108 protein-coding genes, 3 pseudogenes and 1 riboswitch (2 of these 112 running past the window's edge) are annotated in these 115343 nt (G+C 45.8%); of the genes and pseudogenes, 74 read left to right on the forward strand and 37 right to left on the reverse strand.

Going from position 1 to position 115343, the window contains the following annotated elements:
* The 23 genes and pseudogenes from pdhA to thrB all read left to right on the forward strand — a co-directional run.
* Nucleotides 1–723, forward strand: partial view of a pyruvate dehydrogenase (acetyl-transferring) E1 component subunit alpha gene (gene pdhA, locus HWX64_RS01765; protein WP_175986752.1) — the 3' portion only. Its footprint begins 348 nt before the window's first position; only the last 723 of its 1071 coding nucleotides appear in the window; the start codon falls outside the window, past its left edge; the stop codon is at nt 721–723.
* Nucleotides 720–1715, forward strand: a complete 996-nt coding sequence (locus tag HWX64_RS01770) for an alpha-ketoacid dehydrogenase subunit beta (protein WP_175986753.1) — start codon at nt 720–722, stop codon at nt 1713–1715. The genes pdhA and HWX64_RS01770 overlap by 4 nt, the downstream gene beginning before the upstream one ends.
* Before the next feature lie 20 nt (nt 1716–1735).
* Nucleotides 1736–2929, forward strand: coding sequence for a dihydrolipoamide acetyltransferase family protein (locus tag HWX64_RS01775; protein ID WP_175986755.1), 1194 nt, complete (start codon nt 1736–1738; stop codon nt 2927–2929).
* On the forward strand, nt 2930–4360 hold the full coding sequence (locus HWX64_RS01780) for an NAD(P)/FAD-dependent oxidoreductase (protein WP_175986757.1): 1431 nt from the start codon (nt 2930–2932) through the stop codon (nt 4358–4360). It begins immediately after the preceding gene.
* Nucleotides 4361–4472: 112 nt separating this feature from the next.
* Nucleotides 4473–5588 carry a 4-hydroxyphenylpyruvate dioxygenase gene (gene hppD, locus HWX64_RS01785; protein ID WP_175986759.1) on the forward strand — a complete coding sequence of 372 codons (1116 nt, stop codon included), beginning with the start codon at nt 4473–4475 and terminating at the stop codon, nt 5586–5588.
* A gap of 192 nt (nt 5589–5780) precedes the next feature.
* Nucleotides 5781–6890 carry a histidinol-phosphate transaminase gene (gene hisC, locus HWX64_RS01790; RefSeq protein WP_175986761.1) on the forward strand — a complete coding sequence of 370 codons (1110 nt, stop codon included), beginning with the start codon at nt 5781–5783 and terminating at the stop codon, nt 6888–6890.
* A complete protein-coding gene (locus HWX64_RS01795) occupies nt 6891–7502 on the forward strand; it encodes a flavin reductase family protein (RefSeq protein WP_175986763.1) in 612 nt (203 codons plus the stop codon).
* Between the two features lie 6 nt (nt 7503–7508).
* The gene (locus HWX64_RS01800) at nt 7509–8492 is read left to right on the forward strand and encodes a fumarylacetoacetate hydrolase family protein (protein ID WP_175989586.1); all 984 of its coding nucleotides are present in this window, start codon (nt 7509–7511) and stop codon (nt 8490–8492) included.
* Nucleotides 8440–9585 carry a homogentisate 1,2-dioxygenase gene (locus HWX64_RS01805; RefSeq protein ID WP_175986765.1) on the forward strand — a complete coding sequence of 382 codons (1146 nt, stop codon included), beginning with the start codon at nt 8440–8442 and terminating at the stop codon, nt 9583–9585. The genes HWX64_RS01800 and HWX64_RS01805 overlap by 53 nt, the downstream gene beginning before the upstream one ends.
* Nucleotides 9586–9748: 163 nt before the next feature.
* Nucleotides 9749–9947: pseudogene (locus tag HWX64_RS21825) on the forward strand (hypothetical protein).
* A 386-nt stretch (nt 9948–10333) separates the two neighbouring features.
* Complete coding sequence (gene ilvE / locus HWX64_RS01810; RefSeq protein ID WP_175986767.1) at nt 10334–11233, forward strand: branched-chain-amino-acid transaminase; 900 nt, start codon at nt 10334–10336, stop codon at nt 11231–11233.
* Nucleotides 11234–11248: 15 nt separating this feature from the next.
* Nucleotides 11249–12916, forward strand: coding sequence for a dihydroxy-acid dehydratase (ilvD, locus tag HWX64_RS01815; protein ID WP_175986769.1), 1668 nt, complete (start codon nt 11249–11251; stop codon nt 12914–12916).
* A 398-nt stretch (nt 12917–13314) separates the two neighbouring features.
* Nucleotides 13315–15036, forward strand: a complete 1722-nt coding sequence (gene ilvB, locus HWX64_RS01820) for an acetolactate synthase large subunit (RefSeq protein ID WP_175986771.1) — start codon at nt 13315–13317, stop codon at nt 15034–15036.
* On the forward strand, nt 15033–15554 hold the full coding sequence (gene ilvN / locus HWX64_RS01825) for an acetolactate synthase small subunit (RefSeq protein WP_175986773.1): 522 nt from the start codon (nt 15033–15035) through the stop codon (nt 15552–15554). The genes ilvB and ilvN overlap by 4 nt, the downstream gene beginning before the upstream one ends.
* A 56-nt stretch (nt 15555–15610) precedes the next feature.
* Complete coding sequence (gene ilvC, locus HWX64_RS01830; protein ID WP_032085550.1) at nt 15611–16645, forward strand: ketol-acid reductoisomerase; 1035 nt, start codon at nt 15611–15613, stop codon at nt 16643–16645.
* Nucleotides 16632–18185 carry a 2-isopropylmalate synthase gene (locus tag HWX64_RS01835; RefSeq protein WP_175986775.1) on the forward strand — a complete coding sequence of 518 codons (1554 nt, stop codon included), beginning with the start codon at nt 16632–16634 and terminating at the stop codon, nt 18183–18185. Before ilvC ends, HWX64_RS01835 begins: the two co-directional genes overlap by 14 nt.
* Before the next feature lie 242 nt (nt 18186–18427).
* The gene (gene leuB / locus HWX64_RS01840; protein WP_175986776.1) at nt 18428–19540 is read left to right on the forward strand and encodes a 3-isopropylmalate dehydrogenase; all 1113 of its coding nucleotides are present in this window, start codon (nt 18428–18430) and stop codon (nt 19538–19540) included.
* A 219-nt stretch (nt 19541–19759) separates the two neighbouring features.
* The gene (gene leuC, locus HWX64_RS01845; RefSeq protein WP_175986778.1) at nt 19760–21175 is read left to right on the forward strand and encodes a 3-isopropylmalate dehydratase large subunit; all 1416 of its coding nucleotides are present in this window, start codon (nt 19760–19762) and stop codon (nt 21173–21175) included.
* Between the two features lie 12 nt (nt 21176–21187).
* The gene (leuD, locus tag HWX64_RS01850; RefSeq protein WP_175986780.1) at nt 21188–21793 is read left to right on the forward strand and encodes a 3-isopropylmalate dehydratase small subunit; all 606 of its coding nucleotides are present in this window, start codon (nt 21188–21190) and stop codon (nt 21791–21793) included.
* Nucleotides 21793–22776: a threonine ammonia-lyase gene (gene ilvA / locus HWX64_RS01855; RefSeq protein WP_254871010.1), complete on the forward strand. Its 984-nt coding sequence runs from the start codon at nt 21793–21795 to the stop codon at nt 22774–22776. The genes leuD and ilvA overlap by 1 nt, the downstream gene beginning before the upstream one ends.
* Nucleotides 22777–22985: 209 nt before the next feature.
* Nucleotides 22986–24284: a homoserine dehydrogenase gene (locus HWX64_RS01860; protein WP_175986782.1), complete on the forward strand. Its 1299-nt coding sequence runs from the start codon at nt 22986–22988 to the stop codon at nt 24282–24284.
* Entirely contained in the window at nt 24281–25342 is a 1062-nt protein-coding gene (thrC, locus tag HWX64_RS01865; RefSeq protein ID WP_175986783.1) for a threonine synthase, read from the forward strand. The genes HWX64_RS01860 and thrC overlap by 4 nt, the downstream gene beginning before the upstream one ends.
* Nucleotides 25339–26283 carry a homoserine kinase gene (thrB, locus tag HWX64_RS01870; protein ID WP_175986785.1) on the forward strand — a complete coding sequence of 315 codons (945 nt, stop codon included), beginning with the start codon at nt 25339–25341 and terminating at the stop codon, nt 26281–26283. The genes thrC and thrB overlap by 4 nt, the downstream gene beginning before the upstream one ends.
* Before the next feature lie 23 nt (nt 26284–26306).
* On the opposite strand, the gene HWX64_RS01875 is transcribed toward thrB, so the two are convergent.
* The gene (locus HWX64_RS01875) at nt 26307–26612 is read right to left on the reverse strand and encodes an AbrB/MazE/SpoVT family DNA-binding domain-containing protein (RefSeq protein ID WP_175986787.1); all 306 of its coding nucleotides are present in this window, start codon (nt 26610–26612) and stop codon (nt 26307–26309) included.
* 246 nt (nt 26613–26858) lie between these two features.
* Between HWX64_RS01875 and HWX64_RS01880 the strand changes: the two genes are divergently transcribed.
* The 3 genes from HWX64_RS01880 to HWX64_RS01890 all read left to right on the forward strand — a co-directional run bounded on the left by HWX64_RS01880 (nt 26859) and on the right by HWX64_RS01890 (nt 30573).
* A complete protein-coding gene (locus HWX64_RS01880) occupies nt 26859–28028 on the forward strand; it encodes a cation:proton antiporter (RefSeq protein ID WP_368495580.1) in 1170 nt (389 codons plus the stop codon).
* A gap of 78 nt (nt 28029–28106) precedes the next feature.
* On the forward strand, nt 28107–29441 hold the full coding sequence (locus HWX64_RS01885) for an ATP-binding protein (RefSeq protein ID WP_175986788.1): 1335 nt from the start codon (nt 28107–28109) through the stop codon (nt 29439–29441).
* Between the two features lie 4 nt (nt 29442–29445).
* Entirely contained in the window at nt 29446–30573 is a 1128-nt protein-coding gene (locus HWX64_RS01890) for a DEAD/DEAH box helicase (RefSeq protein ID WP_175986790.1), read from the forward strand.
* Nucleotides 30574–30669: 96 nt separating this feature from the next.
* On the opposite strand, the gene HWX64_RS01895 is transcribed toward HWX64_RS01890, so the two are convergent.
* Nucleotides 30670–32277 carry an amidohydrolase gene (locus tag HWX64_RS01895; RefSeq protein WP_254871012.1) on the reverse strand — a complete coding sequence of 536 codons (1608 nt, stop codon included), beginning with the start codon at nt 32275–32277 and terminating at the stop codon, nt 30670–30672.
* Between the two features lie 142 nt (nt 32278–32419).
* On the opposite strand from HWX64_RS01895, the gene HWX64_RS01900 reads away from it, so the two are divergent.
* On the forward strand, nt 32420–32971 hold the full coding sequence (locus HWX64_RS01900) for a GNAT family N-acetyltransferase (RefSeq protein ID WP_175986793.1): 552 nt from the start codon (nt 32420–32422) through the stop codon (nt 32969–32971).
* 576 nt (nt 32972–33547) lie between these two features.
* Here HWX64_RS01900 and HWX64_RS01905 read toward each other — a convergent pair.
* Nucleotides 33548–33781, reverse strand: coding sequence for a hypothetical protein (locus tag HWX64_RS01905; protein WP_175986795.1), 234 nt, complete (start codon nt 33779–33781; stop codon nt 33548–33550).
* A 783-nt stretch (nt 33782–34564) separates the two neighbouring features.
* Between HWX64_RS01905 and HWX64_RS01910 the strand changes: the two genes are divergently transcribed.
* Nucleotides 34565–36817 carry a UvrD-helicase domain-containing protein gene (locus HWX64_RS01910; protein ID WP_254871013.1) on the forward strand — a complete coding sequence of 751 codons (2253 nt, stop codon included), beginning with the start codon at nt 34565–34567 and terminating at the stop codon, nt 36815–36817.
* A 265-nt stretch (nt 36818–37082) separates the two neighbouring features.
* Here HWX64_RS01910 and HWX64_RS01915 read toward each other — a convergent pair whose 3' ends face one another.
* From HWX64_RS01915 to HWX64_RS01930, 4 genes are all read right to left on the reverse strand, one after another.
* Nucleotides 37083–37226, reverse strand: coding sequence for a hypothetical protein (locus HWX64_RS01915; RefSeq protein ID WP_175986797.1), 144 nt, complete (start codon nt 37224–37226; stop codon nt 37083–37085).
* A 357-nt stretch (nt 37227–37583) separates the two neighbouring features.
* Nucleotides 37584–38210, reverse strand: a complete 627-nt coding sequence (gene kynB / locus HWX64_RS01920) for an arylformamidase (protein WP_175986799.1) — start codon at nt 38208–38210, stop codon at nt 37584–37586.
* A gap of 12 nt (nt 38211–38222) precedes the next feature.
* Nucleotides 38223–39500: a kynureninase gene (gene kynU / locus HWX64_RS01925; protein WP_175986800.1), complete on the reverse strand. Its 1278-nt coding sequence runs from the start codon at nt 39498–39500 to the stop codon at nt 38223–38225.
* A 368-nt stretch (nt 39501–39868) separates the two neighbouring features.
* Nucleotides 39869–40723 (reverse strand): MurR/RpiR family transcriptional regulator, encoded by an 855-nt coding sequence (locus HWX64_RS01930; protein WP_175986802.1) that lies wholly within the window; start codon nt 40721–40723, stop codon nt 39869–39871.
* A gap of 274 nt (nt 40724–40997) precedes the next feature.
* Here HWX64_RS01930 and HWX64_RS01935 point away from each other — a divergent pair, with 274 nt between their 5' ends.
* The 6 genes from HWX64_RS01935 (at nt 40998) to HWX64_RS01960 (ending at nt 45941) form a co-directional block, all read left to right on the forward strand.
* Nucleotides 40998–42341: a GntP family permease gene (locus tag HWX64_RS01935; RefSeq protein WP_175986804.1), complete on the forward strand. Its 1344-nt coding sequence runs from the start codon at nt 40998–41000 to the stop codon at nt 42339–42341.
* Between the two features lie 151 nt (nt 42342–42492).
* On the forward strand, nt 42493–44010 hold the full coding sequence (gntK, locus tag HWX64_RS01940) for a gluconokinase (RefSeq protein ID WP_175989590.1): 1518 nt from the start codon (nt 42493–42495) through the stop codon (nt 44008–44010).
* A 512-nt stretch (nt 44011–44522) separates the two neighbouring features.
* Nucleotides 44523–45242 carry a YebC/PmpR family DNA-binding transcriptional regulator gene (locus HWX64_RS01945; protein WP_175986805.1) on the forward strand — a complete coding sequence of 240 codons (720 nt, stop codon included), beginning with the start codon at nt 44523–44525 and terminating at the stop codon, nt 45240–45242.
* A 120-nt stretch (nt 45243–45362) separates the two neighbouring features.
* Entirely contained in the window at nt 45363–45575 is a 213-nt protein-coding gene (locus HWX64_RS01950; protein WP_175986298.1) for a hypothetical protein, read from the forward strand.
* 11 nt (nt 45576–45586) lie between these two features.
* Nucleotides 45587–45727, forward strand: a complete 141-nt coding sequence (locus tag HWX64_RS01955) for a hypothetical protein (protein ID WP_175986807.1) — start codon at nt 45587–45589, stop codon at nt 45725–45727.
* 19 nt (nt 45728–45746) lie between these two features.
* On the forward strand, nt 45747–45941 hold the full coding sequence (locus HWX64_RS01960) for a hypothetical protein (RefSeq protein ID WP_175986809.1): 195 nt from the start codon (nt 45747–45749) through the stop codon (nt 45939–45941).
* 43 nt (nt 45942–45984) lie between these two features.
* Here HWX64_RS01960 and HWX64_RS01965 read toward each other — a convergent pair whose 3' ends face one another.
* The 3 genes from HWX64_RS01965 to HWX64_RS01975 form a co-directional block, all read right to left on the reverse strand.
* Nucleotides 45985–46821, reverse strand: a complete 837-nt coding sequence (locus HWX64_RS01965; RefSeq protein ID WP_175986810.1) for an undecaprenyl-diphosphate phosphatase — start codon at nt 46819–46821, stop codon at nt 45985–45987.
* Nucleotides 46822–46911: 90 nt separating this feature from the next.
* Complete coding sequence (locus HWX64_RS01970) at nt 46912–47112, reverse strand: hypothetical protein (RefSeq protein WP_175986812.1); 201 nt, start codon at nt 47110–47112, stop codon at nt 46912–46914.
* A 108-nt stretch (nt 47113–47220) separates the two neighbouring features.
* Nucleotides 47221–47547 carry a hypothetical protein gene (locus HWX64_RS01975; RefSeq protein WP_175986814.1) on the reverse strand — a complete coding sequence of 109 codons (327 nt, stop codon included), beginning with the start codon at nt 47545–47547 and terminating at the stop codon, nt 47221–47223.
* A gap of 126 nt (nt 47548–47673) precedes the next feature.
* Here HWX64_RS01975 and HWX64_RS01980 point away from each other — a divergent pair, with 126 nt between their 5' ends.
* Both HWX64_RS01980 and HWX64_RS01985 read left to right on the forward strand, forming a co-directional pair.
* Entirely contained in the window at nt 47674–48333 is a 660-nt protein-coding gene (locus HWX64_RS01980; RefSeq protein WP_175986816.1) for an NAD-dependent epimerase/dehydratase family protein, read from the forward strand.
* A gap of 15 nt (nt 48334–48348) precedes the next feature.
* Nucleotides 48349–48705: pseudogene (locus tag HWX64_RS01985) on the forward strand (DUF1284 domain-containing protein); the annotation flags it as partial.
* Between the two features lie 125 nt (nt 48706–48830).
* On the opposite strand, the gene HWX64_RS01990 reads toward HWX64_RS01985, so the two are convergent.
* Nucleotides 48831–49685 (reverse strand): TetR/AcrR family transcriptional regulator, encoded by an 855-nt coding sequence (locus tag HWX64_RS01990; protein ID WP_175986819.1) that lies wholly within the window; start codon nt 49683–49685, stop codon nt 48831–48833.
* Nucleotides 49686–49843: 158 nt separating this feature from the next.
* On the opposite strand from HWX64_RS01990, the gene HWX64_RS01995 reads away from it, so the two are divergent.
* From HWX64_RS01995 to HWX64_RS02005, 3 genes are all read left to right on the forward strand, one after another.
* Nucleotides 49844–52990: an efflux RND transporter permease subunit gene (locus HWX64_RS01995; protein ID WP_175986821.1), complete on the forward strand. Its 3147-nt coding sequence runs from the start codon at nt 49844–49846 to the stop codon at nt 52988–52990.
* A gap of 424 nt (nt 52991–53414) precedes the next feature.
* The gene (locus HWX64_RS02000; protein ID WP_175986823.1) at nt 53415–54743 is read left to right on the forward strand and encodes an oligosaccharide flippase family protein; all 1329 of its coding nucleotides are present in this window, start codon (nt 53415–53417) and stop codon (nt 54741–54743) included.
* A gap of 120 nt (nt 54744–54863) precedes the next feature.
* A complete protein-coding gene (locus HWX64_RS02005; RefSeq protein WP_175986825.1) occupies nt 54864–56723 on the forward strand; it encodes a sodium:proton antiporter in 1860 nt (619 codons plus the stop codon).
* Nucleotides 56724–56820: 97 nt separating this feature from the next.
* On the opposite strand, the gene HWX64_RS02010 is transcribed toward HWX64_RS02005, so the two are convergent.
* Together HWX64_RS02010 and HWX64_RS02015 are read right to left on the reverse strand one after the other, a co-directional pair.
* Entirely contained in the window at nt 56821–56964 is a 144-nt protein-coding gene (locus HWX64_RS02010) for a hypothetical protein (RefSeq protein WP_175986300.1), read from the reverse strand.
* Nucleotides 56965–57039: 75 nt separating this feature from the next.
* Nucleotides 57040–57771, reverse strand: a complete 732-nt coding sequence (locus HWX64_RS02015; protein ID WP_175986826.1) for a TspO/MBR family protein — start codon at nt 57769–57771, stop codon at nt 57040–57042.
* A gap of 261 nt (nt 57772–58032) precedes the next feature.
* Between HWX64_RS02015 and HWX64_RS02020 the strand changes: the two genes are divergently transcribed.
* The 9 genes from HWX64_RS02020 to HWX64_RS02060 all read left to right on the forward strand — a co-directional run bounded on the left by HWX64_RS02020 (nt 58033) and on the right by HWX64_RS02060 (nt 67649).
* A complete protein-coding gene (locus HWX64_RS02020) occupies nt 58033–59814 on the forward strand; it encodes a M3 family oligoendopeptidase (RefSeq protein WP_175986828.1) in 1782 nt (593 codons plus the stop codon).
* A gap of 170 nt (nt 59815–59984) precedes the next feature.
* Nucleotides 59985–60329, forward strand: a complete 345-nt coding sequence (locus HWX64_RS02025) for a flagellar basal body rod protein (RefSeq protein WP_175986830.1) — start codon at nt 59985–59987, stop codon at nt 60327–60329.
* A gap of 252 nt (nt 60330–60581) precedes the next feature.
* Nucleotides 60582–61235 (forward strand): PspA/IM30 family protein, encoded by a 654-nt coding sequence (locus HWX64_RS02030; RefSeq protein ID WP_175986832.1) that lies wholly within the window; start codon nt 60582–60584, stop codon nt 61233–61235.
* A 111-nt stretch (nt 61236–61346) separates the two neighbouring features.
* Nucleotides 61347–62078: a cell wall-active antibiotics response protein LiaF gene (gene liaF, locus HWX64_RS02035; RefSeq protein ID WP_175986833.1), complete on the forward strand. Its 732-nt coding sequence runs from the start codon at nt 61347–61349 to the stop codon at nt 62076–62078.
* A complete protein-coding gene (locus HWX64_RS02040) occupies nt 62075–63124 on the forward strand; it encodes a sensor histidine kinase (protein WP_175986835.1) in 1050 nt (349 codons plus the stop codon). The genes liaF and HWX64_RS02040 overlap by 4 nt, the downstream gene beginning before the upstream one ends.
* Complete coding sequence (locus HWX64_RS02045; protein WP_175986837.1) at nt 63117–63749, forward strand: response regulator transcription factor; 633 nt, start codon at nt 63117–63119, stop codon at nt 63747–63749. The genes HWX64_RS02040 and HWX64_RS02045 overlap by 8 nt, the downstream gene beginning before the upstream one ends.
* Before the next feature lie 639 nt (nt 63750–64388).
* On the forward strand, nt 64389–66356 hold the full coding sequence (locus HWX64_RS02050; protein ID WP_254871014.1) for a phospholipase D-like domain-containing protein: 1968 nt from the start codon (nt 64389–64391) through the stop codon (nt 66354–66356).
* A gap of 138 nt (nt 66357–66494) precedes the next feature.
* Entirely contained in the window at nt 66495–66725 is a 231-nt protein-coding gene (locus tag HWX64_RS02055) for a hypothetical protein (protein WP_175986839.1), read from the forward strand.
* Between the two features lie 27 nt (nt 66726–66752).
* Nucleotides 66753–67649 (forward strand): GNAT family N-acetyltransferase, encoded by an 897-nt coding sequence (locus HWX64_RS02060; protein WP_175986840.1) that lies wholly within the window; start codon nt 66753–66755, stop codon nt 67647–67649.
* 53 nt (nt 67650–67702) lie between these two features.
* On the opposite strand, the gene HWX64_RS02065 is transcribed toward HWX64_RS02060, so the two are convergent.
* From HWX64_RS02065 to HWX64_RS02075, 3 genes are all read right to left on the reverse strand, one after another.
* On the reverse strand, nt 67703–67990 hold the full coding sequence (locus HWX64_RS02065) for a hypothetical protein (RefSeq protein ID WP_032085585.1): 288 nt from the start codon (nt 67988–67990) through the stop codon (nt 67703–67705).
* 177 nt (nt 67991–68167) lie between these two features.
* On the reverse strand, nt 68168–69037 hold the full coding sequence (locus tag HWX64_RS02070; RefSeq protein WP_175989592.1) for a DMT family transporter: 870 nt from the start codon (nt 69035–69037) through the stop codon (nt 68168–68170).
* A gap of 445 nt (nt 69038–69482) precedes the next feature.
* A complete protein-coding gene (locus HWX64_RS02075; protein WP_175986842.1) occupies nt 69483–70283 on the reverse strand; it encodes a VLRF1 family aeRF1-type release factor in 801 nt (266 codons plus the stop codon).
* Between the two features lie 96 nt (nt 70284–70379).
* Between HWX64_RS02075 and HWX64_RS02080 the strand changes: the two genes are divergently transcribed.
* Nucleotides 70380–70799: a GNAT family N-acetyltransferase gene (locus HWX64_RS02080; protein ID WP_175986844.1), complete on the forward strand. Its 420-nt coding sequence runs from the start codon at nt 70380–70382 to the stop codon at nt 70797–70799.
* Nucleotides 70800–70848: 49 nt separating this feature from the next.
* Here the strand turns inward: HWX64_RS02080 and HWX64_RS02085 are convergent, their stop codons facing one another.
* A complete protein-coding gene (locus tag HWX64_RS02085; protein ID WP_175986845.1) occupies nt 70849–71274 on the reverse strand; it encodes an RDD family protein in 426 nt (141 codons plus the stop codon).
* Nucleotides 71275–71478: 204 nt separating this feature from the next.
* Here HWX64_RS02085 and HWX64_RS02090 point away from each other — a divergent pair, with 204 nt between their 5' ends.
* From HWX64_RS02090 to HWX64_RS02095, 3 genes are all read left to right on the forward strand, one after another.
* A complete protein-coding gene (locus HWX64_RS02090; protein WP_175986847.1) occupies nt 71479–71712 on the forward strand; it encodes a hypothetical protein in 234 nt (77 codons plus the stop codon).
* Nucleotides 71706–71828, forward strand: a complete 123-nt coding sequence (locus tag HWX64_RS22035) for a hypothetical protein (RefSeq protein ID WP_303049452.1) — start codon at nt 71706–71708, stop codon at nt 71826–71828. Before HWX64_RS02090 ends, HWX64_RS22035 begins: the two co-directional genes overlap by 7 nt.
* Before the next feature lie 211 nt (nt 71829–72039).
* Nucleotides 72040–73245 carry an IS4 family transposase gene (locus tag HWX64_RS02095; protein ID WP_175986849.1) on the forward strand — a complete coding sequence of 402 codons (1206 nt, stop codon included), beginning with the start codon at nt 72040–72042 and terminating at the stop codon, nt 73243–73245.
* A gap of 199 nt (nt 73246–73444) precedes the next feature.
* Here HWX64_RS02095 and aldA read toward each other — a convergent pair whose 3' ends face one another.
* From aldA to HWX64_RS02110, 3 genes are all read right to left on the reverse strand, one after another.
* Complete coding sequence (gene aldA, locus HWX64_RS02100) at nt 73445–74893, reverse strand: aldehyde dehydrogenase (protein ID WP_175986850.1); 1449 nt, start codon at nt 74891–74893, stop codon at nt 73445–73447.
* A 117-nt stretch (nt 74894–75010) separates the two neighbouring features.
* Entirely contained in the window at nt 75011–76033 is a 1023-nt protein-coding gene (locus HWX64_RS02105) for an NADP-dependent oxidoreductase (RefSeq protein ID WP_175986852.1), read from the reverse strand.
* A 135-nt stretch (nt 76034–76168) separates the two neighbouring features.
* Nucleotides 76169–76672 carry a peroxiredoxin gene (locus HWX64_RS02110; protein ID WP_175986854.1) on the reverse strand — a complete coding sequence of 168 codons (504 nt, stop codon included), beginning with the start codon at nt 76670–76672 and terminating at the stop codon, nt 76169–76171.
* A 151-nt stretch (nt 76673–76823) separates the two neighbouring features.
* Here HWX64_RS02110 and HWX64_RS02115 point away from each other — a divergent pair, with 151 nt between their 5' ends.
* Nucleotides 76824–77144, forward strand: coding sequence for a phospholipase (locus tag HWX64_RS02115; RefSeq protein WP_175986856.1), 321 nt, complete (start codon nt 76824–76826; stop codon nt 77142–77144).
* A 104-nt stretch (nt 77145–77248) separates the two neighbouring features.
* Entirely contained in the window at nt 77249–77839 is a 591-nt protein-coding gene (locus HWX64_RS02120) for a histidine phosphatase family protein (protein ID WP_175986857.1), read from the forward strand.
* A gap of 83 nt (nt 77840–77922) precedes the next feature.
* Here the strand turns inward: HWX64_RS02120 and HWX64_RS02125 are convergent, their stop codons facing one another.
* Nucleotides 77923–78363, reverse strand: coding sequence for a GNAT family N-acetyltransferase (locus tag HWX64_RS02125; RefSeq protein WP_175986859.1), 441 nt, complete (start codon nt 78361–78363; stop codon nt 77923–77925).
* A gap of 193 nt (nt 78364–78556) precedes the next feature.
* Here HWX64_RS02125 and HWX64_RS02130 point away from each other — a divergent pair, with 193 nt between their 5' ends.
* Complete coding sequence (locus HWX64_RS02130) at nt 78557–78856, forward strand: DUF3817 domain-containing protein (protein ID WP_175986860.1); 300 nt, start codon at nt 78557–78559, stop codon at nt 78854–78856.
* A 32-nt stretch (nt 78857–78888) separates the two neighbouring features.
* The gene (locus tag HWX64_RS02135; protein WP_254871015.1) at nt 78889–79161 is read left to right on the forward strand and encodes a DUF1450 domain-containing protein; all 273 of its coding nucleotides are present in this window, start codon (nt 78889–78891) and stop codon (nt 79159–79161) included.
* Between the two features lie 314 nt (nt 79162–79475).
* Here the strand turns inward: HWX64_RS02135 and HWX64_RS02140 are convergent, their stop codons facing one another.
* Entirely contained in the window at nt 79476–79928 is a 453-nt protein-coding gene (locus HWX64_RS02140) for a DUF2269 family protein (RefSeq protein WP_175986864.1), read from the reverse strand.
* A 120-nt stretch (nt 79929–80048) separates the two neighbouring features.
* Between HWX64_RS02140 and HWX64_RS02145 the strand changes: the two genes are divergently transcribed.
* On the forward strand, nt 80049–80762 hold the full coding sequence (locus tag HWX64_RS02145) for a 5-formyltetrahydrofolate cyclo-ligase (protein ID WP_175986865.1): 714 nt from the start codon (nt 80049–80051) through the stop codon (nt 80760–80762).
* A 418-nt stretch (nt 80763–81180) separates the two neighbouring features.
* Here HWX64_RS02145 and HWX64_RS02150 read toward each other — a convergent pair whose 3' ends face one another.
* The 3 genes from HWX64_RS02150 to HWX64_RS02160 all read right to left on the reverse strand — a co-directional run bounded on the left by HWX64_RS02150 (nt 81181) and on the right by HWX64_RS02160 (nt 83026).
* Entirely contained in the window at nt 81181–81738 is a 558-nt protein-coding gene (locus HWX64_RS02150) for a carbonic anhydrase (protein ID WP_175986867.1), read from the reverse strand.
* Between the two features lie 35 nt (nt 81739–81773).
* Nucleotides 81774–82271: a hypothetical protein gene (locus HWX64_RS02155; protein WP_175986869.1), complete on the reverse strand. Its 498-nt coding sequence runs from the start codon at nt 82269–82271 to the stop codon at nt 81774–81776.
* Nucleotides 82272–82360: 89 nt separating this feature from the next.
* Nucleotides 82361–83026 (reverse strand): B12-binding domain-containing protein, encoded by a 666-nt coding sequence (locus tag HWX64_RS02160; protein WP_175986871.1) that lies wholly within the window; start codon nt 83024–83026, stop codon nt 82361–82363.
* 426 nt (nt 83027–83452) lie between these two features.
* Between HWX64_RS02160 and queF the strand changes: the two genes are divergently transcribed.
* The 10 genes and pseudogenes from queF (at nt 83453) to HWX64_RS02205 (ending at nt 94448) form a co-directional block, all read left to right on the forward strand.
* Nucleotides 83453–83950, forward strand: a complete 498-nt coding sequence (queF, locus tag HWX64_RS02165) for a preQ(1) synthase (RefSeq protein WP_032085601.1) — start codon at nt 83453–83455, stop codon at nt 83948–83950.
* 175 nt (nt 83951–84125) lie between these two features.
* Complete coding sequence (locus HWX64_RS02170) at nt 84126–84977, forward strand: TVP38/TMEM64 family protein (RefSeq protein ID WP_254871016.1); 852 nt, start codon at nt 84126–84128, stop codon at nt 84975–84977.
* A gap of 75 nt (nt 84978–85052) precedes the next feature.
* A complete protein-coding gene (locus tag HWX64_RS02175) occupies nt 85053–85952 on the forward strand; it encodes an EamA family transporter (protein WP_175986873.1) in 900 nt (299 codons plus the stop codon).
* A gap of 323 nt (nt 85953–86275) precedes the next feature.
* Entirely contained in the window at nt 86276–87124 is an 849-nt protein-coding gene (locus HWX64_RS02180; protein ID WP_175986875.1) for a YitT family protein, read from the forward strand.
* Nucleotides 87125–87519: 395 nt separating this feature from the next.
* On the forward strand, nt 87520–89229 hold the full coding sequence (locus HWX64_RS02185) for a DUF2339 domain-containing protein (protein ID WP_175986877.1): 1710 nt from the start codon (nt 87520–87522) through the stop codon (nt 89227–89229).
* 80 nt (nt 89230–89309) lie between these two features.
* Complete coding sequence (locus HWX64_RS22040; RefSeq protein ID WP_098151160.1) at nt 89310–89423, forward strand: RAxF-45 family protein; 114 nt, start codon at nt 89310–89312, stop codon at nt 89421–89423.
* A 309-nt stretch (nt 89424–89732) separates the two neighbouring features.
* Complete coding sequence (abc-f, locus tag HWX64_RS02190) at nt 89733–91616, forward strand: ribosomal protection-like ABC-F family protein (protein ID WP_175986879.1); 1884 nt, start codon at nt 89733–89735, stop codon at nt 91614–91616.
* A 117-nt stretch (nt 91617–91733) separates the two neighbouring features.
* Nucleotides 91734–92567 carry a VanW family protein gene (locus HWX64_RS02195; RefSeq protein WP_175986881.1) on the forward strand — a complete coding sequence of 278 codons (834 nt, stop codon included), beginning with the start codon at nt 91734–91736 and terminating at the stop codon, nt 92565–92567.
* 83 nt (nt 92568–92650) lie between these two features.
* On the forward strand, nt 92651–93178 hold the full coding sequence (locus HWX64_RS02200) for a GNAT family N-acetyltransferase (RefSeq protein WP_175986883.1): 528 nt from the start codon (nt 92651–92653) through the stop codon (nt 93176–93178).
* A gap of 242 nt (nt 93179–93420) precedes the next feature.
* A pseudogene (locus HWX64_RS02205) lies at nt 93421–94448 on the forward strand (nitric oxide synthase oxygenase).
* Nucleotides 94449–94594: 146 nt separating this feature from the next.
* Here HWX64_RS02205 and HWX64_RS02210 read toward each other — a convergent pair.
* Entirely contained in the window at nt 94595–94834 is a 240-nt protein-coding gene (locus HWX64_RS02210) for a hypothetical protein (RefSeq protein ID WP_175986884.1), read from the reverse strand.
* A gap of 143 nt (nt 94835–94977) precedes the next feature.
* Here HWX64_RS02210 and HWX64_RS22155 point away from each other — a divergent pair, with 143 nt between their 5' ends.
* The 4 genes from HWX64_RS22155 (at nt 94978) to nhaC (ending at nt 98569) form a co-directional block, all read left to right on the forward strand.
* A complete protein-coding gene (locus tag HWX64_RS22155; protein ID WP_368495559.1) occupies nt 94978–95265 on the forward strand; it encodes a divergent polysaccharide deacetylase family protein in 288 nt (95 codons plus the stop codon).
* Complete coding sequence (locus tag HWX64_RS02215) at nt 95249–95764, forward strand: divergent polysaccharide deacetylase family protein (protein WP_368495560.1); 516 nt, start codon at nt 95249–95251, stop codon at nt 95762–95764. The genes HWX64_RS22155 and HWX64_RS02215 overlap by 17 nt, the downstream gene beginning before the upstream one ends.
* A gap of 159 nt (nt 95765–95923) precedes the next feature.
* Nucleotides 95924–97018 (forward strand): amidohydrolase, encoded by a 1095-nt coding sequence (locus HWX64_RS02220; RefSeq protein WP_175986886.1) that lies wholly within the window; start codon nt 95924–95926, stop codon nt 97016–97018.
* A gap of 132 nt (nt 97019–97150) precedes the next feature.
* Nucleotides 97151–98569: a Na+/H+ antiporter NhaC gene (gene nhaC, locus HWX64_RS02225; RefSeq protein ID WP_175986888.1), complete on the forward strand. Its 1419-nt coding sequence runs from the start codon at nt 97151–97153 to the stop codon at nt 98567–98569.
* Between the two features lie 6 nt (nt 98570–98575).
* On the opposite strand, the gene HWX64_RS02230 is transcribed toward nhaC, so the two are convergent.
* Nucleotides 98576–99844: a transcriptional regulator gene (locus HWX64_RS02230; RefSeq protein ID WP_175986890.1), complete on the reverse strand. Its 1269-nt coding sequence runs from the start codon at nt 99842–99844 to the stop codon at nt 98576–98578.
* 93 nt (nt 99845–99937) lie between these two features.
* On the opposite strand from HWX64_RS02230, the gene HWX64_RS02235 reads away from it, so the two are divergent.
* Together HWX64_RS02235 and HWX64_RS02240 are read left to right on the forward strand one after the other, a co-directional pair.
* A complete protein-coding gene (locus tag HWX64_RS02235) occupies nt 99938–101047 on the forward strand; it encodes a mandelate racemase/muconate lactonizing enzyme family protein (protein ID WP_175986891.1) in 1110 nt (369 codons plus the stop codon).
* Nucleotides 101048–101060: 13 nt separating this feature from the next.
* On the forward strand, nt 101061–101774 hold the full coding sequence (locus tag HWX64_RS02240; protein WP_175986893.1) for a GNAT family N-acetyltransferase: 714 nt from the start codon (nt 101061–101063) through the stop codon (nt 101772–101774).
* A gap of 820 nt (nt 101775–102594) precedes the next feature.
* On the opposite strand, the gene HWX64_RS02245 is transcribed toward HWX64_RS02240, so the two are convergent.
* The 10 genes from HWX64_RS02245 to HWX64_RS02290 all read right to left on the reverse strand — a co-directional run bounded on the left by HWX64_RS02245 (nt 102595) and on the right by HWX64_RS02290 (nt 113832).
* Nucleotides 102595–103614: an STAS domain-containing protein gene (locus tag HWX64_RS02245; protein WP_175986895.1), complete on the reverse strand. Its 1020-nt coding sequence runs from the start codon at nt 103612–103614 to the stop codon at nt 102595–102597.
* 218 nt (nt 103615–103832) lie between these two features.
* Nucleotides 103833–104444 carry a class F sortase gene (locus HWX64_RS02250; protein ID WP_175986897.1) on the reverse strand — a complete coding sequence of 204 codons (612 nt, stop codon included), beginning with the start codon at nt 104442–104444 and terminating at the stop codon, nt 103833–103835.
* A gap of 102 nt (nt 104445–104546) precedes the next feature.
* Entirely contained in the window at nt 104547–105893 is a 1347-nt protein-coding gene (locus HWX64_RS02255; RefSeq protein ID WP_175986898.1) for a copper amine oxidase, read from the reverse strand.
* Nucleotides 105894–106078: 185 nt separating this feature from the next.
* Nucleotides 106079–106786, reverse strand: a complete 708-nt coding sequence (locus HWX64_RS02260; protein ID WP_175986900.1) for an anti-sigma factor — start codon at nt 106784–106786, stop codon at nt 106079–106081.
* A complete protein-coding gene (locus HWX64_RS02265; protein ID WP_175986902.1) occupies nt 106783–107349 on the reverse strand; it encodes an RNA polymerase sigma factor in 567 nt (188 codons plus the stop codon). The genes HWX64_RS02260 and HWX64_RS02265 overlap by 4 nt, the downstream gene beginning before the upstream one ends.
* A 278-nt stretch (nt 107350–107627) precedes the next feature.
* On the reverse strand, nt 107628–108632 hold the full coding sequence (mreBH, locus tag HWX64_RS02270; RefSeq protein ID WP_175986904.1) for a rod-share determining protein MreBH: 1005 nt from the start codon (nt 108630–108632) through the stop codon (nt 107628–107630).
* A gap of 473 nt (nt 108633–109105) precedes the next feature.
* Entirely contained in the window at nt 109106–110764 is a 1659-nt protein-coding gene (locus HWX64_RS02275; protein ID WP_175986906.1) for a methyl-accepting chemotaxis protein, read from the reverse strand.
* Nucleotides 110765–110787: 23 nt separating this feature from the next.
* Nucleotides 110788–111765 (reverse strand): BMP family protein, encoded by a 978-nt coding sequence (locus tag HWX64_RS02280; RefSeq protein WP_217703485.1) that lies wholly within the window; start codon nt 111763–111765, stop codon nt 110788–110790.
* 279 nt (nt 111766–112044) lie between these two features.
* A complete protein-coding gene (locus tag HWX64_RS02285; protein WP_032085621.1) occupies nt 112045–112548 on the reverse strand; it encodes an acyl-CoA thioesterase in 504 nt (167 codons plus the stop codon).
* 87 nt (nt 112549–112635) lie between these two features.
* Nucleotides 112636–113832, reverse strand: a complete 1197-nt coding sequence (locus HWX64_RS02290) for a NupC/NupG family nucleoside CNT transporter (protein ID WP_254871017.1) — start codon at nt 113830–113832, stop codon at nt 112636–112638.
* 123 nt (nt 113833–113955) lie between these two features.
* Nucleotides 113956–114057: riboswitch (purine riboswitch) on the reverse strand.
* Nucleotides 114058–114243: 186 nt separating this feature from the next.
* Between HWX64_RS02290 and HWX64_RS02295 the strand changes: the two genes are divergently transcribed.
* Nucleotides 114244–115343: the 5' portion of a solute:sodium symporter family transporter gene (locus HWX64_RS02295; RefSeq protein ID WP_175986908.1), read on the forward strand. Its footprint extends 727 nt past the window's final position; 1100 of the gene's 1827 nt are visible here — the first part of the coding sequence; it begins with the start codon at nt 114244–114246; its stop codon lies beyond the right edge, outside the window.

Consider the following 115343-nt stretch of genomic DNA (forward strand, 5'->3'; position numbering starts at 1 on the left):
CCTGAAGGAAAGAATATCTTCACTCCGGGAATCCCGATTGCAACACAGCTCCCGCATGCAGTGGGGGCAGCTTATGCTGAAAAAAGAAAAGGTACAAAAAATGCCGCCATTGCTTACTTTGGAGACGGCGCCACATCAGAAGGCGATTTCCATGAAGGATTGAATCTCGCCAGTGTATGGGGAGCGCCGGTTGTCTTTTTCAATCAGAACAACCACTATGCCATATCCGTTCCGATGAGCAAACAAATGAAAACGAAAACCATTGCCCAAAAAGCACTGGCATATGATATTCCAGGTGTGAGGATAGACGGCAATGATATTTTTGCTGTGTATTTTGAAACAAAAAAAGCCCTTGAGCGTGCGAGAAACGGGGAGGGTCCAACCCTGATCGAGTCGGTTACATGGAGATATGGAGCACACACGACTGCCGATGATCCGACTAAATACCGGGATCAGCTTGAAAGCGATGCGAGACGCCGGGACAATGACCCGCTAGACAGGCTCGCAGCATTCATGGGGAAAAAAGGCTGGATCGATGAAGACTGGATGCAATCTGTTGAAAAGGAATGCGCAAAGGAAGTGGACCTGGCAGTAGAGGAACTGGAGGCATATCCTGCTGCAGACCCAAGTGTCATTTTTGATTATGTATTTGAGACCCCGACGTGGACGATCCGGGAACAAAAAGAAAAGCTCCTGAAAAGCTTAGGGGGAGTGAGCCGATGAGCACGTTAACCAAGACAAAGATGCTGACCATGGTCGGAGCCATCACGGATGGAATGAGAGTGATGCTGAAAGAACATGAGGATGTCCTGCTGATGGGGGAAGATATCGGCACCAACGGCGGTGTTTTCCGGGCGACTGACGGACTTCAGGCGGAATTCGGGGAAGACAGAGTCATGGACACCCCATTGAGTGAAGCAGGTTTTATCGGGGCAGCGATCGGGATGGCCGTGAACGGCTTCAGGCCGGTGGCGGAAATACAGTTCATGGGGTTCATTTATCCTGCCTATGAGCAGATCATCACCCATGCCACGCGCCTGCGATCGAGAACGCTTGGTCATTACACATGCCCGATCGTGATCAGGGCTCCATACGGCGCCGGGGTAAGGGCGCCTGAAATCCATTCTGACAGTACAGAAGCGATCTTCACCCATATGCCGGGGATCAAGGTGGTCTGCCCATCAAGCCCATATGATGCAAAAGGGCTCATGATCGCAGCCATAGAAGATGCCGATCCGGTTCTTTTCCTTGAGCCGATGAGGTGTTACCGTTCTTCCCGTGAAGAAGTACCGGAAGAGAAATATACGGTCGAAATCGGGAAAGGCAAGGTGGTGGAAGAAGGGGAAGACGTTACGATCATTGCCTGGGGTGCGATGGTCAAAGTGGCAGAAGAAGCTGCCGGGGAAGCAAGGGAGCAAGGTATATCCTGTGAAGTGCTTGACCTCCGAACGCTTTATCCGCTCGATAAGGATCTTATTTCAAGTTCCGTACAAAAGACCGGCAGAACCGTGGTGGTGCATGAAGCCCATGCAACCGGCGGCGTCGGGAATGATGTACTAGCGATTATCAATGATACCTCTTTCTTGTATCAGAAAGCACCGGTGGAACGTGTGACAGGGTTTGATACTCCTGTTCCGTATTTCGGGTTTGAAGATTTTTATCTGCCTGACCAAAAACGGGTCTTGGAGGCAGTGAAGAAAGTGGCAGAATACTAGATTAGCAGAGGGGGGAGTTTATGGAAGTCAAGCTTCACGATATCGGAGAAGGCATGACGGAAGCGAACGTGAATCACTTTCTTGTGAAAGCGGGAGACACCGTCAAAGCGGATCAGCCGCTGGTGGAAGTCCAAACGGACAAAATGACGGCGGAGATCCCGGCACCCTTTTCCGGCAGAATCAAAGAACTGACAGTCGGGGAAGGGGAAACGATCCCGGTCGGGACCACCGTGCTGCTCATGGAAAAGGAAGAAGGGATGACGGAAGCCGTTACAGCCCCTAAAAAGCCGCAGGGAATCCGGGCAAGAAGGGTGCTTGCTTCCCCGTATACAAGGAAGATTGCTAGAGAAAACGGAGTCGATCTGGATGAAGTCAGCGGCAGCGGATCGGGGGGAAGGATCCTTGACGAAGACGTGTATGCCTTTATTCAAGGAGGAGAGCAGTCACGGCCTGAAGAATCTGTAAGCGTTGAAACCGCTGTGAAAACGAAAGGGGTTCAACCATCCGTTTCCGATCATGATTCAAACACGATCCCATTACGGGGAAGACGGAAGCAAATCGCCTCCAAGATGACCCATTCCCTTCGTACCATCGCCCACTGCACTCATTTTGAGGAGATCGATGTCACGAATCTCTTAGAGTGGAAAGAGGCGATGAAAAACAATCATCAATCCATTTCGATGGGCGCTTATTTTATCAAGGTCATATCAGTCTGTTTAAAAGAGTTTCCTATATTCAATGCCGTACTGGACGAAAAGAATGAGTGTGTCCGCCTTAAACCGGAACACCACATCGGAATCGCGACGGATACAGAAGAAGGGCTGATCGTCCCCGTTATTAGAAATGTTGAAACAAAGTCGATGAAAGAGATCCATCATGAAATGAAAGAACTGACTCTTAAAGCGCAGGAAAATAATCTATCGATTAAGGATATAACCGGCGGGACATTCACGGTCAGCAATGTGGGTCCGCTTAACGGCTCGATTGGTGCGACACCGATCATCAATGAACCTGAAGTCGGCTTGCTTGCCTTTCATAAAACGAAAAAGCGGCCGATGGTGAATGATCAGGATGAAATCGTGATCCGTTCGATGATGAATGTCTCGATGTCATTCGATCACCGAGTCGTTGACGGGGGAACGGCGGTACGCTTCACCAACCGTCTCCGTGACCTCATCGAAGAGCCTCAAACCTTGCTTCTGGAGTTGATATAAATGGTAGTGGGAGAAATCACGGAAGACAAAGATGTGGTCGTCATCGGCGGAGGTCCAGGCGGGTATCATGCTGCCATCAGGGCGGCAAGCCTGGGAAGAAAGGTGACACTCATCGAGAAAGAAGAGATTGGGGGCACCTGCCTGAACAAGGGATGCATTCCTTCAAAGATCTTCACCCATTTTGCCCAGGAATATAAGAAGCTCGCCCACTTGTCTGAGATGGGGATGGAGTTTGCACAAGCAGAAGTGAATATGGCCACCCTTCAACAGTATAGAGAGAAAAAAATCTCACAGCTGCGCAAAGGAGTGGAAGCACTCTGTAAAGCAAATGAAGTTGAAATAATAAAAGGGACAGCTTCCTTTCTATCCGATACGAGAATCGGTGTGGAAAACGGACATGACTTCTCTTTGTATAATTTTAAAGAGGCGGTCATTGCTGCCGGCGGAGAATTTCATTATCCGGAGAATATTCAATTTGACTCTGAAAAAATCCTAAAAGAGCGGGAGATTTTTACGCTGGACGAACTTCCAGGCGAGCTTGCCGTTTATGGATCAGACTATATTTCCCTTGAGATGGCGTCATCCTTTGCGGTTCTTGGGAGCAAAGTGACACTTATATTACCGGAAGAGCTGCCTTTCGATTCTTCGATCACAAAAGAGATCCTGAGGCTTTTTAAAAAACAAAAAATAACCGTCCTTAAAAAATGTGTACTTCAAGAGGTCTCTCGTGCCGGCAGCATGGTGAGCACCATCCTGAATAAAGAAAATGGTGAAACGCTTTCGATTGAAAGCAGTCACTTTGCCGTAAGCGGCAGAGTGAAGCCCAACGTAAAAGAACTTGGGCTCGATCGATTGGGAATCGGATTGACCGGGGAAGGTTATATCCAAGCTGATCACCAGGGGCGAACCAGCATCCGGACACTCTGGGCGATAGGTGACGTGACGGAAGGTCCGTCCCTGGCAGTGAAAGCGATCAAACAGGGTAAGGCTGCTGCAGAAGCGATCGCCGGAAGGCATCCAGAAGTCGACCTCGAGCATATGCCGACTGTCATTCAGCTCACCCCGCCATTGGCATTCGCAGGGTTGAGCGAGAGTGAAGCGGAAGAAGCAGGCTACACGGTATCCGTCAGTGAGTTCCCTGTGAGGGGGAACGGGTATGCGGGGGTCACCGGTGCCTCAGATGGTTTGGTGAAGATTGTCAGTGATCAGGAAACGGATCTCATACTTGGTATCCATATGATCGGAGCCGGGGCCGCAGAGCTGATTCAAACAGGGGTTCTTGGGCTTGAAATGGCGGCAAGGGACGAGGATTTCAGCTTTCCGCAATATTCACATCCGGGCTTTGGGGAAAGCTTATTGGAAGCAGTGGAAGCTTTGAAGGGGGCAGCGGTGCATCTTCCTCCCCGAAAGAAAGAGACGGCGGGGAGATAACATCCTTTATTACAGAAAAGCGTTCCAGCTTTAACACCCGCTCTTGAGAAGATGACAGGAATTATTTACGATATATTCAGAATATATAAAAAGATAGCCTGGAGGGATTAGGATGCAAGAGAATACGGCAAAGAAAAGAGAAAAAGCAGAAGAACTATTTCCGGTAAGGGATGTTGATTATTTAGAGTACTATGCAGGAAATGCAAAGCAGACGGCTCACTTCTTCTGTACGGCATACGGCTTTAAAACAGTCGCATATTCCGGTCTTGAAACAGGGAATCGAGATACAGTGTCCTATGTGCTGCAGCAAAATAAAGTTCGTCTTGTGATCACTGGCAGCCTTCACGAAGGAAGCCGTGTATCACAATTCATCCATAAGCATGGGGACGGGATCAAAGACATCGCTCTTATGGTGGATGATGTTGAAAAGGCTTACACAGGAGCGGTAGAGCGCGGGGCGATTGAAATCATGCCTCCGGCCACGCTTGAAGATGATGAAGGGACATTGAAAAAAGCCGTGATCGGTACATACGGAGATACGGTTCATACCCTCATCGAGCGTAAAGACTATAAAGGGATATTCATGCCTGGCTTTGAAAAATATGATTCTGCGTTAAGCATTGATGATGCAGGGATCATTGCAGTCGACCACGTGGTTGGGAACGTGGAACGAATGGAAGAATGGGTCGAATATTATGAGAAAGTCATGGGCTTCAAGGAAATGCGTCACTTTACCAATGAAGATATCACGACTGAATACTCTGCGCTCATGTCGAAGGTCATGCACAACGGCGGAAGAATCAAATTCCCGATCAACGAGCCGGCTGAAGGGAAGCGTAAATCCCAAATCGAAGAATACCTTGAGTTCTACGGCGGACCTGGTGTTCAACACATCGCCATCCTGACAGAAGATATCGTAACGACGGTCAGCAAATTAAAAGAAAACGGTGTCGAGTTCCTGAATACTCCGGACTCATACTATGAAATGCTCTCTGAACGCGTCGGGGAAATCGATGAGGAAATTTCGAAAATCAAAGAGCTTAATATTTTAGTAGACCGTGATGATGAAGGATACCTGCTTCAGATCTTCACCAAGCCGATCGTCGACCGTCCTACGCTATTCATTGAGGTCATCCAGCGCAAAGGTGCCAGAGGTTTCGGGGAAGGAAACTTCAAAGCATTATTCGAATCAATCGAACGTGAACAGGAGCGCCGCGGGAATTTATAAAAATTAGAAATAGATAGAGAAAAAGAAAATAGAGAGAGATTGGGGTCAAAAGGGACCGGTCAGGGGGTTAACCCGTGAAGAGGAACGCCATTTCCTGTTGAATACATGCTAAAGGCTGTATTCAGCAAGGAAGGGAGCTTTCACTCGAAGCGGGTCGGCCCCCTTCATCCATGAGGAAGGCGAGGATCACGTATGGCACTTAAGTTTAAAACAAGAGAAGCGGTGACGCATATCGCTCCCTATGTACTCGGAAAAACATTAGCCGACCTGCAGAAGGAGCATGGATTGAGCAAGATTAGAAAACTCTCTGAGAATGAGAACATCTACGGCTGCTCACCGAATGTGAAAAAATGGTTCAAGGAGCAGGACGGGGACCTTTTTCTATACCCGGACGGAGCCGCCATCGAGCTTTCAAACAAAGTCGCAGCTTTTTTAGGGGTGGCAAAGGAAAAGCTGGTGTTCGGGAACGGATCGGATGAAGTCATCCGGCTGCTCACAAGAGCGTACATGACCTGCGGAGACGAAGCCATCATGGCCGATGTGACGTTCCCAAGGTATCAGACAAACGTATTTCTTGAAGGGGGCTCCCCTGTAATCGTCCCTTTGGTTGACGGCACACACGACCTGAAAGCCATGGCTGGGGCAATCACTCCAAAGACAAAGCTTATCTTTGTCTGCAATCCGAACAATCCCACAGGAACGATCGTAGGGAAGAAAGAACTCTTGGAATTCATCGAAAGCATCCCATCACACATATTGGTGGTTGTGGACGAAGCGTATATGGAATATGTGACAACTGATGATTACCTCGAAACACTGCCGTTATTATCACAGTTTGATAACTTGATTGTCCTGAGGACCTTTTCGAAGATTTACGGCCTGGCAGGGTTGCGTGTCGGGTTCGGGGTGATGAACGAAGAAATCGCCGAGCAGCTTAGAAAAGTAAAAGATGTATTCAACGTGAACATGATTGCACAAAGATCGGCCATCATCGCACTTGAAGATCAATCCTTCATCCGTGAATGCACCCATAAAAATCAAAAAGGCCGTGAATACTTAGAAAAAGAGTTTCATCGATTGGGAGTAAGCTATTTTCCGTCGCAGGCGAATTTCATCATGGTGGACACAGGTCTGAATGGCGATCATATTTCCTCTGAACTTGTGAAAAAAGGGATCGTCGTCCGTTCTGGTACCCTGCTCGGGTATCCGACGACCGTGCGCGTCACGATTGGTACGGAGGAAGATACTAAACTGTTTATTTCTTCATTGGAAGAAATTTTAAAAGCACAAGGAGGAGATTGAATGGATATTAAACCTCACACCCTCCCCTGGCAGGATGCGTATAAATTAATGGTCGGCAGTATTTTGCCGCGACCGATTGCCTTTGTCTCGACCATGGATGAGGAAGGAAGAGCGAATCTCGCTCCGTTCAGCTTCTTTACGGCGATTTCCGCAGAACCGATGCTCGTCTGTTTTTCTCCGATGAGAAAAGGAAAGGACGGCAGCAAAAAAGATACGCTTTCAAATATTGAAGAGACGAATGAGTTTGTCATCAATATTGTAAGTGAAGAATTCGTTGAAGAAATGAATAACTGTGCGATCGAATTTGACAAGGGTATAGATGAGTTTGAGCAAACAGGTTTAACAAAGAAAGAATCTATCAGCGTAAAACCTCCTGCGGTTGCTGAGAGCAAGGTACAACTCGAATGTACCCTTCATCAGGTACTTCACTTCGGGGATGAACCTGGGGCAGGGAGCCTTGTGATCGGCAAAGTGGTATGCGTCAGGATCGATGATGACCTTTATTTTGACGGGAAAATTGATTCACAGAAATTAAAGCCTGTAGGAAGACTTGCCGGTCAATCGTATACAAAGCCGCTGGCGGATTCTTTTGAAATGATTCGGAAAAGGTGAGTAATGATGAAACTTGTAAGTTTTCATGATGGAAATGAAATCAAAACCGGGCTGATACAAAATGATATTGTCATCGATTTATATGAAGCGACGGACGGGGCACTTCCAAAGGATATCCTTTCATTGATAGGACGCGGGGATGAAGCGCTGGAGAAAATATCAGGACTCGGAATGTTTTCCGAAGGTGACAAAGGGGTGCGCGTGCTGAATGATGTCACCCTGAAAGCACCGATTCCAAGGCCGGTCAGCATCCGTGACTTTTATGCATTCGAGGAGCATGTCAAAACCGCCCGGAAAAAAAGGGGCCTGGATGTTGTCCCGGAATGGTATGTCATCCCTGTCTTCTACTTCACCAATCATTTGGCGGTAAAAGGGCCGGACGAAGCAGTTGCCGGACCGGCCGACTGCCAGTGGCTCGATTACGAATTGGAAATTGCCTGTGTGATTGGAAAGGAAGGCCGGAACATCTCCAGTGAAGACGCCGAGGATCATATTTACGGCTACTTCATCATGAACGACTGGAGTGCAAGGGATATCCAGAAACAAGAGATGAAAGTCGGTCTCGGTCCTGCCAAAGGAAAGGATTTCGCCACGTCATTCGGGCCTTATTTAGTGACGAAAGATGAGTTGGAAGCCAAACGGACCGGGGACCGGTTTGATTTGAGCATGACCGCTAAAGTGAACGGGAAGCTTCTTTCCGAAGGTAATTTCAAAGACATATATTATACGTTTGCGGATATGATCGAGAGGGCCTCTAAGGACGTCACCCTCTACCCCGGGGAAGTCATCGGTTCAGGGACGGTCGGGAGCGGCTGCATCCTGGAGCTTGGGACGGAAACCCACCGCTGGCTGAAGGCTGGGGATGAAGTCGAATTGGAAATAGAGGGACTTGGCGTGCTGCGTAATAAGGTCGCGAGTTCAAGAGAGGAGGAAAACCATGTATTACCGCAAAATGGGGGAGATCCCTCACAAACGTCACACCATGTTTAAAAAAGACGACGGCACCCTGTTCAGGGAACAGGTGATGGGTACCAAAGGATTCTCCGGTACACAATCGATTCTCTATCATCATCATCTGCCGACAGCCGTCATGAAAACAGAATATCTTGGCAGCTATATGCCGCAATTTGAAGAGGATGGCGCGGTCCGCCACCGCCACTTTATGACGGACGGGGTGGAAAAGAAGGGGGATGCGCTTGAAAGCAGGGAATACCTGCTTGGAAACTCAGACCTCCTGATCGGAACTGCTTTCGTCACAAAAGAAATGAATAGCTTTTACCGGAACGGTGACGGGGATGAAATGCTCTACATCCATTTTGGTGAAGGGAAAGTGGAAACGATGTTCGGGACGATCACCTATGGAAAAGGTGATTATGTCGTGATTCCGATCGGCACGATTTACCGTGTCGTCCCTGAAGAAGATACAAAGATGCTGATTGTGGAATCCTTCAGCCAAATCACCACGCCGCGCCGCTACCGGAATGAATACGGGCAGCTGCTCGAGCACAGTCCGTTTTGTGAACGCGATTTAAGAGGACCGGAAAAGCTGGAAACCTACGATGAAAAAGGCGAGTTCGAAATCATTTTGAAATCAAGGGGCGCCCTGCATTCCCATGTGCTGGATCATCATCCGCTTGATGTGATCGGCTGGGACGGCTACTTATATCCTTGGGTTTTCAATATCGAGGATTTCGAACCGATCACCGGACGTGTCCACCAGCCGCCGCCGGTCCACCAGACTTTTGAGGGGCATAATTTTGTGGTGTGTTCATTCGTGCCGAGACTGTACGACTATCATCCGGATGCGATCCCGGCTCCTTACAACCACAGCAATGTAAACAGCGATGAACTGCTGTACTATGTGGAAGGGAATTTCATGAGCCGTAAAGGAATCAAGGAAGGATCAATCACACTCCACCCGAGCGGGATTCCGCACGGCCCGCATCCAGGAACGACCGAAGCAAGCATCGGCAAAAAAGAAACACTGGAACTAGCCGTCATGATCGACACCTTCAAACCACTAAAAATCGTCAAAAAAGCAAAAGATGTCGAAGACGAGAAGTATATGTTTACCTGGACATAACCAGAAACCAATTTAAAGTGCTATTAAAGCATTTTAAATTGGTTTTTTATTTAGAGGAATTTTAATTTGAGTTAGGGCATTGGTGGGATTTTATTGAAATGTCTCACCTTATTCAAACTTATTATGTTTAAGGACAAAAATGAGTTTGGGATAAATCCAGCAGTTGATTGGAGTGAAAGACGAAGACTCCTGCGGGAAGAGTAGCTTATGTGAGACCCCGCAGGCAAAGCCGAGGAGGCTCACGGGCTACCCGCGGAAAGCGAAGTCTTTCACGGAAATCAACTGCGTGTTCAAGTCTGCTTCTCATTCACTATTATCAATTATCAAAGGGGACTGAGAATCACCTAAATCCTTATTCATAGGCACATCTTCCTTCTGTGATATTTTTTCCATCAAACCCTGTCGAATCCCTACAAACGAATGAATCACGCCTCATTAAAAAAATTCCAAAAAAATTTATTTCAAACAAACATGATTAGGACAAAGATGTAAGCGGTTACCATATACCAGATAAATCTAAATAGTCAAAAAATTTATAAAAATACTGTTGACCTTCCCGGAAAACGGGCGTAATATTGTCCTCAATATAAAAATTCGAGCCGCAGCAAACCGGTCATCGGCCGCTCTGAGCACGCAGTCGAGGCTACTGAAAAATTGGCTCAAAAAGCAGCTTCAACCGAATGCTGCAAAACATACCAAATCTTTTAACCTATAAAACACAAATACTCCCGGGAAAGGAATGATGAACATGAACGAACAATGGATCTATTTGGACGGTCAATACGTGAAGAAAGAAGACGCAGTCGTATCGGTTTACGACCATGGTTTTCTTTATGGAGATGGAGTGTTCGAAGGAATTCGGATGTACGATGGCAACGTATTCCGTCTGGAAGAACATGTTGATCGCCTTTATGACTCAGCGAAAGCCATCATGCTCGACATCCAAGTGTCGAAAGAGGAAATGTGCGACATCATCGTAGATACATTGAAGAAAAACCAACTGGAGAATGCATACATCAGAGTAGTCATTTCTCGTGGAGTAGGAAATCTTGGTCTTGATCCATTTTCCTGCAAGCGGCCGCAGCTGATCGTCATCGCTGAGCAGCTGGCCCTTTTCCCTAAAGAATTATATGAATCCGGCATCGAAATCGTTTCAGTGGCAAGCCGCCGGAATCGTGCCGATGTTCTTTCACCGAAAGTGAAATCATTGAATTATTTAAATAATATTCTTGTTAAAATCGAAGCCAACCTTGCCGGCGTAAGCGAAGCGCTGATGATGAACGATCAAGGCTACGTTGCGGAAGGCTCGGCTGACAATATCTTCATCGTGAAAAACGGAAAGATCCTCACGCCTCCAGGGTACGTTGGAGCATTAGAAGGAATTACAAGAAATGCAATCATCGAGATTGCTGAGAATTTAGGCTTCAATATTAAAGAAGATGTGTTTACCCGACACGACGTATATACAGCAGACGAGGTATTTTTAACAGGGACCGCAGCCGAAGTCATCGCAGTCGTCAAGGTTGACGGGCGTGTCATCGGTGACGGTACACCGGGATCATATACAAATCAATTATTGCAGGAATTCAGAAACACTGTCACGCAGGATGGAAGAAAAGTTTACAAACAAAATGCTCAAGTTGGCTAAGTTGGAGGTGATATTGTGCGCAGTGACATGATTAAGAAAGGAATCGACCGGGCCCCTCACCGCAGTTTACTATATGCGACCGGGGTGAAGCTTGAAGATATGGAGAAACCATTTATCGGTGTATGCAACTCTTACATCGATATAATCCCGGGGCATATGCACCTGAACGGTTTTGCCCAGGTGGTGAAAGAAGCCATTCGTGAAGCAGGCGGGATTCCATTCGAGTTTAATACAATCGGAGTAGACGACGGAATCGCGATGGGACATATCGGAATGAGGTATTCATTACCCAGCCGGGAGCTCATTGCCGATTCAGCAGAAACCGTCATCAATGCCCACTGGTTTGACGGGGTATTTTACATTCCGAACTGTGACAAGATCACGCCCGGCATGCTGATGGCATCAGTCAGAACGAACGTCCCTTCCGTGTTTGTATCGGGAGGACCGATGGAAGCCGGGGTATCAAGTGAAGGAGATCCATTATCCCTAGTATCTGTCTTCGAAGGCGTCGGCGCTCACCAATCAGGAAGGATGACAGCCGAACAGCTTCTCGATATTGAACAGAATGCGTGTCCTACCTGCGGGTCATGTTCAGGGATGTTCACGGCGAATTCGATGAACTCCCTGATGGAAATGCTCGGCATGGCACCTCCGGGGAACGGGACAATTGTTGCCACTTCGGCTGACCGTCACCGCTTAATCAAAGACGCAGCAAAGCATCTGGTCGAGATGGTCAAGAAAGATATCAAGCCCCGTGACATCATCACGGAAGATACGATCGATGATGCGTTCGCTTTAGATATGGCGATGGGCGGTTCCACCAATACCGTCCTTCACACACTGGCAATCGCGAACGAAGCAGAAATCGATTACGACATCAACAGGATCAATAAGGTGGCAGAACGAGTGCCTTACTTATCAAAAATAAGCCCTGCATCAGATTACTCCATGCAGGATGTCCATAATGCAGGCGGAGTCAGTGCCATTATCAAGGAACTATGCGAAATGGGTGCTGTTCACAAAGACAGGATCACGGTTACAGGAAAATCCCTTTATGAAAATGTAAAAGATGCTCACATTCAAAACGATGACGTTATCCGCCGGAAAGAAAATGCACACAGCCCTGTAGGAGGATTATCCGTCCTCTTCGGAAATATCGCTCCAAATGGAGGGGTCATCAAAGTGGGGGCAGTCGATCCTTCGATCAAGACATTCATGGGTGAGGCCATCGTATACGAATCCCAGGATGATGCACTCTCCGGCATCGAAAGCGGGGAAGTGAAGGAAGGCCATGTCGTGGTCATCCGCTATGAAGGACCAAAGGGCGGACCTGGGATGCCTGAAATGCTCGCCCCTACTGCAGCCATTGCAGGAAGAGGCTTGGAAAAGAAAGTCGCACTCATGACGGACGGCAGGTTCTCAGGAGCTTCCCGAGGCATTTCAATCGGTCATGTCTCACCGGAAGCGGCTGAAGGAGGACCGATCGGAATCATTGAAAACGGCGACCCGATCTTTATTGACTTAACGAACAGAACCATTTCCTTGATGGTTTCAGAAGAAGAATTGAAATTCAGACAGCAGGAGTGGGTACAGCCTCCTCCTAAGATCAAAAAAGGATATCTCGCAAGATACGCAAAGCTTGTTACATCAGCAAGTACCGGCGGCATCTTGAAAACAGAATAAACATTAAAGCGTTGAAGAGGCAAAAGGATTGGACATTGTATTTCCAGAGAGCTGGTGGTGCTGCAAACCAGTAATACACCCAATGCCGACATCCCCTCTGAGTATCGTTCTGAAACTCATTTAGTAGGAACGATCGAGTAGCTGTTACTCGTTACAAAAACAAAGGCTGATGCATTTGAAAATCGGCCTGCTGAGGGAGACGGTCTCGTGCCGTCTCTGAATTAGGGTGGTACCGTGGAAAGGAACAAAGCCTTTTCACCCCTGCGAAAGATCAAATTCTGTCGTAGTGGGTGGAAAGGCTTTTTTATATGGAAATCAGCTGGAAGAGTCAATCGGGTTTTAAGACAGCCATATGGACCGAAAACCAAGCGATTTTAAAAAGAGGGAGGAGATTAAAAATGAGAGCTAAGTTAGAGGCAGAACCGGTTTCGCAGCCACAAGCAGAAAAAGTCAACGGTGCTGACATGCTCATGAAGGCTTTAAGGGAGGAAAAAGTTGATATTCTGTTCGGATATCCGGGTGGAGCCGTCCTGCCAATCTATGACGCTCTATATAAAGCCCCCATCAAACATGTTCTCGCTCGTCATGAGCAAGGGGCGATTCACGCTGCTGAAGGATATGCCAGAGTTTCTGGGAAACCCGGCGTGGTCATTGCCACGTCAGGCCCTGGTGCTACGAATCTTGTGACCGGGATAGCCGATGCGATGATGGATTCTTTGCCGCTTGTTATTTTCACAGGGCAGGTTGCTTCGGGGGTAATCGGGACTGATGCATTCCAGGAAGCGGATGTGGTCGGGATTACGATGCCGATTACAAAGCATAATTATCAGGTCCGCGACATTAAAGACCTGCCGCGGATTGTGAAAGAAGCTTTCCATATCGCTTCTACAGGGCGGCCGGGCCCGGTGCTGGTGGATATTCCAAAGGATTTGACGGTACTGGACGCCCCGCCGGTGAAAGACGTGGAAATGGATCTGCCGGGGTATCAGCCTAATCTTCATCCAAATCCGCTTCAGATCAGGAAGCTTGCGGATGCCATTAAAGTTTCAAAAAAGCCGGTTATCTTAGCCGGAGCAGGTGTTTTGCACGGTAAAGCGTCAGAAGAATTAAAAAACTTTGCTGAACAGTTCGACCTTCCCGTCATCCATACCCTTTTGGGACTGGGAGGCTTTCCGGCCGATCACCCGTTATTTTTAGGAATGGCTGGCATGCATGGCTGTTATGCAAGTAATATGGCTCTTTATGAATGTGATCTCTTAATCAATATCGGAGCACGATTCGATGACCGTCTGACCGGAAACCTCAAGACATTCGCCCCTAAGGCAAAAGTGGTCCATATCGATATCGACCCTGCGGAGATTGGAAAAAACGTCACCACTCATATCCCGATCGTCGCTGATTCAAAGGAAGCACTGAAAAAGATACTTGAGCACGAAGCAGTCAAAGGCGATACAGAGGAATGGCATCGCCACCTCCAAGCTAATAAACTTGAAAATCCTTTTTGGTACAGCAAAACAAATGACGTGTTGTCTCCACAGCTTCTCATTGAACAGGTATACGAAATGACGAACGGCGAAGCGATCGTCACCACCGATGTCGGTCAGCATCAAATGTGGGCAGCCCAGTACTACTCATTCAAAAAACCGAATAACTGGGTCACTTCCGGTGGTCTCGGCACGATGGGCTTCGGATTCCCGGCGGCAATCGGCGCCCAGCTTGCGAATCCTTCAAGCAAGGTGGTAGCGTTCGTCGGGGACGGCGGATTCCAGATGACACTGCAGGAATTGGTCCTTTTAAAAGAACTCAATCTTCCTGTAAAAGTCGTCCTGCTGAACAACAGCACGCTTGGAATGGTGAGGCAGTGGCAGGAAACCTTCTATGAAGAAAGATACTCGCAATCACTGTTCTCCCTGCAGCCCGATTTTGTGAAACTGGCTGAATCATACGGAATCAAAGGTTATCGAGTGAAAACACAAGAAGAAGCCGAAACGGTTCTAAAAGAGGCATTGACCAGTGACGAACCGGTTCTCATCGACTGCCTGGTGAATCCGAAGGAAAATGTCTATCCGATGGTGGCCCCAGGTAAAGGAATCCACGAAATGTTAGGGGTGAAACCATGAAGCGGATTGTAACAGCGCTGGTTCATAACCGCAGCGGCGTGCTCAATCGGGTGACTGGATTATTTACGAAACGCCAGTTCAATATCGAAAGCATTTCCGTCGGCTACACCGAGGTGGACGGAATCTCCCGGATGACATTCGTCGTCAACGTGGAAGACGACCGCAAAATCGAACAGCTGATGAAGCAGCTTCACAAACAAATTGACGTACTGAAAGTAACGGACATCACCGATCAAGGGGTGGTCGCCCGCGAGCTGGCATTGATCAAAGTGTTGAGCACAGGTCAGACGAGATCCGAAATCAACGGCATCGTGGAACCATTCAGGGCTTCCATCATCGATGTGGCAAGAGACAGCGTCACCGTCCAGGTCACCGGGGAGACATCAAAGATCGAAGCCATCATCGATTTACTAAGACCTTATGGTATCAAGGAAATTGCCCGCACCGGCATCACCGCCTTTGCAAGGGGCAATGGAAAACCAGTCACAGATCTGAAACAGTATTCAATCGTGAACTGACGGAACCACCGCTAAACGGCGTGAATTTTATAAAAAAACTGGAGAGGATGAGCGAAATGGTAAAGGTTTATTATAACGGAGATGTGAATGAAGAGGTTTTAAAAGGGAAGAAGGTTGCGGTCGTAGGATATGGCTCCCAAGGTCATGCCCATGCACAGAATTTGAAGGAAAGCGGCTTTGATGTAGTCGTCGGTCTGCGTAAAGGAAAGTCATGGGATCAGGCGGTGGAAGACGGACTGGATGTCTATTCTGTCCGCGAGGCATGTGAACAGGCGGACGTAATCATGGTCCTTCTGCCGGATGAACATCAGCCTAAGGTGTATGAAGCAGAAATCAAGCCAGCCCTTACAGCCGGAAAAGCTTTAGCTTTCGCTCACGGATTCAACATCCACTTTAGCCAGGTTGTTCCTCCGGAAGACGTCGATGTATTTCTGGTTGCCCCTAAGGGTCCCGGTCATTTAGTACGCAGGACATTTGAAGAAGGTGCGGGTGTACCGGCACTGTTCGGAGTGTATCAAGACGTATCGGGTCAGGCGCGTGAAGTCGCACTTGCCTACGCAAAAGGAGTAGGGGCCGGCCGCGCCGGGATCCTTGAAACCTCATTCCAGGAAGAAACGGAAACGGATCTATTCGGAGAACAGGCAGTGCTTTGCGGAGGGCTGACATCCCTAGTGAAGGCAGGATTCGAAACGCTTGTGGAAGCAGGATATCAGAAAGAAGTTGCATACTTTGAATGTCTGCACGAACTGAAATTGATCGTCGATTTAATGTACGAACAAGGTCTTGAAGGCATGCGCTACTCCATCTCGGATACCGCACAATGGGGAGATTTCGTTTCAGGACCGCGCGTCGTGAACGAAGAAACAAAAGCACGCATGAAGGAAGTGCTGTCAGACATTCAAACAGGAAAATTTGCAAAAGGCTGGATCCTTGAGAACCAGGCGAACCGTCCGGAATTCAATGCCATCAATCAGCGTGAAAGCAAGCACGAACTCGAAGTGGTAGGGAAGGAGCTCCGTAAAATGATGCCATTTGTTCAGCCGAAATCCTCTAAAAAAGAGAAGGAAGTGGTAGCAAGTGCGAACCATTGAAATTTTTGACACAACGCTTAGAGACGGAGAACAATCGGCCGGTGTAAATCTGAATACAGTAGAAAAAATAGAAGTGGCAAAGCAGCTCGAACGCCTCGGGGTCGACGTCATTGAAGCCGGGTTTCCTGCAGCTTCAAAGGGTGATTTCGACGCAGTGAAGAGGATCGGTGAAACGATCAAAAACAGTTCCGTGACTGGATTGGCAAGAGCAAGTATACGTGATATCGATGCTGTATGGGAATCGCTGAAAACGACTGCCGAGCCAAGGCTCCACGTCTTTATCGCGACCTCCCCGATCCACATGACCCACAAGCTGAAGATGACGCCTGATCAAGTCATTGAGAAAGCGGTCGAAACGGTGAAATACGCGAAGAAATTCTTCCCGGTCGTCCAGTGGTCGGCAGAAGATGCCGGCAGGTCGGACTTGAATTTTCTGGTCAAAATCATGGAGAAGGTGATCGATGCAGGTGCATCGGTCATCAACCTGCCTGACACGGTCGGATATATGACACCTCAGAAATACGGTGAGATGTTCCGATTCGTACGCGAGAATGTCCCGAATATCGACGGAGTGAAACTATCCGCCCACTGCCATGACGATCTTGGAATGGCGACGGCGAACTCGCTCGCGGCCATCGAAAATGGGGCCGATCAGATTGAAGGGACGATCAACGGAATAGGTGAACGGGCCGGGAATGCAGCCCTTGAAGAGGTGGCAGTCGCCCTCCGGATCCGCGAAGACTTTTACGGCGCGACTACCCGTTTGAAGCTCGATGAAATCAAGAAAACGAGCGCACTCGTCAGCAAGCTGACCGGAATGAGGGTACCGGCCAACAAGGCGGTCGTCGGCAACAATGCCTTCGCTCATGAATCCGGGATCCACCAGGACGGCATGCTGAAGGAGAAAACAACGTATGAAATCATTACGCCTGAGCTGATCGGTGTCAATTCCACAAGACTCGTCCTCGGCAAGCATTCAGGGCGTCATGCTTTTAAAAATAAGGCACTTGAACTTGGCTTCGACCTGACGGAAGAGAAGCTGAAAGAAGCATTTGATACCTTTAAAGATTTGGCAGACAAGAAGAAAGAAATCGTCGACGACGACCTGTTCAGCATCCTGACGAACAAGCAAACCGAAATCGGCGAAGGTGCAGGATTCAAGCTTGAAAGGATGCAGGTACAGTACGGCATGGATAATATCCCGACCGCAACCATAGAGCTCCGCGATGAAAACGGCGACCTGAAGCAGCTCGCCTCAACCGGATCGGGAAGCGTGGAAGCCATCTACAACACAATCGAATCGATGCTTCCATCGCCATCCAGGCTCCTTGATTACAAAATCAACTCAGTCGGCGGAGGCAGGGATGCCCTGGCAGAGGTGTATGTCCGCCTAGAGTATGACGGAGATAACACAAGCGGCCGCGGCACCGCACAAGATGTCCTTGAAGCATCCGCCCGCGCTTACCTGAACGCAGTGAACCGGATGCTGCAGCAGAAGGCGGCGATGAAGGAGAAAGTGGCTGTGAACGCCGGAGTATAGATTTTATATTTTTCAATGAGGCCTGTCTCAAGGCAGGTACTATATTCGAAAGCAATGTTAATGGGAAGATCTAGCTGTTGGTTGGAGTGCAAGACGGAGACTCCTGCGGGAGAAGTGGCCAATGTGAGACCCCGCAGGCGAAAAGCTGAGGAGGCTCACGGGTCACCCGCGGAAAGCGATGTCTTGCACGGAAATCAACAGCGGTGTTGTAACAGATTTTATAAAAACAGGAGGTAGTTCTAATGAAGAAAAAAATCGCAGTGTTGCCTGGAGACGGTATCGGTCAAGAGATCATGGATGGTGCATTAGAAGTACTGAAAGCGGTGGGTGACTGGTTCGGCCATGAATTCGAAGTCGAAAAAGGCTACATCGGCGGAGCAGCTGTCGACCGGTTCGGTACACCATTACCTCCTGAAACAGTCAAGCTTTGCAGGGAAAGTGACGCCGTGCTCTTAGGGGCAGTCGGCGGCCCGAAGTGGGAGCACCTGCCAAAAGAACAGCGCCCTGAAAAAGGACTGCTTGCCATCCGTAAAGAATTCAATCTATTTGCGAATCTGAGACCGGTCAAAGCATTCGAAAGCTTACTGAATTCGTCTCCTCTGAAAAAAGAAATGGTCGAAGACGTCGATCTGGTAATTGTCCGTGAGTTGACGGGAGGCTTGTATTTCGGTCAGCCATCAGGCCGGCAGGGGAAAAACGATGAGGTAGCAGTCGATACCCTGGTGTATGAACGAAGTGAAATCGAACGAATTGTCCGTAAAGCATTTGCTCTTGCTCAGAAACGAAAGAAAAAGCTGACGTCCGTTGACAAGGCGAACGTTTTGGAAACGAGCCGAATGTGGCGGGAAGTCGTGAATGAAGTAGCGTCCGAATACCCGGATGTGGAAGTGGAGCACATGCTGGTGGACGTGGCTGCCATGAAACTGATGTATCAGCCGAAACAATTCGATGTACTGGTGACGGAGAATATGTTCGGGGATATCCTCAGCGATGAGGCTTCCATGATCACAGGGTCTCTCGGAATGCTGCCTTCTGCAAGTTTAAGAGAAGACTCTTTCGGACTCTATGAACCAGTACACGGCTCCGCACCGGACATCGCCGGTAAAGGAAAAGCCAATCCGCTCGCTATGATTCTATCGGCTGCCATGATGCTTCGTCACTCGTTCGGCCTGAAAGAAGAAGCCGAAATGATCGAAATGGCCGTGCAGGAAGTATTGAACGCCGGCTACCGTACCGGTGACCTTTGGACGATGGGACGCGGAACCGTTGTCGGAACCGGGGCGATGAGCCAGCTTGTCGTTGAGCGCCTGGAAGCGGATCATGCATTGAGCTCGATTTTGGCGGCTTATTTGTAAGAAGGAAAGGATAATAGACTCACTTCAACGGGTATCGACACTCGATGAAATTCGACATTTAGAGCAAATATCATAGATTTCGCGCAAAAATATGATGAAAGCGAGCATACTTGTAGGATTTTCGAGCATAAATCGAAAATTCCGCGCATAAAGTCAGATTTTCATAGGGATACGAACCACAATAGAAGCTATAAAGACAAACAAATCAGGAGGGAGATCATGGCAGGGAAAAATATCATTGAAAAGATATGGGAAAAACATATTGTGCACGAAGAGAAAGGAAAGCCGGATTTACTATATATCGATCTGCACCTTGTTCATGAGGTTACATCTCCCCAGGCCTTTGAGGGGCTTCGTCTCAAGGGAAGAAAGGTTAGAAGGCCGGATTTGACTTATGCCACGATGGATCATAATGTTCCGACCCGTGAGCGCCATATTGTCCGGGATGAAATCGCGAGACTTCAAATGGATACACTGGAGAAAAATTGCGAAGAGTTCAATGTGGAACTATCCGATATCCACCATCCGGATCAGGGGATCGTTCATGTCATAGGTCCTGAGCTTGGCCTTACACAGCCGGGTAAAACGATTGTCTGCGGCGACAGCCATACTTCGACTCACGGAGCGTTCGGGGCACTCGCATTCGGGATCGGGACCAGTGAAGTGGAGCACGTACTCGCGACCCAGACCCTTTGGCAGTCCAAACCGAAAACACTGCAGGTGGAAGTGACCGGCGAACTTGGTTTCGGGGTATCGGCAAAAGATGTGATCCTTCACATCATCTCCGCCTACGGAGTGGGATTCGGCACCGGTTATGTCATTGAATTCACGGGTGATGTCATCCGGAATCTCACGATGGAAGAGCGGATGACGGTCTGCAATATGAGTATCGAAGCAGGTGCGAAGGCCGGATTGATCTCTCCTGATGAGGTGACATTCGATTATCTCGAAGGCAGGGAGCATTTGCCTAAGCATAAATCATATGACGAACTGAAAGTGGAATGGGGTTCACTGCAAAGCGACAGCGATGCAGGGTACGACGACCATATCACAATCAAAGGTGAAGATATCGAGCCTCATGTAACATGGGGAACGAATCCCGGCATGGGTGCCGGAATCTCAAGCTCTGTCCCTCATCCAGAGGATTTCCGGGATCCTTCAGACCAAGAAGGAACGGAACGGGCTCTTCGGTATATGGGACTCGAAGCCGGGATGCTAATTGAAGATATCCAGGTGGATTATGTCTTCATCGGTTCTTGTACAAACTCGCGATTGAGCGATCTAAGAGCGGCAGCAGAAGTCGTGAAAGGCCATAAAGTCAAAGAGGAAGTTACCGCACTTGTAGTGCCGGGTTCTTTCAAGGTCAAACAAGCGGCTGAAGCAGAAGGACTCCACGACATTTTTAAAGAAGCGGGATTCGAATGGAGAGAAGCGGGATGCAGCATGTGCCTTGCCATGAATGACGATATCGTTCCACCGGGAAAAAGATGTGCATCAACGTCCAACCGGAACTTTGAAGGACGCCAGGGGAACGGGTCCCGGACCCACCTTCTCAGTCCGGCGATGGCCGCTGCTGCTGCGGTTACCGGAAAGCTGACAGACGTAAGAAAACTAAAAGCAGCGACAGTATCCTAAGGAGGTGGCCACATGGCAATCAATCATTTGGAGGGAAAAGTATTTCCTCTTAACCGCGACAATGTCGATACAGATCAAATCATTCCGAAGCAATTTTTAAAAAGAATTGAACGTAAAGGATTCGGGCAGTTCCTTTTTTATCACTGGCGCTTCGAAGACGATGGAAAAACGTTGAGAGAAGATTTTCAACTGGATACTCCTGAATATTATGATTCGGAAATCCTTCTCGGAGGTAAAAATTTCGGATGCGGTTCATCAAGGGAGCATGCCCCGTGGTCACTTCAGGACTTTGGATTCAAGGTGATCATCGCCAAAAGTTTTGCTGATATTTTTTATAATAACTGCATGAAAAACGGGATCCTGCCGATTTCTTTGGCTGAAGATACAGTTGACGCCCTATTTAAAAATGAACGAAAAGCAGACGTCTATAAGATCGAGGTTTCACTGGAGTCCCAGATGCTCTGCGATTCTGAAGGGCTCATTGCATCCTTCGAGGTAGATCCGTATTGGAAAACGATGCTGATGGAAGGACTCGATGAAATAGATCTGACATTGCATTATGGTGAAAGAATCGAGCAATACGAAAAACAAAATGAGGTGAGTGTCTTGGGAATTTAATGAATAGTGCTGATGTTGTAGAAGCGATGGAAAGAATTTGTGGTCAAGTGCATCGGACACCGTTGAAGCAGTCTTCCACACTGAATGCTTTCACTGGCGGGAACATTTTCATGAAGATGGAAAATTTGCAGCGGACCGGCTCCTTTAAGGTAAGAGGGGCCATGAACAAAGTGATGTCCCTGTCTGAGGAGGAAGCGGCAAGAGGGATCATCTGCGCTTCCGCAGGAAATCACGCCCAGGGAGTCGCGCTTGCTGCCTCTCAGCGGAATGCGGGTTCCAAGATCTTTATGCCAAAGCGGACGCCATCTGCAAAAGTGGAGGCGACAAAGCATTACGGAGCGAACATCGTATTAGAAGGGGAGACCTATCAAGAAGCTTATAGTGCTGCCGTCAAAGAAATGAAGGAAAGGGGCTCGACATTCGTTCATGCATTTGATGATCCAAAAGTGATGGCGGGGCAGGGAACCGTCGCGCTTGAAATGCTTCAGCAGCTCAGTGATCTGGACACGATCCTGGTCCCGGTCGGAGGCGGAGGTCTGCTTGCCGGCATGGCACTTGCGGTAAAATCCTTTAATCCAAGGGTGAACATCATCGGAGTGCAGGCTCTCGGAGCACCGGCCACCTATAATTTCTTTACAGGGAAGAATAAAGGCTCCCTGAATCATGTACACACAATCGCCGATGGCATCCTGGTGAAGAAACCGGGAGAACTGACTTTCCCGATCATCCGCAAATACGTGGATGATATGGTCACGGTGACCGATGAAGAAATCGCGTATGCCATGATGTTCATGCTCCAGCGAGAGAAAACATTAGTGGAAGGTGCAGGTGCCGCATCACTCGCGGCAGCGATGTGCCATAAAGTAAAGGTCCACGGGAAGAAAGTCGGCTGTGTCGTATCAGGGGGCAATGCGGATCCAAGCAAGATCCCAGTTTACCGGGAACTCTCAAAGATGGTCCGGCAGCTGCATTATATCGGATAAAGAAGGACTGCTCCTGACCTGGAATGGGATCAGGGGCGGTCCTCTGTTATTAAGATAAGAAATTTTCATTCCCAATCTACCAACCAAGAAAGCTCTTACATTAAGAAAATACGAAATTAGGTATTGTAATAGGAAATTATTTCTACTATAATGTCCTCTATACAAATACAAATGTACACCAGAAATAAACAATTGGAGGTTTTCGACTTATGGAATCAATTTCAATCGGACTTTTGGGACTCGGAACAGTGGGAGCCGGAGTAGTGAAGATCATTGAGAATCATCAGGATAAATTGTCGCATCAAATCGGCTGTCCTGTGAAAGTGAAAAAAGCCCTTGTTCAGGACTTGGATAAGGACAGGGGACTGACGATCGGGGACGGGATATTGACCTTGAATCCGGAAGAAGTCCTGGCCGACCCTGAAATTGATATTGTGGTCGAAGTAATGGGAGGAATCGAAGCAACGAAGGAGCATCTCCTCCACGCATTGAAAAATAAGAAACATGTCGTGACGGCAAATAAAGATCTGATGGCCGTGCATGGACCGGAGCTCCTGAAAGCAGCTTCTGACAATGAATGTGATTTATTTTACGAAGCAAGTGTAGCCGGAGGGATCCCTATTTTAAGAGGTCTGGTAGACGGGCTTGCATCAGACCGCATCACGAAAATGATGGGGATCGTCAACGGGACGACGAATTTCATCCTCACGAAGATGACAAAAGAGGGCAGGAGCTTTGACGATGTATTGAAGGAAGCGCAGGACCTGGGGTTTGCCGAAGCGGATCCGACTGCCGATGTCGGCGGGCTTGATGCAGCGAGGAAGATGGCGATCATGTCGACACTTGGATTTTCGATGAACGTGGATCTCTCAGACGTAAAGGTGAAGGGAATCACCGATGTGACAGCTGAAGATATTGAATATGCCGGACAGTTCGGGTACACGATGAAGCTGATCGGATACGCACACCGCGACGGGGAAAAGGTGGAAGTGAGCGTAGAGCCGGCATTGCTGCCGAATGAGCATCCGCTGTCTTCGGTCAATGATGAATACAATGCCGTATACGTATACGGAGAGGCTGTAGGGGAGACGATGTTTTACGGACCCGGGGCAGGAAGCCTTCCAACCGCAACAGCCGTCGTTTCCGATATGGTATGCACAATGAAGAACATGAGACTTGGTGTGACAGGAAAGAGCGCTGTGAATCCTCAGTTCCCGAAAAAATTAAAGGAACGCGATGAAATTTCGTCTCAATACTTTTTACGCCTTCATGTCCAGGATGAAATCGGAGTGCTGGCAAAGCTGACATCCATTTTTTCAAATCACGGGGTGAGCTTCGAGAAAATCCTTCAAAATCCATTGAATGGAGCGGGGTATTCTGAAATCGTACTTATCACTCATAAAGCATCGCTTGATCATTATGAAGACATTTTGATGGAGCTTAAGGACTACCATGCGATTCATTCGATCGAAAGCTCTTACCGAGTGGAAGGGGGAGAGAAAGGATGAGATGGAAAGGCCTGTTAGAACAGTATGGGGAATATCTTCCCGTCACGAATGAGACACCTCTTTTGAGTCTGAATGAAGGAAATACACCATTGATCGAATTAAAAACACTTTCCGATGAATGGGGAATCGAGCTTTATGCCAAGGTTGAAGGAGCGAATCCGACAGGCTCTTTCAAGGATAGGGGAATGGTTCTCGCGGTGGCCAAAGCGATTGAAGACGGAAGTTCGACGGTGATTTGTGCGTCGACGGGGAACACTTCCGCCTCTGCAGCTGCCTATGCAGCAAGAGCCGGGATCAAATGCATCGTGGTGATTCCTGAAGGCAAAATCGCGCAAGGGAAACTGGCGCAGGCTGTCATGTACGGCGCAGAGATCATCTCGATTGAAGGGAACTTTGACGAGGCACTCGAAATCGTGCGCGAATTGAGTAAGACAGAATCTATGACTCTCGTGAATTCTGTGAATCCATACCGTTTGGAAGGCCAGAAGACCGCTGCCTTTGAAGTAATTGAAGGTTTGGGCGGGGCACCTGACGTTCTTGCAATCCCAGTGGGCAATGCCGGGAATATTTCAGCTTATTGGAAAGGATTCAAGGAATACAGCCAGCGTGAACAATCCAGTCTGCCGCGAATGTTCGGGTTTGAAGCTTCAGGAGCCGCGGCCCTTGTTCACAACAGGGTGTTCCCGCAGCCTGAAACGATTGCGACTGCGATCAGGATCGGGAATCCGGCAAGCTGGGATTATGCAGTGGATGCGCTCCAAGAATCGGATGGTCATATCGATGAAGTGACGGATGATGAAATTCTCGATGCATACAGACTGATTGCGAAGAAGGAAGGAATCTTTGCTGAACCTGCTTCCTGTGCCTCGATTGCAGGAGTTAAGAAGAGCCTTGAAAAGGGCTTGCTGAAGAAAGGAAGCAAGGTTGTGGCGGTTCTGACAGGCAACGGCCTGAAGGATCCAGTGACAGCCATGGAACACAGTCCGGTACAGCCGGTCAAGCTTCCGAATGATAAAGAAAAGGTGAAGGATTATATTAAAGGAACGATCGGGGTATGAAAAAGCGCGAAGCCAGGTCCTTTAAAATCACCGTCCCGGCAAGCACCGCCAATTTAGGAGCAGGGTTTGATTCACTTGGATTGGCGCTTGATCTTTATTTGAAGGTGGAGGCAGTAGAGTCCCGCGCCTGGCATGTAACGGCCCTTTCAAAGGAACTGGAGCAATTCCCTTCTGATGAAACGCACTTCATAGTCGAGGTTGCCAAAGACACAGCAGAAGCTTACGGGAAGAAGCTCACGCCATGCCATTTATATGTGAAGAGCGATATCCCGTTGACAAGAGGTTTGGGATCGAGTGCTGCGGCAGTGGTTGCAGGCATTGAACTGGCGGATGCTTCATGTGGACTGAATTTGTCTCCACAGAAGAAGCTCGAGATGGCGACAAAGTATGAAGGACATCCGGATAATGTCGGTGCCTCGTTATACGGAGGATTCGTCGTAAGCTGTCAGACGGAATCCGGGGTGAAGCTGCTGCCTCTGTCCCAATTGCCGATTGAAGTGGTGACAGTCATTCCGAAGACTGAATTAAAGACATCGGAATCGCGGGATGTACTGCCGGAAAAAGTGACCTTTCAGGAGTCTGTACTTGCAGGGTCTGTATCCAATGTACTGGTTGCAGCATTTATCACCCAGGATTGGGAGCTTGCAGGGAAGATGATGAAACAGGACCGCTACCATCAGCCATACCGAAAAAAACTTCTCCCCCACTATGAGGCAGTCGAGGAAGTGGCATGCAGGTTTGGTGCGTTTGGAGTGGCACTTAGCGGAGCAGGCCCAACCATCGCCTGCTTTGTTGAAAAGGAAACAGGCGAATGGCTTTTGAGGCAGCTGAAGCAATCCTTCCCTGTCATGGATGTCCGTAAGCTTTCGATCAGTACAGCAGGAAGTGAAGTCGAAATAATGGAAGCCGGCCGGACGGAGGCCCGTCCCTCATCGCTTTAACGCGACGGGGGCGGGCCTTCGTCTTATTTGTCTTTACAGCTGATGATGAAACATTTGTCTTCTTCATTGATGTGAAGATTGTAAGGGTCTTGGGGTGTGATCCCCATTTCTTCGCGAAGTTCCTTTGGGATGTGGACGGTTCCTTTCTCGGAGATATAGCGTTTGTTATTGGTTGAGTGCTTCCGGGCGGGTTTTATATAGATGGAATCGTTTTGAAAAATGAGCTCCGCCTTTCTGCCGGGGATGAGTCCGAACCGCTGCCTCCACTTTTTGGGCAATGTGATCATTCCGCTGTTACTGAAGGTTTTGTTTTCATATAGTTTGCTCAAAATATCGAAACACCTTCTTTCATCTAAGCTCTTCTCACACATTGCTGTATTCATGTTTTTTTCAGTGGTATGAACGAGCTTTCATCTTATATTTCTCTTTAACCCGTTAGATGGAAACGTTAAACACAATCTTGAAGAAATAGGAAATAAGGCAGATGAAAGATGTTTAGCTCATCAAGCCCCCGGGGAATAGCAAAATAATAACTATCTGAGTTGGGGGTGTGAAAGATCGGACCCATAATCCTTCTGATTCTTCTTGTGATCGGATACAGTGTCTATACAATTGATAAAAAGAAAAAGAATCTTCCTGTTCCCGTCGTGCTGCTGGTCATCGGAATAGGCCTGGGATTTGTCCCGATGTTTGCTGATGTGGAACTTACAAAGGAAACTATTTTTCATTGGTTCCTGCCAGCACTTTTATTTATATCGGCATATCAGTACCCTGTTAAGGCTTTGAAAAAGCATGGGGGGGAGATATCGATTTTGAGTACGGTCGGAATTGTCCTCACCGCCCTCTTGATGAGCTTGTTATTTTATTATTCCTTAAAGCCTGTCCTATCCATTTCTTATATGGAAGCTCTGCTGATTTCAACCATTTTGACGCCGACGGATCCGGTTTCTGTGGTTTCCATATTAAAGCAATCATCGAATCAACAGGATCTGGCGGATGTCGTTGAAGGGGAATCGATGATTAACGATGGAACAAGTATCGTATTATTTACGGTCGCTGCAGGGATTTACTTTGGGGAAGCCTCGTTTTCACTTGCTTCTTTTGCAGGAGAATTCTTGTGGGTCTCTTTAGGCGGTGCTTTGACGGGAATCATTCTCGGATGGGGAATCAGCAAGTTGATTCATCTGACTTCAGATTCCCGTTATCAAATCATGCTGAGTATCATCCTTGCTTATGGAAGCTTCTTCATAGGAGAAGAAATCGGGGTATCCGGTGTATTGGCTACGGTGGCAAGCGGTATCATGCTTTCATATGAATATGGACGCACGATTAAAGAAAATCACTTCAGGAAGCATCTTGATGGATTCTGGGAAGTCATTGAACCAACCATTTTATCGCTATTATTCTTATTGATCGGAATCAAAGCCATCGAGTACATTTCTTTTTCATTGTTGGGATGGGTTTTCTTACTATTTATCATTACCTTATTGGTGCGCTATGTTATTATAATTGGTGTTGCAAAAATAAGAAAAACGTGGAGAAGAGCTTACGGCTGGAAGGAAGTCTTCATCTTGACCTGGTCAGGGATCAAAGGGACCATGTCGGTTGCTTTGCTTCTGGGTATGGAAGGAAACGGAGCCGATTCGATCCAATCCATCTCGTTCGGTGTCATCATGTTTTCTTTGATCATTCAGAGTATGGCCATCTATCCACTGTCGAAAAAGCTTCTTTCACATAAGGATTAAGAAAGAGTGCTGATAAATTGGCAGGAATTGTGAAAGTATAGAGGTAAGACTATAGTGAATTTAGGTGAATCGCTCCATATGAGAAAAGCCAAAGAGATCGCCCTGAGAGTAGCTATCGCGTATGTTCTGTTAGGTATATTGTGGGTTATTCTGTCAGATTATTTTTCTGTGATCCTTGCGCATGAAAAGCTGAATCTGTATATTTACTTTCAACGTTTCAAGGGCTGGTTTTTTATATTTGTCACAGGGATCATCCTTTATCTGCTGGTATACAGGAGAACAAAGGATGTCATCGAATCCAATGAGCAGTTAAAAAAGAAAGAGCGGCAATTATATATTCAGCATGAGCACTATCATTCCTTGTTCAAACATAATCCTGATGGAGTATTTGAGCTGGATTTGCAGGGGAAAATCATGGCGGTCAATCCAGAAGCTGAATCACTCCTCGAAGCCTCCCAGAAAGAGCTGGAGGACATTCAGCTGAGGAAGTTCCTTAATGAAGAAGATGCAAAGAGTGTAACAGATCATTTTATCGAAACCCTTTCTGGAAAGGGGTCCATGTTTGAAACGAACATCCATCTGAAGGGGAAGAAGAAAAAAATACTCCGGTGTTCCTTTATTCCGATCATCATCAGCGGGGAAGTGACCGGCGTCTTCGTCATTGCAAGGGATATTACCCAATTCAGGAAGAATGAAGAAATGATGATCGCCTCTGAAAAAATGTCAGTGATCGGACAGCTTGCAGCAGCGGTTGCGCATGAAATCCGTAATCCGCTCACCTCCCTTAAAGGATTCATCCAGCTGATGCAGACGACCGGCAGTGTGAACCATGATCATTTGAATATCATGCTCTCAGAAGTCGATCGAATCGATTTGATATCCGGCGAAATGCTGATCCTGGGGAAACAACAAGATCTGCATTATCAAACAGAAAATGTAGAAGCAATTCTGCAGCAAGTGATTGTATTAATGCAAGCACAGGCGAATATAGACAATGTTTCTATAGAATACAAACCCTATGCATTGGAGCCGCTGAATGTAATGGCGGAGGCAAATCAATTGAAACAAGTCTTTATCAACATCATCAAAAATGCCGTTGAAGCCATCCCGAATGACCGAAGGGGAAAGGTATCCATTTCCCTTAATAGGAAAGACGGCGGGGCACTTGTGGTTGTATCCGATAATGGGACAGGCATGGAGCCCGAAAGAATCGAGACAATCGGCGAGCCGTTCTATTCTACAAAAGAGAAAGGCACTGGACTGGGACTGGCCATCTGCAAAAAAATCATCGAAAAACATAAAGGGAAAATTGTCTTTCATAGTGAAAAACAAAAAGGCACCATCGTGGAAATATCTTTACCTTTAATAAAGGAAAATACTTTCCGTCAGAATGCCGAAAGGGAAGGGAAATAATAATATGAATTCAATCTCTACAATGATACAATCCCCATTTTTACAAAAAAACTGGGAGGATTCCGGTTTCACTGCATTAACACCTGTCCAGGAGCGTGTGCTTCCCCTCATCTTTGAAGGCAAAGATGTCGTATGCGAATCACCCACGGGAACGGGAAAAACATTGGCGTATTTACTGCCGATCATTCAAGCGGTCGATCCGAAGCGCAAGCAGGCACAAGCCGTTATCCTTGCCCCATCCCGCGAACTTGTGATGCAGATCCATCAGGAAATTCAAAAATGGGCTAAAGGCAGTGATGTAACAAGTGCGGCCTTCATCGGGGGTGCCAACATCAAGAAGCAAGTGGAGAAATTAAAGAAGAAGCCTCATATCGTAGTCGGTACGACAGGCCGCCTTATTGAGCTGATGAAACTGAAGAAGCTGAAAATGCATGAAGTCAAAACGATCGTCGTCGACGAGTTTGATTTAATGGTGGGGCAGGAGCATAAACGCGAGGTAGAAGACATTATCAAGTCCACGCTTAAAGAGCGTCAGGTCCTCTTCTTCTCGGCGACTCTTTCCGACCGTACGGAAGAAGTGGCAGCAGAACTGCTTCAGAACCACGAAATCGTGAAGATGGAGGCCAATCTGGATAATCCGAAAGTGGATCATATCTTTGTGTACACCGAACTTCGTGACAAAATTGAAGCGCTGCGAAGCATTGCCTACTTTAAAGACATCAAAGCGCTCGTATTCTTCAATCAGCTTGAAAAATTATCAGAAGCGGAAGAAAAGCTGAAGTATAAAGGTGTAGAGCTTGAAGTCCTTGCGGGTGAATCCAAGAAAATGGAGCGGAAGCAATCCCTGGACCGCTTCCGGGCAGGCAAGGTTCCATTGCTTCTGACAACCGATGTAGCCGCACGCGGACTGGATATCACAGACGTTTCCCACGTCATCCACTTTGATTTCCCGACTGACACGAAGCAGTACATCCACCGCTCAGGAAGAACAGGACGCATGGGAGCGGAAGGAACAGTCATCTCACTCGTTTCAAAGCGCGAACAGAGCTTCCTTGAGAAACTGAGCAAAGAGCTTACCCTTCCATTCCAGGAAAAAACCATCCACGGCGGAGGATTGAAAGATCCACGCTGATAAACAAGATGATCAAGGCCCGTCCCGCATCGCTTTAAAGCGATGCGGGACGGGCCTTGATTTTGATTTTATGGCTGAGTTTGTCTCCCATGACAATCAGGCCTCATAAACGATGTCTCCATCCATGACCGTCATAACAGTCTTTGCTTCGAGGATCTCTTCCGGATCGACTTCAAATAAATTCCGGTCGAATACGACGAGATCGGCTTTCTTGCCCGCTTCGATCGTACCTAATTCATTCTCGCGAAAGTTTCCATAGGCTGAACTCTTCGTATAGTGAATAAGCGCTTCACTGAGTGAAATCTTCTCTGCGGGATTCCATCCGTTCCGGGGAGAACCGTCCTCATGTTTACGGGTGACAGCACGGTACACTCCGAGCATCGGATTTAAATCCACTATCGGAAAGTCCGTACCGAACGCAAGCGGGGCACCATGATTTTGGAGTGAGCCGATTGGCCATGTGTATTTGGAACGCTCACTTCCCAGGCGGTCAATATAGGCATGGGAGTCCATCGAGCCCGCCGTCAAATGTTCAGGCTGGATGGAGGCGATGACTCCTAGTTCTTTAAATCGTTGAAAGTCGCTCGGATGACACACTTCAATATGCTCAATCGTGTGGCGTGAGTCCCGCGCACCATTCACATCAGAGGCATGCTCGAATAAATCGAGCCCCATCCGGACAGCCCCATCCCCGCACGCATGCAGCCTGACCCGGAAGCCTTCCCGGTCAGCATCTTCAATCCACTGCTTGTATTGTTCAAAATCATAAATGGTCCCGCCTCTTTCGGTTGGCCGGTCTGCATATGGCTCGAGCAGGAAGCCGGTGTATGTCAGGGGGACCCCATCAAGAAATTGCTTCAAGCCTGAAAACTGAAGCCGGTCCGACCGATAAGTCTCTTTATATGAAAGACTTCTTTTAAGGTTGCCATCCAGTACATCCAGGAAGTGAATCCTTGTCGTCAGCTTACCCTTATCTTCAAAGCTACGATAGAAGGCAGGGGCACCGAGAGTATATCCCGGAAGGGGCAGCATATCCGATACGGACGTAATGCCTAAAGAGGCTGTTTTTTTCAGCATGTTTTCCATCAGCTTGTTTTTCAGCGCTTCATCAAACTGAAAGGCTCTCGTCACATATTTTACGGCTGTTTCGTACAGAAACCCTGTAGGCTCCCCGTTTTCATCTTTCTCTATTCTGCCGAATGGAGGTTCAGGAGTATCACGGCCGATTCCGAGTTTTTGAAGAGCTGCGGTATTCAGCCATGCACTATGCGCTTCCTCGTTTAATAAAATGGCTGGTCTATGCGGCAGGCAGCGGTCCAGTGAATGGCGGCTAGGCAATTTTTGGCCCGGCCAGCGGACATGATGCCAGCCGAAACCCAGAACCCATTCATCATCTGGATGATTGTCTGCATAAATGGCTGCCATCTTCGCCGTTTCGTCTTCCGTCGCCCCATACGTCAGCTGACAGAAGCTTTCAAACATCGCCCCGAGGAAAAAGTGAAGGTGAAAGTCATGAAATCCTGCCATGACCAATCGATTCCCCATATTATAAACAGCGGTCGAGGCATCAAGATAGCTTTCCAGTTCAGAAGGGGGGCCCGTGCCAATGACCTTATCCTCCCGAATAGCAATAAAACCCGGAGCGGGGAAAGGGGAGGTGCCGATAAAGACCGCCTCACTCTTTATGATTTTCTGTGCTTTCATGAGCCTCATCCTTTACGTATTTCGTTAATGCTATTATACAGAACGCCGAAGCGTTAAAAAACCTGAATTTGTCAGAAAAAAGGTTATACGATGGATGACGTTGAATAGTTTTAACGAAGCCATTCGAAAAGGAGCTGATACTATGAACTTTCCACAAGGATTTCCTATATTAACAACCGAAAGATTTCATTTAAGACAAATGGAAGAATCGGATGCAGCGCAAGTATTTGATTACTTCTCAAGAGATGAAGTAACGAAATATTATGACCTCGAATCGTTTACTGAAACAGGCCAGGCAATTGACATTATTGATAGATGGAATACGAGGTTCGCGCAGAACGAAGGCATCCGGTGGGGAATCGCTGAGAAAGGGTCCGGGAAAATCATCGGGAGCTGCGGGTACCACTGCTGGGAGAAAGAACATTATAAAGCGGAAATCGGTTTTGAAGTACATCCTGCCTACTGGAGACAGGGGGTCATGTCGGAAGTGCTGAAGCCGATCATTCAATTTGGCTTTGAGTCGATGTCATTGAACCGGATTGAAGCTTTCTATGATCCGGAAAATACGGCATCGAAGGAATGTCTTTTTAAAGCGGGGTTCATTTTTGAGGGAGTATTAAGAAAAGCCGCTTTTGAAAAAGGGGTATTCTGCGACGCGGCAGTCTGCTCGATATTAAAAGAAGAGTATGTATAAACAATTCAAGACGCTGCTTATGTATACTTCACATAAACAGCGTCTCAACTTAAGTAAACCTTATTCAATTACACGTTCTATCCTTTCTTACTAATACACATACCAAACATTCAATTAATTTAAATTAATGGTGTTGCATGTTATATAGTTTATTTTTTTCTTGCTTCTGCATCCCCACATGCCCACATGGTGCGAAGATAGTTTTCACGGGCTATCTTCTATATGCAACATGATCCTAGCATGCTTCGCTTACACTCTTCATTGGAATCATCCCCTGAAATAAGATTTGCGCGTCCCCGCATATCCACACATCTTGAAATCAGTTTTCACGGGCCGATTTCAGTTGCAAGATGTGATGTTGACATGCTTTGCTTTCGCTACGTCATTGGAATCACGCCTTCCTTAAAGATTGTGTAAATCTTTTGTTAAGTTCTTAAGTTCATATTAGCAAATTCAATCACTTATTTAAATGTTCAGAAAAGTCCATATATTTCGATTTTGGGCGGATTTCAAATCGTAATAGGCATTTATCTTTCTTTATCGCATTCTATCTCACTATTTGAAAACGTTTTAACATTACATTTCTCTCCGTCTTAGATAATACTGTTCATACCCAAGTTCCCGGTTCACAAGCAGCTCCATTTCTTCAAGATGGTGTCTGTCAACCACCGGATCAAGGGAGGACCAGTGGACTTGATAAACAAAATAAAAGCTCCTGATTTTCCTGAGAATCACCAGTGAGTGAGGGAAGAGGTCGAACTCAGCCTTGATCGAGTTGCGGCGGGTAAAGCCCCATTTAATTATATTCACGTTTATCACCTATTGTTTAAATACCTTTATTTATGTTTTTTTAATCCTGAAACAGAGAGTTTCATAGGCAATTTCTGTTCTAAAAAACTCCATTTAAGTTGACTGGTTTAAACACCGCTGTTGATTTCCGTGCAAGACTTCGCTTTCCGCGGGCGGCCGGTGAGCCTCCTCGTCGCTGCGCTCCTGCGGGTAAGAAAAGCGGAAGGGCTTTGCTCAGAGGCGGGTGGCATAAGGCGAATCGGCCATGAAGGCGTTCTTTGCCTTCTGGTCGGTTTGACTTATGACATGTGCCTCTAAGCCCTGCAGCTAGACAAGTCTCACCTGTCTCGCTTTTCCCGCAGGAGTCTTCGTCTTGCACTCCAATCAACAGCTAGAACCGGTTAATATCAAAATACGAATAATTTGAAGGGGGAATTTCACCTCCGCTTAAGGTGAAAATCAATACTTTCATTTCAAATCAAAAAAACATGATTTAAACAAACGTTTGATTAACATCCGTAAACCTTAAAACAGCAGGCTCTAGAAAGTTAAACAGTTGTTTAACTGCATTCGCTCCAAATCAATGTTTTCAGAAAAAAAGTTAAACAAACGTTTGATTAACTTCCAGAAACCTTATGATAAAGGTAGTTCAAAGGTTTAAACAGTTGTTTAACGGAATTGGAAGAAATTGATTTTCGATTGAAAGCTTCAGAGAGGATTGCAGGATGTCAGGGGTGCTTGTTATGATAGAAAGGTTATCTATTTCGGAAGTCAACTTTTGCAAGTGAGCAAGGAGAATGTGAGTTGAATAAAGCACTGACCAATTACTCGATCTATCCATTTGAAGCAGAGAAGACCGCCATCCCTACTGCCTCATTACATAAAGGACAAACTTCTGTGGACCTCGTGGCATCAGAAGAAGAGGATGCATTCTTTTTCAGGAAAATAGAAGAAGCGGGCATTCATTTGAATGAAGCGCAAATTTCTGCGGTGCGTCACGGCAGCGGTCCGTGTCTGACCCTTGCCGGTGCAGGTACCGGGAAGACGACCGTCCTTGTATGCCGTGCCGGTTATTTGATGAAGGTGAAGAATATCCTTCCGCAGAATATTCTGCTCGTCACCTTTACGAAAAAAGCAGCAGAGGAAATGAAGCAGCGCATCAACTCTTTACCGGGTACTGAAGGACGGGGGCAGGGCGTCCAGGCGAGTACCTTTCATGCGTTATTCCTTTATTTACTGCGTTCAAGGCATTATACACAGGAAATCATCGGGAATGAACGCTACAAGCAAATCATCCTGAAGCAGCTTCAGCGGGAAATGAATATTTATGATCCGTATGATGCCGAGACATTGCTTGCGAAGCTTTCACATTATAAATTAAATAAAATGAACATAAAAGAAATGCCCTATTCTTCGAAATCGGATAAAGAAATCCGTGATATATTGATACGTTATGAAGAATGGAAGCGCAAAAATCATAAAATGGACTTTGACGATATCCTGACCGAGGCATACGATTTGCTGGGCATGAATCCGAATCTATTGAAAAGCCTCCAGCACCGGTTTCAATACGTCATGGTGGATGAATTTCAGGATACGAATCTCATACAATATGAATTAATAAAAATGATTGCGGCCCACGGGAACCTGTTTGTCGTCGGGGATGATGACCAGACGATCTATTCCTTCAACGGTGCCCGCAATGAGTTCATCCTTGATTTCGACCAGGAATTCCCGGAAGCGGAGATTGTGACGCTGAAAGAAAACTATCGTTCCGACGCATACATCATCGGACTCGGGAACGAGGTCATCGATCGAAATGTCCACCGGCGGAAAAAGAAATTGATTGCTACAAAGAAAGAAGAAAAGAAGCCTCTATATTCAAGGCCGGCCACGGCAGACGAAGAAGCGGTCTGGATTACGGAAGAAATTGAGAGATTGATAGAAGGAGGCTATTCTTACCGGGATATCACAATTCTACATAGGACGATGAGCAGCGGACGGGCGGTTTTTGAGCAGCTGCTGATGAAGGAGATTCCTTTTCATCCTTACAATCAAAAGGATTCCCTTTTTTATGAGAACTGGACCGTTAAACCTGTCGTCGATTACTTGAGACTGTGTATCGTTCCGCGGAATTTCGATGCAATCGGAAATATCCTGCCGACCATGTTCATCAGAAGGGAGCAGGGCATGGCCCATATTTTACAGGAGGATGGAAGGGTCAGAAAGAAGTATCCGCTCATCCATCTCACAACCATGAACGGACTGAAGCCTTTTCAAGTGAAAAATATTAAAACGCGGATGAAGTTCATCAAATCCCTTCAAGAAGAATCACCTGAGACGGCCATCAAGAAAATCCGCAAAGAATTCTATCATCAGTATATCGATGCCCAGGAATCCCATGTCGTGACAGAGCAGAAGGAACTGATCAAAGAAATGCTGACGGAACTTGAAGGGTCGGCGAAGAGGTTTGAAACGATTTCCAGCTTCATCAGTTTCATAGATGAAATGAAAGCAAAATATGAAGAAGTATATCAGGATAAGAGCGGCGAGAGCGACAGCGTTTCTCTTATGACGATCCATCGTTCCAAAGGACTTGAATTTCCGGTTGTCTTCCTGATCGGAGCGATCGAAGGCAATTTGCCGCACAGCTCAGCCCTGAATGCCGGAAAGCTCGAGGACAAGATTTACAAAGAATCTGCACATAAAGAGAGCGGGGCATTGGAAGAAGAGAGAAGGCTTGTCTACGTGGCCATCACACGTGCGAAGGAAAAACTTTATATATCATCCCCTGCTTATTACCAAGGGGAGACGAGAAAGTGTTCCCGCTTTATCAATGACATATTCAGCAATGAACCCCATCAGGAAGAAGTGAAAAGCGGCGGTTCCCGCGAAAAGCGGACCGGCAGGCTGAATGTGGTCAAAGCTTGGCTATGTACAAATAAACATTGCATTACGTGGCAAAGACGGGAAGCCGGTGAATCGGCTTCGGATAAAAAGAAATGTCCGATGTGTTCGAGTGTGATGGAACTTGGAGAGAAAGAAGTATATGGATAGAAGAAAGTCCCTGCTTGTCAGGGGCTTTTTGTTTAGTGTTTTAACACTGATCGTGCTGGAGGATTGAGAAGTTGAAAATACATCAATGGAAGTTAAAAATAAAAGTGAAAAAGTTGAAAATAAATTACCTGAAGTTGAAAACAAAATGATGAAAGTTGAAAATACATCTCCTTTAGCAAGGAATTTATAAAGAAATCGCTCGAAATATACCCATAAAAAAACGTTTCCACCGGAAGAAAACTCCTTTCCAATGAAAACGCCGCTTTTACTGCGAAAAATTGTCATGATCCTTATGGGGATCGATTCGCTTCGAATCATTTGAGTCCAGTGCTTGTCTTAAGAAATAGATGAGGACGCCTAAAATCGTGCCAAGGAATACAACGAACCCGATAGTCGTCAAAATACCCATTCATCTTCCTCCTTCCGTCTTACTAGTTAGGACGAGCCGTCTTACTAGTTATGACGAATTCTTCAAGAATTTAAACCTTTATACGTTAAGTCTATGAACATTTTTTGAAATTTATATCTTATGTAGGTCAATTATGTGCAGAGGGATTGAAGAGGTGGAATTTTGGCTGGGGGGGTTGTCTTTTGTTTTGTACCTGGTACATTCAGCAAGGTTTGTACCAGGTACAAACCGGGCGGAGTGTACCTGGTACGCAGAGGTTGAGCCTGGCTCAAAATAGCTGAATTGAGCCAGGCACCGGCTTAACAATAAACAAATAAAAAAGAAGCAGCTTCACAAGCTGCTTCCAACCAACGATTATTATGCCTCCCGGTCAATCAATACTGCGCGGACCGGAGAACCGTCTGCGTCCTTAAGAGGGAGGGGCATGGCGTACAGTTCATAATACCCGGGCGCCACATCCTTCAATACGATACCCTCCAGGATCAGGACATCATTTTCTGTCAGGGCGTGATGGGCTTCCATTTCCTTGCTGTCCAGCTCATCCACTGAAGGGAGGTCGACTCCGATTAGGTGGATGCCGTTCTTTTTTAAAAAAGGGGCCAGTTCCGGCCTGATCGGAGGGATGGATTCAGGAAATGCTTGAAGATCCTTCCATGCTTCCGTCTTGAAAAGTACCTTATTTACAGAAGAAAGGTCAATACTAGAAAGCTGCTCTGGACCAATGCTCTCAGCCCCGTCAATTGATACGACGACCGCAGGACCGATATAATGATCCAGCGGCAGATCCAAAATCCGCTTTCCGTCACTTTTAAAATGGAACGGGGCATCCACATGGGTTCCCGTATGGGCGCTCATATTCAGCTGTCCGACATTGACGGATCCGGTTTCTTCCATGGACCAGTTCAATGAAAAAGAAAAAGGGGTGTCACCCGGCCAAACGGGTGTGCCGTCATGAAGCGGCTGTGAAATATCGATGATTTTCATTTTGATCCTCCTTTAAGCTACAACGTTACGGACGTTTTCGAATTGTTTATATTCTTCATTCTCCATGATTTTTTTCAAAATCTGAACTGTATCCCAAACGTCCTCATAGGACGAATACAGGGCGACCGGAGCCAGGCGGATATTATTCGGCGCACGGAAATCCGGTGTCACTTTGTTGGCCTTAAGGGCTTTGCAAATTCTGGCGGCTTCGTCGTGCTTGAGGCTTACGTGGCCGCCGCGGCGTTCGTCTTCCAGTGGATTGCAAATTGTGAACCCGCAGCCTGAGAGCTCCTGGTTCAACAGATCCATCAAGAATCTTGTCAGCGAGAGGGATTTCTTTCGAAGTTCCCCGATCCCTGCTTCCTCAAATAGTTCAAGTGAACCGAGTAATGGCGCACTGCTCAGAATGTGTGGCGTCCCAATCTGGAAAGCACCCGCCGATTCTGCGGGGGTGAGCACATGCTCCATATCAAATTGCTTGTCTTTCCGTGATCCGAACCAGCCCGACAAGCCCGGTTTCTTCCCAAAGTGCTTTTCATGGACAAATAATCCACCGACACCGCCAGGACCGCTGTTCAAATATTTATAATTGCACCAGACGGCAAAATCCACTCCATCTTCATGAAGGGCGTGGGGGAGGGCTCCAATCGAATGGGCAAGATCAAATCCGATGACAATTCCACGCTTATGAGCTTCCTCCGTCAACCGTTTCATATCCAGCAGCTGACCGCTGCGGTATAAGACAGAAGGAAGGAGGATCAGGGCGATATCTTCTGTCATCGCGTCGATGATATCTTCTTCCACCAGAGTATATCCGTCCCGGCTTTTCACCTGTACGAGATGGTCTTCATGGTTATACCCCTTTGATTCGAGCTGACTTTGAATCGCATAGATATCTGAAGGGAAGGTCAATTCATCAGCCAGGATCTTTGTCCTGTTTCCTTGAGGCTGATAGAATGTGGCAATCAGCTGGTGCAGGTTGGTCGTGATGGATCCGGTCACAATGACTTCTTCCTTTTTGGCACCGACTAACGGAGCCGTTTTCCCGCCCAGTTTTTCAGAATAATAGAACCAGGGCTCGGCGCCATCCATCCAGCCGTCGATTCCGTGTTCCTTCCAATCTTCCAGCGAAGTATAAAGCGCTTTCTCGGCGCGTTTCGATAATAATCCGAGAGAGTTGCCGTCCATGTAGCAGTGGCCGTCTTTTATGTAAAATTCCTCTTTGAAATGAGCGAGGGAGTCGCTCTTATCAAGTTCTCTTGCATGATCCAGTGTAAGCTTCTGTGACATATTGATCCCGCCTTTATAGATTTCTGCTCTATAAAAATCATAATCTAAATGGTTTGAATAGTAAAACATTTCACAGGGCATGCATGAGGAGATTAATAAAAGGATGAAAGTGCATGGCGGGGTGAAGAGGCTGGTTGACGGAATTAAATGGATTTGTGACGGAATTATATAGTTAATTGCCGGAATTAATTAAAAAAGTAACGGAAATATCGTGTGGTTTGACTGGATTTTTCAGAATAACTGACGGAATTAACAGGCTGCAGTGAACGAAATCGCATCTAAATTCCAGCTGCAACCTAAAAATACCGAAAAATTCGCTGCCCAAATCAAAAAAGACGCAGACCGCCAACGGTCTCACGCCTCACTGCTTAGATCCTTTTCACCGAAATCGCGCTTCGCATCTTCTTCAGAGCTTCCTGCCCGGTCGCTTCACGCCTCATCATGATGTTTACATACAGCGTATCAATCAGCGTCAGTTGGGCGATTCGGGAGGAAAGGGCTTCTGAACGGTAGTCGGTTTCCTCTGAAACGGTATAGAGGGGGATGTCGACTTCCCGGCTTAATGGGGATTTGGCGAAGTTCGTTATACAAAGCGTCTTCGCGCCCGTTTCCTTCACGACTTCCAAGACTTGCAGGATATCTTTTGTAGACCCGCTGTGCGAAATGAAGACCGCGCAATCCTTTTCGGTCATCTGGGAAGCGGTCATCAGCTGGATGTGGCTGTCAGAAGTCGCCCGGACCCGCAGTCCTGTGCGAATCAATTTATGATACGCATCAAGTGCAATCACGCCTGAGCCGCCGCTGCCGAAGAATTCGATCGATTCGGCTCCAGTTAATGCATCCACCGCCTCCTGAAGTTTTTTCTCGTCAACGACCATCAATGTGTCTTCGATTGTTTTGATATTTGAACGGAAGACTTTGGAAGCGATTGTTTGGGGAGTATCCCCTTCATCCACTCGTTCATGAATGTCTTTCAGCCCTGTTACGATTTCAGATGCAAGGGCTATTTTCATGGCCTGATAGCCTTTGAAGCCGATTCTTTTGCAAAAGCGGAAGACGGTCGAATCCGCTACACCTAAATCTTCGGCCAGACCGTTGATGGTGGAATGTATGATGTGGGTGGGGTTTTCCAGTATATAATCGGCAATTTTCCGTTCGGTTTCACTAAACTGTGGATAATGAGAGCGGATGCTTGCCAGGCAATGCTGATGCTCTTTCATCATGGGCAACACTCCTGTAAGGGTTTTCATACTATTATTATACTAAAATAAAAGAAAAAGAAAAATATTTTTTGTAAACGGTTGCAAATAGAAAAATATTTTTTATAATAGAGATATCAAGAAAAAATAATTTTTCCTCCCAGACACTTTTCTGAAAAATATTTTCCGAGCATGATAGACTGTGAGTGTCAGATACATAAAGGTTTAATGTAAACGCTTTAATGGTATGGGTGGAATAAGGAAATAGGTATATTAAAAAAGAAGGGTAGGGGTTAACATGTCAGATCAAATGCTGATATTGGTTGCGTTAGCAGGAATTTTTCTTCTATTATTTTTAGTTATTAAAACAAAGCTTCATGCCTTTGTTGCACTGCTCCTTGTAAGTTTAATCGTGGGGATTGCAGCAGGAATGCCGCTTGGCGATGTTGTCACCTCGATCCAGGACGGTATGGGAGGAACTCTCGGATTCGTCGCTGTCGTCGTTGGTTTAGGTGCGATGTTCGGGAGAATGCTTGAAGTCTCCGGAGGGGCGGAACGTCTTGCCCAGACGCTGATCAACAAATTTGGAGAAGATAAAGCACAATGGTCTCTTGGTATCACAGGATTCCTTGTAGCGATTCCGGTATTTTTCGATGTAGGGTTCATCATTCTTGTTCCGATTGTGTATGGACTGGCAAAGAAAACAGGAAAGTCTTTATTGTACTATGGTATTCCACTGCTTGCGGGGCTTGCCGTCACACACAGTTTCATCCCGCCGACACCTGGGCCGATTGCGGTCGCTGACCTGATCGGAGCGGATCTTGGCTGGGTCATTCTTTTCGGTGTGATTGCCGGTATCCCGTCCATGATCATTGCCGGGCCGTTTTTTGCAAAATATATTTCAAAGAAAATTCATGCCGTTGTGCCTGATTATATGCAAGTTGAAGAAATAGAATATGATAAAGAACTGCCAAGCTTTGGTCTTATTGCATCTTTAATCTCCATTCCTTTGTTTTTAATTCTCTTGAATACGCTGTCGGGCGTACTATTAGAGGAAGGAAATGCGCTTCGTTCCGTGTTGACGTTCCTTGGTCACCCTTTCGTGGCGCTGACAATTGCCACGATTCTTACATTCGTCCTTCTTGGTACGAAGCGGGGATACACGAGGGATGAAGTACAGGAGATTGCCACAAAAGCCCTTGAGCCTGCAGGGATCATCATCCTGGTAACAGGTGCCGGGGGAGTCTTCAAACAAGTTTTGATTGATTCAGGCGTTGGTGAAGTACTTGGTGAAATGATGGCGGGATCAAGCCTGCCTCCGATCGCCCTTGCATTCTTGATCGCGATGGTCGTCCGTGTTGCACAAGGTTCTGCGACAGTTTCGATGGTCACTGCAGCAGGGTTGATGAGTCCTTTGATTTCCACTTTGGGATTAGAGGGGCCTGTGCTTGGTTTGATGGTTATCGCCATTGCATCCGGTGCAACAGTATTCTCACACGTAAATGACAGCGGATTCTGGCTGGTTAACCGTTACTTTGGATTGGACGTAAAAGATACGTTGAAATCATGGACGGTGATGGAAACACTCATAGGTTTCGTCGGATTCGCCGTAGCGTTCATCTTGGGTATTTTTATCTCGTAAAGGTTTCATACTAAAGGTAGTGGAAAGGAAGGGCAGCGATGCTTCTTCCTTTTCTCTATTTCATACATAACGGGTGACTTTACGTCATCCCCGTTTTATACTTGTCACAGCAATGATTGTCTCTACTTGAGGAGGAATGGACATGTCACAGATGATTGGCGTAGATATCGGAACAACCAGTACCAAAGCGGTACTTTTTAATCAAAAAGGAGAGGCCATCTGCCGTCACGGAGTGGAATATCCTTTACATACACCTGCACCGGGAACTGCAGAGCAGGACCCTGAAGAAATCTTCCGTGCGGTCATACAAGCGATCAAGGAAGTGACGCTGCAAACGAAAGAAAAGATTTCGTTTGTCTCTTTCAGTTCAGCGATGCACAGCTTGATCCTCGTCGATGAGAATGATCAGCCGCTCACGGCGTCGATAACATGGGCTGACAACCGCAGTGCGGACTGGGCAGTCAAAATCAAGAAGGAATACAACGGAATGGACATCTACCGGAGGACGGGCACACCGATCCACCCGATGTCCCCACTTGTGAAATTGACCTGGCTTAATGCAGAACATAAGGATTTATTTGCAAGAGCAAAGAAATTCATCTCCATTAAAGAATTCATCTTTCACCGGTTATTCGGCGAGTATGTGGTCGATTATTCCATTGCCTCTGCTACCGGTATGTTTAACTTGGAAAAGCTCGCATGGGATGAAGAAGCGTTAAAAGTAGCCGGCGTTACCGGCGATCAATTATCCAAGCCAGTTTCAACGACGGAAAGCTTAACAGGTTTAAAAGTAGAATACACAGACATGCTTGGCTTGCCTGCGGACACTCCTTTTATCGTCGGTGCAAGTGACGGTGTCCTCTCTAATCTAGGGGTGAACGCAATTGAACCAGGGGTGGTGGCAGTCACGATCGGAACAAGCGGAGCGATCCGCGCTGTAACTGACCGGCCGGTGACCGATCCCAAGGGGCGGATCTTCTGTTATGCATTGACGGATAAGCACTGGGTCATCGGTGGGCCGGTGAATAACGGAGGGATGATATTCAGATGGGTGCGCGACGAGCTCGCCTCAGCAGAAGTGGAAGTGGCAAAACGATTGGGGAAAGACCCCTATGAAGTGCTAACTGATATTGCGGAAAAGGTCGAGCCAGGTTCGGAAGGTTTGATTTTTCACCCATATATGGCGGGGGAAAGGGCTCCGCTTTGGAATGCGAGAGCGCGCGGATCGTTCTTCGGCCTCGGCATGCATCATAAAAAAGAGCATATGATCCGGGCGGTGCTAGAAGGGATCGTCATGAACTTATACAGCGTCCTTCTCGCCCTGGAAGAACTGATCGGATCACCGACCCGCGTACAGGCAACGGGAGGTTTCGCCCGATCGGAACTTTGGCGCCAGATGCTTGCAGATATCTTCGATCAGGAAGTGGAAGTGCCTGAAAGCTTTGAAAGCTCATGTCTTGGAGCAGTTGTTCTCGGAATGTACGGACAGGGAACACTGGACTCACTTGAAGAGGTAAAGACGATGGTCGGCTCCGTTCACTCCCATCAGCCTGACGAGAAAGCGACAGAAGCTTACCGCAGATTGATGCCGATTTTCATTCGTCTGCCCAGACTGCTGGAAAGCGAATATGAAGAAATCAGTGCTTATCAGGAAGAAAGCCGGCTGTAGAGCCGGTTTTTTCTTTTTTGAGCGAGGCTTTAATAAATCGAGTGGCATGGAGGCGAGGAGCAAGAGGAAAGGGCGGAAGGAAGTAGCTAGAAGTTAGAAGGCAGAATTTTAATTAGAATAATTCTTAAAAGATCATATATTTATAAATAGGATCATAAATTGACATTTAGGATTATATTTCCCCGGAAAAGATCATAAATCGACAAACAGGATCATATTTTTCCAGATAGGATCATAAATTTACAAAATGGATCATTGAGCCGTACAATTTTGCTGCAGCGATGCTTTTTTTACCTTCCCAAGCCGATTTACAAACCTTTTTGAACAAAACGCTTTCCATTTATACAGTTTTCCAAGGGAAAAAGAGCTTATTTTGAAAAAACATGACGTGATCCTCAATGAAGCAGTGGTTCCAATGCATAGCCAACTTTCACCCAATTCATGTATAATGAAATGGACAACCAACACGAATCAAGTGATAAATTTTATAGACTGAAAGAGAGTGAAACAAAATGGGACGTAAGTGGAACAATATTAAAGAAAAGAAAGCATCAAAAGACGCCAATACAAGTCGTATTTATGCGAAATTCGGACGTGAAATCTATGTAGCGGCAAAATCCGGTGAACCGGATCCTGAATTGAATCAAAACCTTAAATTTGTATTGGAACGTGCAAAAACGTACAGCGTTCCTAAACATATCATTGACCGCGCAATCGAAAAAGCAAAAGGCGGTTCTGAAGAGAACTTTGATGAGCTGAGATACGAAGGGTTCGGGCCGAATGGATCAATGGTCATCGTCGATGCTCTAACAAACAACGTAAACCGCACAGCTTCGGAAGTACGTGCTGCTTTTGGTAAAAATGGCGGGAACATGGGTGTCAGCGGATCCGTTGCGTATATGTTTGATGCGACAGCTGTTATCGGTGTTGAAGGGAAATCTGAAGAAGAAGTCCTCGAGATCCTGATGGAAGCCGATGTAGACGCACGCGACATCCTTGAAGAAGATGAAGCAGTCATCGTCTATGCTGAGCCGGACCAATTCCATGCCGTCCAGGAAGCATTCAAAGGTGCCGGTGTAGAAGAATTCACGGTGGCTGAATTGACGATGCTTGCACAAAATGACGTGGAGCTTCCTGAAGATGCACAGGCACAATTTGAAAAAATGATCGATGCCATCGAGGACTTGGAAGATGTTCAACAGGTTTATCATAACGTGGATTTAGGCGAATAAATCAGATAGGAAAAAGCGTATTCCGTAGCGGGATGCGCTTTTTTTGTACCTGGCTAAGAATTACACCATCCTGAATGATTTTAAAAAGACAAGTCATACTAAATAATGGAGGTGGTACAGGTGGATAGAGAGAAGAAAACCCCTGAGCTTAACGTCAATACCCCGCTGAACCCTGAAATCACGATGCAGAATGTGAAAGATAACGAGCTGTATACATCGGTTGAAATGAATGAAAATTCTCACGGAGAGTCCGTAGGTGAGCTTCGGGCAGTGGAAGAAGGAAATGAATATTTTGCTGCAAAAGAAATCGGGCAGCAAATCGAAAACGGATAAGGAGGATGGAAATGGACAACAAAGATTATGGAGTCGCGCAATTATCGGAAGATACCCTTGGCAAGCTGCAGCATATCGAAAACGAGCTTCGTCAGGAAACGCATGAAGAAATTATCCTGATTGCGTACAAAAAAGACGAAGCAGCACATTAACACGAGGAGGGCGACCGTGATGGAAAAAGGCAAAAAAGAATTGCCGGATTTTAAGCAGCTTGATGACCGGATTATTGCAGAACAGCCTCAGGGTCCTTTTTTTGAAATGAAAACGAACCTGGATACTCCGAAATCAAACGACAATCCCTATATTTCATCTGAAACAAGCAATGAGGAAATTGAGAAGATCAAGCGTTTTTTTGATGAAGAATAGAAAGAGGCCGATTCAGCAGAATCGGCCTTTTAAACGGATTTAATTAGAAATAAAATACATAAATCACCATTACTAAAATGATTCTGTAAATGGCGAATGGAATCAACTTTACTTTGTTGATCAGTTTCAAGAAGAACTTGATGGATACGAGCGCAAAGATAAACGCGCTGACAAACCCTGCGGCCATAAAAGGAAGGGCATCCAGGGTGAAGTACTGCCAGTTTTTTGCCAGGGACAGAACGCTCGCACCGACCATGATCGGAACTGCCATGATGAACGTAAAGTCTGCTGCAGCCCGATGATTCAATCCGAGCAGCACCCCTCCTGATATAGTGGAACCGGAGCGGGAAAAGCCAGGCCACAGAGCCAGACATTGAAAGAGTCCCACGAACAGCGCCTGCTTATGGGTGATGCCATCCACCGACTCGATTACCGGCCCTTTCCTTTTTGCGCCCGCCACATCGGCAAGTATCATGAAAATCGCTCCTGCGAATAAACCGATCAAAACCGTGTTTATTGAAAACAAGTTCTCGTCAATGTAATCTTCGAATAGTACTCCCAGTATACCGGCCGGAAGAAGCCCGACCATTACGTGTGAGAGTTTCAGCTTATGTTGGGACGCTTTCCCCGATGAGGCCCAGGATGTAACGTCCAGCATTTCAATGAAACGGTCCCTGAAAATCACTACAACGGCTAATATGGAACCCAACTGTATGACGATTTTGAACGTATTCGCCGGGTACTTACCTAAAAACTCTTTCGACTGCAGCCACAAATCGTCTACGATGATCATGTGGCCAGTCGATGATATTGGCGCGAATTCAGTTAAGCCTTCGACCAGGCCTAAAACAATCGCTTTTAATATAGTTAAAATATCCATTGTTGTCTCCCTAAAGTTAAAATGATCTATATAGTGAATGAAGATGCTTTATCCAGCTAAAGGCCCGTCCCTCGATGCTTTAACGCGGTGCTAGGACGTTTTGATGTTGAAGATTTCTGCGAGTTTCTCCCAGTTCATAACCTGGGTCCATGGGACATCAGGAAAAGCTGATGCAAGGCTGTTTCCCGTTGTGATGGAGGATAGGTAGATCACTCCCAGGAAGGACGTCAATCCGACTAAGCAGGTAATAAAGCAAATAATCGACTCTTTTTGATAACTGTTTTCTCTCAAAGGAATTCTCTCCTATACTCGCGTATTTAGTTTTCTGGTGAAACAGAGCAATCCGAATAAACTTCAGAGATCACTGAAGTTAAAACTCATCTAATTGGAATATGGGAGTCAGAGGGAGAGGTAGTTCGAGCAGTGCATGACCATATGAATAAATCCACCGGAATCCGGTGATATGCCCATGGCAAAGAAGTCCACGTAGGAAGGGGAAGTGAGAATCGCCTGTTTGAAAGTCGTGGAAGATTTCTGTGGCATTAGAATGTCAGGAAGCTGCGGAAGGGCCGATATTGAAGATAGAATCACATCAACTCCGGAAATATAGGAGTTATCAGAAATACTCTGCTCATCATCAGTGATCAATACATAGCGGTCTGTATCCTGGATAGGATTGAAAAACAAGACCGAGCTCAGCAGAAATAATAAAACCACGTTCCTCATCATCATTGCCTCCTTTTCAAACAAGACTAAATTTTATTATAGCTGCTTTTCGCAGTGTGTCTAGATAATTTTTCACCATTCTCTTAGAATGAAATAAACATACATACTAAGAAAGAAGGAAAAAGGATGGAAAAAGAAAGAACAGCGGTACTCGCAGGGGCGACAGGCCTGGTCGGGTCCCATTTATTACAGCTTCTATTAAAAAGCTCACAATACAAAAAAATCATTTCCTTCGTTCGGACAAGCAGCGGCATTCACCATGAAAAACTCGATGAACGTGTCATTTCTTTCGATACACTGAAACTTCTCCCTCATGAAGAAGTGGATGACGTTTTCTGCTGTCTCGGAACCACGATCAAAAAAGCTGGAACAAAGGAACAGTTTAAAATGGTGGATTACAATTACCCTCTAGAGCTTGCCAGGGTATGCAAACAACATGGCGCAGAACAATACCTGGTTATTTCCGCGTTAGGAGCCAGTGCGGACTCACGCATTTTCTACAGCAGGGTAAAAGGGGAAGTGGAACAAGAACTAGAAAAACTGCACTATAAACGTCTTCATATTTTTCGCCCATCTTTGCTTGTCGGAGAACGGAAAGAGTTCCGTTTAGGTGAAAAAACAGGTGAAATTATTTCACGGATGATCCGTCCCGTGATGATCGGGAAATGGAGGAAGTACCGCAGTATCTCAGCTGACCGGGTAGCTTACGGGATGTACAAAACAGCGCTGAATTTCCCGGATGGGAATGTGAACATCCATGAGTCGGATGCTATTCAACGATTATAAGGAGGGGCATGCAGGATGAAGAAAATTTTACGGGGGCATCATCTTCTGTGCACTCACGGATTCAAGGGGATGGGATACAGCCCAAAGTTTGTTGATGTTATGGCCGATATTGTTGCAGGTATCCGGAATGAGGGAGATTTTCCTATTCAAGTTGTACAAGGGTTTGATGATGCATGCCAGGCTTGCCCTCACAAGGGCAAAACAGAATGTGTCAAAAGTGTGGATTCAAATGAACATGTCCTTTCAATGGATGGAAAAGTAATCAGACACTTAGGATTGAGTGCCGGGTCGACCTACCTGAAAACTGAGCTGGTACAGCGAACGGCTGAAAATGTGCGCCCGGAAGACCTGGACTACTTGTGTGAAGGATGTTAATGGCTCCAATACGGGGTTTGCAAGAAAGGGATTCAGGAGTTGAGGGAGAAGCATAGTATAATTTCTTGAATATGGAAAAACGAGTATGCACCCATACTCGTTTTTTTTTTACGCACACAACACTATATTTCATAAAACTCCCGAACTTTCTCAGCCAATGAGGCAAGGGAGGAATCGCCCTCTTCCAGGTTTACAAGCATCCCTTTAATCACGATTGTCCGGGTTTCTTCTTTTAGTATTTCTTCTTTGATGACCTCGAGTGAAATCTTCATATTTTCATCTTCTATTTCTGTAAGATGGTCCTCGATCAGCCCAACCAGCGTATCCTCATTTAACGAAGCAGATTTCATAGACTTCAGCAGAGGCGCAAGCTTCTCAGGGGGAAGGACGGGCTTATCCTCACTTTTCAAAAGGCCGTGAACGACATCGTCGAGTCGCTTTAGGATAAACTCTGACAAATAACGAAAATCCATCTCTATTTTATCAAGCATCACGACTTCAAGATAGGACTTGAGAATACCCTGGATGATCAATGACAGGTCCCAAAAGTATGGTTCAATTTCTTCTCCGTATATTGCGGTCAAACGGCGTTTATAAAACTCATAGGTGTGGGCTTTCATTTCATGAAGCAGGGAATGGATGTCTTCATTGAACGGCATCGCATTCTCCCTGATCTGCATGATGATGAATTCTTTATGCTTCCAGACTTCCACAAGCTGAAATTCCAGCTGCTTACGGAACTTTTCGTAAGGCGGCAACTCTTCGTCTTCGATGAGATCCACTTGGTCCCTGATCATCTCGAAATAATATTTCATGATTGCGAACAGTAAAGCTTCCTTGGATTTAAAGTATAAGTAAAAGGCCCCTTTGGAAATGTCGCATTCATTGACGATTTCCTGGACTGAAGTGGCATTGAATCCTTTAGTGGCAAATAACTTTATGGATGTTTCGATAATTAACTTTTCTTTTTCCTTCATGCGCTTCTCACCTCGGTAAACTCCTTACCTACATTATGACCGATTGGTCAGTAAAAATAAACCTTTATTTTCTAACAAGTATTGACTGTTGACTGTACGGTCAGTTATATTAGTCTATGTTATGACTAGTCAGTCAGAAAAGAAGGGATGATTAGAGAGTGAACAGTATAATCAATTTTGTGCTTAAGAATAAGTTTGCTGTTTGGCTGATGACGATTATCGTCATCGTGGCAGGCTTATATTCAGGATTTAATATGAAGCTTGAAACGCTTCCGAATATCAATGTTCCGGTTGTCAGTGTGACGACAGTCTATCCGGGCGCCGCGCCTGAGGATGTGGCAGATAAAGTATCGGAACCGATCGAAAAACGTCTTGAGAACTTGGACGGTGTGAATGTGGTGAGCTCCTCATCTTTCCAAAACGCCTCTTCCGTCCAAATTGAATACAAATTTTCAAAAGATATGGATGAAGCCAAGACCGAAGTAGAAGAAGCTTTATCCGAGGTTTCGTTTCCGGAGGGCGTGCAAGATCCGGATGTGACAAGAATCAGTATGAATGCATTCCCGGTCATCGCGTTGAGTGTGGCAAATGAGGATCAGTCACTTGCCCAATTGACTTCTACAGTTGAAGAGACCATCATCCCGGGCCTCGAAGGCCTTGACGGTGTTGCTTCTGTTCAGGTTTCCGGGCAGGAGATCCAAGAAGCCAATCTGGTGTTCGACCAGGAAAAACTGTCACAGTACGGCCTTGATGAAGAAACGGTCAAAAATATGATCAAGGGCTCTGATGTAACGGCACCGCTCGGCCTTTATACGTTTGGTGACACTCAGAAATCCGTCCTGATCGACGGGAATATTTCCACATTGGAAGATCTAAAAGAAATAAAAATCCCTGTGACGCCATCCGGCGGAGAAGGCATGGCCCCATCCCAGGGTACACAGGGCCAACAGGCACCGCCTCAACAGGCGGCACCGCAGCAGAACATGCCTGCGGATGTGAAAATCCCTACGGTTGAATTAGGTGAAATCGCCGCGATCGAAGTGACAGGTAAAGCAGAGTCGGTTTCAAGAACCAATGGGAAAGAGTCCATCGGGGTTCAAATCGTAAAAGCGGCAGATGCCAATACTGTCGATGTTGTAAATGCGGTTAAGGACAAAGTGAAGAATTTCGAGGGAGACATCGACAATATCGAAATCATTTCTACTTTTGATCAGGGAGAACCGATCGAACAATCTGTCAGCACGATGCTGAATAAAGCTTTATTCGGGGCAGTGTTCGCGGTGATCATCATCCTCCTGTTCCTGCGTGACATCAAATCGACGATCATTTCGGTCATTTCGATTCCATTATCGCTTTTAATTGCGATTTTATTGTTGAATCAAATGGACATCACGCTGAATATCATGACGCTTGGTGCGATGACGGTAGCCATCGGGCGCGTCATCGATGACTCCATCGTAGTTGTGGAGAACATCTATCGAAGAATGTCAATGAAAGGTGAAATGCTGAAAGGAAAAGAATTGATCCGCGAAGCGACGAAAGAAATGTTCGTGCCAATCATGTCTTCAACGATTGTTACGATCGCGGTATTCCTTCCTCTGGGACTTGTGTCCGGCATGGTAGGGGAACTCTTCCTTCCATTTGCATTGACGATAGTATTTGCCCTGCTGGCATCACTTCTCGTTGCCGTGACCATTGTGCCGATGCTTGCGCATTCCATGTTCAAAAAAGGTGCAGGCAAGAAGCATGAGGAGAAGCCTAGTCGCTTGGCGAACTGGTATAAAGGGGTACTGAATTGGACGCTTAATCACAAGATCATTACTTCGATCCTTGCAGTGGCGATGCTTGTAGGAAGCTTGTTCCTCGTTCCCCTCATCGGTGTAAGCTTCATCCCTTCCGATGAAGAAAAAATGATGATGGCTACGTATAAGCCGGAGCCTGGTCAGACGAAGGAAGAAGTTATTGAAATCGCCGGCGACGCGGAAGAATATTTGCAAGGAAGAAAAGGTGCAGAAACGATCCAGTATTCAGTCGGAGGGGAAAATCCGATGAATCCGGGCAGCACCAGCGATGCGATATTCTTTATTGAATACAATGACGACACAGAAAATTTTGCAGACGAAAAAGAAAAAGTCATCCAGGACCTTCAGAAACAAACAGGTAAAGGCGAGTGGGCACAGCAGGATTTCTCTGCAAGCGCCGGCAGCAATGAAATCGTCGTATTTGTATACGGTGACACGCTTGAAGAAATCGAACCTGTTGTAAATGATGTCCAGGATAAGATGAAAGATATCAAAGATGTTAAAAAAGTGGATTCAAGCATCTCCGAGTCTTATGACGAATACTCACTGGTTGCCGACCAGGAGAAATTAAGCCAGTACGGCTTGACTGCGGGTCAGATTGCCATGGAACTTGGCCAGACACGCGAGCGTCCTGTACTGACAACGATTGAGAAAGACGGGGAAGACGTAAATGTCTATCTTGATGTAGAAAAAGAAGAGTATGAAAGCATAGAAGATCTGACCGGCAAAACGATTCAATCTCCGCTTGGCATGGAAGTGCCAATCGAGGATGTCGTGAAGGTTGAAGCAGGAGAAACATCTGATACCGTCTCCAGACGTGACGGCAAGGTGTATGCAAAAGTCAGTGGAGAACTGAGTTCCAGCGATGTCTCCAAGGCATCCGCAGCTATCCAGAAAGATATTGAAGAACTCGATCTCCCAGCAGGCATCGATGTGAATATGGGCGGGGTGACAGAGGATATCCAGGAGTCATTCACACAATTGGGGCTTGCCATGCTTGCAGCCATTGCAATCGTGTACTTGATTCTTGTCATTACATTCGGCGGCGGCCTTGCGCCATTTGCCATTCTGTTCTCACTTCCATTTGCGATTACAGGGGCCCTTGTCGCACTGTTGATTTCAGGAGAAACCATCAGTATTTCTTCCATGATCGGAGCCCTGATGCTGATCGGTATCGTCGTGACGAATGCCATTGTATTGATCGACCGCGTCATCCACAAGGAAAACGAAGGACTGTCGACACGCGAAGCTTTGCTTGAAGCAGGTGTCACACGTCTCCGACCGATCTTGATGACGGCAATTGCGACAATCGGTGCACTGTTCCCGCTGGCTCTTGGGCTTGAAGGCGGCGGCCTGATCTCGAAAGGATTGGGAGTGACGGTCATCGGTGGACTGACAAGTTCGACGCTGTTGACACTTATTGTCGTACCGATAGTGTATGAGGTATTGATGAAGATGAAAAGAAAGCTGTCCCGCAGGAAGAACGTGACAGAAGAAGTATAGGTTAGGCAGACAGCTCCCGCTTGGTGCGGGGGCTGTTTTTTTAGTGGTGAGGGGGTGTGCAGCGGGGTACGGGTCAGGTGATTGGGACTGGCACAATGGAATATTGGATTTATCAACGTTTTTTAAGTAGTTATCAACAAAAATTTTGATTTACCGCCGAAAAATCTCTTTTATCAACGGAAAATCCAGTTTATCAACAATTTCCAACGCGTTACCGACAATTCTTCAAAAATCGACAAATTTCGCACACAGTGTGCCGCCCCACAGCTGCCCCAAATTCTAGCCTGGCTCAAAACAAGCATTCTGAGCCAGGCTCAATTCACCCTGATCGAGCCAGGCACCAATCTAATCCACTCATCCAAAAACATAATAACCGGACAACCATCATAGAATGAAACATCTCATTCGAAGGTGGTCCGGATCTATGAGTTTGTTTTTAAAGGGCACATTGGTGCTTGTGATAACAGCTTTTTTTGGTGAACTGGTCGAGTTTATGATCAATATGATTTTAGCCCGTGAGCTGGGGGAAGCGGGTCTGGGTACATATATGTCGATTTTGCCGACGGTTTTTTTAGTGGTGATTCTTTCGAGTATGGAACTGCCGATCAGTTTATCGAAGTTCATCGCCGAAAAGGATGAGAAATACCACAGAGGGATGCTTCAATATGTTTTCAGATTTGCCGTGCTGACGACGATCGTCCTTCTGATTGCGATGGTGCTCGTATATATGTGGACGCCGCTGTTTCAAGGGATTCATCCCGGTATACGCTGGCTGATCCTCGCTGTGATTCCGATTGTGGCGTTTACCTCGATTACACGAGGTTATTTTATGGGGGTTCAGCAGATGCGGAAGATCGCGGTCGCCAATTTTCTGCGCAAAGGAATTCAGCTGATTCTGTTGGTTTCCATCTATCAATTTTTGTCCTTCACCAGCAATACATCCATTTTTATTGCCTTATGCACGCTTGTAGCGAGTGAGGCGGTCGTTTTTATTTATTTGATACAGGCTTATGTTCTTAATCGAAAGGGTAAGAGAAAGGAAGGGATTGCTCACGTTCCTTTAGCGAAGAGTGAGATGAGGAAGTCCATACTATCCGTGTCTCTCCCGACAACGGTTCTGAGAATCTTTCATGCTTTCACACATGCCGTCCAGCCGTTTCTGATAAAACTGGCCCTGGTTCACGCAGGCATGGGGGCGGTGGAAGCCAATGAACATTTCGGGATGATGGCGGGGATTGCTCTTACCATTGGATTCTTCCCATCCTTTATCGCTTTTTCACTATTGATTGTCTTGATTCCTACTATCTCTGAGAAAGCTTCGGAAAAAGATGTGGAGGGAATCCTGCAGCACTTGAAGCAGGTGATGTGGATTACGCTCGGATATGGAGTGCCGGCAGTACTGATATATTATCTGCTTGGAGACTATATCACGACGACGTTTTTCCACTCTGTCACCTCAGCTTTTTACCTCAAGTTGTTATGGCCGTATTTTTTCTTTCATTTTTTGGTTTTGCCGCTGCAGGCTTTTTTGATTGGGCTCGGGCTTGTCAAGGATGCGCTGGTCCATACAGTATGGGCAAGCATTTTTTCGTTCAGCCTGATTTACCTACTCGGGTCGAATCCGGATTTTGGGATGAGCGGCGTGATCATCGGGTTGAACGCGGGTGCAGTGTTAAGTGCGCTTCTTCATTATGTGACGATTTGCAGGGAATTGGAAACGACTATTTGGTTAAAATCACTGGTGAAAATGTAAACTAAAACATAGAAGGGTCCTTATCTTTTGCAACCATCGTTCATACCGATTATCATGTTCCATAAGCATAATGCAATTATATAAGCAGAGTATATTACTTTTACATCAAAGGAGAACGCGATGATTGATTCAATATTATTTAATTTAATGCTGGTAGGCGTGCTGGGCATTGCTTCACAATGGGTGGCTTGGAGATTTAAGATGCCCGCTATCGTCGTCATGTCCCTCGCAGGCCTGTTGGTGGGACCGATATTGGGAGTGATCGATCCCAAAGCCGATTTCGGTGAAATGTTTAAACCGATCGTTTCACTGGCAGTAGCCATCATTTTATTCGAGGGAAGCTTGAACCTTGATTTCCGCGAAGTGAGGGGACTTGGTAAGCCAGTCTTCAGAATTGTAACAATAGGTGCTTTCCTGGCCTGGATTCTGGGTTCACTTGGTGCTCACTATGTAGCTGGACTGTCCTGGGCGGTTGCTTTTGTCATCGGTGGTCTTTTCATTGTCACTGGACCGACCGTTATTTTGCCGCTTCTTAGACAGGCAAAGCTTAAACCAAGGCCAGCCGCCATATTAAAGTGGGAAGGGATCGTCGTTGATCCATTTGGAGCGCTGCTTGCGTTGTTCGCCTTTGAAATCATTAACTTCCTAATGAGTGATAACGTCAATGCCATGTCGCTTCTGCTGTTTTTCGCAGCATCCATTTTTGCAGGTGTCTTAGGATGGTTGTTTGGCCGATTTACCGGTTTTATCTTTGAAAGGGGACATGTTCCTGAATTTTTAAAATCACCTGTCGTATTTGTACTTGTACTCGCCAGCTTTGCAATATCAGACCAGATCATGCATGAGACCGGTCTGCTTGCCGTTACCGTAATGGGAATGACCCTGGCAAATATGCATATTTCTTCGATTGATGATATGCGCCATTTTAAAGAGAATATTTCAGTGCTTTTGATTTCGGCAATCTTCGTCATGCTGACAGCATCCTTATCGCTTGAAGTGTTATTCAAGATATTCAATTGGAATATCATCGCTTTCGTATTGCTGATGTTATTCATTGTCAGGCCATTATCGATCTGGCTGTCTACGATCGGAACCGACCTTTCGAATAAGGAAAAAATTCTCGTGGGCTGGATTGCCCCTCGAGGTATCGTAGCCCTGACCGTATCGAGTTACTTTGCATCCGTCCTGCTGGAAAAAGGGTTCGAGGACGCCTCGATTCTTACATCGTTAACCTTTGCGCTTGTGTTCTCGACAGTCGTAGCACATGGATTCTCGATCAAATGGCTGGCGAAGAAGTTGGATCTTGCCATCGATGAGCGGCCGGGTGTCGTCATCGTCGGCGGCAGCAGCTTCAGCACAGAATTGGCGAAAACACTCCAGGAATTGAAAATAACAGTATTGATTGCTGATTCTTCCTGGCAGCGGCTGATTCCGGCCCGGAAGGCTGGGGTTCCTTTTTACAAAGGAGAGATTCTTTCGGAGCAGACAGAGTACTATCTGGATTTGACTCCATATGAATACATGATTGCCGCAACTGAACTGGATTCTTACAATGCACTTGTCTGTACAACGTTCGTTCCTGAAATCGGAAGGAATAACCTCTTCCAGCTAAGCCTGCGCAGCCAAGGTGAAGTGGACCTGGAGGATATGGTCCACACAATAGGCGGACGGATCCTCTTCCAGGAAAGTGTGACCTGGGAAGAATTGAATAAGAGGGTCGAAAGAGGAGATGTCTTCAGGAAAACAAGTATCACCGAGAAATACAGCTTCGAGTCCTATCTCGAAGAACGTGATGAAAATACACTGCTCTTGTTCGCCCTCAAGCCTTCAGGCAGGATCGAATTCTTTACGGAAGGCGCTTCTCCTAAGATCGAACAGGGAGATGTCGTCGTAAGCCTTACCCAGCGCTGTAAGGAAATGAAGAAAATCAATGAAAAACTTGCAGTGCAGCGTGAGAAGAATATGGAAGGAAAAGAATGAGAACTTTTCACGGCATAAATGAAGCGCCGACCTTAACGGGTCGGCGCTTTTATTATTGTGACAGTTTGTGTAAAAAGAAGCAGTCTGGCAGCTGCCATCATTTTTTATTGGAATGTTGCTGGCCAAGGAGCTGCTTCACCTGGTTATAGGTCAATCCCGACTCGCTATTCAGCTTCTTTACTTCCTCAATATCGGTCCCGGACACCGTACGCTTCTTGCCCTGATTCAGGTCATCTCTCATTAAAAAACACCCCCTCTGACTTAATGTCAGTCAGAAGGGATGATTCTATACTTGGTTACGACGCCTCCCGTGCCTTTAAGCAGCTGATGAACGGGTTTTGCGGTAAAAGAGGGTGATGAGAAGGACGACAAGGGCAAGGGTATATGCTGTATAAGCGAACGCCTGGTGTTCTCCCAAGTTCTTGATTCCGATCCCGATAAAGGCCCAGACGAAGACGAGCGGGTACAGCCAATCCTTTTGTGAGACCCTCACCCAAACAGCAAGCATAGCGGCGGACAGCAAGCCTGCCAGTGACCAGTACATCCCGCTGCTGCCTTCTCCAATCATCCCGATATCAGTAAAGTAATACAGGATATTGACGAGCATTGCAATGGAGATCCACCCTATATATATAGAGAATGGTGCGATATCCAAGAAGGTTGGTCCTGTCTGTTTCAAAACCCTATAAAGAGCAGCGAGCGTAAGGAACAGACCGATCATGACAAAGACCGAAACCAAAAAGAAATTGTAATGCCATACAAGAATCCAGCCGGAATTCAGCAGACAGCTCAATATGAAAAGACCGCTCGTGTTTTGATAAAGCGGGAGATCACGGCGGCTTTTCGGGATCTGCCGCAGAATCCATACGGCCAGCAGCAGATAAATCAAGCTCCATATCGAGAAGACATAACCTGCGGGGGTCAGCAATATATCCAGTCTATTGCTGATCTCCGACGTCGATTGATCATTAAGCGGCAGAGTAACAGCAAGTGTATTCATCAAAATGACCAGTGCATAAGCTAAAATGTTAAGTATTAATCTTCTCAAAGAAAATCCTCCTGACTTGAATATAGTGTTAGTTAGAACAGGGACTTACTATCAATAATTGTTAAAATATATAAGACAGTTACAGGATTTATTTAATTTTTGGTATTCTTATTAGCAGTTCATTTTAAATACTATTCCACCAATTACAGGAAGGTAACCTTTTCTTAGAGAGTCGAAATATCTCTAAAATTGCAGAAGGATTCAAAGGCTTAATCGAGAATTATACTAAGACAGGTATTTAGATAAAATTAGGGGGCAATTATGAACAACACTACATATTCAGATGTATGGGATTTAGACGTATTTTTCAAAGGCGGCAGTGAGTCAAAAGAATTCAGGGACCATCTTGAAACACTGAAAGAAAAGAAAACACACTTTGAAGAGAACGCTCTCGCCTTTCACCCGCCGCAGTCTGGCAGTGATGCGGACCTAGTGTGGAAGCTGATTGAAGAAGCAAAAGAAGTGATGCTGTACCTGCGTCAGGCGGGGGCATTTGTGAGCTGTCTGGAAGCACAGAATATGCACGACCGGAAAGCCGATGAGCTGAGAGGTGAAATCACGAGCATCAGCGCGGATTTCTCTTCCGTCTTTACCAAATTTCAGCAGCAGCTCTCTGACAGTTCTGAAGAAGTATGGAATGAACTGCTTCAGCACGAACGGTTAAAAGAGATCACCTTCGTACTGAATGAGTGGAGACAAAAAGCGAAAGACAAGTTATCCAGCACGGAAGAGGCATTGATCGGTGCGCTTGCGGTGGATGGCTACCACGGTTGGGGCCAGATGTATGATACGATCGTCGGCTCAATGGAGATTTCACATGACGGCAAAAAGCTGTCAGTAGGACAGGCGAACAATTTGTTGTCGAGCCCGGATAAGAAAACCAGGAAAGACGTCTTCGAAAAATTAGAAAACGCTTGGAAGCAGAATGAAGAATTGTTTGCAAAAACGCTTAATCATTTAGGAGGCTTCCGTTTGACCGTCTATAAAAAGCGCGGCTGGGAAGATATCATGAAAGAGCCGCTTGAGTACAACCGCATGAAGCAGGAAACGCTCGATGCGATGTGGGGGGCCATTTCCAAAAATAAAGCTCCATTTGTGAAATACCTCAATCGGAAAGCGAAGTTACTAGGTAAAGAAAAGCTTGATTGGTTCGATCAGGATGCACCGGTTGCCGAGTCGACGAGCACGATGTCTTACGATGAAGGAGCCCGGTTCATCCTGAAGCAATTTAGACGCTTCGGGGAGGAAATGGCCGGGTTTGCCGAAAAAGCATTCGAGGACAATTGGATCGAAGCAGAAGACCGTGCCGGTAAACGTCCTGGAGGATTCTGTACGTCATTCCCGATGAGTGACCAATCACGGATATTCATGACGTATTCAGGCAGTATGTCAAATGTATCCACGCTTGCTCACGAACTCGGGCACGCGTTCCACTCCTACGCATTGCGTCCGATGCATACGCTCAACCGCAATTATGCAATGAATGTTGCGGAAACGGCATCCACCTTTGCGGAGATGATTGTCGCGGATGCCGCTGTCAAGGAAGCGCAAACGAAGGAAGAAAAAATTGCCCTTGTCGAAGACAAACTGCAGCGAAGCGTGGCGTTCTTCATGAATATCCATGCCCGTTTCCTGTTTGAGACCCGTTTCTATGAAGAGCGTAAAAAAGGAATCGTTTCCGCTGATAAGCTGAACGAATTAATGGCCGAAGCGCAGAAAGAAGCGTTCTCCGACTCGCTGGGAGAAGTCCATCCGCGTTTCTGGGCATCCAAGCTTCATTTTTATATCACGGGTGTACCGTTCTATAACTTCCCGTACACCTTCGGCTATCTTTTCTCTTTAAGTATTTACGCCAAGGCCCTCGAGTCTGGTGAGAATTATGAAGAAAAGTACATGGCCCTGCTTCGCGACACAGCCATCATGAACGTCGAAGATCTTGCCATGAAGCATCTCGGGGAAGACATCACCCAGGAAGCGTTCTGGGAAAAAGGGATCAAGCTCTGCATAGCGGATGTAGAGGAATTCCTTGAACTGACAAAGTAAATCGAAGGCCCGTCCCTCATCGCTTTAAAGCGTCGGGGACGGGCTTTTTTATGTGCAGTCCTACCCCTCGTAAGCCTCAGGTCTTAGTTGAAAATAAAGCCCGAGCTCGTTATGGGAAATCCGGAAAATAGGTAGGATAGAGACATGAAGAAGAAAGGAGGCAACACCATATGAAAAAATTCGGATTGCTAGTAGCGGGAGGGATCGCAGCGATCGTGCTGCTTGCCAATTTAGGACCGATCGTGGGGCTCGCGATTTCCTTGGTGATCATGTATTACAGCTTCAAGGCGTTTCTGAAAACAGACTCAACATTCAAAAAGATCATCTGGGCCCTGATCGGTCTGGCGGCATTCAGCGCAACAGTGTCCAACTTCCCGGCCATCATAGGACTGATCGCACTTTACATCCTCTACGTGATCTACAAAAACTGGAAAAAGGACGACATCATCATCGAAGAAAAATCAAACGACCCATTCACCAACTTCGAAAGAGAATGGTCACAGTTGAAGAACTAGGGTATCACCATTAGGTCTTGGTCCTTAAAAAAATGCGATGTTGAATGTCTTAAGGATTTTAAGTTCCATCTAGCGTTGATTGGAGTGCAAGACGAAGACTCCTGCGGGAAAAGTAGCTAATGTGAGACCCCACAGGAGCGCAGCGACGAGGAGGCTCACGAGCTACCCGCGGAAAGCGAAGTCTTGCACGGAAATCAAAAGCGGTATTAAGAAGTACTTTACAAAATAAACAATCAAAAGGAGAGAAACAAAATGACAAACTTATTCCAAAGAATCAAAAACACAGTCATGTCCGACCTTCACGAAGCATTAGATAAAAAAGAGAAGAAAAACCCAATCGCAGTACTGAACCACTATCTAAGACAGTGCGAGCAAGAAGTAGAAAAAGTAAGAAAACTGGTCGAAAGACAATACCTTCTCAAAGAAGAATTCACAAAAGAATACCAGCAGGCAGCAAAACTTGCTGAAAAAAGAAAATACCAAGCAGAAGTGGCCTCGAATGCAAATGAAACAGAGCTTTATGAATTCGCCATTCAGGAACAAAAATACTACGAAGAGCGCTCAGAACGCATCGCAGACCTCAAGCTGAAAGCTGTGAAAGAGCTGGATGAGCTCGAAAGAAAGTACGAAGAAATGAAACACAAGCTGAAGGATATGTACATCAAGAGAATGGAGCTCATGGGAAGAGAAAACATCGCGCGTGCCCATAATAAGATGAACAGCGTCCTGGAATCTTCAACAGGCTACAACAACGGATCGTTCTCCAAGTTTGATGAAATCGAATCGTACTTAGACCAGCTGGAGCACGGTGTCAATTCATCTTATTACCGCAATACAATCGATGCGAAGATCGCTAAATTGGAAAAAGAAATGAAAAAAGAGGAAACAGAAGCCATTCCTTCCTAAAACATGGTATTCTATTAACAGTAAAAAGGGGGAGCCCAACCTTGGGTTCACCCTCTTTCACACTGTAAGGGGAAAGAATGAATACATAACGAACGAAAGGAGGAACCCCCTTTGTTAAATCGACTGCGTTCAGACGGCATAAGCTGGATCATACTGATCGGAACTTTACTCATCCTGTTGGAAGTCTCCTTTTATGACGGGGGGGTTCTGGTCTTTCTTTTTATCGCGGCTTTTGCCATCTATTTCGGCCGCAAGAATATTCATAAAAAATCAGGAAAGATCCTGTTCTGGTTCGGGGTCATCAGCCTGGGGATCAATATATTCAATACCGTCGCTTTTAAATTTTTGCTTTTTGCCATCTTACTTTTTATTATCATGCGATTTGCGGATTCAAAGAAACACCCTAAATATATAGCTCCTTCCATCAAAGAAACGTTCACTCAAACACAGGAACCGCTGATCATGAAAAAATCAGCCCTTCAAAATGAATGGTTCGGTACTAAGCGCACACCTGAGGACGTATTTGAATGGAATGATATCAACATTCAGGGAATCATCGGTGATTCGGTCATCGATATGGCGAATACCGTCCTTCCGAAAGGGACCTCGGTCGTGTCGGTCCGCAATATCCTCGGGAATGTGGAAATCCTTGTTCCATATGATGTGGAAGTCAGCATACATCATTCAGTGCTGGCGGGTTCCATTGAAATTTTTGAAAGTGTGGAACCGAAAGCGATCAACCAATCCCTCTACTATCAGACGCCGGGCTACGAGACAGCCGTCCAGCGGGTAAAAATAGTGACTTCCCTCTGGATTGGAGATTTAGAGGTGAAGAGAATATGAGTACAGTCGGGAAGCAGCTTGCAGCCGGATTGCTTTTTTCACTCAGCGTTCTGATTGTGTTGTCTGTCTCATTCTTTTACCTGTATCCCCTTGATGATTGGTCACTATTATGGGAAGTTGAAGTCATGGATATTCCGGGCATCGGATTCATCGTGCTGGTCAGCATCATTTTAGGGATGATCTTCGGACTTCGGTCTGGCTGGATCCATAAAAAGCAGCTGCATGAAATTGAAGATGCGCTCCTGCATGTGGAACAGGGTAAGACGTTCACACCGGCAGAGTCATCGGTTTCAGAACTTCAGCACATCTGGAAAAAGGTAGACACATTAGGAAAGCATCTTGCCGACCAGGCAAGATATTCACAGAAGCTGGCAAATGAAAAGGCGGAAGAGCAGGAAAAAAGGATTCAGGAAATCGTGTCCCAGGAGCGTAACCGTCTCGCCAGGGAGCTTCACGATTCCGTCAGCCAGCAGCTGTTCGCAGCATCCATGCTCATGTCAGCCATCACGGAGACACCGTCCTCGACTCGAACGCCGCAGGAAGAGAAACAGCTCAAGATGGTGGAACAGATGATTCATCAGTCACAGCTCGAAATGAGGGCGCTCCTCCTTCATTTGCGCCCTGTTGCATTAAAAGGGAAAAACCTGCAAGAAGGAATGAAGGAGCTATTGGTCGAATTATCACAAAAGGTCCCTCTGGAAATCGATTGGAAGATCGAAGACATGAAACTCGACAAGGGAGTCGAAGACCACCTGTTCAGGATCCTGCAGGAATCTGTCTCCAATACCCTCAGGCATGCAAAAGCTTCATCACTCGAAGTGCTGTTGATCAAACGGGAATCGATCATTATTTTGCGTGTAGTGGACGACGGGCAGGGCTTTGATGTCAACGAATCGAAAGCAACGAGTTCATACGGGCTTCAGAATATGAAAGAAAGAGCCATTGAAATCGGCGGCACGTGCAAGATTGTCAGTATCCCAAATAAAGGTACACGCCTTGAGGTGAAGGTGCCTGTTGTAGAGAATGTAGGTGAAGAAAATGATTAAAGTCGTATTTGTAGATGATCATGAAATGGTCCGGATCGGGGTCTCGTCTTATTTGTCAGCGCAGTCTGATATTGAAGTGGTCGGCGAAGCGTCCGACGGGAAAGAAGGTGTGAAGCTTGCACTAGAGCTGCGACCGGATATCATCCTCATGGACCTTGTGATGAAGGAAATGGACGGAATCCAGGCGACGAAGGAAATTGTGGAGCAGTGGCCGGAAGCGAAGATCATCATCGTCACCAGCTTTTTGGATGACGACAAGGTATACCCGGCACTCGAAGCAGGTGCGGTCAGCTATATGCTGAAAACCTCCAAAGCAAGTGAAATCGCCGACGCAGTCAGAAAAACCCATCACGGGCAATCCATCCTGGAGCCTGAAGTGACAGGAAAGATGATGTCCAGGATGAGACAGCGGAGTGTTTCCGAACCTCACGAAGAACTGACCAACCGGGAGCTTGAAATCCTGCTGCTGATGACGCAGGGTAAGACAAATCAGGAAATAGCGGACGAACTGTTCATAGCGTTGAAGACAGTGAAGACGCATGTCAGTAATATTTTATCCAAGCTTGGTGTGCAGGACCGCACGCAGGCTGTGATCTATGCATTTAAACACGATTTGGTGAAGTGACGACCCGGGAGCTGAGGCTTTTGGGTTTTTTATTAGAAGAGATTTAAGGAAGGAGGAAAGGTGCAATAGTGTGGACTTCGATTAGGAGGTGTTGGTTTTAGTAGTTGGAAGTTGTCGAAATTTCAGCAGTCCGCCCATAAAATTGAGGCTTTGCCCTTATAATAGAGATATCGCCCATATAACCGAGATTTGCGCCCATAAATCCAAAATATCGCCCATATATCCGAGATTTGCGCCCATAAATCTAAAATATCGCCCATATATCCGAGATTACGCCCACAAATCTAAAATATCGCCCATATCCCAATCCATAGAAAGAACCTTCGTAACAAACTCCATCTAGAATCCACATCAAGTCCCGCTTCACAAATTTTCATTCCTTAAAAAGAACAGATTAAGAGTCTTTTGTACTACACATCCTCACCTGCCGGCTTCGTTCAATTGAGTATTTATATCCATGAAATATAAGGAAATACCCTGGGAGTATAGTAATATCAATTTGCAAACTCAACACGGTATTTACAAAATAATTAGAATAATAGCGCCCTTCTGCCTATTACTCTACAAAATAAGACAAAATATACTTGTACTGTAATCTATTTTTTATATTTGTCATTTTATTTTGAAAGGGGAAAGGATATGAGTGTGAAAAAGGTTTCTTTGTCAGTAATCAGTACAGCGTTATTGCTTGTGGGGAGTCTGGTTCCACAAGGTGGCATGGATTTAAGGGAAGTGACGGCTGCCTCCAATACAGCGGTTATCAATGAAGTCGCCTGGATGGGGACGACGGCTTCCTATAACAATGAGTGGATTGAATTGTATAACCCATCTTCCTCCAGCCTGTCTCTGGATGGATGGGTGCTTGAAGCCCAGGACGGGTCACCGAGTATTCCGTTGAGCGGATCGGTGGCGGCCAATGACTATTTTCTATTGGAAAGAACGAGTGACAGCACGATTTCAGGCGTAACAGCTGATCAGATTTATACAGGTGCCATTGGCAACTCGAATGAAGTACTCTACTTGAAGGATGCTTCGGGCACCATCGTTGATGAGGTCGACAGCTGGTATGCAGGTGATAATACGACAAAAGCGACGATGGAGAGAAGTGACAGTACGGTGGCTGGTACTAATGCAGCAAGCTGGGCTACATCGACGGCTGCCTACGAAGGCGGCTACGGGACACCGAAAGCTCCAAACTCCCAGTCTGCTCCTCCTTCAGGCAGCGGAAGTGAATCTCTCACGAATGTCAGCGAGGAACTTGGTGCAATCAATGTCTTTTTCAACAAAAGTGCAGCGACTCAATATGCTTCTTCGGGTAACGCGGCAAACTACAACGTGAACCTGGAAGATCAATTGATTGAAAGGCTGAACGAAGCGACGACCTCGATCGATTTTGCTACATATGAAATCAATCTGCCGCGTGTGGTTGATACGCTCATGGAAAAAGCCGCTCAAGGGGTGGATGTGCGTATCCTTGCCGATGCGAAGGACGGGTCCGATCCTCATTATGCGGAACGGTATGAAACGATGAGACTTTATTTAGAGAAGCTTGTCCGCGGAAAAGATTCAATCGTCGGAACCGCTGATGATGCTCATATTCTATCGGATTCCCCTATGTTTGCCGTCGAAGACGCAGCGAAGCGTTCAGCATACAACCTGCCTGCAGGCTTCACTGATTTCCCGCAGCGTACGGTGATGGTGGGGAACACGGAGACGACAGGTCATCTGTTCGTTGAAGGCGAAGAGAAGGCAGTGGACAGCTATTACTCACCAGGAAATCAGATGCATAACAAATTTGCAGTGGTGGATGACACATGGGTGTTCACTGGCAGCTGGAATTTTACGGTGACTGGACTTTACGGTACTGAAGAGAATATGAATCAGGGAATTCTTGACGGGAATCAGCAGCACGTCGTCGAAGTTCATTCCCCTGAGCTTGCTGCCATCTATGAAACGGAGTTCGAGGAAATGTGGGGAAGCGGGATCACGACACCTGATAAGACGGTTTCGAACTTCAGTACGCGAAAAATCGATAACACTCCTCATTCAGTGACGATCGGCGGGAAAGAGGTCGAGGTATATTTTTCATCAGGTGATGATGCCGTCGGACGCATGACCGAACTTGTCAAAACGGAAGCGGATGAAAGTGCGTACTTCACGATTTTTGCCTGGAGCGATCAGGCTCTGGTCGATGAGCTAAAGAACAAATGGGAAGGAAGCTATGCGGATAATCAGGGGGCGTTGACAGGCTTTGATGTAAAAGGATTATTCGATGCAAGCTTTTGGAATCAATGGTGGTCTGCAAGTATAGAAATGACCGGCAGGACGGCATCCCAGACGAGCGAAAACAACCCGAATATCCGCTGGGCGAACCCGGCTCCGGTCTATCAGGCCAATGAAAGCAGAAAGCTTCATGCCAAAACCATGATCATCGATGCGGATACGACCAGTGATCCGACCGTCATCGTCGGTTCCACGAACTGGAGTGAAAACGGGAACAACGTAAATGATGAAAACATGTTGATCATCCATGACGCTGCCATTACGAATCAGTTTGTGCAGGAATTTAATGCGCGATATGTGAATGCAGGCGGGGTCGTTCAGTAGGGAATAAAAGATAGAAGCAGTTCGATTTGGGGCATGGGTCCCCAGGGCGAGCTGCTTTTTTGTCTGGCTTGAAAAGGTAAACGATTCATTTTGTTGAATTATATTCATAGACTGTGTTTCCACGGAAGGAGTGTGAGTATGGGCGATATCGATAAAAGAAATCGTCTGGATGAATCCCCGTTTCAGTATCGGGTCACAAAAAGCGGTTTTGTGTTTATAGATTATGAAGGCAGGCAAGTGAAAGTATTGAAGGGGAAGGACGCCGACCGTTTCTTGGAGAAAGTGAAAACGGCGGAAAGCGAAAAAGAACGGCAATTAATGATGGCAAAGATTACAGGTAATTTTAAAAGAGGCAATGAACGCCTTTAAAATAAGAATGATGACGGGGGAAAAACGATGAGAGCAGAGCGCTTAACAGAAAACACGAGGGAAGAATTTCTGGAGTATTGCCGTAAACACCGGCACGACGTGGATGATTCTTATCTATATGAGGACCAGCTGAAGGATTTCAAGGTCGATGAAGAAGAGAATCCAACCTATCTTCTAATAGAAGAAGACAGGGTCGCCGGTGCGGTTTCCCTCTATCGAAGTGAATATTTCCTTAAAGGAAACAGGGCGCGCTTCAGGATATTTCACAGTACGATCCTTACGCTGGAGGCTTATACACTTCTGTGGGAAAAGATAAAAGTGCATGGGGAAGATTTAGTTAAAGTGTTTACATTTATCGACGAAAAGAATACGGCTGTAAGAAAGATCATGGAGGAATTAGGTTTTGGTATAGAGAGAATATCTTATTTGCTTGAACGGCAGGCACAGGATGTACCTCAAGTGGATGTTCCAGCGGGATACAGTCTGGAAGACCTTGTCTTCGACCGTGATGAAGAAAAATGGTGTGAAGTGAGGAATGCTGCGTTCTCTCATTTAGCAGGTGCCGAAACACCGATTACAGCCGGGCAGGTCAAGGAAGCGAAGAATCATGATGGGTATCTGCCCGGGGGAATGAAAATTCTCTTCCGCAATGATGTTCCGGCAGCGATATTGAACGTTGAGAAGGAGTGGGATGAAGGGGAATGGAAAACCTTCATCGGCCTATTGGCAGTCAAACCGGATCAGCAGGGGAAAGGGCTCGGAAGGCTGCTGTTGAGGGAAGGGCTGCGTTTTGGGAAGGAAACCGGAATGGAAAAAGCCATGATCTCTGTGAATGGAGAAAATGATAAAGCAGTGAAGCTCTATACTCAAGAAGGGTTCGAGAAGAAGGTTGTCATGGTTTGTTATAAGTATGATATGAAATAAAGAAAGAGGATGCTCCGGGGGAAGGAGCATCCTTTTCGCTGCGGGAGAACTGGTCATTCCATCCCCGGTGCCTTTTGAATTTCAAAAATAAGTACAATTGCAGTAATCGCATGGGCAATCAACCGGATGATCGGGAAGAAATTGAGGAACGAGGCAATGATTCCTAGCGCACTTCCGAGAATAGGCTGATCTTCTGATTTTGAAACGTATAACACACAAGCATGCCAGACCGCCACTAGACAAAGGAGAAACGGAATTGCGTCACCAGCAATATTTCCAAAGACCGGGACCGCGAGAAATAATTCAATCGAAAAGGACAACCATTTTATACGTGAAAGCACGGCACACACCTCCTGTTTACAAAGTATGCAAAGTGGGAGGAGTGGTGCTTGTAAGAATGAGAGGAACGGAAAAAACCTGGTTTGAGTTCTCTATTTCCTTTGATATCTAATTGTTCTTTTACTAAGAACATGGCCGTTTCACAAAAAACTTAAATCATTTTAGATGAGATCACTTTCTTAGTCAGACTGCTTCACACTAAGCACGGTGATCGTAACCAGGATGACCGCCATGCCAAGAATTTGAATGGCATTCAAATGATCCCCGATAACCAGAACGCCAAATAATGAAGCTGTCACCGGCTCTACCATAGCGACCATGGAAGCATTTGACGGAGTAGTCCATCGTATTCCAATCACGTACAATGTAAATGAAAGTCCAGCCCCGAGGATCCCAAGAAGTAAAAATAGTCCTAGATCACTTGATGCCAACACTTCAACTGCTTCAGCCTTATCCGTGAAGAGAAAAAGGATGAGACAAAATGAAAAAAAAGAAATGGCTAACGTGGCGGGCGGATTCGCGATAGAAGATGCATTTTTAAACCCGAAAATAAATAAAGCATAGGAAAGACCGGCAGCAAGTCCCGCGCCCATCCCAATAAAACTCACTGAAATCGATTCAGTGTTGTAGGCACCTGTAAGCAGGACAATCCCTAAAAGAACACCGGCAATGCAGCCCCACTTGAACCAAGTAGAAGGTTCAATCCGTAAGAAAAAGGAGATTAAGAGAACGAATACAGGTGCGGTGTACATTAAAGTAGCGGCTACCGCAACACTTGATGCCTCGATACTCAAAAAATAAAAAGTGAAATTCCCGGCAACGCCCACACCCGCAATCAGAGCCCACATGAATAAACGGGGAGAGGTGACCCGGTTTTGTCTAAGACGAAAGAGAAACCACAGAAAAAAACATATAAAGCCGACGGCCCCCCGGTAAAATGAAATCACAATCGGATCCCAGCCCTTGTTCATTAATACATCGGCAATTCCCCCGCTGATGCCCCAGCATATAGCGGCTAACACTACTAAACCAGTACCTGCAAATTTCATCATGTACCTCCTGACCGAACATATGTTGATAGAAAAAGGTGTTATGGGTAATTCCTTTAATCTTTATTCCTTAAACATGCATGAAAATATATGAGTGGATATTTTAGAAAATAGATACTGGCTGGGGTCAATTGAAAGGCGGATTTCCGTGGTATATCAATCTATGTATAAAAATTTATAATATGACTGGCATAGCTTAGAGAGGATATAACAAAAATGGGCCTAGGAGAAAAATGATGTTCCTAAACAGTAAAAGATCCAGAACAAACGACTTGTTCTGGATTTTTTGATGTTTGAATGCAAAGCCTTTCCGCATTTCTTATTTGTCAGCTCCGGCGGCTAGCCCCTCGAGATCATAAGCTAAATGGACCAAGAAGGCAAAGTGCACCTTCCCGGCCCATTCATCTTATGCTTGTCGGGGCAGAACGAGCCGCCTCCGCATTTCTTATGCTAAAAGCTTTTCAATCACCTTATGTTCATTTTCATTTAAGAGATTCTTCTGAATCGTATCGTGAACGTCTTTATTCATATTTTCCGAAAGTACCGCCGCTTCTTCTTTGTCACCGACAAGGACGATTTTTCCCCAGTTTTCATCGGCGGCTTTTTTATCGAGGATACTGCCAAGGCTCTTCCACCAGCGCTGCTGATTGGCTTTCAGCCTTTCATCAAATTCATCCTGCTGGTTTGATTTTCCGCCTCCGCTGCCCATGCTGACATCTGCATGGTGCGGTCCTTCACTTCGTCTCCAGTCCTCTGTGTCGAGATCGAATTCCATGAACTCGCTTGTTTGGAGCTGTCCGAAAGCGGAGGTGAGGATTTTGATCTGATTTTGCTGCAGGAGGACCAGTCCGGTTTGCGGATATTGGTCGTGCAGTGATTTTAATTGCTCGAGATGGGGCTTTTCCTCCCAATAGAAGTTCGTTTCGACCGGTACCTGCAGCTCGAACGTTTCCCAGATGCCGCTGTCATCTGAAGCAAAGATGATGAAGCTTCTCGGCAGTTCCCTTTCCCGACTCAAAATATGGTCTTCCACTTTTGGACGGATTGCCTGAAGTCTCTCTCGTTCTTCGGGGGCACTCTTCAAATACTCTTCCAGACGGTTAAACCCGTTCTTCAGTGCGATTTTCCATTCGCCTCCCTGCTGATCAGGGTCGCTGCGGTCGGTGTTCAAATAGACGGTCAATAGTTTGTCCGGTTTCTGTAAGGATAAGTTTTCAAGCTTGTTCATCGTTTTTTGTAAAGACATCGAACTCCTCCTTTAGGAATGAATGTTGCTTATATTATTCTATAAACGGGTTTGACGTCTGTTAAACTTGAATTATAAGAAAAGGAGGAGATACCGATGAAAATCACACAGCAATGGGTTCAGGAAGACAGCGACTACATAAGAAAAAAATTGATTGAATACAATATGAGTGCTATTAATGAAGAAGTGAAGACACCCTTGGAGAAGGTCAGTTTCGTGCTTCGGAATGATCAGGATGAGATTGTCGGGGGAGTCGTCGGGGAGACATTTTGGCACCATCTTCATATCGACTTTCTCTGGGTAGCCGAGGAATATAGGAAGGAAGGATACGGTGTTCAGCTCATTGAAAGAATAGAAGGCTATGCAAAGGAAAGAGGCTGCTATTTGGTGATTTTGAATACATTCAGTTTTCAGGCCCCTGATTTTTACAAAAAAATGGGCTACCGCGAATTCGGAATGCTGAAGGATTTCCCAAAGGGTGCGCGGCAGCATTTTATGGAGAAACGGATACAATAGAAATAAAACAACCAACCTAAGGTCAGCAAAGGTTGGTTGTTTTTTAGATTCAGTGAAGCGGATCGGCCGCTTTCGGCTTGGCATGGGTTACATATGTTCCGGCAATAAAATCATGAATTGAACGTTTGTCTTCACGCAGGCCGACCATGAATGCACTTACGATGATACCTATTCCCAATGTAAGGACATAAACGATTCCTGCCACTATGTTTCTCATCAGCATATTTCCTATATGGACATTGCTGCCGTCTTTCTTTACAATCCGGATACCTGCAATGCGTTTCCCCACTACATACCCTTTCCAAAGAACTGGAGTGATCAGGACATAAAGAAAAGTGATTGCTGAAACAAAGGTATTTTCCTCGGAAAATTCACCTGTAATCAGTCCGGTGATGATAATCAATGGAAGGTTGATGATTAGCCAATCCATTATACCCGCTCCCACTCGAATCCAAAAACCTGCTGGTTGTATCATGAACTTCCCCCTTGCATCTCTAATTTGTAAAAATTGTAACATAATGACTACTACTATATGAAAAAGTTTCCTTAAATAAGACTAACTCCCTAAATTAATGTGCTTAAAGACTGAGTTTTTTTGAAAAACTAGATTAAAAATGTTTTACAGATGTCTCACCGGGTATATATGTACTAAATCAAACTTGACGGGAGAGAATATAAAGTGAGCTACATTAATCGAGGAAGAGAACGTATTCAATTTGATCGTAAAGGCAACGACCAGGACCTACATATCTTGGAATGCAGTCACTGTGAAACTGAATTTCGTACTCCGATGAATGTCCAGAAGATAAAATGTTCCCACTGCTCGGCAACCACCAATACGAAAATCGATTTATCAGACTTCAAAGTCATTGGATTCATAGAAAATCATCAAGGGAGTGAAATGGCATGCTAAAAAATGATAAGGTGACAGAAATGAAAATGGACTTCGGTGATATTCTTTGGATGAGCTCAGGTATTGTCATCATTCTTCTTCTCATCGCTATGGCTAATTTCTTTATTGTATCTTAATAAAAAAACGAACGGATTTAAGAGTCCTGTCTATTGATGGGACTTTTTTTACTGCCACTTTTTAGAGGCCCGTCCCACTAGCGTTGCACGACTTCAAAAATATGTAAAATAACGCAAAATGGTAAAATTTCTTTACAAAAACAAAAAAAGCCCTAATGTAGAAGATAGTGACCTAAACGTTCCCTAATCTTCTACAAAAGGAGCTCACGCAATGAGTAAAAGTATAGGTCAAAGAATGTTAATTTGTCAATGTTTATCCCAACTTCCTACGGAAGATTTACAATGTCCTCTTCTTGATTATGGAAAGAAGCTGACTACCGAAGCCCTATTAAGGATAGGTGTGGCTGCGCACCTGGATCAGATGAGTTCGTATTCTCATATTGAAGAAAAGATCCGAGCGTATACCGATCTAATGAAACTATTGAATGTCAACGGGATTAGTGGCTCTCAAATAAGCCGGCGGATCAACGATCTTTCTACCGAGGTAGTACAAAGTGTGTTTATCAAAGTAATGGCTAAAGTTCGTCACTACACTCGGAAGCAAAACGGTATTTCGAATGCGATTGGACGTTTGAACATCGTGGATTCTACAGAATTTCGGTTACCTGAAAACATGTGTGACTGGGCCTTTATTTCAAAGGGCCATAATGCTGTTAAAATGCATACACGATTGGTTGTCACTTCCAAAAATACAGTGTTTCCAGATAAAATCGTCCCTTCAACGGGTAATGTGACAGACTTTGAAAGCTCAGATGTCATCATTGAAGAGGCTAACGCTACCTATGTCATGGATAGAGGGTATGGATCGAAGAAAAACTTGATGGACTGGTTGGACAAAGAAATTGATTTTGTTGCCCGTATTGGAAAGAACTTAGTTCTTTACACATTGGAAGAACGAGAACCAACTCACTCGTCTGTTCTAAAAGACGAGACCGTTAATTTTGGTATTTCAAATGAACCCGTTCGCTACATTGAGTTTGTCGATGAAAAGAATCAAGTATATCGGATTTTGACCACTCGCTTTGATTTAACGGATGTGGAAATCCTCGAAATCTACAAAAACCGATGGTTGATTGAACTCTTCTTCAAATGGATAAAGGGTCATCTCAAGATGAAAAAGATATGGAGTACCAAACCGCAAGGTATCTGGAATCACATGTTTCTAGCACTAATCGCATACGGGCTATCACTGTTAATCAAGCTTCAACTGAACTCAACGAAGACGGCATGGAACTTCTTTCGAGTCTTACAGATTTATTTATTCCAACCGGCAGACAGAATCTTGAATGAGTTAAACCGAAGGAAGAAACCATCCAAAGGAAGGCAGAAAGTGCAAAAACCTCTGGGGAAAAAGAATCTGTTTTTTGGTGATACTGGGATTGTGATGGTGAAAGAAAAGAAAACGAAGAAGAAATAACAATGGCACATTATACATATGTAAAAAAAAGGGAACAAGGTTGAGTTAACACCTTACTTCCCTTTTTTAATTTAGAAACTCAAAATAGATGTAAAATAATTGAATATATTCAATTTAATTACTTTCGTGCAACGCTAGTGGGCCCGTCCCTTGTTGCTTTAAAGCAACGAGGGACGGGCCCTGTGTGTTGGTATTGTGTTTATCCTTTATAGTCTTCATCGTATTCCAAGTATACTACGTGAGTTTCCAGGTATTCATTGAGACCGTGCTTACCATCTGCTCCGCCGATGCCTGATTGGGCGCGTCCGGCATGGAAACCGTTGATGGCTTCGAAGTTCTCGCGGTTGACGAAGGTTTCTCCATATCGCAGTTCATTGGCAGCCCTCATGATTTCGTGCAGGTTTTCACTGAAGATGGAAGAGGAGAGGCCATACTCTGTGTCGTTGGCAAGCTCAATCACTTCATCAAAGTTTTTATAGGTCATGATCGGTAAGACCGGTCCGAAGATTTCCTCTTGTATGATCTCCATATCCTGCTTGACGTCTACGAGAATGGTAGGCTCATAGTAAAATCCTTGCTGTGCGTCGAGGGGATTTCCTCCTGTAAGGATTTTGGCCCCGTTTTCCACGGCGTTATTGACCATTTCAGTGACGGTATCCAAGCGGTCTTTATTCACAAGTGGACCAATCTCGTTTTCCCTGTCGGTTGGATCTCCAACCGCTGTATTTTTAAAGGCTTCGGTGATCTTACTGAAGAATTCCTCGGCTATACTTTCATGTACATAGACCCTCTCTGCATTTGTACAGGCCTGGCCGGAATTTGTGATTCTCGACGTTTTTATTTTTTCAACGGCAAGCTCTATATCAGCATGCTTCGTCACGATGGCAGGGGCTTTCCCGCCGAGTTCCAGGTTTACTTTGGTAATCGATTTTGAAGCAGCTTCCATTACCTTCGAGCCGGCAGGGTAGCTCCCTGTCATGGAGACCATACGGACTTTTGGGTGGCCGGATAATGGATTTCCGATATCAGACCCTTTTCCTGTCACAAGGTTAAAGACTCCTTTAGGAAGCTCCACTTCTTCTATAATCTTTGCAAACTCGCATGCTGTATTCGGGGTATACTGGCTGGGCTTCAATACGATTGTGCAGCCTGTTACGATGGCAGGAGCAAGCTTTCTTGCCAAAATGAACATCGGGAAGTTCCACGGAACGATCCCAGCCACAACCCCGATCGGCTTCTTATAAACAAGGATATTTTCATTAGAACGTTCACTTTCAAGAATTTCGCCTTCATAGCGGAGTGCCCAGCCTGCCATATAGCGGAAGTACTCTATGGCAACGTCGATTTCTCCTTCTGAGGCCTCAAGCGTCTTCCCGTTTTCTTCTGTCAGCATCCGAACGAATGCATCTCGACGATCCTCCAGCTTATCCGCTATTTTATACAGATAGGAAGCCCGTTCTTTAGACGGGACTTTCTCCCATGAAAGGAAAGCTGAGTGAGCCGCTTCAACCGCAGTGTTAACATCTTCTTCCGTTGCCTTCGGGATGGTTGAAATGACTTCTTCCGTTGCAGGATTGATCACATCTATTGTTTCACGGGATGAACCGTTTGTGAATTCACCATTTATATATAATTGATAAGACTTCATGTTTATTCCTCCTTGGTGTATTGCTTACCTATCTCATTCCCGCTGTGTGGGAGGGGGAAACATGGGGATGTGCCAGTAAAAAAAAGACAGCCCTATTTGGGCTGTCCCTCATTCATATCATTCTGTCGGCTCTGCCACTTTCACAAGCTGCTTTCCGAGGTTCTTCCCTTCGAACAGTCCGAGGAAAGCGTCTGTTACGTTCTCGAAGCCTTCGGTAATGGTTTCTTGGTACTGAAGTTTTCCTTCTGAGAGCCACTGGCCGAGCTGAGTCGCACCTTCTTTGAATCGGTCGTTATAATCATTGACGACGAATCCTTTCATAAGGGCGCTTGATTTGATCAGTTTCGTCTGGACACGCGGTCCGAGATCTCTGTCGGTTTTATTGTAGGAAGAAATAGCCCCGCAAACCGGCACGCGTCCGTGTTTATTCAGCAGGCTGATGGCAGCATCGCCGATTTCGCCGCCGACGTTTTCAAAGTAGACGTCGATCCCGTTTGGACATGCTTCTTTCAGTGTCCTGTAGATATCATCGGTTTCTTTATAATTGATAGCTTCATCGAATCCAAGAGATTCTTTCAAGTAAAGCACTTTTTCCTCAGAACCTGCGATGCCCACCACGCGAGCACCTTTGATTTTTGCGATCTGACCGACTACGGATCCAACCGCTCCGGCTGCACCTGAAACGACTACGGTTTCGTCTTCCTTGGGCTGGCCAATGTCGAGGAGTCCGAAGTAGGCTGTCAGGCCTGTTAACCCAAGCACACTCAGATGAGTGGAAAGAGGAGCGATATCCGGGTTGACTGAACGCACTTCTTTTTCGTTTGTCAGTGAATATTCCTGCCATGGAAGCATCCCGACAACGTAATCGCCCTTCTTGAAATGTTCTGATTTAGATTCCACGACTTCGCCTACGACACCGCCGGAGAGTGCTTCATTGAGTGCGAAAGGCTCTACATAAGATTTTGCATCAGACATTCTGCCCCGCATGTAGGGGTCGACTGAAAGGTATAACGTTTTGATGAGAATTTCACCTTGAGAAGGCTGAGGGACTTCTACCTCTTTGTAGAGAAAATCATTTTCAGCGGGCATTCCCTCAGGCCGGGCTACGAGTTGGATTTGCTGCTGGGTTTTTGGGAGCATATACTATTTCCTCCTTTGATAAGTTTGTGTTTATTGAAACGTATCACAAACAGACAAAGGGGACAAAGAATCGGCTTCGACAATATATAAAAAAACCGCTTTGATTCTTACATCAAAGCGGTTTTATCTTGAACGTTATTTCACGTTCTTTTTAATATATTTTACGGTTCTAAGAAGTTCGTCCGGATGGGGGCGTCCGAATGGACCGGTCTGCTGCTGCTGATACATCACTTCACTTTTTTCATTGACAAGGAAATATGCAGGTTCGCCGTGCTCCCCGTGATCTTCATAAGGGGCATCCTCGCCATGATAGTAAACATCGTAAGCTTTAATGGCCTCCAGTTCCTTGTCCGCCATGATCGGGAATGTGATGTTTTCTTTGTTTGCATATTCCTGCAGATCTTCCAGGTCATCGTTCGCGACCGCCAGGATATGGACACCCTGTTCTTCGAATTTCTCTTTGTTCGCTTGGAACTCACGGAGCTCTTCCTGACAGACTGGACACCACGCTCCCCTGAAGAAAACGATCAGATGCCAGCTGTCATGTTCCTTTTGATGCTCCTTAAATGAGAATTTCTCACCTGCGACTGTTGGGAGTGTGAAATCAGGTACCGTATCTTTTAATTGAAAGTTTGCCATATTTCATTCCTCCTTATGTGCATGGATAAACCTTACTGAGTGGACATGCATATAATATAGTCATCAACTCTTATTTCTTACATTGAATGTATTTCCCTTTGTGTGAGAAATGAAACGTTAAGTGTGTTCCAGAAAGAAAGGAGGGAAGAAGATGCGAGAGAAGAATAGTCCTATGTTTTGTATTTTCCCGGAATACAAATGGTGCGGTCCCGGCTGCAGCGGACCGGGTAAACCAATCAATGAGGTGGACGCAGCGTGCATGGAGCATGATCTATGTTATGAAAGATATGGACCGGCTTGCCACTGTGATCGGGAATTTCTTTCACAACTAAAACCTCATGCGAACTTTAACACTAAAAAAGGAAGAGACGCACTGATCTTCTATCACTATATGAAATTGCAGACCGGTTTTAAATGTGGACAAGAACGGAGGGGGGCCAATAGGAGGTCAAACCGAATGAGGTGGATTTAACATAGCCCGCTTCTCAATGCATTAAGGTAATGCATTGAGGGACGGGCCTTTAATGTGGTAAAATTTAGCTCTGATTAATGAAAACGGTTAATTTGGAGGGGTTTATGGAGATATTACTGGTGCGACACGGGGAATCTGAAGCGGATATTTTGAACGTGCATGAAGGGAGGGCGGACTTTTCTTTGACTGAACGCGGTGTCAGGCAGGTGGAGGCGATGGCAAAGCGGGTGAAAGAAGAGTTTCCCCCAGACTTGATTTGGTGCAGTACCTTGAAAAGGGCGAGGGAAACGGCTGAGAAGCTGGCAGAAGAAGTTGGCTGTGAACTGATCTATCATGAAGATTTAATGGAGCATAATAACGGGGTCCTCGCAGGTCTTTCCTTTAAAGAAGCAGAAAAAATTCCAATGCCGAGGCATCTCCATGAGAGCGTGGAAAACGGGGAGTCCCGCATCGAATTCCGTATGAGGATCGAAATGATTTTCTCAAAAATCATGGCAGATTCCAATGTAAATAGACTCGCGATCGTCGCTCACGGCGGGGTGATCAACAACCTGCTTCGTTCATTCCTGAGGATGCCGATCGATGCTGAAATCTATTTTCACTGCGGCGATACTACACTTCACCTGTTGGAGGTGACGAATAGAGGTCGGGCAGTAAGATTCATGAATGATACAAACCATTTGAAAGATTTATAGAAAAAAGAAAGAAAAGCCGGCTCACCCTGACAAGTTGAACCTGGCTTTTTTGCTTTTCTGGTTCGGTATGGACTGTACCCCCGTCAAAGGGGCAGGGTATAATGGTAGACTTTATTTTCGCGTTCATATCCGTTTTTCTCATATAAATGCTGGGCGTGTAAATTGTCACAATCGGTTTCAAGAATGATATTCTTAGATTCAGTCCGGAGGGCATGCTCCCTGGCAGCTTCCAGGAGTTTTTGGCCAATGCCCTTATTTCTGGCATGCTCTGCGATATACAAGTCATTCAGCTTCCAGATGGGCTTAAGGTAAACAGAAGAGAAGGAAGGATAGAGCTGTGTGAAGCCGAGGCAGGTGTCATTTTCGACGGCGATAAAAATGATGGATTCATCCTTTGCTAAACGTTCTGCCAAATAATGACGCGCCCCTTCCAGATCTGAAGGCTGCATATAAAACAAGCGATAATCATTAAAAAGCACGGCCACCCGGTCTGCGTCATGAAGTTTCGCCCTAAGAATTTTCATGTTTTCCGCCTCCTTTGAAGGAAAGTCTTTGCATTGATTATGTTTATGGAGAAAAAGGAATGAACATTCCTGACAAGTGAAAAGCGGGAGTCGACCTATAACTGCATAATCCAATGCTTACCGATGCATGCCTCGTCCTATGAATGATATAATAAAGGTGTTCAAACAGATTACCAGAGAGAGGTTTTCATATATGCTTAAAACAGCGATAGGGCGTTTTCGATTGAGCGGATTTATTGAAGGCGCCTCTTTATTAATCCTATTATTTATTGCCATGCCCCTGAAGTACATGGCAGGTTTCCCGGAAGCCGTTACGGTCGTCGGCTCATTGCACGGTTTCTTTTTCGTTGTCTATGTGCTGGTCATCGGTTATACCACTTTAAAAATCAGATGGCACTTTAAATGGGTATTGAGTGCTATCGCAGTCGCGTTCATTCCCTTTGGCAACTTGATTCTCGATCGGTACATCAAGCAGTCTTTTCCGACTCAATAGGAACGGATTTTTATATAAAGGATGTCTTACCAGTGAAATTTATCAATCAACTATTCTCTAAACGAAAGAATGTCACAATCGAATTTTGCGAGAAGAACCTGGACCGTTTTTTAACAGATGAGAATATGTCTGCCTATAATCAGTTCTTGAGTAAGAAAAACGTCACATATAAGGAATACGAATGTCAAAGCAGATGCAAGGAATGCAAGCAGTCGCCTTATGCCCTTGTGGACGGGGAATTCACGGCTGCGAAAGATTCGCAGGAATTATTGGAAAAGATGAAGAAGCATGCTGATGAAAAATAAAACCGCACAGGCTTGTGCGGTTTTGTTTTTAGTTATAAGAGAAAGTATTAGTTTAATTGTAGAATTGTCCAGCTGCAGGGGTTAGAGGCACATGTCATAAGCCAACCGGCCAAGAAGGCAAAGAACGCCTTCGTGGCCGGTTCGTCTTATGCCACCCGCCTCTGAACGAAGCCCTTCCGCTTTTCTGCTTGTCCAGCTCCGGCGGCTAGAGGCTCGAGACATAAGCCATGACATCCAAAAAGGCAAAGTGCGCCTTTATGACTGCCCTGTCTTATGCTTGTCGCCTCTGAACGAGCCGCCTGCGCATTTCTCGGTTAAAAAGGTTTAATGGACATTAATATGATAAGAATGATAGCAGCACTATGTATAATGATGTTATAAGGTTTTAACTCGGCATTGATTTTGCCATAGGAAGCAGGGACGTCTTCACCGTTGTGTGCATGGATGATCTCGGCCATTTGTTTCACTTTACGCGGCATGATGCCGGCAACAATGAATTGAACACCGATGTAGATAGCGATTGAAGCGATGTACCAGCCTGTCTTAAAGAGATAGGGGTTCATGATTCCCATCACAAGACCTGTAATCAGAAGAACAATGCTGCCAATTTTAGCGAAGTTTTCAATCTTTTTGCTGAGGTCGAGTGAGAATTTTGCCTGATGGGCTGTTTCTGGCGTCTTCATCACGACTGGCATTGCAAAGCTGGCGCCAAGTCCGGCAACTGCAGCCACGACGTGAATTAACACGATGATACCGTAGAGTGACATAAGATTCACCTCCATTAAAGGAAAATTTGTGCAGATATTATTGTATAGTAAATATGTCATGAGTTCCATGTTTTTTTTAGAAAAAAAGTCCCGGATTATACATATGAAGGAGGAAGTCGGATGAGAACGAAGGATGAAATCCGCCATAAAGTCTGGAATGCACTGACTGAAAAGAAACTCGGGCGGTTCCCTTTTCCGCTGGTCAATCGCATCCCGAATTTCAAAGGTGCGGAGGCAGCAGCGAAACAGGTGCAGGAAAAAGATTTTTATAGGGAGGCGAAAGTGGTTAAAGTCAATCCTGATGCGCCGCAGCTGCCTCTCAGAACTTCGGTGTTAAAAGATAAGAAGACACTTCTGATTCCGACCCCAAGACTGAAGGATGGGTTTGTCATGATTAAACCTGAATGGGTGCCCACAGGTGAGGAGCGGAAGGCTGCCAGCATCAAACATATGAACTCTTATGGCAAGGTGGTTCCGCTGACGGAGATCCCTCAAATCGATCTCATTGTCGTTGGATCGGTGGCGATTCACTCAGACGGAAGAAGACTTGGAAAAGGAGAGGGCTATGCCGATAGGGAATATGCGATCCTGCGTGAGATCGGCAATAAACCGGTTCCTGTCATCACGACAATCAACAGCGGGCAGCTGGTCGATGATGATATCCCGAGAGACTCATATGACTTGGCGGTTGATTGGATCTTTACGGAAAAGGGTGGAGTGGAGACGCATACGCCTTACGAAAAGCCTGAAGGGATCGAATGGGACCATGTCAGTGAGGATGAAATGGAGAAGATGCCGATATTACGCGAGTTGAAGGAGTTTCCAAAGAATTAATTTTATGTGAGATTTTTTGATTGTGTGAGGAGATTTTTTCTTCAAAAAGTTGTTTTTTAAATGAAATACCTATCCAATCATTTTTTTATCTAAAAAATGGCATCTTACAAGTTCGTTTCCCGGTGGAAAACACGTCTTTTCCCTAAATAAGCAGCAGACAAAGGTGTCCGATAGTACGTTATTATCGAAAATGAAGAATATATTATCGGAAATCAAAGTTTTAATATCGAAAAACGACTTTTTATTATCGAAGCCGGAAATTCTATTTTTGAAAGCTAACCGATAAAATTAATATCAAAGAATTATTATCAAAAAGAAGCATTTACTATCAAGAATTCTCTCTTGATTATATTTTAGAATAATCTATAAAGAATAAGGACAGCCCCTCATGATAAGGGGGTGTCCTTATTTAAAAAACTTAATATCCTTCAACAACCAAATCAAGCTTCCCTGTTTCAGGAGAGATGACGAGGCCGTGAACAGGAATATTTTTATCCATCAGCGGGTGATTCTTGATCATGTCCACGCTGTGGGCAACACTTTCCTGTACGGAACTGAAGCCTTTCAGCCAGTCGTGAAGGTCGATCCCTGAGTAGTCCAACGTATTAAATGTATCTTCAGCGATACCGCGATCTTTCATTTTACCGATGATCTGTTCGCTGTTGATTGCGCTCATTCCGCAATCGTGATGGCCGATGACCAATACCTCATCCGCCTGAAGTTCATACACTGCCACCAATAGGCTGCGCATAATGCTTCCATAAGGGTGAGCGACAACCGCTCCGGCATTTTTGACAACTTTTACGTCACCGTTTTTCATATTCATTGATTTAGGAAGAAGCTCGACCAAGCGGGTATCCATACACGTTAAAATAACGAGGCGTTTGTCCGGGAACTTAGTCGTTTTATACTCTTCATATGATTTTTCTTCAACAAATTTCTGATTGTACTCAAGCAAATTTCCAAGTAAAGTCATATTCGATTCTCCCAACTATGAATTGATGTACATCTTTATTGTACATTCTTCATGAGCAGAATTTCAATTTCTTTTACCCGATCCATGACTTCTTCCCTATTCCACTCACTCGTATTGGAAAGCTTCAAATAGAGTGAAGAAACGCTTGCCAATACTTCTCTGTGGTTTGTATCTTTCCTGATGATATTCGATTCTCCCAGCCGGTCAAACAGTCCGTTCATCTGCTGCGAGACTTTCTCGTATTCGTTGTCTTTCGATATGACGGCCATGTGAAACCGCTGCTGTACGTCTGAAAACTGGTAGAATAAATCTACGAGTTCAAAGGAAGAATCTTTTTTTAGATTCACTTCCATTTTACCCGATAACTCTTTATGGATAGCCCGGGCGAATTTTGGGGAGCTTTCTTCCTCAAGAATGGACAGGAAACTTTCTCCCCTCTGCAAAAGCGCATATCCTGTGTCAGAGGCATCAAGAACGTTTAGACCCCTATCCAATATCAGATAGGGGATGGGACAGAAATCCAAGTTTTCCATAGTATCCCTCCTTAGGGAAGGTTAACGGACACCATTGCCTCTATAATTCCGAATCAATCGGAGAGTTGGGGTAATTGTGAGAGAAACCTTTAATTTGGTATTTTTTCCTCCATTAGTGCAAGGAATTGTTCAGTATGCTCTTTCAGGTAATCATTTAACTCTCGTAAATCATCGAATGTTATAATTGATTCCCTTTTTAAAAAATCCAGATTGTATTGAGAAATGAGCCTGCCCCCAACGAGGATCTTGATGTCTGGCTGCACCTTCTCAATTTCCTCAAGACAGTGCTTGAGGTGCGGAATAGCTGTCGTCATCCCGATGGATAACGCGATAGCCTGGGGCTTCCAGGCTCTGACGAAAGTCGCCGCATCCTTTATGGGAACATTGGCTCCGAGGTAACGGGTATTCCAATGCTGTTCCTTGAAAATTTCATTTGCAAGTTCCAAACCCAGGCTGTGCTGCTCGCCTTCGATACAGAACAAAAGTCCTTTCGGGCGGCGATCTGACACCTCGTATGGTGTATAGACGTTTGCAAGTAAATATTTTAGGGTAGCAGTAGCTAAATGCTCTTCTGCAACCGTGATTTGATTTTTCTCCCAAAGATCACCAATACGATACATAGATGGCTTAACAACCGATTCATAAAAAGTAAGTGGATCTACTTTGGATTGAATCGAGGATGAATAAAGTTCTGTTACCGATTGAACATCACCCTTCAGTATAGCCTTGGTAAAAGCGGGGACAAGATGTTTCATTTATGAAAACCCCCTATTTGAATTGAGGAAAGACAACTCCGTATATATTCCACATATATTTTGAAATTCCTCTATGAAAACGAATGTGGGCCAATTGCTGTGCATGTTAAGGAAAGGGTGTGAATACCGCCCCAGGCTGATTAAATAAATTCAGAGAATGTTGACTTTCTCTTCAATCTTATTTATGATAACCTCTGTAAAACTATAAGTCGCTCACATATCTTGAGAGAGGTTCATAGCATTAACCCTCTATAAAAAAACTATGTTTCTATGAAGCTGATGGTTTGCTAAAATCTAGAAACCATCATCTATTAAGCGTAACAGTCTGCTGCAGGAATTGCAAAATTGCAGATTGTTCCCTTCTTTAAAAGAGCTAATGCTATGTCCTCCTTTATTTCTGGGTACAATGAAAGGGAGGATTTTAATATGTCTGGAAGAAAAGATGAGGAATTAACAGATATTACCTTGCTGGGAAATCAAGGAACCAACTACTTGTTCGAATATTCCCCCGAGATCCTGGAATCATTCGATAATAAGCACCCGAACCGTGATTACTTCGTGAAGTTCAACTGTCCGGAGTTCACAAGTCTCTGTCCTAAGACCGGCCAGCCGGATTTCGCCACCATTTATATCAGCTACATCCCCGATCAAAAAATGGTCGAGAGCAAGTCATTGAAGCTTTATCTGTTCAGTTTCAGGAATCACGGTGACTTCCATGAAGACTGCATGAACATCATCATGAATGACCTGATCGAACTGATGGATCCGCGCTACATCGAAGTATGGGGCAAATTCACCCCGCGCGGCGGGATCTCCATAGACCCGTACTGCAACTACGGAAAGCCAGGTACGAAATATGAGACCATGGCTGATCACCGCTTGATGAATCATGATTTATATCCGGAAAAAATCGATAATCGATAAAAAGATGCCGGGAGGCCCGTCCCTCACTGCTTTAAAGCGGTGAGGGACGGGCCTTCTGTTTTATGAATTCAGTCCAGGGTCGCAGGTCATTCTCATACTTGAGCTTGTGTCGGGGGTACCGGCTTTTTCTTATAATATAGTGGAAAGTCATTATAGATGAGAAGAAGTGGTCATTATGAAAAATAATTCTGTTAGTCCTTTATTTATACATTTGCTTATGGCAGCATTGGTTGTCACTTTGTTCACCACGTTATTGCCAGACCTGAAGCCGTTTGTGAAACAAGCAATTACTTACTTGATGATCAGTGTCGTGTCAATTGAAGGCATTTCCTTGTGGAGGAAGCAGCACACTTATGTAAAAGTCTCGCGATTGGTTTTCTACAGTCTGGTAAGCACAGTGCTTTTGTTCCTTCTCATTCACTACATTACAGCATTCACTGCGCTGGTGGATGCCAAAGGGATAGAGTCTGTTCTGATGGAATTTGATTCTGCCGCTAAGTTCATCTTCATCATCATCTGCTTTTTTCAGCCGATTCTCCTTCCCCTGCCAGAAGCGGTTACCGTACCGGCAGGAAGCGCCGTGTTCGGATCTTTCACTGCCGCTTATCTAAGCTATATCGGTACAATCTCTGGTATTGCTGTCATGTTCTTTATTGCGAGCGCCGGAGGGAAGAAGCTGGTGAATAAGAAGCACCTGTTGAAATACCAGGAATACACAGCAAAAAGCGAAACGGCCATTTTATTTTTACTATTTATTTTTCCGATCCTTCCTGATGAAATCATTTGTATAGGGGCAGGTCTAGGGAGTGTTTCGATAAGAAAATTCTTAATGATTGCGTCCCTCTCCAAATTAATAACGTCTATTTTACTGGCATACTCGGTTTCACTTGCTGGCCATCTATCTTTAGAACCGGCAGAATCTGTCTTATTACTCTCAATAATCCTTGCCGTCCTTTACACGATGACTATATGGATAAAAAGAAGATGGATCAATGACAGCATCCCCTCATTGAAAAGTGAAGAATAAGACAATATTTCTATTGCCGAAATATTCTCCCCGGATTATACTTGCTTGAGACACAGATGAAGAGGAGGGAGCAGGATGAAACCAATTAACGCATCTCTATGTGTACTCGTCGGCGCAAGCAGCTATGGCATCCATGCATCTGTGGTGAAGCTTGGTTTTGCGGAAGGCTACACAGTAGCGGAGGTGACCGGAATCCAGTATTTATTCGGACTGTTGATGCTGCTAACGGCTTTTCTTTTTACCCAAAAAGTGAAAGTTTCTCTAAAACAGGTACTCTCATTGTTGGGAATCGGGATATTGCTCGCACTTACCGGCGTTTTTTATGGTCTGAGTCTGAGTCAGGTGCCGGCGACGATTGCCGTTGTCATGCTATTTCAATTTACATGGATCGGGCTTATGATCGAAGCCCTTCATTTAAAAAAATGGCCGTCCAACAAAAAGCTGGTATCGGTTGTCTTCCTTTGGTTGGGGACGCTGCTGGCAGGAGGGCTGGCTTCTTCCGGAGGCTTTAACTGGTCTGAGAATATCCTTGGGATTCTGTATGGGTTTGCAGCAGCCTTCACGTTTGCTCTCTTCCTATTCTTGAGCGGAAAGGTAGCAAAAGGGGTTCCGACCATTCAAAAAAGTTTGATGATCACGTTTGGCGGTCTGTTGGTTGTGATTTTGGCGCTTCAGCCTTCTTTTATAAGAGAGCCGGCGCGGTTGATTGAGATGGGTGAATTCGGATTGGTTGTGGCGATTGTGGGAACGATCTTTCCGGTCGTGTTCCTGGCGATCGGTTCCCCGCATCTGGATTCCAGCATGACGACGATTCTCGGTGCAGCGGAACTTCCAGCAGCGATCATATCCGCCATGCTGATCCTCCATGAGCATGTCACCGCGCTGCAGATGGCGGGAATGATCCTCATCTTGATTGGTATTGCCATTCCCCAGATTCATTTCAAGACGATGCATTCGGGAAAACAATATAGTTAGGTTGTGAGGCTCTCTTCTTTGGAGGAGGGTCTTTTTATTTGGTTTTTCTCGATGAGATCTGCTCACGGCCAGCCTGCGGAAAGCGAAGTCTTGCACGGAAATCAACAGCGGTGTTCAAATTTGCCCTATATAAAACAACACATCAAAAAACCCCTCGACCCTATCAGGGAGGGATATGCAAACCCTTGCAATTGTCACAATTATTAAACCTTATTTTTTTACCCTCATTCCCTTTACAAAGGGTGTTGATGGGCTTTATAATCCCGTTGTTCAATCATTTACGGAAAAACCAAAAATACTTAAAAATAAAGGAGGTTGCGGTGATGCGACAAAGATTATTTTCCTTCCTAATGATGAACCTTGGTGCGTTTCTAGTATCCATCAATGTTCACTTTTTCTTATCGCCTAATAATTTAGCGACAGGGGGAGTCAGCGGGTTGTCGATCATCATGAACGACTTGTTCCCTGGTTTATCGCTGGGGCTGTTCATGATTATCATTAATATTGTGTTGTTTATCGTCGGTGTCATATTTCTTGGATTCAATTTCGGTGCCAAGACGATCTATGCAAGCTTTGCGCTTTCATTCTATGTATGGCTGCTGGAAATCGCGGCGCCGATGAGTCAGCCGCTCAGCGATGATATCCTGATCCAGTTGATCATCGGTCAATGCATCGCCGCAACCGGCATGGCGATCGTGTTTCACCAGCAGGCTTCAACAGGCGGAACCGATATCCTTGCGTTGATCTTTAATAAATATTTCAATATAGAAGTAGGCAGAGGAGTCTTGCTCGCTGATTTATCCATTGCGCTTTCCTCTGCGATACTTTTCGGCCCGCAGGTTGGTATGTACGCGTTCTTCGGTGTCATCCTGAACGGACTCGTTATTGACTATACCCTGCAGCAGTTCAATTCAAACAAGGAAATTGTCATCATCAGCAAATACAGTGATGAAATCAAATCCTTCATCGTTCACGAACTTGGTAAAGGTGCAACGATCCATACGGCAAAAGGGGCTTTCACTTCTGATGAGAAAGAAGTGATCACCACGATCCTCGGCCGTAAAGATTTCTCTAAGTTGAGAGGATTCATCACACAGATCGATAATCATGCGTTCATCACGGTACACACGATGAACGAAATATTAGGACAGAATTTTAAACGTTTGGCTTAAGGTTTGAAGCTCCACCCCGGTTTTGGGGTGGGGCTTTTCTGTGTTTATGAGGCTTTAACCTGCGGGGTATATTAGGTTGCAGGAATGTCGGTTGTTGTCGAATAATCGACAGTTCGCGCATAAATTTCATATTTCGCGCATAAAAACAAAATTTCGCCCATATATCGTGGATTTCACGCATAGAGCCGGAGTTTTCGCTCATAAAATAGTTCGTATACCAAGGCAGGTATAACGCCGGAGCTGCTTTTCAATGAGTAAAGCACCGAGCATCAGCCCCTTTCTCGTGAAAAAACCCGTCCCTTATTCAAAATCTGAAAACAAACTCGAAAAATATCTAAAAAAGAAAGGAAATATCTCATGCAGTACTGTATACATAACAGTAAGGAGGTGGGTGTATGGAAAGGGAAGAGTTAGAACGGCTGGAAAGGCGCGTCGATTCGCTGGAGAGGGAGTTGAACCTCGTAAAGATACAGCTCATGAAAGCTAAGCATGCAGCAGTCGATCCGCCGCCGGTCAATCAACAAAAAGAAAACACTGATCTAAACAAGTCACATGCAGGCTCATTGTCACCAGGAGGCACCCCGAATAAAACAGTTTCCGAAAAACCACCAGGAGCCATCCCGGGCAAATCAAATGCTGAAGAACCAAAAGGAGCCTTCGATTTCTCCGTTGAACGCTGGCTGCCGAAAGTGTTCTTATTTGTTCTATTAATAGGAAGTGTGTGGGGATTCATGGCGGCATCCCAGAACGGGTGGCTGACGCCGGGATTCAGGGTGCTGACCGGGGCCATCGTCAGTATCGCGATGTTCATCCTGGGTGAGCGTTATATCAAAGATCAGCGCAGGCTGGGCATCACCCTGTTATCTGGAAGCATTGTTCTGGCCATCATTACCTTATTCTCTGCAAATATTCTATACGGGTTCATACCGGGAGTGGTGACGAACCTCTTGCTGCTGTTGATCATTTTGACAGGTTTATGGGTGTCGCATAAGCATGCATCCCAGCTGATCCTGTGTTTGATCGGCGTCGGGGCATACTTGTTCCCGTTCATCTTTGCCGGGGATGCGAGGAGTGAAGGGTTATTTTACGGATATCAGCTCCTCATGTTCTTTGTACTGGTCACCTTCAGTACGTGGAAAAGATACCGGATCGCCTGGAATATTCACTATTACCTGATGTATTTCACGCTGTTCTTCTTTGCGGCATTCGGTGTCGGCGAAATTACCTTTACGATTCTTATTCCGTTTGCGATTCAGCATGCGTACATTTTACTGCTGATCGTCCTCAATCGGGATGAGAGGGTCAGTGCGGAAATGATTCCTGCGGTCGTATCAGGGACATTCATCCTTCTGGCATTGTTGAACGATGTCTATGCTTATACGGGGGTCCCGCTTTATTATTACGCCATCTTTGCAGTGGTGTATATCGGGATTTCATTCCTGGAGCCTGCCGAGAAGAAGCAGACGAAGGATGTCCTGCTCGTACTTGGATTCCTTCATATCATGTTACTTATTTTCGGCTGGATCGATGATGAATGGACGTTTACCCTGGTAGCCCTTCAGGCAGCGGCCCTGTTATTCCTGGCTGGAAAAAGAAAGAGCTATATCACCTTGGCGGGGTCCATCTTCCTTATGATGTATTCTTTACTTGGTGTCGGGTTCGGACCCCCTTATGATTTCTTGAGTGTGGAAATGCCGGTCTTCCTCATCGTATTCGGGTATTTGTATCTGCTTGACTATTATAGAAAGACAGGCACCGCCTTTTCAGGAATACCTGCAGTCCTGTTAAAATCGGTGCTCACGTTCATCGCGTTCTTCTTTGTGATGAGAGCGACTGATTTCATTGTCATCGGATGGGATTACACGCCAAGGACCACGGCGTTTACGGTCGCGATTGCAGTTCTGTCGATCATCTATCTGGTTGTAGGGGAAAGCAGGAAGGACGCTTTTTACCGCTGGTGCGGAATTGGATTTCTTGCTCTCGCATTGGTGAAGTTCTTTTTTGCGGACCTCGTCTTCCTAGACTTCACGATCCGGGCAATGATCCTCATCCCGATCGGTGTCGTCGGTCTGGTGCTATCGCGGATTTTGTATAAAAAACGGTAAAACAAGTTGCAAAAGCTTTCTGAATAATTATATAATGACTGTATAAACTATCGATAAAAGAAAAGGAGGTGGAATTTGAGATGAATCGTTCTGTAGGATTGCGTGGTAAGTACTTAGACTTTATTTATATCTGCCGTGCAATTTTTCATGCATTTGCATTCAAGGGGACACGTATGCCCTTTTTTAGCAAATGAATATGAAAACCACTGAACGGTAAGAGGTCTCAGGTTCCAACCACTTTTCTATAAAAGGATCGGAAACGGAGGGCGTCCAGCTCTCTTTTTTCATGCCCTTTATTAAAAGCCGCGAGCGAAGCCTTGTCTTACTTGCGGCTTTTTTATGTATAAAGATAGATGGCCGAATTCGCATGGAACGATTCAGCTTTGATCTCGTTGATATGGATGAACTCCTTTTTAGCAGCAATATCACCCGACATAGGGAGGATTTATGCGATACGAGTGAACCTCTTACCCATAATATAGAATTTGAAAGGAAGAGGAAAAATGATACTTTGCAGTGCACAGGAATTAAGTAAGATGTTTGGCGGGAACTTAATATTTGAAAATCTATCATTCGAGATTCCGGAAGGAGCCCGTATCGGGTTGGTCGGTAGGAACGGTACTGGAAAGACGACGATCTTTAAGTTGTTATCAGGGGTCGAGGCGCCTGATAAAGGACTCGTTCATTTGAAGAAAGGAGCGAAGGTCGGCTATCTTGCCCAGATTCCGCAGTATCCGGCAGGGACGAAGGGGTTGGATGTATTGAGGTCGGCGTTTTCTGATTTGCTCCAGACCGGGGAACGATTGAAAGAACTCGAAAGTAAAATGGGAAGCGAGGGGGATTCTGACTCGCTGAACCGAATGCTTGAAGAGTACGGGAAGCTGCAAGATTCGTTCACTCTCTCCGGCGGTTACGAAATCGAAGCGAACATTGCGAAAATCTCGAATGGCCTGGAAATCAATGAGCTGTTGGAAAAAGACTTCAATCAGTGCAGCGGAGGTGAGCAGACGAAGCTGTGCCTCGGGTTGATTTTGCTTCAGAACCCCGATTTACTGCTGCTTGATGAACCGACGAACCATCTTGATATTGGGGCGGTCGAATGGCTGGAGGACTTTTTGAAAGAGTATGAAGGGACGGTCATGTGCATCTCACATGACAGATATTTTCTTGACAATGTGATTACCAGAGTGTTCGATTTGGAGGACGGAGAGCTGACGATCTACCATGCAAACTACTCCGGTTTTGTAAAAGAGAAGGAAGAACGGCTGCTGCTTGAGTTTCAGGCTTACCAGGAGCAGCAGAAGAAAATCAAGAAGATGAAGGAAGCAATCAAGAGGCTGAAGGAATGGGCCAATCAGGCTAATCCCCCGAATGAGGCGCTCCATAAACGTGCACGTAATATGGAAAGGGCCCTAGAGCGGATGGAGAAAATCAAGCGTCCGATCCTTGAACGCAAAAAGATGGGGTTGGAATTTGAAGAGACGGACCGAAGCGGAAAAGTGGTTTATTCCATGAAGGAGGTCGGTAAGTCATTTGGTGAAAAAACGCTATTCTCGGATGCCGATATGCTGGTCCATTACAAAGACCGGACGGCGATCGTCGGGCAGAATGGAACGGGCAAATCGACCATCATCAAAATGCTTCTAGGCGACGAAAAATGGGATTCAGGCGAAGTGAAAATCGGCAGCAACGTGAAGCTCGGGTATCTGTCCCAGCATTTTACCGTGGCAGACCCATCAGCGCGTCTGATTGATGCTTTCCGGGAAGAAGTGGCGGTGACTGAAGGGGATGCCCGCCATATACTTGCCAAGTTCCTTTTCTATGGACCGAATGTCTTCAGGAAGGTGGGGCAGCTGAGCGGAGGAGAAAAGATGAGGCTGCGGCTGGCACAGCTGATGCATCAGGACATAAATTTCCTGGTGCTTGATGAACCGACGAACCACCTCGATATCGACTCGAGGGAAGTGCTGGAAGAAGCCTTGGAGGACTTCAAGGGTACCATCCTTGCCGTTTCGCATGACCGCTACTTTTTAAATAAATTATTTCATAAAACATATTGGATTCATGAAGGGAAGCTTTACTCATTTGAAGGCCCGTACAGCTGGGCGAAAAAGAAGCTGGCCGAGCTGGCACCGGTAAAAGAGGAAAAAGCAGTCGTGAAGAAGCAGACGGCACCTGTTCGTGAAAAGGAGGTACGTCCTGATCCGTCAATTTCCATTGAAGAGGTGGAAAAAGAGCTTGAAGAGTTGGAAGCACAGATTTCCGGGATTGAAGAAAAGCTGCTGGCTTCGGCGGAATTGGATGTCCTCCAGGAGCTGTATACGGAAAAAGAACAGCTGGAAAAAGTGAGAGATGAGAAGTACGAATTGCTGGATAAATGTTTGTAAGCATGAGGCAGCCGCTCCTTGATTGGACGGCTGCCTTTTTTATGAATTTTTAATAGTCAGAATTTACTAATGATTATATAATGAGGGAATAAATGGATAAATGCAAAGGGTGGTTCAATGTTTAAATCTTTGGAGTATCAGCCTAAAAAGAGATCCTCGTTCAGGGTATTCCTCGGTACTTGTTTTTACCGTACTAAAAGGTATGTTCAGTGGTTAACGACGAATGAAACATTTGCAAAAACGCGGGAATCCCAATTAATGCAGCATGTCATTCATTCGCACCGCACGCCGTTATACAGGAAGCTGAAGGATGTGGAGATGTGGTACCAGGAAAACAAGGTGAAGAATCTAAAGATTGCTGTCCGCGAGCTGGACAAGGTTGTCATCAAACCCGGAGAGACATTTTCTTATTGGAGGCTGCTCGGAAACACCACGAGACGAAAAGGGTATGTGGACGGGATGGTCCTTTATTATGGGTCCTTTAAACCGGGCATCGGCGGAGGGCTGTGCCAGTTGTCGAATTTGATCTATTGGATGACGCTTCACACGCCGCTGACTGTCACTGAGCGCCACCGCCACAGCTATGATGTCTTTCCTGACAGCAACCGCAGGCTTCCGTTCGGGAGCGGCGCAACCTGTGCGTACAATTATCTGGATTTGAAAATCAAAAATAATACGGATGTGATATTCCAGCTGCACTTGTATCTGACGGATGAAGCCCTCGTCGGTGAATGGAGGTCGACCTCACCTGCCCTCACTCATTATGAAGTATATGAAAAGGAACATCGCATCTCACATGAATACTGGGGCGGCTACTTGAGGCATAATCAAATTTTTCGGAAGGTGTTCAATAAGGCCGGCATACAGATAGATGATGAATTCATCACGGAAAATCATGCGTTGATGATGTATGAGCCGCTGCTTGAGCAGAAGACAGGAAGCAATCCCTGATGAGCGGTTTTTACAGAATAACCGCCACCTTTTCATCAAACACTAAGCGATAAGAAAATATTCAACGGATACGAGGAATGATAATGATTAAAGACGTGACTTCTTTAGAATTAAAAAAAGCAACAAATGAACAATTGGATGAGATTACCGAAGTTTATTTAAGAAGCAAAAAGGATCTAGATGAAAACGGACTGCTTCAGTGGGATGAAAACTATCCAAGCAGGGAGTACTTTGAAAAGCAGGCAGGGTACGGGGGCTTGTACTGCCTGTACTCGGATGGGGAGCTCTCGGGGGCCGTGACCTTGAATACGTGGCAGTCACCGGAATGGAGCAAAATTCCATGGGAGTTCGATGGGGAACTGGTGGTCCATGCCTTATTCCTTGATCCATTGAAGCAGGGGAAGGGGCTCGGTACCCGGTTTTTGGAGAAGTGCGAGGAGTTTGCATCCGAAAATGGATACCGCAGCATCCGGCTGGATGCATATTCCCGAAACGAGGGAGCCAATTATCTGTATGAGAAATTGGGGTATGTATACAGAGGGTCCGTCCATTTTACCTCAAAGCCTGAAGGCCATCAGGAATACCGCTGTTACGAAAAGTCCTTGATATAGGTCGGTATGCTTTGGACAGGTTCGCAGAGTCTGAAACTGGAGTCAGGGCGGCCGGTGAGCTCCTTCCCATTGGTGATGCAGGGCGGGACATAATGCCTGTCCCGCGTTCATCTTTTGTACAAATGTACGGGTTTTATAAGGATTCCGCCATGATATACTTGGGGTACAGTTTATGATATGAGGAAGCGGTAAGATTGACAGAATTATTTGCAGAGGCAAAGGCCTTTATACAGCAATTTTATATAGAATGTGAGAAGTCCGGTGTGGAGGGGCGTTTGCAGCAGATTGAAGAGGAAATTGCTGAAAGCGGGACCTACGCCCATACAAAAGAAGAGCTGGTGTTCGGGGCAAAGCTCGCGTGGTGGAACAGCAACCGCTGTATCGGCCGCTTGTTTTGGAATTCCCTTCAGGTGTTTGATGAACGGGAAGCTTCTACGGAGGAAGAAGTGTTCCAAGCCCTGGAACATCACTTGGAATTTGCCTCCAATGGGGGGCGGATCCGTCCTGCCATCACGGTGTTCAGACCGTCACATTCTGGGGAGCCCGACATCCGTTTGTGGAATCACCAATTGTTAAGATATGCGGGATATAAAGAAGGCGATTCCTATATCGGAGATCCACATTCGATCGATTATACAAAGAAATGTGAGGAGCTTGGCTGGGAAGGAAATAGGACCGATTTTGACATCCTGCCTTTCGTCGCCCAAATCGGGGATCACCCTCCTAAGTGGAAGCCGGTCAACAAAGATCTCGTGCTGGAAATCGATTTAAGGCACCCGGAATATGAATGGTTCAGTGACCTCGGTCTCAAATGGTACGGGGTGCCGATCATTTCTGATATGGAATTGAAAATCGGCGGAATATCCTACAAAGCGGCACCGTTCAATGGGTGGTATATGGAAACGGAAATCGGTGCGAGGAACCTGGCGGATGTTGAGCGTTACAATCTTCTGCCGAAAGTGGCCAGCTGCATGGGGCTTGATACCTCAAGGGCCATCACGCTATGGAAGGATAAGGCACTCGTCGAATTGAATATCGCCGTGCTTCATTCCTTTAAAGAAGAGGGCGTCAGCATCGTCGATCACCACATACTGCTGCACAGCAATTCCGCCTGTTTGAAGAGAACGAGAAGAATGAAGGCCGTGAAGTCACGGGTGATTGGACATGGCTGATCCCGCCTGTTTCCCCGGCGTCGACTCATATTTTTCATAAAGCATATGATAACACGTGGAAATCGACGAACTATTTTTATCAGGATAAACCGTATTGATATGAAAAGCTGTTTTCTGGATCAAACCCAGGGAACAGCTTTTTTCTGTGGAGGTTCGATTTCGGTGTCCCGCTTGCGGTGTTGGCAGGGAAAATACAGCTTTCAATGGCCAATAAGCCGTTTTAACAGATAAGGCAATTGATGTGTCAACAGTAAGGGGAAGAACCGTCCATCCCTTTCTTTGACACCTCGAAATAACGAAACCAAAAGCGGAATTCGTCAAACAAGATGGACCGATCGAGTGTGAAGTGGTCAAAGAAATCTTCCAGGTGCTCTGCCTCGCTCTCATCCAGTAAGCCTGTCACATAGAGGGGTGTTTTGAAGCGTCTATATAAATCTTCATGTCCATAAAAGTGAAACAAATCCTCCATTTGCTGTTCGGTCATGGTTCCATCACTCCTTTTTTCTAGGATTGGTCAGTTTTGAGTGATTTATCCATGGATGGAATGGTTGAAGGAGCGGGAAAGAATAATTTCATCACGTAAACTCCTTCACGTTTGGACAACTTAAAAGAAAAGGAGTGAAAAGGATGAGAAGCTTATTCATCTGTCTGTCAGTCATATGGATGGTGCAAAGCACGGCAGAAGCCAGGAACATCATGCCGCTGCCGGCCCATCATAAGGAACTGGCCATTGTGATCGATGACTTAGGAAATGATATGAAGGGTACAGAGGAAATTCTTCATCTGCCTGTGACACTGACCCTCGCCATCATGCCGTTTTTACCTACGACGAGAGAAGATGCAGAAAAGGCGCACAGGCTGGGGCATGAGGTGATTGTACACCTCCCGATGGAGCCGGGTGTCCGGAAAGGCTAGCTGGCTCGGACCGGGAGCGATCACAACATCATTATCAAATGAAGAAATCCGGAGCCGGGTGGAAAAAGCGATTGAGGATGTTCCGCACGCTGTGGGCATCAATCACCATATGGGCTCAAAAGCGACGGCCGATGAGCGGGTCATGAGGGTTGTACTTGAGGTATGCAAGGAGAGAGGGCTCTTTTATCTTGATAGTAAAACGACAGGCAAGAGTGTGATTCCGAAGCTTGCTGCAGAACTTGATGTGCCCTATCTTGAAAATGAATTATTTTTTGATGACATTTACACACTCAGCCATATCGGTAAGCAGGCGAAACGTCTCTCGCATGAGTTGGATGATGAAGAAAGTACGATCGCGATCGGACATGTAGGCGTGACAGGGATGAAGGTTGCGACGATGCTGAAGGAATTCATACCGCTATATGAGAGGAAGGCGTCGATTGTACCGCTGTCTGATTTGATACCTGAATATCATTTGATAGATGAGAGCATGCCTTGAGGGGTGTGCTTTTTGTCTGATAAGAAAGTATAAATTCATTTTGAGGATTGTCCAGTTAGGTACCCCGCTGTTCAGAGCCTCCGCTTTTTGATTCATAAGGAGGATTTTGGGTTCCATTCTCAGAATACATAGTGAAAAAGGAAAGAAAGGAGACTGGGTATGAATATTGAAAAACAGATGATCGATTGGTTCGATCATTTCCACGCCAATCCCGAAGTGAGCTGGAAGGAGTATGAAACGACAGACAAGATTGCGGGGATACTGGATGAGCTGGATGTGAGTTACAGGAGATTTCCTGATGTGACAGGTTTGATTGCCGAGATTGGTGAAGGGGTTGAAGTGACGGCTGTACGCGCAGATATCGATGCGCTGTGGCAAGAGGTGGACGGGGTGATGAAGGCGAATCATTCCTGCGGCCATGATGCCAATATTTCAATGGTACTCGGGGCCCTTCTTTATTGCCTTCAGGATCCTCCGAAGGACAAGCGGATCCGCTTTATTTTTCAACCTGCAGAGGAGAAGGGAAATGGGTCGCTTTCCATGATTGATAAAGGAGCGCTAGAGGATGTCGGCTATTTATTCGGCGTCCATTTGAGACCGAAAGAAGAACTGGATCATGGATACTTTTCACCTTCGATTCACCACGGGGCAGGTATTTATATGGAGGGGAAAATAAAAGGGGTGGATGCGCACGGTGCAAGGCCCCATCAAGGAAAGAACAGCATCGATGTGCTGGTGGCGATTCATTCATTGTTAAAATCGATCTATCTTGCCCCATTTGAATCGTATTCTGCCAAACTGACAAAGCTGGCTGCGGGAGGGGACAATTTGAACATCATTCCGGGAAGTGCCGAGTTTGCAATCGATGTACGAGCCCAGAAGAATGAGGTGCTTAAGGAAATACAGAGCCGTCTCCAAGAGGGGATCACAGGTCTTGAAAAGCTGTATGGCGTGATGATTGAATATGAATGGACCGACTATACACCTGGAGCGGAGGTGTCGGAAGAAGCAGAAACCATCACCAGAGAAGCGATTCTCTCCATCGCCGGTGAAGAAGCATTGGCTCCGCCGGTCATCACCTCGGGAAGTGATGATTTTCATTTTTATACAATCAAGCATCCGAAAGTGAAGGCGGCAATGATAGGGATAGGTGCGGATTTGACTCCCGGGCTGCATCATCCGGAAATGACGTTCAATATTTCTGCATTGAATCAGGCGGCTAGAATCGTGGCTGAAGCGTTGAAAAAAGCTTAGCTCGATCTGTAAACGGTACCATAATCTGATTGACTACTTCATTTCCTGCCCTTATGATACTCATATAGCGACTATTTAACGACAATTTAAAATAGTCAAAAAACAAACAAGTGATTTCAAGGGGGAATTTGGATGAAAAAAGAAATGTCTTTTTGGCTGGCGATCATTCCATTGCTTGTCATGATCACCGTAATGGCCATCACCATTGTGGTATTGGAGCAGGGGCCGCACATTCCCCTGATCATCGGTACGGTCACGGCTGCACTTGTCGCCTGGTTTGCAGGATACAAGTGGAAGGATATAGAGGAGGCCATGTATAAGGGGATTCGTCTTGCCTTACCTGCCGTAGTCATCATTATGCTTGTTGGATTGACAATCGGTGCGTGGATCGGTGGGGGAATTGTAGCCACGATGATTTACTACGGGCTGAAGATGATCACTCCGTCCCTTTTCCTTTTATCGATCGCCGTCATCTGTGCAGTAGTGTCGCTTGCGATCGGAAGTTCCTGGTCAACGATGGGAACAATCGGTGTAGCGGGGATGGGAATCGGTATGAGTATGGGGATACCGGCTCCGATGATTGCGGGTGCCATTATCTCGGGTGCTTATTTTGGTGATAAAATGTCACCGCTGTCAGATACAACGAACCTGGCTTCGGGACTCACCAACACAGATCTTTTTGTACATATCCGTCATATGCTTTACACGACGATTCCTGGCTTTGTGATTGCCCTGGCTGTTTATGCTTATTTAGGGAGGAGCTTCGGGAAAAATGGAGTGGATACGGCTGATATCGAAAAGACGATCGGCGTTCTGCAGGACAGCTTTGTCGTTTCTCCATTTTTACTGATAGTCCCGCTGCTGGTCATCGTGCTCGTTGCACGGAAAGTCCCAGCCATCCCGGCTCTTATTGTTGGGATCATTCTTGGTTTCTGTGCCCAGGTATTCATTCAGCATGATTCCTTTGCGGATGCTGTTTCTGCACTTCAAAGCGGGTATGTGATTGAGACGGGCAATACGATGGTCGATGATCTTTTTTCACGCGGCGGTCTGGATTCGATGATGTACACCGTGTCGATGACGATTGTAGCCATGACCTTCGGAGGGATTTTGGAGCACACAGGTATGCTTCAAGCCATCGTCAATCAAATTCTAAAGGTGACAAAAACGGCGAAAGGCTTAGTGGCTTCCACTGTGGTTTCATGTTTTGCCACGAATGCATCCTGCTCTGAGCAGTATATTTCTGTAGTGGTGCCTTCCCGGATGTATGCGAATGCCTATAAAGAAAAAGGGCTGCATTCGAAGAACCTGTCGCGTGCACTGGAGGACGGGGGGACATTGACATCTGTCTTTATCCCATGGAATACATGCGGGGTCTTCATTTTTGGGACGCTCGGGGTTCACGCATTTGATTATGCCCCTTACGCTGTGTTGAATTTTGTCGTGCCGATCATTTCCATCATCTATGCCTTCACCGGTTTCAGCATCACAAAGCTTACTGAAACCGAAATGAAAGCAGCGGAGCAGGAGGATGCAACGCTCTCCTCCTGATAGGATTCAATAGATGGGGAAGGTTAGTTCATAAACCGCACGGGGTCTTCCTTGTGCATACGTCATTTCTTCTCCAATAATCTTAGCGGAGCCGTTGTCCACCAGCTTTTTTAGGATTCGTTCCGTTGAGCGCCGGGTGATCTGCATGTAGTCAGAAAGCTCTGCTGCAGTAAACTCGCGGGAAGATCGGGATTTATAGAATTGAATGATTTTGGATAAGTTCGACGGACTTAATTTTACTTGTTTGGCAAGGGACAGCATTTGGGGATCATTATTTTTCAGATGCTGTTTCTTTTTTTTATCAGGGTAAGGTCCTGAGAGCTCCTTTTCTTCATTTAAAATAAAGGCACAGCCTTTAGAATCAACCTTCTTTGCAAATGACAACGCCGTCTCAGCGTTTTCCTCCGCTTGTGCGGCCGTGTGGCCATATCCAAATCCAGCAAGCACAACGGGGGACTCAAGCTGAAAGAGAGTAGGGAAGTCAGTGCTTTCCAAGAAATTTTCGATGCTTCCTCTATTGCTGTAGATCGTATAGGAAGGATCATCCTTAATTTTTTGAAGCGTACCCTCCATCAAGTGGACGAGTTGTTCAAGATGTTTATCACTGCCATCCATTCCTTGTATGGAAATACGGGCAGCGGCAATACTGCCTGCCTTTCTTTTGGATAGTAAGGCTTGAGACTGTGCTTCGCCGATGGCACGTATCAGCGACTTAGCGGGATCGATCATTCGCATGCAAGGGATATTGAAATGGTTAAGCTGATCATAAACCGCATGGATACTTGTTAAGGCCAATTGGGTTTTACCATCCTTATATAAACGCTTGTGGAATTCTGTATATTCATTGATGTTAAAATTGTGGGGCAGATGCTCCTTAAAATCCATCACATAACGGGGAGGATTCTTGAGGTGTAAGTCTGACACAACGTGATCGATGAAAGAAGTATCCAACAAATCGATGGAAACCCGTTCTGGTTCAACCTCGTGATGGTGAAGGATGTAGAGAAGTGATGTCACAAGAGCGGTCTCATCCTGTTCAAGGTAAAGGACCGGAACTGACAGCGGGCGGCATGCTTCTTTTGAAAAAAAGTAAGGCAGTGCCCCTGAAAATAGAAGTGCATCACATGGAGTGATATGTGAAATCAGACTGCCTGCTTCCTGAGGATTCTTGTAAATATAGGGGACCAGTTCGATGCTGGTCAAGTCAGGAGCAATGGACGTCTGGACATGTTCGATAAAATCCATGGAGCCGATCAGGGCGATTTTCGTTTTCATGACGATCTCCTTTCTTACTTAATTAACGACTATATAACGACATTATACCAATCGAAAGTGAAAATTGTTAGATTTAAAGGAGTGTATTTTTATATGATGATAAAAAAAATCAATCTGTATGCCATTCGATTGCCGTTAAAACAGCCTTTCATCATAAGTTACCATACGTATGATGATATGCCTTCCATCATTTTGGAAATGGAGACCGATGAAGGAATCGTTGGTTACGGTGAAGCGGTTGCTGATGAGCATGTGACAGGAGAAACGTGGGAAAGCACATTTCAGGTGCTGAAGCACACGCTCGCGCCGAAACTGATCGGGGAGGATCCTCTTCAAATCGAAAAAATCCATACTCTGATGGATAACGCTATTTACAATGTCCCGACAGCAAAGGCGGCGATCGATATCGCGTGCTATGACGTCATTGGAAAAAAAATAAATCAGCCTGTTTATCAGCTGCTCGGCGGTCGTTATCATCAAGAATTTCAGCTTACCCACGTCCTCAGCATAACAGAACCGGATACAATGGCAGAGGAAGCTGCCCGTATGATCGAGGATGGGTTCCAGTCATTTAAAATGAAGGTGGGCACTGATATCGACCTTGATATCGAAAGGATACGCAAAGTCCGGGAACGAATCGGAATGGAAGTGCCTATACGGGTGGATGTCAATCAGGGGTGGAAGAACAGCAGTCAAACGATAAAGGCACTTCGGCATCTCCAACATTTGAACATTGATTGGCTTGAGCAGCCCGTTATGGCAGATGACATAGATGGGATGGTCCGGATCAAATCCAGGACAGATATTCCGCTCATGATTGATGAAGGGCTTAAAGGCGTACGTGAAATGCGTGAGATCATCACGAAGCAGGCAGCGGATAAAGTGAATATTAAATTGATGAAAAGCGGCGGGATCTACCCCGCGGTCAAACTTGCCCATATGGCTGAAATGGCAGGAATGGAATGCCAGGTCGGTTCGATGGTCGAATCATCGATTGCTTCGGCGGCAGGCTTCCATGTTGCTTTTTCCAAAAAGGTCATCACTAGTGTAGAATTGACGGGACCGATTAAATTCTCAAAGGACATAGGGGATCTGCATTATGATATCCCTTTTATCCGACTTCCGGAAAAGCCGGGTCTCGGTGTAAAAGTAGATAAAGATATTCTTGAAGAATTGACTGAGTTCAAGAGTGTCGTAGAGTAAGGAGCACGAAGTCATGGAGCATCTATTCGAGGGATTTCTTGAAAAAAACAATGAATCTTATACTGTTCGTTTGTTAGATAAAGAGGATATGAGCCAGTTGCAGGCACTGCAGGAGCTTGTGGTGGCTGCACTGGTGGAAAAAAAGAATTTGCAGCCCCTTACGTATGGGGAATTAGACTATATTTTAGATGGAAACGGACTGATGATTGGAGCTTTTATTGGAAGTGAATTAGTGGCATTCCGCGCCTTGTTGATCCCTCCGATCGATGAAGAGCATCTGGGGCTGGACGTTGGATTGGAAGCCGGGGAACTGCCGCGGGTGATCTATCAGGAAATTTCGATTGTACACCCGGATTACAGGGGCAACCGGCTGCAGCAAACCCTGGCCCATTTGATTATGGAAGAACTGGGCAAATTGGAACAAACGTTTACTTATGCGGCATGCACGGTCGCTCCCTTTAATATTCCCAGTTTAAAAGATAAGTTTAAGCAGGGGATGGAGATTGCGGCCCTAAAGGTCAAATATGTAAATCAACTGCGCTATATATTCATTAAACAGCTGGGTGGCGAGAATAAAAAAGGAGAAATTTCAGAGATTGAGAGAGTCCCGATGGGTAATGTAAAAGGGCAGCAGGCATTATTAGATGCAGGCTGGCGCGGCATTTCACTGGAAAGAGAAGATGACGGTGAGTATCGGGTATTGTATGTGAAAAGGCGGCAGGGTTAAGAAGAGATGTAAAATGTGGTGACCAGAAGGGTAACGGGTTCTGTTTTGGAGTACAAAATTGCAATCTGCAACGCAGAACCTGGCAGTAAGTGCAGATGCGTTTACAGCTAATCTTACCCGGCAAAGTGAATAAACGCGGAACCCCTCGAGCCAGATGAAAGAATCAGTAACATTAGATTATTAAATAAGGGGAGATATTTCCCTTAATGATTAAATGGAACTGAAAACAGTTAAAATAAAGGGAAAATTTTCTTCTATTTACTTGAAAAACATTAAAATTGGGGATCTGTGCAAGATTAGAGGGAAGTTTTCCCCTTATTCACCCCCATCCAAGCGAGCTTGAGCAGATTAACGGTAAAATCTTCCCTTATTTTTGTCTTTAGTTACTCTATAAAGGATAAGGCATCCTGTGAATCCGAAAATTCCTAACCTGTTCTTTAGTTTAATAAGGATTCACCTAATTTTCACATCTTTCAACTTTGGAGACTAAACTAACACGTTAGACAGATTGTAAAAACATTGTAATTGAAGCGTTACAGAAAATTCTGTAACGCTTCAATTTTAGTGAAGTTTCGGTAACAAATAAATATACAAATAAGAACCCGAATTCCTTAAAAAGGTTGTTATATCCAATAAAAAAAGGTTGCAACATCATTACGATTTGCTTCCCTTTTTTCCAATGTTTTTATAGTTTGTACCTTAAAAACAGAACCCGTTACCAGAAGGGCGCCTTTTTTTATTGTTGGAATAACGAGTTGATAAGAGAGGATTAATGGCATCAAAAAAGCCGGAGGCAAATGACCCGGCTTTTCCTGAATGCTTATTTCTTCCGTGTAATTTCAAGTCCCTGCTGATCAAGTGCGTACTTGATTCCTTGCTGCAGGATGGTGAAGCAGGGGATGCTTGAGACGGTATGGCCGGATTGAGTGATTTTTATGCTGAGCTCAGGTGAAATTCCTACCAAGAGGCATTTCGTGCCCAGCAGGCCGGCAGATCCCACGAATTTTTGGATGAAGTCAAGGGTATAGTCGTCGAACCCGGTCAAACTTGTCAGGTCTAGCACAAGATATTCCGCTTTGTAGTGAGGGAGGTTCAACAGTGTCCGATTCAATAGCTCCTCGCCTCTCAATTCATCGTAAGGCCCTACTAACGGAACGACGAGTATCGAGTCCATAACCGGTATGATCGGAGAGGATATTTCTTTGATTATTCCAGAAAGCACCTGGGTGCGATGTTCCGTCAGCTGCTCCAACTCCGCGCGTACCTTTCTTGTCTGTTCATCAAATAAACTTTGGACATTCAGGGTAGGTGTGATGTCCGACGCGAAGAATTCATATTGACTGTAGTCATCCCCGCCTATCTGGCTCTTTACGACCCTGTACCATACATTTGCACCGAATAATCCGGAGAATACCCCTGCCCAGTGTCCCGGAAGGAATTTACCTTCATCTGTCTTGCCTTGAGCCAGTTTGACTTTGTGCTCCCAGCCATTTTTGACGGTGATCACGGCTTTCCTGTCTTTGATGGTATAGGAGACGACATCTGTAACACCCCAACCGGCTGTTATATATGTATTGGGGATCTTGGTCAATATTTCATCTGTGTTTCCGATCGTGTCCATGTAGAATTGACTCACAATCTTCCCGGTTCTGTACCCTGCTGTTTCAAGAACGATTTCCGATTCCTTTTCTCCTGCAATTTCTTCGATGGAATCAAACAGCGTTTTAAAAGCTGTATTCACCCAGAACATGACGACTTCATCACTTTCAAAATGAAAGTCCCCTGTCTCTAGATTCCAGTCAAATAATGAACCGTTGACGTTTACATCGTACGTTGTCATAAATAATAGCCTCCATAAAACTAATAGGTTGATAGTTACCTATACCCAAAAAGAGGGAAGGATAAAAATGTTCTTATCTTAAACTCGTAACCTGTTTAATAGAATTATACGGTCTGCCATTCGAAGAGTAAATCTACAGGCTCTCCCATTGAAAAAGGGGGCCCGCTATCGGGAAAAAGGGCAATTAGACAAAATAAAAAACCCGTCCGGGGCGGGTTTCAAGATTTAAGCTCTGTGTAAATGACAAGCCGTTTGCTATAGTTTCTCGATGATCGGTCAAAGTCACCTGTGCACGTGATAAGGTTCAATGAACTTCTGTGGGTATAACCAAAGATGGATTTTAGCGGTGCCTCATCCCATGGATATTCTTTTTTGTCTGTCACCACAAAGGTTCTTGTATCTCCGGATTTGCTTGTGACTTTCACCTCATCGCCTACAGACAGCTTGTTCAATTCATAGAAAACGGCAGGTCCGTTCCGGCTGTCGACATGGCCTCCTATGACGGCATTTCCAGGCTCACCCGGATGATAGCCTTCACCATACCAGCCAGTCGTATCGAAGCTTTCGGTGACGGCCATTTCTCCGTTTTCCTTCAGCCCGACCGATTCGACATTGGCTTTGAGGCCAATCGCAGGGATTTCAAGAGAGGCGGGAACGATTCCTGTGCGCTCGTCTTTTATGATCGATTCCGCGTAGGGAGAAGAGCTGGTGGTTGTTCCGGTCATTTTTTGTGTAGACGTTTCCTGAACTTTAGGATTCTCGTCAGGTTTAACACTTGAATTCATGCCCGTTTCAGAACTGCATGCAGAAATAGTCATTAGTACAAGCACAAGGAAGACAACCCTCATAGTATAAAATATGTGAAGCCACTCCTTTCATCTTCACAAAAGAGGGGACAGACCTTGCAGGGGTCGTCCCTCTTTCTTTGTGTATTATTTACTTCCGGCGTATTTTTTAAGGGCTAAAACAGATCCCCCGGCAATCGCCATCAGTGCAGCCAGTAAGTATTCCAGTGGGAATTCCTCCGCGTCAGCTGTACCGCCCATTCCTGTGTTCGGCATTTGGGAGGGCATATCGTGAGCGAACTTATCAGGATATTGATCGACAATGGCTGAAGACAGCCCTTTTGCAGGATTCAGCATATGCTCGTATGCCATACGGATGTCTTCAAAAGACTTTTCATAATCGCCGGCAGCATAGCTGTCAAATGCCCCTACCAATTGATCGACGTGCATTTGAAGCCCCTCTGCCAGAGCGTCGGATTTTAGGCGGCCGTCTGTGGCTGTTTCAAGGAATTTTGAGAAATCGGCACGATAGTTGTCCAGGTTTTGAAGGGCTTCTTTCTTCGCCGCTTCATCCTCTGCACCTGTTGCTTTTACATAGTCAACAAAGAATCCGATATGGTTCGACCACATTTCTTTAAACTGATTCCCGGCTTCCTCTCCATATACAGAGGCGATCGCTGCAGAAAGGGCTTCGGTATTCGCATTTAATGCATCGACCGAAGCATCGAAGTCTTCAGAACCGTCGATTCCATTTTGCATTGCCATTGTGGCAAGTGCAGCATGCTCAGTCAATAGATGGTTAAGGGTTGATCGTAAGTCAGCTGCTGGTGTAACGGCCATGGTGTTCTCGAATTTATCAGGATATTGATCTGTAATGGCGCTGGATAAGCCTTTTGCCACCATATGCATATGATTGATGGCTTCGCGCTCATATTCGTAGGCTTTTTCATAGTCTCCTGCCACATAACTGTCAAATGCCCCTACAAGCTGATTCACGTGCATTTGAAGTCCTTCCGCCAGGCTGTCAGACTCTAAACGTTCACCTGTGGCTGTTTCGAGAAATTTTGAAAATTCAGCCCGGTAGCCGTCCAGATTTTTGAGAGCTTCATCTTTTGCTGCCTGGTTGTTTGCACCTGTTGCTTTAACGTAATCGACAAAGAATCCGATATGATTGGACCACATTTCATTGAATTGGTTTCCAGCTTCTTCCCCGTATACAGAAGTGATGGCCCCTGTTAAGTCCTCTGTATTAGCGTTCAATGCATTTGCTGCTGCATCAAAGTCTTCAGTTCCATCTGCGCCTCTTCTCATTGATTCGACTGCTAAGTATGCATGTTCACTTAAGTAATGCTGCAATGTCGTTCTTAAATCGGATGCCGGCGTCACAGCTGTAGGCGAATGGTCTTCACCGTCATGGGCCAACGCTGTTCCTGCTGCGGGGATCATCAATGTCATGCTCAATGGGATGGCTAAATAACTTTTTTTAAATTTCATAGGGTAATCTCTCCTTTTGTTTTTTTATTTTCATAGAGCTAACGACAGAAGTTGACAGATGGATCACTTTTTTTGAAAAAAGTTTTTTAAAACGGATTAGGGGGGAGAGAAGTTTGTCATCCCAGGGTAATTTCAATATAAAAAACCCGGCTAAATGATGCCGGGTTTTAATACAATGGTGGTTATTAGATTTCAGAAGCAAGTACGATATCCCCTTGAGGAAGCTGGCTGTTAGCATCAGGTTCCAAAGTGATGGCGACTGTATCCCAATCTTCCTTAGCGAATTCTTCGTTCAATTTAAAGACGACAGAGCCTTTACCATCCTGTCCGGTAACAAATGTCCCGGCGCGCTGCGGTTTTTCATCCTTTATGAGCCATACCTGGTATACCTCTTCCTGAGAAAGGTCTTGAAGCTGTGAAGCCTGGACGACAAGGCTTGATTGCCCGCCCTGCTTGATGATGCTGGCTGTCCCTTTTGCATTGCCTTTTACGGCGGCAAGTTCAACATACTGTGTAACCTGATCGATCGTCGCCTGTTCGACAATGTCCTCTTCTTTCTGAATCTGCGTGAACATATAGGCATTCCCGAGTAAGGAAAGGGCAAGCACTGCGGCGACAGAAGGGAAAATCCAGCGCTTTCGGGGTTTTTCTTCCCTGAAAGAAGTGATGGTGTTTTCAGTTTTTTCGATATTAGCAAATACTCGTTCTTCCAGGCCTTCCGGAGGGACGATGGGTTCAGAAGCATAAGGCAGGAATTCATTCAGCTGTATAAGCTCGTTCAGTGCTTCCTGACAGTCTGAACAGCTTTTCAAATGCGTCTCGAACGCTTCTTTGTCCAACTCGTTCAAATGGTGATTATAATAATCGAGTAAGTGATCACATTGATGAGTCATTCCATGGTCCCTCCTTTCCCTTTAAGGCAGTTGTGCAAATGTTTCAGTGCCAGCCGTATTCTTCCTTTCACTGTGCCGAGCGGCGTATCTGTGCTCTTTGAAATCGACTGCTGGGTCAGTCCTTTGAAATAAAATAAATGGATGATCCGCTGCTGATCTTCCTTGAGAGCGCGCATGCAGTCCTGTATGGCTTTCCCTTTTTCCTTCCATTCCACGATATCGGCAGGTGTTTCGTAGCTGACCTGCAGGGAATCTTTTTCAATATATTCGACTGATTCATGTTTCTTGCGCTTGCGGAGTGCGTCCAGGCAAGTATTCCGGGTCATCGTCAATAACCAGGAAGAAAACTTTCCTTTTGAATGGTCATATGGGGCATGCTTCTTCCAAAGTTTCATGAAGACTTCCTGTATGACTTCTTCCGCAATCTCCTGATCACCGGTCATTTTATACGTAAACGAATAAATAAGTTTTTCATATTTACGGTAAAGCTGCCGCAAAGCAGTCGAATCTTGATCATCGACCACTTTCCGATATAAATCAATATCCTTGATTTCCTGTGGCATAAAACGCTCCTTCAATATGACATAAGTAAATTAAGGATACTAAACTACCTTCATTAACTCAATTAACTAACTTCTGAATAGCTAACGAAAAAGGGAGGGATTTGGATCATTTTCAGGTTTAGATTTGTTTGGGAGAGGGTACGGGGGCTGTCAATCCGAAGGCCCGTCCCTCGTTCCGTTAAAGCGCTAAACGCCCGTCCCTCACCACTTTAAAGCGATAAAAAAACGAACCCCCGATTGATGGGAGGTTCGTTTACTGGTAAGTCATTTGTTTACTATTATCTTACCTTTTGCAATTTATGGATGACTGTTAGTGAACGCCCTGTTCCGATTGCGACTGATTCGAGTGGGTTTGGAGCAAGGTGGACAGGTACCACGATTTCTTCACTCAGCCAGTCTTGAAGTCCGTTCAGCAGTGAGCCTCCGCCTGTCAGGATCACACCTCGATCCACGATGTCCCCGCTTAGTTCAGGAGGACAGTTTTCAAGCGTTGCACGGATGGTTTCAAGAATATGAAGCAGCGATTCTCTTAGAGCACTTTGGATTTCATGGGAAGTCAAAGTAATCGTTTTTGGTAATCCGGTAACCAGGTCACGGCCGCGAATTTCCATCGTGCGTTCTTCATGTTCGATTAAGGCATGTCCCACATCGATCTTGATGTTTTCCGCTGTTCTTTCACCGATCAGCAGGTTGTAGCGTTTGCGTACGTGTTGGATGATGTCTTCATCCATTTGGTCACCGCCGATGCGGATCGTATTGCAGGATACCACACCGCCATAAGAGATGATGGCAACTTCTGTTGTTCCGCCGCCGATGTCGACGATCACGTTGGCAACAGGCTCGTCGACAGGAAGGTCTGCCCCGATTGCTGCAGCAACAGGCTCTTCGATAAGAGTGACTGTCTTTGCACCGCTTCCACGTACAGCATCCTGGATCGCTCTGCGTTCCACGCTTGTCGCACCTGATGGCGTACACACAACAACATTTGGCTTACGGATAGAGAAGCCAAGCTTTTTACTCGCTTTTTTCATTACTTGTTTCAACATTTCGGTTGTTACATCAAAGTCAGCGATCACGCCGTCTTTCAATGGGCGGACTGCCACGATTTTACCAGGGGTTTTCCCGATCATGCTTTTGGCTTCTACGCCGACTGCCAATACTTGTTTATTTTCTGTGTCGATTGCGACTACAGATGGTTCGTTTAAAATGATTCCTTTATTTTTACTATAAACTAGAATATTTGCGGTTCCTAAATCGATCCCGATTTCAGAGTTTGATAACATCAATATTCCTCCAACTATAAGAATTCTACACAGTATAACCTTCTATATAGTATAGGAGATTTTTGGCGGTTTTGAAGGTGGAGATATTTACCACCGACACAATGTTACAAAGTATGACATAAAGATTTTTCGTGAAAAGGTTTCTGCAAAGCCATTTTAAATACCTGGGTATGTATAAAAAACTATCCGTTTCATTTACCCTCGTTAAATAAATTTAAACGTCCTGTAATAATGGGGAGGGTGCAATTACGACTAGTAGAAAGGTGACATCCTGGTTTTATTGGTAAATGAGTAGGAATTCTTAGTGACAGTAGTGATAGTTTGAGATAATATCAGGAAGATAGTGGATATGACGATGATGATGGAATCAAGACGATTTCCTCTGAAAAAAATATTCAATCATGGATTCGTTTTATTGATAGGACTCATTCTGTAATAAAGTAAGAGATCGGACCCATGGCCCGATCTCTTTTTTATAAAGTGAATTTCTCCAGTTCCTTCTTCATCTTAACGGTCATGGCATTCAATTCTGATACTTGACCGGTCAACTGCTCGAAGTAGCGGAGCTGTTCCTCCGTTGAAGAATAGATTTCTTCCGTACCTGCTGCCGTTTCTTCGGTGATGGCTGAAATGTTTTCCACGGCTGCAATGACATTGTTGGTTCGCTCATTCGAGGCCATCATCCCTGTTTCGAGCTCTGATAATTTTTCGTAGATCGACGAGACATTACCTGCAATTTCTTCAAAAGCACTTTCGGTTACGGACATCGACTCCATTTGCCGGTTCGAAAGGCTGCTCCCTTTTTGTGAAGCTTCCATGATGGAATGAATGCCTTCTTTAATGCTTCCGACCATGCTTCCGATTCGTTCCGTTGCTACGGACGAGTCTTCGGCAAGCTTACGGACTTCCTGAGCCACGACGGCGAAACCTTTTCCGGCATCACCTGCGCGGGCGGCTTCGATTGCTGCGTTAAGGGCGAGGAGATTAGTCTGTTCAGCAATTTCTTTTACTGCCTGGGCAGCCTGTTCGATTTCTCCTGTGTACCTTGCAAAGGATAGAACTGATTGTTCGATTGAGGCTGAAGAATCATTGATGGATTCAGCAAATTCTTTTTGCTTGATCAGCGACGTTCTTCCGTGCTCTACAGATTGAAGAGCGACTTTACTATTGGCGGAAGATTCCTGGCTGCTGCGTACATTGCTGGCAAATTCCTCGCCCATCACTGTCATCAAGGAAGCGGTGGACTGAACATCCTCTGAGATTGCCTGGCTTCCCTTAGCTAATTCTTCGGTTGAAACAGCGACTTGACTGCTGCTTTCAGATAGATTTGCCATTTGACCCTGGACATCCCTGGTGAATTGTTCTACATTCACACCAATTTCATTGACGGACTGAACCGTATTACGCAAATTCATGACCATGTGCTGAAAGGCTTCCTGAAGCTTATATACCTCAAATTTGTTGTTCTTTTTGCTGCTTTCTTCAAACGATATCGTGAGGTCTCCGCGAGCCATTCTTTCCGCATTATGAACCATCGCATTCAAGGGTTTCACAATTCGGTTTGATAGAATGGCAGAGGCACCGATTGATAGGATGAGGGCCGTCAGAAAGCCGATGATTGTCGCCCACACTATGAAAGTGATTTGCTGCTCATTCTCTTTTAATAGGTTTTGATACCAGTCAGAGGTCTGTTTGTTTAATAGGTGCATATCATTCAGGACGCCGGAAATCCTTAGCGATTGCCGCTTGATTTCCGCTTTGTTGTTTGCATTCAGCGCTTTGCCGGAAACGGATTTCAGTTCTGAAAACTTTGTTTCTATGATGGCTAACGTTTCGTCCTGCTCTTTTACGGAAATGAGTTTACCGAGTTCATCGATCTGTGAGGAGGTATCTGTCAACAACGTTTCCGCCATCTGCTTATTTTCATCAGAGGTATTGACGGAATAATTGGCGAGGGCCTGTTTCGTGACGATCAGGTCGCTGCGCAGCTTTTCCGTTTCTACTAGGATTTTGACATCTTCATTTGCTGAACTTTGAAGAGAGATCAATTGAGATACAACATACCCTATAATGATGGTAGATAGAATGAGGGGGATGAACCCCAGTATCATTAATCGTTTTTTCAGTGCCATGTAAATACTCCTTAAAAGTGAGATTAGTTCATCTTAATCGTGACTTCCCCTGAGATGATCTTGTCTGTTGCTTCTTTGAGCATTTTCTTTTCATCATCCGTCAATTCTGTGATCCGGACTGGGGCAAGTCCGACTCCATCTTCCTTTAACCCAAGCTCAAATGATGCCTCAGAAATACTGCCTTCAGACACCAGTTCTTCTGTCAGGTTGAAAACGGCATTATCGATTTTTTTCATCATGGACGTCACGACCGAATTTTCCGCAATAAAATATTGATCGGAATCGACTCCACCTGAATAGACGCCCGCCTTCTGGGCAGCCTGTATCGCGCCGACCCCTGTAAATCCGGCAGCAGGGTAAATGAAGTCTGCGCCGGCTTTGATCTGTTTATCCGCAATGCTGCTACCAAGGGCTGCATCCCCAAAGTTATTCGCATTGTCTTTCAGGATTTTGATGGAAGGATTCACATACTTAGCACCCTGTTCAAAGCCTTTTTCAAAACGGTGAATGACAGGTACATCCGCACCCCCGATGAATCCGAGCGTATTCGTCTTCGACTTCATCGCAGCCACCATTCCGACAAGGAAGCTTCCTTCGTGTTCCTTAAATGTGATGGATGTAATATTATCGAGCTCTGAAAATCCATCAATCATCAAATAATGCTGCTCCGGATGTTCTTTCGCAACTTTCTCAAGCGCTTCTTGAATGGAGAACCCAAGCCCGATCACCAGGTCATGGTCCTGAGCCGTGAGTTCCTGAAGTGCTTCTTCAAAATTCCCATCCGGTGCTTCCCTGTAATCAAACAGGATTCCCAGCTCATCGCGTGCCCGTTCAAGCCCGCGGAAAGCCGAATCATTAAAGGAGCCATCTCCAAGACCCGTGTCAGAGAGAAGGATACCGATCGTTTGTAAGTTTTCATTATTCTTTTGGTCAGCTGAAGACGACGAGCATCCGGCTGCCGCCAGCATCATCACCAGCAATATCATCATGAACTTTTTCAAAACAAACCCTCCAGATTAGTGTAAGAATAAGGACGTTGTACTTGTCCGTACCTTTGTATTATCGGAGGTGGGTGGAAAATTGTTATAGGGATGAGAAATGTGGGAGTATTTTGAAAATTGGCTGCGTGGAGACTGAGAATAGGGTGGGGAAGACGTCGACATATATTGATCAACAGTTCGCTTAAAAGTAATCATAAGCGGGTTCAAGAATTAAAAAAGTTTCATGAAAGCAGCCAGAAATAAAAAAGAGATGCTCAACTCAAGCATCTCTTCAAAAAACTAATATGCATTCCTGAAAAACTCCGCCAGCTCCTGGCTGTGCTTTTTACGTGCTTTCCTGTGTTCCGCCCGGTTCTTAGCCGTTTCGTTCAGCCATTTTTCTTCTTCTGTTTCCGGTACGACTTCCGGTATCACGACAGGCTTTCCGTCCTCAAGGGCGACGAATGTTAAAAAGGAAATGGCTGCGACATTAGTTTCACCGGTAAGCAGGACTTCTGACGTGACCTTGACGCCGACTTCCATCGAACTGCGTCCGGTATAAGTGACCATTGCTTCCAATGTAACGGCATCTCCGACTTTGATCGGCTGCAGGAAGTCGACCGAGTCGGTGGATGCGGTGACGACCGGTTTACGTGCATGCCGGGTGGCCGCGATGGATGCGACGTCGTCTATATAGGCCATCAGCTTTCCGCCGAATAAAGTACCGTGATGGTTGGTATCCGGCGGAAGCACATGGGTGGTTTTACTTGTTTTTGTTTCTTTCATGAATTTCTTTTCTCTCAATTCGTTCACCTTCCGTCCCAAATAATAAACGTACACTACCTTTTACTATTCACCAAAGACCGAAAATGAAACATAAATTAACCAATTTTATAAAAATATACTGACGACAATTGCTGTGATGAAACTTGCAAGTGTACCAGCTGCAATGGCTTTGAGGCTAAGCTTTGAAACAGTCGGGCGCTGGGAAGGTTCAAGGGAACCCAAGCCGACGATCAGTTGACCGATCGAGGAAAGATTCGCAAAGTTACATAGGGCAACAGATAGAATTGCGACTGTTTTCGGCGAAAGCTCATCCACTATCCCTGACAGCTGATCAAAAGCGACAAATTCATTGACAGAAAGCTTTGTTCCGATGATGGATGCAGCCCGGAATGCTTCCTCCACTGGAACACCCACCAATAAAGCGAGTGGATAGAAGACGTATCCAAAAATGGTGGACAGGTCTGTGTGAACGAGTCCAAGGACACCATTTACAAGCGCAAGCACCCCGATGAAGGCAATTAATAAACCACCGATATTGATTGCAAGCTGAACGCCGCTGATCGCTCCTTCTGAGATGGCTTCGAAAATGTTGGTATGACCGGTTTTTCCTAACGATATGTCCCCATTTGTTTTTGATTCTTCCGTTTCCGGTTCCATGATTTTCGCCATGATGAGAGAAACGAGCGGAACACTGAAGACAGACAGAAGAAGATACTTCATCTCAATTCCCATCAAGGAATAGCCGATCAAGATCGCTCCGCTTGCAGAAGCGGTTCCTCCGACCATTACCGCGAACAGCTCTGAACGGGTGAGTTTTGCCAGATAAGGCTTGACCAGAAGAGGAGCTTCGACCAATCCGAGAAACGAATTTCCGATTGCGTTGAAGGATTCAACCTTTGTCGTCCCCATGATTTTGCCCAGAACGATCCCGATATACTTAACGAAGAGCGGGATGATGCGTAAATAGTAAAGCGCGGAAATCACGGCAGAAATAAAAATGATGGCTCCAAGCACATTGATTGCAAACACGAATGTGATATTGCTGCCTTTTTCAAAGAATCCGCCGAAGACGAACATGATTCCTTCGTTGCTGTAGTCGATGACTTTTTGTACGCCGAGTGCCGTTTTTTTCAGCAGCGTCTGACCGAATGGAACTTTTAAGACGAAAAGGACAAGAAGGAATTCAAGCGCAATTCCTATTCCCACTGTCTTCCATTTGATTGCTGAGCGGTTGCTGCTCCACAGCCAGCCAAGGAAGAGAACCCCGGCAAGTGATAATAAACCGAATACTAAATCCATCATGTTACCTCCAATAAAACGAACCCTTATAGATCGGATGTCAGACCTCTCTAAATTAAACAAAATAAAAACGTGCATGCAGACCATCTCTTAATCTATAAAGAAAGTCTGCATGCACGGAAAAAGCATAGATCCGACTTTCCTTATAGTCCGGCAATTTACGGGTGCCGGGTAGAGACTTATGGTCCATATCACCATAGTTATATAAGGAATTCGTATGAAATTTTTAAAATATGTTGTTTACTCTAACATAAGGAAGAAGGCTGGTACAATAGTTTTTCGCGAAGGTTTTGAGTGGAAAATACAGGTGAATCTTTTTTACTATTATTAGAAAAATTCGGAAAAATAGTTTAGCAGAATAACGTTAAGGGGATATTTCTTCTAATCTTAATGAATAGGAAGGGAAGAAGAAAAATGGGTGGAAGTGGACTGCTTTTTACTATTGTTTCCTGTGTTTTTTTCATGGCGCTTGTCGGCTGGGTTTCGTATGTAAAAACGAAAGGGTCGGTGAATGATTCAACGGGATATTTTTTAGCGGGGAGGGGGCTGACGGGAACGTTCATTGCAGGGTCGCTGCTGTTGACGAACCTATCTGCAGAGCAGCTGGTCGGACTGAATGGACAGGCCTTCCGTGCGAACCTTTCCAATATGGCGTGGGAAGTCACCGCAGCATTTGCAATCATCATCATGGCGTTATATCTTCTGCCCAAATATTTGGGACGCAGCTTCACCACGCTGCCGGAGTTTTTGAATCAGCGGTATGACAAAGGGGTGCGGCAGTATACGACGGTCCTCTTCATGCTCGGATATGTATTCGTCACGATCCCTTCGATGCTGTACTCGGGGGCGCTCGCTGTCCTGAAGCTGTTTGATGTACCTGGTTTGCTTGGCATTACATATACCCAGTCGATCTGGGCGATCGTGTGGACGATCGGCATCATCGGCAGTATTTACGCGATTTTCGGCGGCCTGAAAGCCGTCGCGATATCAGATACAATTAACGGAATAGGACTATTGATCATCGGGGCGCTGGTTCCGATATTGGGCTTTTATGCGTTAGGGGATGGAAGCTTCTTATCGGGCGTAAAAGAGATTGCGACCAACAATCCTGAAAAATTGAATTCCATCGGTACGTCGTCTGATTCCGTACCCTTTTCGACGATTTTTACCGGGATGATCTTCGCTAACCTTTTCTATTGGGCCTCCAATCAGTATGTCATTCAGCGTACGCTTGGGGCGAAAAACCTGGCTCAGGGACAGAAGGGTGTCATCATCTCCGGTTTCTATAAGCTGCTCGTTCCCTTTATGATGATGCTTCCAGGCGTCATCGCTTTCCATCTTTACGGAGGGACGCTGAAGAGTGTGGACCTGGCATACCCGGCGCTGATCAATGAAGTGCTGCCGTCCTATCTGACGGGATTCTTTTTGGCGGTATTGCTCGGGGCAGTGCTAAGTTCGTTTAACTCGCTCCTGAACAGTGCCGCTACATTGTTTGCACTGGATATTTACAAGCC

The organism is Bacillus sp. Marseille-Q1617 (assembly GCF_903645295.1).
Classification (GTDB): domain Bacteria; phylum Bacillota; class Bacilli; order Bacillales; family Bacillaceae_B; genus Rossellomorea.

Excerpts from the sequence above, each read along its gene's own strand:
- HWX64_RS01770 (WP_175986753.1), top strand. The coding sequence starts at position 720 with ATGAGCACGTTAACCAAGACAAAGATGCTGACCATGGTCGGAGCCATC.
- HWX64_RS01775 (WP_175986755.1), top strand. The coding sequence starts at position 1,736 with ATGGAAGTCAAGCTTCACGATATCGGAGAAGGCATGACGGAAGCGAAC.
- HWX64_RS01780 (WP_175986757.1), top strand. The coding sequence starts at position 2,930 with ATGGTAGTGGGAGAAATCACGGAAGACAAAGATGTGGTCGTCATCGGC.
- hppD (WP_175986759.1), top strand. The coding sequence starts at position 4,473 with ATGCAAGAGAATACGGCAAAGAAAAGAGAAAAAGCAGAAGAACTATTT.
- hisC (WP_175986761.1), top strand. The coding sequence starts at position 5,781 with ATGGCACTTAAGTTTAAAACAAGAGAAGCGGTGACGCATATCGCTCCC.
- HWX64_RS01795 (WP_175986763.1), top strand. The coding sequence starts at position 6,891 with ATGGATATTAAACCTCACACCCTCCCCTGGCAGGATGCGTATAAATTA.
- HWX64_RS01800 (WP_175989586.1), top strand. The coding sequence starts at position 7,509 with ATGAAACTTGTAAGTTTTCATGATGGAAATGAAATCAAAACCGGGCTG.
- HWX64_RS01805 (WP_175986765.1), top strand. The coding sequence starts at position 8,440 with ATGTATTACCGCAAAATGGGGGAGATCCCTCACAAACGTCACACCATG.
- ilvE (WP_175986767.1), top strand. The coding sequence starts at position 10,334 with ATGAACGAACAATGGATCTATTTGGACGGTCAATACGTGAAGAAAGAA.
- ilvB (WP_175986771.1), top strand. The coding sequence starts at position 13,315 with ATGAGAGCTAAGTTAGAGGCAGAACCGGTTTCGCAGCCACAAGCAGAA.
- ilvN (WP_175986773.1), top strand. The coding sequence starts at position 15,033 with ATGAAGCGGATTGTAACAGCGCTGGTTCATAACCGCAGCGGCGTGCTC.
- ilvC (WP_032085550.1), top strand. The coding sequence starts at position 15,611 with ATGGTAAAGGTTTATTATAACGGAGATGTGAATGAAGAGGTTTTAAAA.
- leuB (WP_175986776.1), top strand. The coding sequence starts at position 18,428 with ATGAAGAAAAAAATCGCAGTGTTGCCTGGAGACGGTATCGGTCAAGAG.
- leuC (WP_175986778.1), top strand. The coding sequence starts at position 19,760 with ATGGCAGGGAAAAATATCATTGAAAAGATATGGGAAAAACATATTGTG.
- leuD (WP_175986780.1), top strand. The coding sequence starts at position 21,188 with ATGGCAATCAATCATTTGGAGGGAAAAGTATTTCCTCTTAACCGCGAC.
- ilvA (WP_254871010.1), top strand. The coding sequence starts at position 21,793 with ATGAATAGTGCTGATGTTGTAGAAGCGATGGAAAGAATTTGTGGTCAA.
- HWX64_RS01860 (WP_175986782.1), top strand. The coding sequence starts at position 22,986 with ATGGAATCAATTTCAATCGGACTTTTGGGACTCGGAACAGTGGGAGCC.
- thrC (WP_175986783.1), top strand. The coding sequence starts at position 24,281 with ATGAGATGGAAAGGCCTGTTAGAACAGTATGGGGAATATCTTCCCGTC.
- thrB (WP_175986785.1), top strand. The coding sequence starts at position 25,339 with ATGAAAAAGCGCGAAGCCAGGTCCTTTAAAATCACCGTCCCGGCAAGC.
- HWX64_RS01885 (WP_175986788.1), top strand. The coding sequence starts at position 28,107 with ATGAGAAAAGCCAAAGAGATCGCCCTGAGAGTAGCTATCGCGTATGTT.
- HWX64_RS01890 (WP_175986790.1), top strand. The coding sequence starts at position 29,446 with ATGAATTCAATCTCTACAATGATACAATCCCCATTTTTACAAAAAAAC.
- HWX64_RS01895 (WP_254871012.1), bottom strand. The coding sequence starts at position 32,277 with ATGAAAGCACAGAAAATCATAAAGAGTGAGGCGGTCTTTATCGGCACC.
- HWX64_RS01900 (WP_175986793.1), top strand. The coding sequence starts at position 32,420 with ATGAACTTTCCACAAGGATTTCCTATATTAACAACCGAAAGATTTCAT.
- HWX64_RS01915 (WP_175986797.1), bottom strand. The coding sequence starts at position 37,226 with ATGGGTATTTTGACGACTATCGGGTTCGTTGTATTCCTTGGCACGATT.
- kynB (WP_175986799.1), bottom strand. The coding sequence starts at position 38,210 with ATGAAAATCATCGATATTTCACAGCCGCTTCATGACGGCACACCCGTT.
- kynU (WP_175986800.1), bottom strand. The coding sequence starts at position 39,500 with ATGTCACAGAAGCTTACACTGGATCATGCAAGAGAACTTGATAAGAGC.
- HWX64_RS01930 (WP_175986802.1), bottom strand. The coding sequence starts at position 40,723 with ATGATGAAAGAGCATCAGCATTGCCTGGCAAGCATCCGCTCTCATTAT.
- HWX64_RS01935 (WP_175986804.1), top strand. The coding sequence starts at position 40,998 with ATGTCAGATCAAATGCTGATATTGGTTGCGTTAGCAGGAATTTTTCTT.
- gntK (WP_175989590.1), top strand. The coding sequence starts at position 42,493 with ATGATTGGCGTAGATATCGGAACAACCAGTACCAAAGCGGTACTTTTT.
- HWX64_RS01945 (WP_175986805.1), top strand. The coding sequence starts at position 44,523 with ATGGGACGTAAGTGGAACAATATTAAAGAAAAGAAAGCATCAAAAGAC.
- HWX64_RS01955 (WP_175986807.1), top strand. The coding sequence starts at position 45,587 with ATGGACAACAAAGATTATGGAGTCGCGCAATTATCGGAAGATACCCTT.
- HWX64_RS01960 (WP_175986809.1), top strand. The coding sequence starts at position 45,747 with ATGGAAAAAGGCAAAAAAGAATTGCCGGATTTTAAGCAGCTTGATGAC.
- HWX64_RS01965 (WP_175986810.1), bottom strand. The coding sequence starts at position 46,821 with ATGGATATTTTAACTATATTAAAAGCGATTGTTTTAGGCCTGGTCGAA.
- HWX64_RS01975 (WP_175986814.1), bottom strand. The coding sequence starts at position 47,547 with ATGAGGAACGTGGTTTTATTATTTCTGCTGAGCTCGGTCTTGTTTTTC.
- HWX64_RS01980 (WP_175986816.1), top strand. The coding sequence starts at position 47,674 with ATGGAAAAAGAAAGAACAGCGGTACTCGCAGGGGCGACAGGCCTGGTC.
- HWX64_RS01990 (WP_175986819.1), bottom strand. The coding sequence starts at position 49,685 with ATGAAGGAAAAAGAAAAGTTAATTATCGAAACATCCATAAAGTTATTT.
- HWX64_RS02000 (WP_175986823.1), top strand. The coding sequence starts at position 53,415 with ATGAGTTTGTTTTTAAAGGGCACATTGGTGCTTGTGATAACAGCTTTT.
- HWX64_RS02005 (WP_175986825.1), top strand. The coding sequence starts at position 54,864 with ATGATTGATTCAATATTATTTAATTTAATGCTGGTAGGCGTGCTGGGC.
- HWX64_RS02010 (WP_175986300.1), bottom strand. The coding sequence starts at position 56,964 with ATGAGAGATGACCTGAATCAGGGCAAGAAGCGTACGGTGTCCGGGACC.
- HWX64_RS02020 (WP_175986828.1), top strand. The coding sequence starts at position 58,033 with ATGAACAACACTACATATTCAGATGTATGGGATTTAGACGTATTTTTC.
- HWX64_RS02025 (WP_175986830.1), top strand. The coding sequence starts at position 59,985 with ATGAAAAAATTCGGATTGCTAGTAGCGGGAGGGATCGCAGCGATCGTG.
- HWX64_RS02030 (WP_175986832.1), top strand. The coding sequence starts at position 60,582 with ATGACAAACTTATTCCAAAGAATCAAAAACACAGTCATGTCCGACCTT.
- HWX64_RS02040 (WP_175986835.1), top strand. The coding sequence starts at position 62,075 with ATGAGTACAGTCGGGAAGCAGCTTGCAGCCGGATTGCTTTTTTCACTC.
- HWX64_RS02045 (WP_175986837.1), top strand. The coding sequence starts at position 63,117 with ATGATTAAAGTCGTATTTGTAGATGATCATGAAATGGTCCGGATCGGG.
- HWX64_RS02050 (WP_254871014.1), top strand. The coding sequence starts at position 64,389 with ATGAGTGTGAAAAAGGTTTCTTTGTCAGTAATCAGTACAGCGTTATTG.
- HWX64_RS02055 (WP_175986839.1), top strand. The coding sequence starts at position 66,495 with ATGGGCGATATCGATAAAAGAAATCGTCTGGATGAATCCCCGTTTCAG.
- HWX64_RS02060 (WP_175986840.1), top strand. The coding sequence starts at position 66,753 with ATGAGAGCAGAGCGCTTAACAGAAAACACGAGGGAAGAATTTCTGGAG.
- HWX64_RS02070 (WP_175989592.1), bottom strand. The coding sequence starts at position 69,037 with ATGAAATTTGCAGGTACTGGTTTAGTAGTGTTAGCCGCTATATGCTGG.
- HWX64_RS02075 (WP_175986842.1), bottom strand. The coding sequence starts at position 70,283 with ATGTCTTTACAAAAAACGATGAACAAGCTTGAAAACTTATCCTTACAG.
- HWX64_RS02080 (WP_175986844.1), top strand. The coding sequence starts at position 70,380 with ATGAAAATCACACAGCAATGGGTTCAGGAAGACAGCGACTACATAAGA.
- HWX64_RS02085 (WP_175986845.1), bottom strand. The coding sequence starts at position 71,274 with ATGATACAACCAGCAGGTTTTTGGATTCGAGTGGGAGCGGGTATAATG.
- HWX64_RS22035 (WP_303049452.1), top strand. The coding sequence starts at position 71,706 with ATGCTAAAAAATGATAAGGTGACAGAAATGAAAATGGACTTCGGTGAT.
- HWX64_RS02095 (WP_175986849.1), top strand. The coding sequence starts at position 72,040 with ATGAGTAAAAGTATAGGTCAAAGAATGTTAATTTGTCAATGTTTATCC.
- aldA (WP_175986850.1), bottom strand. The coding sequence starts at position 74,893 with ATGAAGTCTTATCAATTATATATAAATGGTGAATTCACAAACGGTTCA.
- HWX64_RS02105 (WP_175986852.1), bottom strand. The coding sequence starts at position 76,033 with ATGCTCCCAAAAACCCAGCAGCAAATCCAACTCGTAGCCCGGCCTGAG.
- HWX64_RS02110 (WP_175986854.1), bottom strand. The coding sequence starts at position 76,672 with ATGGCAAACTTTCAATTAAAAGATACGGTACCTGATTTCACACTCCCA.
- HWX64_RS02115 (WP_175986856.1), top strand. The coding sequence starts at position 76,824 with ATGCGAGAGAAGAATAGTCCTATGTTTTGTATTTTCCCGGAATACAAA.
- HWX64_RS02120 (WP_175986857.1), top strand. The coding sequence starts at position 77,249 with ATGGAGATATTACTGGTGCGACACGGGGAATCTGAAGCGGATATTTTG.
- HWX64_RS02125 (WP_175986859.1), bottom strand. The coding sequence starts at position 78,363 with ATGAAAATTCTTAGGGCGAAACTTCATGACGCAGACCGGGTGGCCGTG.
- HWX64_RS02130 (WP_175986860.1), top strand. The coding sequence starts at position 78,557 with ATGCTTAAAACAGCGATAGGGCGTTTTCGATTGAGCGGATTTATTGAA.
- HWX64_RS02140 (WP_175986864.1), bottom strand. The coding sequence starts at position 79,928 with ATGTCACTCTACGGTATCATCGTGTTAATTCACGTCGTGGCTGCAGTT.
- HWX64_RS02145 (WP_175986865.1), top strand. The coding sequence starts at position 80,049 with ATGAGAACGAAGGATGAAATCCGCCATAAAGTCTGGAATGCACTGACT.
- HWX64_RS02150 (WP_175986867.1), bottom strand. The coding sequence starts at position 81,738 with ATGACTTTACTTGGAAATTTGCTTGAGTACAATCAGAAATTTGTTGAA.
- HWX64_RS02155 (WP_175986869.1), bottom strand. The coding sequence starts at position 82,271 with ATGGAAAACTTGGATTTCTGTCCCATCCCCTATCTGATATTGGATAGG.
- HWX64_RS02160 (WP_175986871.1), bottom strand. The coding sequence starts at position 83,026 with ATGAAACATCTTGTCCCCGCTTTTACCAAGGCTATACTGAAGGGTGAT.
- queF (WP_032085601.1), top strand. The coding sequence starts at position 83,453 with ATGTCTGGAAGAAAAGATGAGGAATTAACAGATATTACCTTGCTGGGA.
- HWX64_RS02170 (WP_254871016.1), top strand. The coding sequence starts at position 84,126 with ATGAAAAATAATTCTGTTAGTCCTTTATTTATACATTTGCTTATGGCA.
- HWX64_RS02175 (WP_175986873.1), top strand. The coding sequence starts at position 85,053 with ATGAAACCAATTAACGCATCTCTATGTGTACTCGTCGGCGCAAGCAGC.
- HWX64_RS02180 (WP_175986875.1), top strand. The coding sequence starts at position 86,276 with ATGCGACAAAGATTATTTTCCTTCCTAATGATGAACCTTGGTGCGTTT.
- HWX64_RS02185 (WP_175986877.1), top strand. The coding sequence starts at position 87,520 with ATGGAAAGGGAAGAGTTAGAACGGCTGGAAAGGCGCGTCGATTCGCTG.
- HWX64_RS22040 (WP_098151160.1), top strand. The coding sequence starts at position 89,310 with ATGAATCGTTCTGTAGGATTGCGTGGTAAGTACTTAGACTTTATTTAT.
- abc-f (WP_175986879.1), top strand. The coding sequence starts at position 89,733 with ATGATACTTTGCAGTGCACAGGAATTAAGTAAGATGTTTGGCGGGAAC.
- HWX64_RS02195 (WP_175986881.1), top strand. The coding sequence starts at position 91,734 with ATGTTTAAATCTTTGGAGTATCAGCCTAAAAAGAGATCCTCGTTCAGG.
- HWX64_RS02200 (WP_175986883.1), top strand. The coding sequence starts at position 92,651 with ATGATTAAAGACGTGACTTCTTTAGAATTAAAAAAAGCAACAAATGAA.
- HWX64_RS02210 (WP_175986884.1), bottom strand. The coding sequence starts at position 94,834 with ATGACCGAACAGCAAATGGAGGATTTGTTTCACTTTTATGGACATGAA.
- HWX64_RS22155 (WP_368495559.1), top strand. The coding sequence starts at position 94,978 with ATGAGAAGCTTATTCATCTGTCTGTCAGTCATATGGATGGTGCAAAGC.
- HWX64_RS02220 (WP_175986886.1), top strand. The coding sequence starts at position 95,924 with ATGAATATTGAAAAACAGATGATCGATTGGTTCGATCATTTCCACGCC.
- nhaC (WP_175986888.1), top strand. The coding sequence starts at position 97,151 with ATGAAAAAAGAAATGTCTTTTTGGCTGGCGATCATTCCATTGCTTGTC.
- HWX64_RS02230 (WP_175986890.1), bottom strand. The coding sequence starts at position 99,844 with ATGAAAACGAAAATCGCCCTGATCGGCTCCATGGATTTTATCGAACAT.
- HWX64_RS02235 (WP_175986891.1), top strand. The coding sequence starts at position 99,938 with ATGATGATAAAAAAAATCAATCTGTATGCCATTCGATTGCCGTTAAAA.
- HWX64_RS02240 (WP_175986893.1), top strand. The coding sequence starts at position 101,061 with ATGGAGCATCTATTCGAGGGATTTCTTGAAAAAAACAATGAATCTTAT.
- HWX64_RS02245 (WP_175986895.1), bottom strand. The coding sequence starts at position 103,614 with ATGACAACGTACGATGTAAACGTCAACGGTTCATTATTTGACTGGAAT.
- HWX64_RS02255 (WP_175986898.1), bottom strand. The coding sequence starts at position 105,893 with ATGAAATTTAAAAAAAGTTATTTAGCCATCCCATTGAGCATGACATTG.
- HWX64_RS02260 (WP_175986900.1), bottom strand. The coding sequence starts at position 106,786 with ATGACTCATCAATGTGATCACTTACTCGATTATTATAATCACCATTTG.
- HWX64_RS02265 (WP_175986902.1), bottom strand. The coding sequence starts at position 107,349 with ATGCCACAGGAAATCAAGGATATTGATTTATATCGGAAAGTGGTCGAT.
- mreBH (WP_175986904.1), bottom strand. The coding sequence starts at position 108,632 with ATGTTATCAAACTCTGAAATCGGGATCGATTTAGGAACCGCAAATATT.
- HWX64_RS02275 (WP_175986906.1), bottom strand. The coding sequence starts at position 110,764 with ATGGCACTGAAAAAACGATTAATGATACTGGGGTTCATCCCCCTCATT.
- HWX64_RS02290 (WP_254871017.1), bottom strand. The coding sequence starts at position 113,832 with ATGATGGATTTAGTATTCGGTTTATTATCACTTGCCGGGGTTCTCTTC.